We start from the raw sequence: 109,033 nt of genomic DNA, 5'->3' as shown, positions 1-109,033 counted from the left end.
TCAACGGCGGCGGCGAGCACCCGATGGCCAAGGTTCCGGCCGCCGGCTTCGATGCCACCACCACCCTGAAGCGCAGCGATTTCGGCGTCGGCGCGTATGCCCCGAACGTCAGCGATGAAGTGAAGATCCGCATCACCACCGAAGCCACCGGCGAAAAGCCGGCGGCTTGATGCACCCCGCTCACTCGTCGTGAGAAGGCAGAAGGCCCGCTGAAAAGCGGGCCTTCTTTTTGGGTGCCGGTAGAGCCGGCCGCTGGCCGGCTGCATGCGGGGTGCCCGATGCTGATGGGGTTGCCGGCCAGCGGCCGGCACTACCCGGTAGACGCCAACCTGCATCTGGTGGGTGCGGACCGTTGGTCCGCACGATCCCTCAGCGCAACGCGCCCAACCATGCCACGCACGCTTCGCTCGGGCTCTGCTTGGCTTTCGCCGCCAGCCCACTCACGCGCACGAAGGTCTGCGCGGCCTGCGCCACCACCTGGCGTGCGATCAGCGCCGCCTGCTTGGTCGCGGCCTGCTGCTTGCGCAGCTGCACGATGTGCACCGACGGCCGGCCCACCGGCGCGTATTTCTGGTCGCGGCGCAATACATCGGCCACCTGCGCCACTTCGAATTCGGCCTGCAGGTAGCGGTGCTGTGCCTCCACCAGCTCACGCAGCGGCGTGCGCAGTGCGGCGGTGTCGGCGAAGGCGGCCAGTGCCGCATCGCAGGCGGCGTCATCGGCAAAGCGGGTACGCAGCGCATCCACGCTGGCCAGGGTCAGTTTGGCCATGTGGGCCTCGTTGCTGCAGGAAAGGAGCGCGATTGTCGCATTGCTTGGCGTGTTCCGGAGCGGCGGTCTTCCGTTTGGTAGAGTCGACTGCTCTTGGCGCGATGCCGGAAACCCCCGCGCTGCGCGCGATAGTCGACTAACAGTCGACTCTACCTGGCTGGCGTTTCAGGCGCAGCCGCACCCACGGAAGGAAGACCCATGCAGGACGCGCAGTACTGGTTGAACGAATTCTGGTCGGGCCTGAGCGTGCTCGATCTGCTGGGCGGCAGCCTGCTCGGCACGCTACTTGGCTTGGTGCTGGGCATCCTCGGCTGGCGCTGGCTGCATCACCGTGGTTGGTTGCAGCGGCGCAAGCGCTGGCATCACTGGCTGCTGGCCAGCTATGTGGTGGTGCTGCCGCTGGCCACCGCCTTCTTCGGGCTGCAGCTGGGCTTCACCGCCGGTGCGCATCGCGCGCTGTTCAAGCAGCTCGATCATTTCCAGCCGCACCTGCAGACCCTGGTGGAAGGCTGGAGCGAAGGCTTCACCGACTCGCCGGACGACCCGCGCATGCGCGAGGCATTGCGCAGCCAGGGCACGGTGGGCGATGTGGCCGACACCATCGCCTCGGCCTACCTCAGCGAACACCCGTTGCCCGGCCTTGATCGTCTTGGCAACGGCCCGTTGGCGCGCGGCACCGGCTGGGTGATCGGTAAGGTGCGCGAAGGCCTGCTGCGCGGCATGGTGGAAGACACGCTGGTGGACAAGGCCGGCACCCTCGGCCTGGAACCCAAGGTGGTGCGCGAAGCGCTGACGATGCATGTGGATGAGCTGCTGCACACCCGTGGTGTGCTGCGGCTGGTGAAGGCGCAGATCAACGGCATGATGCCCGGCGTGTATTTCGGGCTGTTGCTGCCGCTGCTGGTCATCGCGCTGCTGGTGGCGCTGGAGATCTGGGCCGCGCAGCGGTTCGGGTGGGCGCAGCAGGTGGTAGTGCCGGCCGCTGGCCGGCAATTGCAAGTTCCTGCAGAAGGTTCATGAGGTTGCCGGCCAGCGGCCGGCACTACCTGTTGGAGGGCGTGCGGATGCTGGCGCTGGAGATCTGGGCCGCGCAGCGGTTCGGGTGGGCGCAGCAGGTGGTAGTGCCGGCCGCTGGCCGGCAATTGCGGGTTCCTGCAGAAGGTTCATGAGGTTGCCGGCCAGCGGCCGGCACTACCTGTTGCAGGGCGTGCGGACCAACGGTCCGCACCTACCAAGGAGGGGCCGCACCCACCGTCTTTGGATCAATCGCCGTCGGTTTCGTCCGGGTGGGCCTTCCAGTAGCCGGTCGAGCGGATCCAGTCGCGTGGCACGCCCAGGTGGCCTTCGATGAATTTGCGCATCATCCGTGCGCGGCGCGATTCGGTTGCGATCCAGTAGAAGGCATCGCCGTCCGGCGCCTCGAAGTCGGTCAGCATGTCTTCCAGCAGCGTGCTGCTGGCGGCCGGGAAGCCATTGCGCTCCAGCCAGTGGATGCGCACATTCTCGTATTGCGGCAGGTCCTGGCGTTCGGCCTCATCGCTCACTTCAATGAAGGCCTGCACCTCGGCACCATCCGGCAGCACGTCCAGCCAGCGGGCGATGGCCGGCAGCGCGGTTTCATCGCCGATCAGCACATAGGCATCGTAACTGTCGGCCACCACGAACGAGCCGCGCGGGCCGCCGATCACCAGCGTGTCGCCCGGCTGCGCGCGCTCGGCCCACGGCCCGGCAATGCCCTGGTCGTGCAGGACGAAGTCGATGGCCAGCTCGCCGGTTTCGTGGTCCCACCAGCGCGGCGTGTAGTCGCGGGCCGGGGAAGGCTCCTTGCCGGCCGGATAGCTGCGGCCTTCGGCGGTGACCACCGGCAGCACCATCTCGCCGCTGGCATTGGGGAAGAACAGCTTGATGTGGTCGTCAGCGCCGGGCGAATCGAAACCGGCCAGCGCGGCGCCACCCAGCACGATGCGGCGCATGTGCGGGGTGACCTCTTCGGTGCGCAGCACGGTAAGTTCACGGAAGCGCACATCCAGGCGCAGGCGCGTGTTGTTGTGTTCGGTCATGGGGTTACCTGCAAGGGTGTCGCGCGGGGGCGCGCGGCGTAGGGGAGACCTGGCTGGATTCAGTCTGGCTGGGTCGTTGAAATGGGTGGGCTCTCGTTACCGGCCGTACCGTTGAGCAACGCGGATGCCCGCGTCAGCAGCGCCGCTACTTCTTCCGCTTCGCCCTCGGCCCAGCGGCCGTGGTGATGCACCAGTGCCCGCTTGAACTCGCGCAGGGCACCGGCCAGCGGCGGCGGCAGCGAGGCCTTGGTGATCTCGCGGGCACGGTCGAAGGCACGTCGCTGCGCCAGGCGCACCTGGGTGCGCTGCACCTTCAGCTCGAACTCGCCGGCGGCGGTGATGCGGAAGATCCGCTTCCCGTCCACTTCCTCGGCCTCGATCCAGCCGGCCTGCTCGAAGCTGGCCAGCAGCGGGTACATGGTGCCGGCGCTGGGCGTGTAGGCCTGCATGAACTGGTTGCTGATCAGCTGCATCAGCTCGTAGCCATGGCGCGGCTGCTCGCCGATCAGGGCCAGCACCAGCAGGCGCAGGTCGCCACGGCTGAGCACCCGCGGCTGGCCGTTGCGGCGAGGCACGGCCGAGTCGGTGGAACGGGCTCTGGGAGAAGGGGTACGGCTCATTTCGATATATCGGTAAACGAGTGTGCAAACGATATATCGATATATCGAAGCCGGCAATCATCGATCCGGCCACAAGCAGGTCTGTTTTGGGCCACGGCCGGCCCCGCCCACAGCAAAAGGGGCGCCCCTTGCGAGGCGCCCCGGGCAATGCTGTGGAAGGGAGTGAGGCAGGGCCAGACGGCGGACCGAGGCGGGCGAGGCCAACACTCGAGGTCTACCCTGAGGGCACCGCAGGGGCCAATCCAGAGGCAGGTGCGACACGTTGTCGACGGTTCAGCGCCGGCACGCGCAGCCGATACAGGTGGGCATGGCGCTGCCCTACAACCGTCATCGGTAGCGGTAACACTGCGTCCTGCACATGGGCGCAGCGGCCCGCAAGCGACAGCCCGCGCAGCCACCAAGGCCCGCCGCAGGGCCTTCAGCGGCCCCGGCAAGCCCCTTGCGGACACTGGCCGGTTGCATCCATACGCCTGCGTAGCCAAGTGACGAAAGCCCTTGGTGCGCTACACTTTGCGGTCTAGAAATCTATACAACAGTCGCGCGCGTGCGTGCGGTTATGGGAGCGCTAATGAACTGGTTGAACGAGGTGCTGAACAACGACCCGAATCCTGTGGAAACCCAGGAGTGGATCGAGTCGTTGAAGGCCGTTATTGATGTCGAGGGCTCCGAGCGCGCGCATCAGCTGCTGGAAGGCATGGTGGAACTGACCCGTCGTTCGGGCGCCTACCTGCCGTTCTCTCCCACCACCGAATACGTCAACACCATCGAACCGCAGTTCGAGGCCAAGAGCCCGGGCAATGCCGAGCTGGAATGGCGCATCCGTTCGATCATCCGCTGGAACGCGATGGCCACCGTGGTCCGCGCCAACCGCAAGCCGGGTGACCTGGGCGGCCACATCGCCTCGTTCGCCTCCGGCGCCACCCTGTACGACGTGGGCTTCAACCACTTCTGGCGCGCCCCGAGCGAAAACCACCCGGGCGACCTGCTGTTCATCCAGGGCCACAGCGCCCCGGGCATCTACGCGCGTTCCTTCCTGGAAGGCCGCATCAGCGAAGAGCAGCTGGACAAGTTCCGCATGGAAGTGGACGGCGGTGGCCTGTCCTCGTACCCGCACCCGTGGCTGATGCCGGACTACTGGCAGACCCCGACCGTGTCGATGGGCCTGGGCCCGCTGGCCGCCATCTACCAGGCGCAGTTCATGCGTTACCTGGAAAACCGTGGCCTGATCGAGAAGTCCGACCGCAAGGTGTGGTGCTTCATCGGCGACGGCGAGAGCGACGAGCCGGAAACCCTAGGTGCCATCGCCCTGGCCGGCCGTGAAGGCCTGGACAACCTGATCTTCGTGGTGAACTGCAACCTGCAGCGCCTGGACGGCCCGGTGCGCGGCAACGGCAAGATCATCCAGGAACTGGAAGGCGTGTTCCGTGGCGGCGGCTGGAACGTGATCAAGCTGCTGTGGGGCGGTTACTGGGATGCCCTGCTGGCCAAGGACACCAATGGCGTCCTGAAGAAGCTGATGATGGAAACCGTCGACGGCGAATACCAGAACTGCAAGGCTTTCGGCGGCGCGTATACGCGCGAGCATTTCTTCGGCAAGTACCCGGAAACCGCTGCGATGGTCGCCGGCCTGAGCGACGACGACATCTGGCGCCTGAACCGTGGTGGCCACGACCCGCACAAGGTGTACGCCGCCTACCACCAGGCCGTGAACACCAAGGGCATGCCGACCGTCATCCTGGCCAAGACCGTGAAGGGCTACGGCATGGGCAGCGCCGGTGAAGCACTGAACCCTACCCACCAGACCAAGAAGCTGGACGACGAAGCGGTGCGCCACTTCCGCGACCGCTTCAACATTCCGGTGACCGACGCGCAGCTGGCCGACGGCCAGGTGCCGTTCTACCACCCGGGCCCGGATTCGCCGGAAGTGCAGTACCTGCAGGAACGCCGTGCCGCGCTGGGCGGTTACCTGCCGCAGCGCCGCCGCAAGGCCGACAAGACCTTCGTGGCACCGAAGCTGGAAAGCTACGACCGCCTGCTGAAGAGCAGCGGCGAGCGCAGCTACTCCACCACCATGGCCTTCGTGCAGAGCCTGAACATCACCCTGCGCGACAAGGAACTGGGCCCGCACATCGTGCCGATCGTGGCCGACGAAGCCCGTACCTTCGGCATGGAAGGCCTGTTCCGCCAGATCGGCATCTACGCGCCGTTCGGCCAGAAGTACAAGCCGGTCGACGCCGACCAGCTGATGTTCTACCGGGAAGACCAGAGCGGCCAGGTGCTGCAGCAGGGCATCAGCGAGCCGGGTGCGATCAGCTCGTGGATGGCCGCCGGTACCAGCTACTCGGTCAGCAACGTGCCGATGCTGCCGTTCTACATCTACTACTCGATGTTCGGCTTCCAGCGCGTGGGCGACATCGCCTGGCAGGCGGCGGATATGCGTACCCGCGGCTTCCTGCTGGGTGGCACCGCCGGCCGCACCACGCTGAACGGCGAAGGCCTGCAGCACGAAGATGGCTTCAGCCATCTGGTGGCCGGTGGCATTCCGAACGTGCGCAGCTACGACCCGACCTTCGGCTTCGAAGTGACCGTGGTGCTGCAGCACGGCACCAAGCGCATGATGGAAGACCAGGTGGACGAGTATTACTACGTCACCCTGATGAACGAGAACTACACCCACCCGGAAATGCCGGAAGGCGCGGCCGAAGGCATCGTCAAGGGCATGTACCTGCTGACCGACGCCGGCAAGCCGAAGAAGGGCGAGCTGCGCGTGCAGCTGCTGGGTTCGGGCACGATCCTGCGCGAAGCTATTGCTGCTGCCGAGCTGCTGGACAAGGACTTCGGCGTGACCGCCGACATCTGGAGCTGCCCGAGCTTCAACGAACTGCGTCGCGATGGTTTCGACGTGGAACGTGCCAACCGCCTGCATCCGGAAGGTGAGCAGCGCAAGGCCTACGTGACCGAGCTGCTGGAAGGCCGCCAGGGCCCGGCGATTGCCGCCACCGACTATGTGCGTGCGTATGCGGACCAGATCCGTGCGTTCGTGCCGATGTCTTACACGGTGCTGGGTACCGATGGGTTTGGCCGCTCGGATACGCGTGCGAACCTGCGCCGGTTCTTTGAGGTGGATCGCTACTACATCGCGCATGCCGCGATTGCGGCGCTGGCGAAGGAAGGGAAGATGACCGCGAAGGATGTGGCCAGGGCGATCAAGCAGTACAAGATTGATCCGGAGAAGGCTAATCCTGTTGGGGTTTGATGCGGTCAATTGGTTGATTAATTGATGACGATCTGCAGCAAGGGCGGCCACTGGTCGCCCTTGCTGTTTTTGGTGCGGGAACCTAGTGAAAAGATGTCTGCCAACCTTGTGACGTCTAAGCGTCTAGAAATGCGTTGGAGCGGGCGCCCAAGAGTCACTTCGCGCAGATCAACTGATCCGGCCAGGCCACCTGTTCTTGCTAGGGGTGTCTCCGCTGATCATGAAGAAGGTCTCCCTCTGCGAACAACTCCCCGCAGGGCAATCTAGGTGACGGCACTTTCTCTGAAGCCACCGGCGAGATCAATGGGCTGATTGCCTTGCGGCCTTAACGACAAAACGTGAGTGCGGTTGTAGTTCAGTCATCACGACCCCATCCGCACGGGCAACGGTCGACGTCTGGTGCCAAGCAGAGGCCTTTGACCGAACTGATGTTGATGACGAGCAGGACTCGTACAAGCTCACCAGCAGCACCTTCTCTAGACGGCGAGGTGTAATTTGGAATGACAGGCTCACGGGGCACTCGTGAACTTCATATCTGGCCAGAATTGGCCCAAGGGTATTCGCTGGCCAACGTACTGATGGCGTCAGCGCCATTCCAACGGGCTAGCCCGGCCTCAACTGTCCTGTCAAAATACGCCAGACTGTGACTGATGCGGCCTCCTTCCGGAAGGCGCCGGCGCAGGCGGCCCCAGGGTTATGGTCAGGGAGCGCTGCTACGTGAGTCATCCTTTCGATTGGGGTGTCGTATCGCCAGCTCGCTATGCATGGACCGAGACCGTGGGCGAGTGAATTATGTTGCGGCGAGCTCCATCTCGACGCGGCGATTGGGGAAGATCTTGCAGAAGAACTTTTTGAGTGTTGTTGACCTGTTCGCAGGCTGTGGCGGCTTCGGACTTGGTCTTGAAGAGGCGGGATTCACGCCAATCTTCGTCAACGAGCTTAATGACGATGCCCGCAGCACCTACCTCGTAAATAGGCGAGATCGCTACGCTCATTTTCGAGAAGGAATGGATGAATCGCGTTGGCTAAATCCATTTAGCTCTTCTGATGCGCGAAAAATGACGAGGAAATCCTACCTCGATGATCTGGAGTCCAGATTCGAGTCGACTTTCGGAATAAAACACGGGGAGATCGACCTTGTCGTCGGCGGGCCTCCTTGTCAGGGTTTCTCAGGAATCGGCCATCGTCGTTCCTACTCCGTAGACAAGCATGACATCCCATCCAATCATCTTTTCAAGGACATGGCGAGCATCATTCGCCACCTTCAGCCCAAGGCGTTCGTCTTTGAGAACGTGAGGGGCTTGCTTACTGCGCGTTGGACTCCCGAAGGGGAGCCTGGCGAAATTTGGTGGGCGGTCAAGCGTGCATTCGCACGCATTGGCAACTATAGAATTGCTTCCCAATTGCTACATGCAAAGGATTATGGGGTTGCGCAGAATCGGCCGCGAGTAATGCTCGTTGGAATCCGCGACGACATTGCGGGGGCGGCTACTCGCGTCGACTGTATCGATGAAATAGACGACACCGCCATCGGTCTTGGTTTTTTGCCTCGGCCGATCGGTGGAGCCCCAGATCTGATGGATCTTCTTGGCGATTTAATAGATCCAGAGTATACAAATGGCGGGCAGACCGCTGTCTATCCGAAAGGGCCTTCGGCTGATATCCAGTATCTACTCAGGAAAAAACTTTCTGGTGAGGTAGCTGAAATGGGCGCGCCTCTGACGGATCATGAATATAGCAAGCATAGTGACCACGTGAAGGCGAAGTTTCAGGCAATGATCAATGGTGACCACTACGTAGGGACGAAGAAATTTGCCCAACGTCTGCTGCCTCCAGTTTGGGGCGCTAAAGGGCCAATGATCACAGCGACCTCCCTACCCGATGACTACGTTCACTTCAAACAAGCGCGAACGCTGACTGTACGAGAATGGGCGCGACTTCAGGGTTTTCCCGACTGGTACCAGTTCCGTGGGAAGCGGACCACGGGCGGGATTCGACGCGCAGGAAATCCTCAAGAAGGAATTCACTTCAGAGAACTGCCGAAATACACCCAAATTGGCAATGCGGTACCGGTGCCGCTCGCTCGGGAAATCGGAAAAAACTTGGCGGGAATCCTTCTTGCGAAGCGGTAGCCCAAAGCGAACGTGAATTTCCATGGATTAAGGAGCAGGGGGGGGTTATGGATACATCATCAGATCGTAAGTTTGAATGCGCGCGCGCTACAGCCATCAGCGATGGATTGGAACGTCTGCAGGGGAGAGCATTTGGCGGCGAAGACGTCGCTGCCAAGCCCGAGAAGCCGGATGATAAATGGTGGCCTCGAGCGGCACTTCTTCCGGGAGTTCAAGCCGCAATTGATCGCTTTAGTACAAATCCATCGCCGGAAGTGGCGATGGAGGTGGTCTTCCTTATGGGAGGTGCTGGAAACGGAAAATCATTCGCAGCAAGAGAGCTGGGTGAGCGCCTTGGGCTTCGCAACGAAAATCCAGACGCGCTGGCGCAGCGAACCTACACTGCGACCGTTGATGGCGCCAAGTACTATCTGCTGAATGATGCGACCATCGCGCCCAGGGGCGATTACGAGAATCAAGAGATTGCTTTGGCAACCGACCTGCTCGACTGGTTCGAGCAATCCTCCAAAATGCTGGTGCGCAGCTTCTGTTGCGTCAATCGAGGCATCGTGGCCGATGAGATTCGTGGGCTGCAAGAGGTTCAGGGTGCTGAGCCTTCGCTTTCATTCTCGATCCTTCGATGGCTAGCGAATCCTGAAGATCTGAGGTTCGATCAGATCGGTGCGACTGAGCTGAGGGCCCTGCAGCACGACGTTCAGAGTGCTACACGAGAGTTGGAATTTGTACTTGCGGGTCGTCGCGTAAGGTTGCTTTCCCTTGCCGTGGACTCTTACTCGCTCTTCGAGCTGGATGGCAGTGCTGGACACTCCCGTGGCCAGGCATTGTTCGCAGAGCTACTCGCCAGATTTGATGGTGTGGAAGGAGAACGACCGGACTTGTGCCCGATTCGCTCCAATATCATCCAGTGGCAATCTCAAACGGGTCAGAGCTCTTGGCAGCAGCTGATGTCATCTGCAGAGATCGCGTCAGGTCGGTTGTATAGCTATCGAGACGTATGGGGTGCTGCAGCTATGTCGCTGTTAGGTCCAAGGGTAAATCTTGGATCAAAAAACCAAGAAATTCTAGAGTATTTGGATTCGCTAATAGGTGTTGCGACCAACTGCCCCGATGCTCGAGGCCGACTTGCCGCAGTTATTTCGCTCTCAAAGCATCGCGCACACTGCGCAGTCTTCCGTTCTCCAGTTCCACAGATAGAGCTTGACGGCACCGAGTTTCCACCTGCGACTCCGATCCACGCCGGGCTGGCATTGGTTGATCCTGCGGTATGGAGAAGCGCTGACTCGAAAAGCGTGGAAGCAGCTATGCAGTGCATAGCAATGGGCGAGCTTCCTAGCAGAGAGCTCTTGAAGATACCCGATGTTCCTAATGTCTGGTCTAAGTTTGACGAATATCTGGAAAGGACTCTGCTCGAATACGTAGATAGTCCGAAGTGTAATGACATCGAACGTCGCAGACTGATTTCTTGGTACGGCGCATACGTCGCGCGACTGGTAGGTGTGGCGCGAGGTGCCTATGGAAACGTCAATGTAATAGAAGAGTGGCGGAGATGCCATCGATCCTGCATCTCTGGATCCGCGAGGCTCCCAATCGAGCTCGAGCAGTCGATCAGCGCGCTTATATTTCCTCCGCATCCTGACGGTCCCGCCAGTAGCATGCTGTTGCCCGCCTTCTCCGTTAGGGCGGAGCCTGTCTCTTCTGTTAAGGAACAAGTGCAGCCAAAGCTCGTTGAGATCGTTTCCGTCGCGAGTGTAAGCCTTCAGGTCCGAAGGCAGGGAAGCAGGTTGGTTATCGAATGTTACATCGCAGGTAATCCAGCGCCGATTGGCCAGCTTGTGCTTGACTTCGCACTGATTCGAGAGGCGCAGGCGTTTAACCAGGGACTCTGTGGCCAGACCGAATCCACGACTTACATTGAGCCTCGCATCGAAAGATGCAGGTCTTCAAGCATGGCTGCAATTGATCGAACGCAGCGAAGACTTGCGGTTGTGGCCAATGGAACCTACAAGGAAGTTGAGAGATGAGTAATTATTTCCCTGAGCTAAAGCGACCGCAGTATCCATCGAGCCCGGAAATTCTTCTCTCGGCTTTGGCATGGTCGGTAGTACCTAGGCCAGCCAGTGCTCCCCGCAATACGGGGCTGATATACGTTAGAAAGGACAGCAACAACTTAACACGGCCATCAGCATCCAAGTTCAATACTCACCCTACCAGGCCTGTAGGTGAGGATCTGACAAAGTTTTCAGAAATCCTAAAGAAGAAGGGGTTCGTCATTCACGACGGGACACTTCCTGAATTCGTCGTTGAGGCCGTTACGGACTCATTGATGGGTGCGCGTGCTGAAAAGGGGGTCGGATACGCATCGTCTGCTATCGGCCTGTGTGGCGCATTGCTTCAGGATCCTGCGGGAGGTCTAGGTGCACCAAATCCCCCTAACTTTGCCAGTCTTCTAAATACGATGTACACGCTTGGAGGGGGTGAGGGATCTGCATCCGAGCTTTGGTTCAAAGTTGCAACTCACTATGCGGCCGATCCTACACTGAGTCGCATAGAGGCTGCGCTGGCAAAAACGACTCTGAGCGAATTCCTGCCTGCAGACTGGCCGCCGACTACAGTGCAGCTACACGAGGGAGCCCAATCGACGGCCCTGCCTTCCTGGTGGCATGAGGACGTGATTGCGAAGCAGATTGGAACGCCATTCTCCTGGTTCCGCGACAGCTGGGACAGACTGTGCTCTGAAAGTTGGTACACAGCATTGACGCCGAGGAAGTGGGCGGCGTGGGCGGTTTGTGTGCTGCGCAATGCGCTGGGGTTCTCCTTCCTGTGGGAGGCAAATTTCTTTGCGGAACTGGTTCGCGGCGTTAGAGATATTACGCGCGAACCCTCTGCTGTCGCGCGAAGTGCGCTTGTGCCAACGCGGCCGCTGATTGCGTACCAAAAAGGGAGCATTGCTCAAATGGATGTCATGCCTGGGATAAAACAGGCATTGATTCAAGGGTCGGCATATCGCAAAGCCCTTGGCGAGGTGCTAGAAGGAGAAGGCGACCCCTGCAGAAATCTTGTTGACGTAATTAACCTGCTGAGGCACGACCACTCTGCGGCGCTCAGGGAAAAACTGGAGGTCGGAGACGTATCTGGCACGACTAACCTCGTTGAGACAGTGCGCTATTCGCTAATCGAACGTAGTGCGTCCGATGTTCCAGATCATCATGCGCTATTGAGAAGGATCAGTAGGAACTACACTCATGTATCGCCAGGGCCGGAGTGGATTGTTGTCATGGCAGCAGTTTCCGCCTCCTCTCCCACGCAAGAGCTACGCCTTGGTGACGTACAGAGGCAACTTGATTCGCTGGGGCTGAAACCGCGAATTGACTTCCTTCTTGCCGAGCTGGAGCGCGCAGGGCTCTGCGTCAGTGCTTCAGATGGCGACGAGGGGATACAGATTAATTTGGGTATTGGGGGGAACTAACATGCCATTGATAGGCAAGGCAATTGCGCTCATCGCTGAAGGTATGGGTGGCCAGCTTATGCTGGAGCTGCCGGATGACCTGCCGCCAAGTTTCGTGCGGGAAATTGTTGACGGGGCAAACGAGCGGATTGTTCAAGAAATCAAATTCGCGATGTTCGTTCATGAGGCGCGGGATGACGTCAAGGAAATCATGCCTCGCGTGGATTTCCGCGAGCTTGCGATGTTCCGTCAAGGGCGGCATCTCGCAGTGACATATGCGAGCAAGAATCGCGGGATGTCCACCTATAGCAGCGTCTACCCCCTACTTCTTAGCAGTGGTTTCCCCTCCATCCAGTCTGGCGAGGCAGGAGCTGGGGTAGCAACACTTGAAGACTTCTCAGCTGCTCTGGCGGTTGTCCTCATCGAGGAGTGTAGTTCCCTCGAAATCTCACATGAGCAACTTGCTTCAGTCACCCGGGGGATTGTGAAATTTCTCGCGGATGCTTACGAGCTCTCCGTCGGTGGGAAGGCAAGCGTTTCCCGCGACTGGTGGCTGCACGTTAAGCAGTGGGCCGAGAATGTAGTGGCATTCGCAGGGGGGCGTGGCTCCAGGACGGGAGCGTTCTTGTACGGCGCCGCGGGCTTGCCGAATCCTGTCTCCTCCGATGGCCTTGCTATCGCGCCCAAAGACTACGTTCGGAAGCTCGAAAGCGATTGGATCGATGCGGATGGCATTCGTGTAGAGCTCGGTCGCCTCGGGATGCTGGGTGACGAGGCTTCTGGCGCGAAGACGCTGGAGAAAATCGATTGGGCAAACGTTGTTGAGAGCTCAGAGTACGACAGCGGCTCGGCGGTGGCGCGAGTCGCTGCGTCTGCAACTGCTGATCAGGAGCTCAAGACAGAGGGCTGGGCGGCGATCGACGAAGCGACGTTCAAGTCGTCTAGTAGAAATGACCGCATGCAGATGGAGATGCGGCGAAATGGAAAAACGCTACCTTCTCCGTTCCCGAATGCCGTACCAGTACTAATCGCGACAGCCGGAGACCAGTTTGAACCGGGTTCGCGCTCTTCTACGTACCTCAATATCGAGATCGTCGTTCCGCTCTCTGACGGCGCTGAAGTGCCTTCTGCCGTGCTCGATGGTTTTGAGCTTCCACAAGTAAGAGTGCAAGGCGTCGGAACTTATCGAGGCTCTTCATTCACGCTTAAGTCTGCTGTCAAGGTCGCAGGGAGCATGCACCTGCTGGGCGACCTCACCATCAAGACTGGAAAAGCGAAGCAGAGCGACCCTGCTATATTGCTGGAGGCTCCTGAGTACCTCCGAAAGGTGGAGCCTCTGAAGTTTGTGCAGATTCGCTCATCTGAGTGTGGGCTTTGGCTGAAGGAAGAGTCATCAAAACGTCAGGCGCCACGCTTCTGCGTTGTCGACGCTCATGGGGCAATGGAGGCGACCCTTCTTGTCAACAAACCATCTCGCTATGAATTTGCTCTTGCATGGGGGCATGAGCTCCCGTTCGATCAGTCCACTTGGCAACTGGGCGACGAGCATCTTGAGTGCTCGTCATGGTCAAGTGCGGATGGTGCATTCGCTATTGGCACTGAAGACCTCACGTCGACTGTTGAACTCAAGCCCAAGCCTGACCCTGGTTGCAACCTGAAAATTTTGCTCGACGTTGCATCTACGGCGGCAAGGCCTCTCTCTCCTTTCGTAGCCGCAGCTACTGGTGCACGCCCTGCGACAGATAGGCTGCTCGAGCCTTCGGTGCTTGGCAAGCTCGAGGCAGAGTTCAATTGCATCATCAGAGAACTAGCTGAAGGGCACGCACTGGGCGCAATTCAAGCAAGTAGTTCCAAAGTTGCTGAGCAATTCGAGACTATCTGTCCCGGCACAAAGGCTGCTACGAGCCTGGCTGGTCGCTTGGACATATATCCTGCTCAACCTACTGCTGCTCTGCTCGAGCTGCCTGAGTACAAAAGGCTGCGTGAATCGTACACAGAACTTGGATTGGTAGAGCTCTCGCTCGATACAGAGGGCAGGGAGAAGTCTGGCGAGCTGACAGTGTCTCGACTTCCGCTCGACTCGCTGGATCGAGAGCGGATCGGGGCCGTGTTGTCGGCTTATAGGGAAGTGCTCTCAGTCTCGGCCACTCTCCAGCCTTCAGATCGATTCTGGGCCAGGAATCCTTTCTCGGTCGCGGTGTACCCTGTTGGTAGTGGTGTACAGCAAGTTTGTGCAGTCCTGCTGAGTCCCTTGCATCCCATTCGTCTTGCATGGAGCTGGGAGGTTCAGGTCGGCCTTCGCGAGGCGTATGACGATTCAGCAAGCCCTTCTGCCTCACTGTCACTACTAGATGGCACCAACTTCCCTGCACTGGTCAGCAACCTCGATGCATTCCAGGAAGAGGAGGCCTTCTTGCCGGTGCCTGTGGATGCTCGGCCTTCCGATCTGTATATAGGATGGCATGTGAGCGTTCCGGTTTCTTCGGGATCGCCAGCTATTCCTGACTGGCTTCAGGGAGAGCGATTCCCAGCAGAGGGGCTTTCATCCCTGACTCCCTCGTCAATTTCTACTGCTGTAGATGACTTCTTGCGGGTTTCGCCAGAAGTTCAGACGCTTAGAATCGCAGTAACTAGCAATGTGCCCACTCGACGATCCAACGTGATGGATGAGGGGCTCCTTAGCAAGCTCAGGGAATTGGCAGAGTCAAGCGCAGAGCTCGAGGGGGTCTCCAGCGTAAACATCAAGGATTCAGTCAATCGACATGGGGATATCCCGCCGCTTGGACGGCTTGGGGAGGCTTTGCTGTCGGCACGTCCTGGATTCAATCTCACCTGGCACACCGCGCCAGATGGTGATGTCGCTGAGAACCATGTCACCTTTGTGGAGGGAGGCGCAGCAAGAGCCGGATTCTCCCTTATAGGGAAGTCGCTTGGATGGTTGCCTGATCTGCCGCTTCGAAGGACGCCGGTTCGAAAAAGTGCCATTAATCACTCAGTTCTCGACTACAGTTTGAACAGCGAGGCATCGCGAGAGAGTGGACTCGCCAAGGCTTTGCTTGCGTATGAACAGAGCGATAGCGGCAAAGCATGGGCCGTGAAGATAATGCCCAATTTTTCTGGCGCGACAGCGAACCCCAACTGGCTAGTCGCCGGAGACTTTGGTGTGGATCCGCAGTCCCTGGCTGGAGCTGTAGCCAGCCATGTCGGCGGTAGCTACGTACTTTGGGATTGGCGCCCGGCTACGACTGTTTCTGCCGGAAGAGGCGGGGCTATGCGGGTGCAGCCGTACTTTGTCCTCGCGAGCGTCCCCGGTGCTCTCAGTGGTGCTATTCGCGATCGGTTGAGCCGTCTCAACTCAGTTGCGTCTGAGGATGAGATACGGCAGCGTGCGAAGCTACTTGTTACGACACTGGCAAAGCGCGCCATTGGCCTAAACACTCTACTTTCTGTTGGTCACCATCAGGCAACTGGCGCGATTGGATTTTTCTTTGCGCTCAGTTCTCTACAGCGTTGGGTGGATGAAGCCCCAGCAGGAGAACTGCGCCTGGTACTTCCGGTCGATGCTGTGGATCCTTTCCTTAGGGATACCGTCGGTTATCCAAAGGGGGACAATCGACGTCGAGCTGACCTCATCGCGATATCGGCTCAGAGTACGAACAGCGGCCTGTACCGCGTGAACCTGATTCCAATCGAAATCAAGCATTACGGTCTAGTCAAGACTGAGCGCGAAGTAGGGTTCCCCAAGGCGGGCGAGGAGCGTCTTCGCGAGCATGCCGAACAGCTCAAGATGTATAAGATGCAACTTGCGGAACTTTGCGCCGGCGTGACGTCAGCAGTTGGAAGCAAGGCGTCCATGCTTAGGCAGCGACTACTTGCAGTGCTCGATGCCGGGTTGCAGCTGAACAACACCCAGAGCGCCGATGCTGTCGAAGTCCTTCGGTCTGTAGCGGAGGGAAGGGCTCAGTTCGCCACTGGTACCGGCATTCTCATTTGGTATCAAGCATTCGCCAGAACTGAGGATGGAGAGACTGCTACTTGGGACGAATTTGGTGGCGACTATGGCGATGAGTCAGATCGACGGATTGAAATCCGCATAAATCCTGCAGAATATGACTCTAGCTACTGGGGGGCTTCCGCTGTGGGGCGCTGTCACGATGTTGTTCTTCAAGCGCTTTCGGCGGCGAACGAAGATCAGGTTCGTGAGGCTGATGAGCTTGACGGCCAGCCAGTGGCCTCGCCCGAACCGGCTAAAGGGGGCGAGGTTGAACTCGATGTGAAAATCGCCGATGTCGATAGTCGGTCCCCTAATGGCGAGTCTCCCGATGGCGTAGCTGAGGTCGCTGCAACGGTGTCGACTGCTTTTACCAATTGTGCTGAAACGAGGCTAAGCAGTAAGGTGCTAGAGCATAAGTACGACCAGCTTATCTCGGCTCTTTCGGAATTTCATGTAAAGGTGAACCGACCTAAAGATGGAGTGCCCTACAAAGAGGGGCCCGCATTCGTAGAATATTCTGTCGTGCCGGCCTATGGCGTTTCCGTAAATCGCGTTGAGGCCCAGATCCAAAATCTGAAGCTGAGGATGGGGCTCGCCGCGGATATGCAATTGGGCTGCTCGACCCATATGGGAAACATTGTTATATCCGTCCCGAAGGATGACTCCGAGCGTTACTTTGTAGATGCGGAGGAGATGTGGCAGCGCTGGAAGCGCCCGCGCAAAGGTTTCGTAGTTCCGGTGGGGGAGGATTCCTCTGGTGAAATTGCCGAGATCGACTTTTCTAGCTCAAATTCACCTCACCTGTTGATTGCTGGCGTGACAGGTAGTGGTAAGTCAGAAGCACTTCTTACCATCCTTCATGGTGCTGCGAAATTCTATTCATCTGAAGAGCTCAAGCTGAAGCTCATTGATCCTAAGGGGACGGAACTCAACACCCTCGAGGGGTTGCCGCATACCGATGGCCCGATTGGCAGCATGGCTGAGGATGCCGTGGAGCTCCTTGCTAGCGCTGTTGATGAAATGGAAGATAGGTACCGGTTGTTCAAATCCATGCCTGGCCACGTGAGGAATATCTCTGAGTACCAAGCGTCTGGCGGAGAAATGGCGCGCTGGATCTTGGTGCTTGATGAGTATGCTGATCTGACAAGCGATGATGACGAGCGGAAGAAGATTGAGCAGAGCTTGCGAAGAATCTCCCAGAAGGCCCGTGCCGCAGGTATTCATGTCATCGTGTCGACACAGAAGCCTGTCGTGTCCGTTGTTAATACCGTGGTCAAGGGCAATCTGCCGGGAAAGATCGCACTTCGGGTAAATACTGCCACTGAAAGCCGAGTGGTTCTCGACGAGGGCGGGGCCGAGCAATTGGCCGGTAAGGGTGATGCAATTATTAAAACTGGTAATGGACGGATGAGGGTTCAGTTTGCCCGTTACGATGTTGCCGGGGAGTCGTAGAGCGTCGCGCCCATAGTTCACTGGCTTTGCCGGGTGGCACGAATTAGTCGTGCCACCCGAGTAATGGTTCTCTTGCGCATTTCCGCAGTTCGCAACTCGCACTCCCATACTTTTATAACTCGCCAATTTAAGCTTCGGAGTTCTCTCGTAACCCTTGCGTCTCGAATTTGATTGGATCGAAATTTTTCACGCCAAAAAGTTGAGTTCGAAGCTGGGATTCGCCCCTTTTGGCAGCGGTGCGCATGCCAGAAACACCCATGAACGAAGATTACGGTCCGGAATTTAGGTAGCACAATGTCAGGCCTTCCCGGCAGATGGCGCACATGCAACCGAAATCTGAATCCAAGCGCGTGTAATTCTCGGCGAACGATTAGCTCTGGCTTGGTGTTGGTCGAGCCAATTTGTGACATGCGCTCACTTCGAGCTTCCTTTGTAAGGATGTCTCCCATCTTCCGCTGCTCCAGAAATTTGCTTAAGCGTCCGTCGTGAGTGTAGAACGGATGTGGAGGTGGAAATGCTGGCGATTGGTGATCAGGACGTGTAGGTGGTTGTTCTCCTGATGCATAATTCAAGCGCTGGCCGATACTAGTTGTGGGACCAGCGCTTGGCGCTCCGTAACTGCTGATCGCCAGGGATCGTTTGATTAGGTAGATTCGCCCACCAAGACGGAATCGAGCCAACGATCGATTAAAGTAGCGACGACTTCATCCAAAAATTCCAGCTGGTAATCAATGAGGTCATCTGCAAACTGAACCTGCGGTTGAGCCACTTGCTCGACTTCGGCCTGATTGATCCAATCCCCCAGATGCAGAACTGTTCCTATAACTCGACTCGGTACCTGACGCCAGATAGAGGACCTGTCCAGCTGGTAGGTGGGGCCTGCCACTCGATCTGGCTGAGGTCGAAGCTTGTTCGGAGCTTCAGGCCGTAATGTAGCTTGATCCATTCTGGGCCGAAACCGCGTGGGATGTCGTGCTGATCATGCGCGATACAGACAGATTTGGGATCGTCAGCATCAGCATCAGCATCAAGGTGACGCGGGCCAGGGTACTCCTACCGAGTGGAGCCGACCTTGTGCCGTTGCATCGTTTCGCGAGTGGTCGCTTCCAATCGCCAGCAGTCGTCCAGAAGCACCCACGCGTAGCTCATCTCTACGGCTAGGCAATTCGCGGCATCCACCGTGGAATGCTGGCACATCGCTACGCGATCGCCACTTGACCGCACATGCTTCCCGCTCTCCATCAGCGAATCGTCTGGCATGTACTTCCAAGGGTCACAATTGATCAACGTACTCACGCGTCTATCCCCATCCCGCACCACCTACCAGTCCGGCGTCACCTCCCGCACATCGTCAGGCACCCACGAGCGATCCACTGCACAGGCATCAGCCCCCAGCGCGGCGTCAGCGTCGCAAGCCCCGCCAAACGCTGCGCCAGATAATCCGCAGCCGCACCATCCACCTACTGCAGGCTCTATCGAGACCTGCCGGTATCCATCTTCCACCGACTGCATAGGATGATCCCCCTGCGGCGGGGTATCGAAGTCCTTCCAGAACACTGCCAGCATCATCCCGCCACCGGCAAACGGGTCGATTTGGTTGTAGTAGAGGTTGCCCGGAAGCATGAAACGGTGCGGGCCCAGATTGGTCTCCACCGGCCGCGTCGTGCGGGTGCGGTCGCCCATCGTGCGGGGACTGGTGGCGCCCGTGAGCGTGGCGGCGGTGCTGTCATCCAAGCCCGTGGATGGCGGCCTTACGCGGCCGCTGACAGCCAGTACGGTCACTAGCGCGGCGCAGGCCAATCGGCGTGCCAGTGCGCTGGTCATGGCGAAACTCCTTGCGCGTGATCGAGGGGATGCCGGAGCAGGGGTCTACCGCTGCCCCTGCACTCGCTCGCTGGCCATCACCGTCAGCGAAAGTACCGCCATCAGTAGCCCCTCCATCTGCCGGTCGCCCAGACGCTGTTCTGGCGCGCCGTTCTGCCGCGTGAGCTCCTCAGCCAAGGCCATCGTGACCAGGGAGCGTAGGCCGCCTAGGGTGCAATTGGCGTCGGCCAACTGCATGCGGACGACCTGCATGTGCAGCACGAGATCAGATGCAGGCCGCAGTGGTGGCGGCTAGTCCTAGCAGAATTTGGGCCGTACAGAGGTGGTCCAGCGTGGCCTCCCATCTCGCTGTACTCACATTCGCTATGTGCGCGCTCGTTCCGCAACAATCCGCCCACTCCAATGCGGCATCAGCGGCACAACGCACGGAACATCAATCCATCTATCCGCAAATAGCACAATCACAAGCACCTCCAACGAGTTGTCCGCCAGCATCACGGGTGCACCGTGACAGCTGACCTCAAAGTACCTCTCTCCCGCGTAGCGCGCGTCCTGTACCAGGCCCTCGTGCACAAGTCGAACGGCTTCCTCGCGCATGACAGCAAACTCAGCGTCGGATACCTTCCGAAACGGCCGCAGATCCAAGCCAGCTTTGGGTACATGACAGCTGGCGATCGTCGCAGATAGCGCCGCCAGCAGGGCGGCACCATAGATCACAGGCCTCATTGGACGCTCTGCAGAGAGGGAATGAACTAGAAGGCGAATGGACCGCCGATAACACGTGGATGACCAGCAACCACGCGGCAGATGGCCAGACTCAACTGCACTACTCCCGCACGTGCAACCGCTCAGCCACCTGCGCAGTCAACGCCACACACGCCATCTTCAACCCCTCCATAACCCGATCCCCCAGGTATTCTTCTGGCGCGCCGTTCTGCCGAGTCCGCTCCGCAGCCAGCATCAGCTCCGCCACCACACGCAGCCCGGCTAACGCGCAATCCGCATCCGCCAACTGAAGACACCGCCCAGGCAATTGATGCCGCTCCGGCCAAGGCTGGCCGTCCGCGGCCGCACCGGTTCCGATGCGGTGCAGCGTGGCGACGAAGGAGTTTGGATCGGGGGAGGGTTCGCGCTCGGTCTCGGCGTTGTCCGGATCGTACTGCGCGTGCAGGGAACGGAAGTCCGATGTGTTCATGGCAATGCTCCGTACAGGACAGATAGCAGCGCCACCAGATAAAGGCGGCGGACGGTGCGTGTCTCGAAAACCGGTGAATATCCAAGCCGGCGGGCCCGAAGGCCCCCACGCACCGCCCGCCATGGAACGCGAACGGATTGCCAGTCGGCGCCATCCGAAGATGACGCCGACTGGCAAGCGTAAAGCACTGGGTATTCAGACGGGTTTTCGAGTCCCGCGCCACCCTTTTCCGGTGGCACGCCAAGAGATACCCGTACAGCTACCAAATGCCAAGAAACTGCAGAACCGACGATTGCCAGTCCTGACGCTTTCGGCATTGTCGCACACGGTGTTAAGCCAGCAAGCGATTGCGCTGCAACGGTCTTGGAGGGCTTGGCGTTATTGGCCCCAAGCGCAGGATTACCCGCAGTCAGCGCCTTGGCGCAGGGCCGATCGCGACAGATTGGACCAGCGGTTCAGCCGGGCGGCGCCTCGGCCGGAGGCACGAAGCTCAAACGCACCCGAACCCGCGCATGCCGCGCGACGCCCTCAACCACGACCGGTTCGAAGCGCCACTGGTCCACCGCGGTAAAGGCCGCGCGATCAATCTCCCGCAGTCCGCTGGACCGCACCACCATCACGTTGGAAACGTGGCCCAGCTCATCCAATTGGGCAACCAGCACCACCTGCATGGGAGCCTGCAGGAAGGTATCGGGCGGCGTGGCAGGGGCCGTTGAATACTCAATGGCAGGCGCCTGCTGTAGCTCGAAGGTGGGGTTGTCACCGCGCTCTACGAACACTTCAGTGGAGACCTGCGGGTCTGCCGCCATGGCCATGGTAGGTGTAGCGCCCAGCAGCATCAGAACGAGGTTCAGTGCCAGGGCGGTGTTCAAACGGGGCATACGTGGTTTCCATTCCAGTGCGCTGCCAGCATAGCGGTCATCCCCTGGCATCGCTTGCCTTGAATGCCGGCATGCCGGGCGGCCGCACGGTTCACACAGGCATGCCCGGCCTTGGTCACAGCGCATCGTCGCGCTCCAGGTCGTAGTCGCTGCCGAAGGCGAGCGCCGCCTCGCGCGGCGGAAGGTCTGCGTAGCAGCCCAGCAGGCACTCATCCATGCCGGCATCGCGGTGGTCGATGGCGAACAGGTGGAGGAGCTCCTGGTCGAAGGCTTCCAGCCATGTGGGGTCGATTCTGGTCATGGGCATCCTCCGGTGGGGGGGAGGGGAGGATGGTCTGGAGCTGCCTCACAGCGTGGGATCAGTTCCGCATGGATTCTGGCGGACAGCTCCCTCCGCTGGATATGCTCCACCCGCCGATACCAGGAGTCATCGTCATGGAAGACCTGCTCAATCGATCCGCGCTGCTTCGCCAGGCGATCCTCTCTACGGTGGATCATCCACTGGCGGAGGACTCGCCCAGATTGTTGGCGTCAATGGACGCAGCGTTGCTGAGCCTTGAACACGCAGACGCCCTTCGCACGCTGCTGCAGGCCCGCATGGCGTCCTCTGCGATGGCATTGATGCGCTGCCAGTACGAGGCGTTCACGCGGTCCGTCTGGATCCTGCATTGCGCATCCAAGGGGGAGGTGGCGTTGCTATCCCTGCCGCCCGAAGCTGGAACGAGCGAGCAAAGGTTGCCGATGCTTTCGAAGATGCTGGAAGCATTCGCAAAAGTAGCGGAACTGGACAATCTGCTCTCGCACCTCATCGAGCTGAAGGCCCACGCTTGGGCTCCGCTGAACTCATTCGTACACGCAGGGGTACACGCAATGGGCCGGAGTCGCGATGGCTTCCCCATGCCCTTGGCGATCAACGTCATCCGGATGAGCAACAACCTTTCAATGATGGCGGGGCAGCAACTCGCCATTCTTACCGACGTCCCGGATCTGCAGAAGGACGTGCTGCGGCTGGATGAAGCCTTTGCCGAGTGCCTTCTCTTCGATGAAGAAAAGCGCCGGACCATCGAGACGAGGGCGCCGGTGGAACAGTCGAGCTAGCTGAAGCCAGTAGCCTACATCGACGGCGCCGAAACCCGCTGCTGTTGCTCCTGCGTGCGCTGCATGTCTGCCTGCTCGCGCGCCTGGCGGTGGCCGATTGCTTCTACCTGGTTCAGGCTCTCCTGCACTGGCCGCTGGGCGGCCTCTGCAGTCGCCATGTGAGTGCGAAGGGAGGCAGGGTCGGACATCGCACCCTGCACCACAAAGATGTTGTGTGCGGCCGGGGAGGCAACTGTCTGTCTGCTCAGCACCACATGGTCCGCGCGGGTGATTCCGGCATCCTTGGCTGCAGCCAGCAGGCTGGTAGACATGCGTTCACTGGCGTCATCGAAGGTTCGGCCGTTGGCCTTGTCCAGTGCTTCCACCTTGCCCCGAATCTGGTCCAGCAGCGCCTGATCTGCAGGACTTAGCGAGCGGATGGGCGAGGACTGCATATCTTCAATACTCTGCGTCGGCGGCGAAATGGTGTGGGCGCTGCCGGTGTTCTTCAGCTCCACCCAGCCCAGTCCGTCCTTTCCGAAGTCGCCAACAGGCAGGATCTTTGTGCTGCCAAAGTCGAGGCCATTGCGCTCAAGCTGCTTCGGGTCGAGTCCAAGCTCATGCAGATCGATGCGGATTGCCGGGGGCTGGCGGCCTTCGGCCAGAAAGGCATGGCTCGTCCCGATCACTGATAACGGATAGGTGCCGTAGTAGTTGCGGTAGTCGGAATCGCCGTGCCGGCCCAGCGTGCCAGTGCCGTCGTAGAAGCACTGCTCGACGGCCTTGGTGAGCTGGACGCCGTCATTGTTGGGGCGCTTGGCAAGCGCATCATATGAAATGCCCTCCGCCAGGCTTCTGGTTGCACCCTCTGCCCGAACGCATCGAGAGAGCGAGCGGGACGCAAGCATTGCCTCCAGTCCGTTGTCATCCAACGTTGGATTCAACGCTCTGAATCGGCTATCCAATGCCCGCAGGCCCGAGACCTCCGCCAGTGCCTCGTCCTGTCGTCCCTTGTCCAGAAGCGTGCGCACCGGCTCGGTCAGGTTCACCGAACCTGACCGGGAATCGTGTGATGCGATCAGTTCCTCGCTGTAGGTCTGCTTGAAGTCCCTGAGTGCTGCGGCGCGTTCCTTGGTCAGGATGCCGTGCATGGCCTCGTGGCCCAGCACTTCGGTAAGTCGTTCTTCAAGCCGGGCGCCGGTTACATTCTGGAAATTGGAGGCGCTGATGAAGATCGTTGGCGGGTTTCCATCCGACCCATCCTGGAAGTGGCCACCATTGTGATGTCCGTAGGACACGGCAATCCGGCTGACCTGGCCGCTGGTGGCTGCGTTTGCCAGAAGGTGATTGAGGTAGGGGGAGCCTGCAATGCTGCGTCGGATCGCATCCTCGGCACCACTTGGAAGCTGTTTGTCTGCGCGCAGATCGGCCAACAGTGGCTCGACGCTGGATTCGATTCCCTTCATTTGTCTCCTCCTCCAAACTGGACCGCGTAGACGCAGGTTCTCGCGGTATCACCTTCATTGGAACGATAAGTCAACAGGCTGGTATCCATACCCTGGCTACCACCGGTGATGGGGCGCCGATACTGCCTGATGCCCCCTCTCTGAAATGGCACTTCTCCTCCGGTCCTGTATCCGAGGGCTTCGAGGGCTCGTCCGGCACTTTCGGCTTCCCAGTAGCACACGCCATTCGGAGCATCCGTCACTGGCTGCTTGCCCAACTGATAGAAGATCACCTCTTGGCTGGGGAACTCACGTGCCGACTCAACCGACAGATAAGACGCCCCATAGTTGTAGCCGTCCGTCGTTGCCAGGTCCTTTGCGATGTGCCTGATGCTGACCTTTTCGTCTGGCACGAGCGAGACACCGATTGCAGTGCCGAACTTGTCCGGACTGATATCCGCCCGTGACCTGAGCGAATCCGCATAGGCGAGAATCCGCTTCTGCAGCTCGGTCATGGATATGCGGGCAGGGTGCGTATCTGCGGCAGCGGCACGTTCATTGAGGGCAGACGTATCCGGCGATCGCGCACATGCAGACGTCAGGGCAAGCATGGCCGACAGTCCGGAAATTGCGCCAACGTGAGCTAAATGCGAGATCACATGACGCGGAAGCAGTAGAGGCCGCCAAGTCGAGATCGCGGGAAGCGAAGCTAGCGCCCCTTGGATTGCGGTGCCCATCGGCAAGTCCCTTGCAGTGGAGAGGTCACTATACGGGGCCGACCCCGAGTGACTCTACCCGCCGGGCATTGACCTCCTGCGTTTGCTGGCTGGTTCACACATTCAGCCATCCAGTGCTGAGAGTGCCTGAGCTCTCCACCTGCCCCCCATCCCACCTATGCCATCATCCAGCCAGGACCGCAGCACCCATCAAGGCTGAACAGGCATGGAGCAGGCAACACGCTACACGGCAACGCTGTACCTGGCCGCCCCCGGCACCCCACTGAAGAGCGGGGGCATCTCGCCGCGCGGCCACATGTACCTGCAGGTAGCCGCGGGCGGCGAGGCCCACAGCTATGGCTTCGCACCACCGCGCCAAGTGCCGGGCGAAACCCGCTCCGGCGTGCAGTACGCGCAGGTTCGCCACGATGATGCGGACGAGCATCTGGACCCGTACTACAGCCGCACCCTGGAAATCACCGAGGAGCATTACGGCTGCCTGCGTGATTTCGCCGAGGAACCGGCCGAGTTCGAATTTGATGTGGATCGCCCGGCCACCATCAATCGCTGCAGCGATTTCGTCTGGGCGGCGCTGCACTACGCCGGCCTGCATCCGCTGCCGGCGCCGCTGGATGGCGGCAGCAACCTGGGCGAGTTCGCGGTGTTGTTCAACCTGCCGGAAATCCAGTGCATTGCTGCGCCGTTCCCGGGCAGCGATCTGAATGCCGAAACCCATCACGCGATGCCCGAGCGCGAGGCTGAACATCATCGCCAGGGCGACCGCGCCAGCGATGAGCCGCCACCGACGCCGATTGAAGTGGCCGGCACGCTGCTGGACCCTTCGCATCCAGACCATCGCCTGTTCTCGCAGTTGATCCAGAAAGTGGCCGAGCTGGACGCTGCGCATGGCCGCCCGTTCGATGCGGCCAGCCAGCGCATCAGCGCCAGCCTGCTGGTGCTGGCCAAGCAGAACAATCTCTCGCGCGTGGACCACGTGCTGCTCAGCCAGCCAACGAAGAGCAGCCATGCGGCCGAGAGCATCTTCATCGTGCAGGGCGACCGCAACGACCCGGGGCACCGCCGCGCCAGCATCGCCACCGAGGTGGCGGCCAAGACCGATGTGGCCGATTCGCTGCGCTTGAAGGAGCAGTAACCCGCGCGTCTGCCATACGCGCGCCGGCGCACGCCACGCCCCCCACCTGCTACCATTCCCCCGCAACCCCAGCCAGCCCACCCCGCGCAGACAGATGCGGGGCGGGCCGTCGCAGTACGGCCCAGCGAGCCAGGACACCTTCCCGTGCCCATTCAAGGACGCTCGCATGTTCCGTAATCCTCTCTTCCGCTCGGCCGCCCTGGCCGTTGCCGTTTCGCTCAGCCTCGGCGCGCCCTCGGCGTTCGCCCACAACGCACCCGCCGCCAGTGCCACCGCCGCCGTGCAGCGCCAGGCCGTGGCCAAGGGCCTGTACGAGCTGGCCTACAGCCCGAAGCAGAACGCCGTGTTCGTGGCCTCGTCCGGCGGCTTCGGCGATGACGCCGGCCCGGCCCAGGTGCTGCGCCTGAACCCGGCCACGCTGGCCGTGGAAACCCGTATTCCGCTGGAGCGCAAGGCGTTCGGCGTGGTGCTGGATGACGCCCACAACCGCCTGTACGTGGGCAACACCGTGGACCTGTCGGTGACCGTGGTCGACACCGCGCAGAACAAGGCCGTCGGCACCATCCAATTGATGGAGAAGAAGACCGGCAAGGACGGCAAGGCTGCCTACACCCACGACCTGCGCGAGCTGGTGGTCGACAGCGCCGCCAACCGCCTGTACGTGACCGGCCACAGCAGCCAGCCGGACGTGAGCAGCGTGCTGTTCGTGATCGATACCACCACGCTGAAGGTGATCAACACCATCGACGGCCTGGGCAATGCAAAGGCGCCGGGCCTGGCGCTGGATGCGGCCAACAAGCGCGTCTACACCAGCAACCTGCTGGCCGACCTGGTGGTGGTGGGCACCGATTCGAACAAGGTGGTGGCGCAGCACAAGATCGCCGCCGAGCAGCCGATGAACATCGCGCTGGACCCGGCCGGCAAGCGCCTGTTCGTGACCGACCAGGGCTCGGAGTTCCTGCGTGGCTACCAGGCCAAGAGCAGCGGCCTGGTCAGCAAGCATCCGGGCCAGCGCGTGCTGGTGCTCGACCGCAGCACCGGCAAGGAACTGGCCAGCATCCCGACCGACGCCGGCCCGCTGGGCATCCTGCTGGATGCACCGCGCAAGCGCCTGTACGTGACCAACCGCGAAGCCGGTACCGTGACCGCATACAACAGCGACAGCTACCAGAAGGTGGCCACCTACGCCGTGCCGACCCACCCGAACAGCCTGGCGCTGGATGCGAAGAACAACGTGTTGTTCGTGAGCATCAAGAACGGCGAGAAGGATGACAAGGGCGCTGACGAGAGTGTGGCGCGCATCCAGCTGTAAGCATTCGCGCTGGATTGACGAGGCCCGTGTCCTCGGCCGTCGGCCGTGGAGCGGGCCTCATCCATTTATGCGGCTCGCATGACGCTGGACTAGGAAGTGTTGCAAAAGCAGGGGCAGCGCTTGTTGCAGTGGGGCGGTACATGTAGCGTCTTCAGCCTTCCAGGGGAGGCTATCCAATGAGTACGTATACCGCGTTCGTCGAGCTCGCATTTGAAAGGTTGAACAAAGAGCTGGCGATACCGAAGGGATTCGCCGTAGCGCTCTACAAAGAAGAAGACTCGTGGAGCTTCATCTCGAAGCTGGCGCAGCTCGTCGAGGCCGTTTTCACGCGGGCCGTCGTCGATGCCCTGCGCGAGCCGCTGATATTCGATGTGATCAGCAATCTCCCGCAGGAAGTGAGGATCAATTTTCTGCGCAAGATGAACATCATCGACAGTGAACAGAAATCGATGTTCAAGGCCGTTGCGGAGATCAGGAACCAGTACATCCATGATCTCTCGAACATCGACGTTCCGCTGGATGCCTACATCAAGAACCTGGAGGACGGTGCAAGGAAGGGGCTCTTCAAACGGTTCAAGCCGTACTTCGTCGACCCGAAGATGTCCATTGAGGAGTTCATCTCACAATGCAGGCCACAGGTCTTCCATGTGTGCGTGCTGGAGCTGCTGAAGGTCCATGGAAAGGTGTCATCCATCAACATCCAGAAGGACCACGAGGCATTCCGTCTTCAGCAGGCGGGAAGGTTGCTGCCGGCGAAGAAGCACGGCGAGATGCTTCCGTTGGATCGACTGACGGTGAGCAGCTATGTCACCCAGGCCAGAGACGTCCTGAAGCGGGAAGGCCTGCTCGTTTCAGAGTTCAAATAGCGGGAGAGAAACCGCTTCCGCGCCTGCTTACCCCAACCGAGGCGCAGGATGCTGCATTTCGTGCGCCTGCACCTCGACCTGCGGCTGCACACCCAGCCCCAGCTTCTGCATCGATTGCTCCACCGGCGTCTGCGCCGCCACAGCTGTCGGCATCATCGCGCGCAGGTGCGCCGGATTGGCCGGGTCGCCCTGCACCACGAAGACGTTGTGCCCGGCCGGATGCTGGGCCGTGGCGTTGCTGACCAGCACGTGGTCGACCTGTTGCAGGCCCTGCTCGCGGGCGAGCACGGTCAGGCTGGCGGTCAGACGCTCGCTGGTCTGGTCGAACGCACGGCCGTGCTGGGCATCCAGTGCGGCCACGCCCTGGCGGACCTGCTGGTTGAGGCCATAGTCGGGGTGGTTGGGGGTGATCTCGGCCATGGCCATCGAACGGTAGCGGTGGGTCGTGGGTGAACCCACCAAGTATAGATCCGGCCCGTCAAGTGCGCCCGACGGGTCAGTCTGCCGGCCGATGGTCATAGCTGATCACCCGTTCGGCCAGCCAACTCCCGTCCACGCGGCGCCAGACCTGGATGAAGCGGGCCTGGCCCACCCAGCGCTCCACGCCGTCCTTGCCGCGTTCATGGAAGCGGTGATCGCCGATCTCCAGCGCCCGCTCGTCGTGTAGCGGGAACACCTGCAGCGAAGGCTCCACCCGCTCGCGGCGCAGGCTCCAGCCGCCCTTGCGCGCATTGCTGCACATGTTGGCCACGCTGCGGCGGAAGTCTTCGCGGCTGCTGGCCGACTTGCCATCCTTGTCATGGAAGAACTCCATGTCCTGGGTGGTCATCGCGGCGGCCTTGTCGGCATCGCAGGCCTCGAAGGTGGCGGCGAACAGCTGGGTGTCGGCCTGGCGGATCTGCTCGCGCAGGTCATCGGAGGGCGCGGGTGCGGCGGCGAGGCCGGCGGCCAGCAGGGGCAGGGTGAGCAGCAGCATGGCGAAGCTCCAAGGAGGGTTCACGCAGGCTCGCATGGCGTTCGGGGCGCTGCAGCCGGCGTCCGACGAAACGGCCGTTCCATGGAGTGAATGCCCGCATTGGCGGCTCGGCTCCAGCGTCGGGGCCGTGGTCTGTGCAGGGGATGTCATGGCGACCGGCGATTCCATCACGGCCGCGATAGGGGCCGGCCCATAGGCTGAAATCCTCCCCTTCCACAGGAGGTTCCATGCCTGCTCCCCGCGTCCGCCTGCACGTTGAAGACACCGGTGGCGACGGCCGACCGGTCATTCTGATTCACGGTTGGCCACTTTCCGCCGATGCATGGAAGACGCAGGTGTCGATCCTCCGCGACGCCCAACACCGGGTGATCAGCTACGACCGCCGAGGCTTCGGCCGTTCCGACAAGCCCGCCGAGGGCTACGACTACGACACGCTGGCGGCGGATCTGGCCGGGGTGATCGAGGAACGTGACCTGCGCGACGTGACCCTGGTCGGTTTCTCGATGGGCGGCGGTGAGGTTGCGCGGTATGTGGCCAATCACGGGCAGGAGCGCCTGCACAGCGTGGTGTTTGCAGCAGCGGTGCCGCCGTATCTGCTGCGCGGCGAGGACAACCCGGAAGGTCCGCTCACACAGGACAAGGCCGACGAAATGCGCAGCGGTCTGGAGAAGGATCGCGAGGCGTTCTTCGATGGCTTCACCCGCGATTTCTTCAGTGCCAATGGCAAGCTGATGGTGACCGAGGATGAGCGCCAGGCCGCAATCGCGCTTTGCCATCAATCCGACCAGACGGCGGCGCTGGGTTGCATGCAGGCGTTTGCCACTACCGACTTCCGCGACGATCTGAAGAAGATCACGGTGCCAACCCTGATCCTGCACGGTGACAGCGATGCCATCGTGCCGTTTGAAGGCTCGGGCCAGCGCACGCACCGGGCCATTCCGGGCAGCGAAGTGGTGATCCTGGAAGGCGCACCACATGGGTGCAATACCAGCCATGCGGACCGCTTCAATCTGGCGCTGCTGAACTTCCTGAAGCGGTAAGCTGCGGCCATGCGCCAGACCAAGACACCCCCGTGGAAGAAGCCCAACCCCAAGGGCCAGACCTCGCAGCCGCTGTCGCCTGCGCAGAAAGAGGCGGCGCGGCAGCGGGCGGAAGAGAATGGGCGGCGTTATCCGAATCTGGTGGACAACATGTGGGCCGCGAAGCTGCCGCGCGGATCCTGATCTGTAGAGTCGAGCCGTGCTCGACCCCGCACGGTGCCCATCCACGCATGGCGTGGATCTACTGCAACAGCAGCCTGGCTTGGCCCGGCATCTACATGCCGTCCAGCGGCGTCCAGCCGGGTTCCAGCCACGGTGAGATCTCGCTCTGGCGGACGGTGATTGCCTCCGTCGGCAGCCCCGCCAAGCGCGCAAGCTCTGCACGTAGCAGCTCGGAATCCACCGGCGCGGCCGTAGCCACCTGCAGCCGATCACTCTGATGCCTCACCTGTACCGGTAGCGTGGCGTGCGCGTCATGCTGGCCGCCGGTGCGCCCGATCGGGTAGCGCATTGTTACCGGCCGTGACAGCTGCGCAAGTGCGGGCTGCCACGCCTGCAGCACGAGGGGCTGCCCGGCAGCGGAAACATGTACTTCAGCAATCGTGGCCGGGTAGCCTGTAAGGCTCTCGACCAGCACCTGGAAGCGCGCGCCATCCGGCATGACCAGCACGGCGGCAATCAACGCAGAGAACGAAACGAACACCGCCGCGAGGTTCCAGCTGCGCGGCGCGGTGGCCGGGCGCGTTGCGGTGCGCAGGCCCGGTCTGCGCCGCAGCTTGCGAGCGTAGATGCGCCGGTCCTTCCTGCGCGGGCTGCTGCTGTGCTCGGGCAGGTTCAAGGGCACCCGTGGAAGGCGCGCCACGCGGGCCTTGATCAGGCGCGACAGCAGCATCCACGCGATCACGAACGCCAGCAGCGGAAGCAGCGTTCGCACCCACAGATACAGCGTGACCATCCACAACACCTCTACATGCGACCATCCATGCTCATCCACATCCTACCGGGACCACGCGGCGGTTGTCGTATCCGCCAGCCGACAAGCACAGGGCGCTTGGTTAGGATGGTCCTTTGTTGTCACGGATGAACCGATGGTCTCTGCTGCTGCCCGTTTCTGTCGTATCTGTGGTCCCGGCCCGATTCTGCTGGCACTGCAGGTGGTGGCGCTGCTGGCGGTAGCCCTTGCAGCCGGCTTCTTCCACTACCGCGTGGGATTGCTGCTGGAGCCGGTGGATGACGCATGCGGTGGGCCTGATCCTGTCGCGCGCATGCAGGTCGCAGAACAGCTGCTGGCGCGGTCCGCTGCGCTTGCACCATGGCAACCGTTGCAGTGGATTCCGATGGCGGGCGTGGTACTGGCGTTGCTGGGCGCGATGTCGATCAGCGTCTACCGCCTGGGTCGCCTGTCCGAACGCCTGCGACGCGCCAACTGTGGGGTGATGGCCCTGCACGCCGCGATCCTGGCGCTGGCGCTCAGGGCATTGCATCTGTACGACATGGCATGGACCAGCGTGGCCAAGCTGTCTCCGGCGGCATGCTTGGTTGAACTGGGCGAGCAGGGCCGGCTGCCGCTGGCACAGGCGCAGCAGGTGGTGTTCGAGATCCTCACCCATGAGCATGCGCCGCTGCTGCGCAATCCCGATGACCTTGCCCTGGTGCTGGTCGCGTTGATGCTGGTGGCAATGGCTGCAGGATTCATGCTGTGGCGGGCGATCGTGCGCGAACGTCAGGTGCAGTCGCCCAGCCCCTGAGGCGGTGTGACCGACCACGCGCCCGCAATCGCGCTAAAGTCCGCACCTCGCCCCTGCAAGGAAGTGCTGATGCGTTGGTTGCTGCGTGCTGTGCCGTTGCTGCTGTGCTCGTTGGCGGTACACGCCGCCGAGGTGGACCGCCGGATTGCGGTGACCATCGACGACCTGCCCTGGGCGCGGGTGGACGAGATCGTTCCGCCGGATCTTCAGGCGCGGCATGAAGCGCTGATGGCGCAGCTGCACCAGGCGGGTGTGCCGGTAGTTGGCTTCGTCAACGAGAACAAGCTTGAGATCGAAGGGCAGGTGCAGCCGGCGCGGGTGCAGATGCTGCGCGACTGGCTGGAGGCCGGCTATGTGCTGGGCAACCATACCTACTCGCACATGGACCTGAACGCCAAGGGCGTGCCGGCGTTCCAGCAGGATTTCCTGCGTGGCGAGACGGTGCTGCGGCCGTTGCTGGCCGAGCGCGGGCTGAAGCCGCAGTGGATGCGTCACCCCTATCTGCGTGCCGGGCGCACGCCGGAAGAACGCGCGGAGATGGACGTGTTCTTCAAGCAGCATGGCTACCGCGTGGCACCGGTGACGGTCGACAACGGCGAGTGGGTGTGGGCGTTCGCCTATGCCAACGTGATGAACGAGCAGCCGGATTCCCCGGCGCGCGAGGCGACGCTGGCGCAGCTGCGCAAGGGCTATGTGCCGTACATGCTGAACAAGTTGGACTACTACGAGAAGCAGTCGCAGGCGCTGCTGGGCTACGCGCTGCCGCAGGTCTGGCTGATGCACGCGAATGAACTCAATGCAGCCACGTTCGCCGAACTGGTGGCGGCGACGAAGCGCCGCGGCTATCGCTTCATTTCGTTGGACGAGGCGATGCGTGACCCGGCCTATGCACGTGGTGCCGAAGGCTACAGTGGTCGCTACGGCCCGAGCTGGCTGCACCGCTGGGCGATGGCGGAGAAGAAACCGAAGGACTTCTACGCCGGTGAACCGGAAGTGCCGAAGTGGGTGATGAAGCTGGCGAAGGTGGACTCGGAATGAGGCTCAGCGCTTGACGGCCAGCACGCCGTCAAGCGCCAGTTCGGCCTTGAAGCCGGCCTTTTCCAGGCGCTTGGCCACTTCACGCGGCACATCGCGGCCGCTGGTCAGCTTGTTCGGCGCGCCGGTGTAGTGGAACAAGCGCCCGCCCTTGCGGATGACGCGGGCGAGGTGGTCGTAGAACACCTGCGAGTACAGTTCGCCGGCGATGCCGAAGCGCGGCGGGTCGTGCAGGATCGCGTCGACGCTGTTGCTGGCCACCTGTTCGATCTGCTGCGAGACATCGCCGTGGCTGAACTGCAGGCGGCCACCGGCCGCAGCCGATTCCGGATCCGGTGACCACGGGTTGAGCGTGCGCAGCCACATCACGTCGGCGTTCTTCTCGAACGAGCGGATCTGGCCGACGCCGGCCTCCAGCGCGCAGGCGGCGAAGTAGCCCAGGCCTCCGCAGGTATCGAGGATCACCTTGCCGGCCGGGGCGACCAGCTCGACCTTGCGGCGCGCGTCCTCGAACGGTGACAGCTTGGAGGTCGGCAGCATCTTGATGCCGTCGATCTCGAAGGTCGGTGCGCCCCATTCGGTCGGCACCAGCTTGATCAGCGAACCGCTGTAGCGCGAAATCGGTGCGAAGTCCTCGCCGTCCCAGTAGTACAGCGTGCGGTCCTTCAGCTTGCCCGGCCACGGGTAGGGCTGGCCACGGAAGTGGAAGCCGTCGGCATCCAGCGCCACGCTGTCCTCGCTGCGGCCGAGGTCGAGCGAACCCTGCCAGTCGGCAGCGCCCTTGTCATGGGCACGGCGCAGGGTGTCAGCGCTGTCGCGGGTCAGCAGGGGGCCGGTGTAGTGGGGCACGGCGGGTACCGGGGCGGTTCGGGGGAGGGCATGGTACCGCAGCTGTTGCCGGGGCCACGCGTGGCTGCTGCAGTAGATCCACGCCATGCGTGGATGTAGACGGGAGGAGCCGAGCGTGGGCTCGGCGCTACCGCTGGCTGGTGCAGCTGAAGCCGTGCGTGGTTCCTTGTCCTGAAATCATGTTGACGCCACGCGAGGGCTGCATGTCCTGCAGCGCGCACGACCGACGATGGACGTCCTGGGTTTCCGGTGGCTGCCGATCAAAGTCGTAGCGCAGGCTGCCGTCTTCCTGCAGCAGCCAATGCACGGTAACGCGCTCGTGGCGACCATCACCGAGATCCCAGTCCAGGGTGCGCATGATCAGGGTCTGGCCATCAGGCAGCTGCCGGACTTCGTCATAGGCCCCCTGGGTCTTCGGCGCGCTTACCGCAAGCAGCAGAAACAGCAGCATTGGCATCGCTCCTCAGAAGACAGGATGCGCCCATAGTGCCCTGAGCCGCCATCAGAATCATTGCGCCTTACGGGCACTTCACCGCATACACCGGCCCAGCACCGATCAGCATCAACGCCATGTAGTCACTATCGCTCGCCTTGCCCTTCAACGTCGCGTCCTTGTTGAAATGGAAGATGCCGAAGCCGCCCGCCATGCGGATCAACGCGCTGTCGATCTGCTCGGCGTCATCGCGGAAGTAGCGGCTGGTCTCGCTGCGGGTGGCCTCGTGCAGGGCATTCGGCTCGCGCTGCCACTGGTCGCCGCGGCTGAAGGAGACGAAGTACTGGCCGCCTTCCCTGTCGATGCGGAAGTCGGCCGGTTTGCGCGCGCCGGTGGCGAAGCAGCCCTGCAACGGGTCGGCGCTGAAAGGAAGCCCGGCATCACCACCGCAGGCGGTGAGCAGCAGGAGAGCACCGGACAGCAGCAGGCGGAGCATGCGCATGGGATGTCCCTACAGGGCAGGTGCGGCTAGTGTAGGCGGCACTCGGGCGTCGCCCGTACAGAAATTCGGCAAGAACAAAGGGGTTTTCGGATGGCGCAGGGGAAGGCACCGTGGTGCGGCATGGCCAGTTGGCTGGGGATCGCTGTGGGTTGGGGAGCCGGCACATTGGCGGCGCAGGCGGCGGTGGCCGCAGGCGGCAATGGCATGGCTGCGGGATTGGGCGTGGGCGTGCTGGGCGCGGCACTGGTGGGCTGCGGCCTGGCGGTGGCCTCGCGCGTGCGCGGCGAGCGCTGGCCGTGGATCGGCATCGGTGGTGCGGTGCTGAGCGCGCTGCCGCTGCTGATGTACCTGCTGCGGATGATGCTGAAGCTCTAGCGGTAGTGCCGGCCGCTGGCCGGCAACTGCAGTTTGGGTCCGAAGCTCATGAGGTTGCCGGCCAGCGGCCGGCACTACCCGGTATGGATCACACGATGCGGTGAATCTCCACCGTCACGTGCACCAGCTCCTCATGGATCGCCAGCGCCTTGCGCACGGTATCGGCATCCAGACGGGCGTCGCTGGTAACCACGCTGGCGCTGACCGCGTACTTGCCGCGACCGACCTGCCAGACGTGCAGGTCGGCCAGGCGCGCCGGCCAGGGGCCCTGTTCGATCACTTCGCGAACTTCGGCCACCACCGGTGCGTCCATCTGCGCGTCGAGCAGGATGCGGCCGCTGTCGCGTAGCAGGCCTACAGCCCACACCGTGACCAGCACGGCGCCGACCAGGCCCATCACCGGGTCCAGCCAGGTCAGGCCCAGCAGCTTGCCGCCGAGCAGGGCGACGATGGCCAGCACCGAGGTGGCGGCGTCGGCCAGCACGTGCACGTAGGCCGAGCGCAGATTGAGGTCGTGACCGTGCGCATGGCCGTGATCGTGGTGTTGGTGGTCATGCCCGTGATGATCGCCATGGTCATGCCCGTGGTGGTGATGCGCGTGGCCCGGGCTGTCGTGCAGCCACCATGCGCAGAGCAGGTTCACGCCCAGGCCGACCGCAGCGATGGCGATGGCTTCGTTGTAGTGGATCGGCGCCGGTACCCACAGCCGCTGCAGTGACTGCACGGCCATCAGCGCGGCGACGCCGAGCAGGGCGATGGCGCTGGTGTAGCCGGCCAGGATCTCGATCTTCCAGGTGCCGAAGGCGAAGCGCGGGTCGTGCGCGTAGCGGCGCGCGCAGCGGTAGGCGAACACCGCCAGGCCCAGCGCCAGCGCGTGCGAACTCATGTGCCAGCCGTCGGCGAGCACGGCCATGGAGTTGAACCACCAGCCTCCTACGATCTCCACCAGCATCATGCCGACGGTCAGCCACAGGGCGCGGCGGGTATTGCGTTCGGCCAGCGGGTTGCCGTCGTCGAAGCGGTGTTCGTGGCGACGGGCGGCGGCGAGGGCGTCCAAGTGCATGGGGGGACCAAGGGGGTGGAGTGGATACCCCCATAGGGTATATGATCCCGCCATGGCCCATGTACACAGGAATCGAAAGCAGCTGCTGACCCGGGTGCGCCGCATCGCGGGCCAGGTGGCGGCGTTGGAGCAGGCGCTGGACCAGCCCGAGGGTAAAGCCGGCGACTGTGCGGACGTGCTGGTGCAGGTCGCCGCCGTGCGCGGTGCCGCCCACAGCCTGCTGATGGAGCTGCTGCACGAGCACCTGCAGGAACACGTGGTGGGTGCCGACGACCCGCAGCAGCGGGCAGACGAGGCCGCGGTGCTGGTGGAGCTGCTGCGCCGCTACGGCAAATAGGCCGGGGGGCGGTAGAGTCGACTGTTAGTCGACTATCGCGCGAAGCGCGGGGTTCTATGCAGCCCGAGCGAAGAGCAGTCGACTAACAGTCGACTCTACCCCGCGTGCCGGTGTCGCGCATTCCAGATATGTGTCGCCGCCAGCAGCAGGCTGCCGGTGACGGTCATCGGCGTTTCCCAGTCATGTGAGGGCAGCGCCAGCGCGCCGGCCAGCAACAGGCCCAGACCGACGCCGGCGGTGGCCCAGGCCAGTACGGGCAGCGGGTGACGGCGCTCGGCGCGCCACAGCGCGTAGCCGGTCAGCGGCAGGGCGATGGCCACGAACAGCAAGTGCACCCATTCCGCTTCGGCCCAGGTGCCGAACAGGGGGAGCGCGGCGGCCAGCAGGGGCAGCGCCAAGCAGTGCAGCAGGCACAGGCTGGACAGGGCGACCGCGCCGGCATCAAGCAGGGCGGCAGAAGGCGACTTCATCGGGGGAGGTTCCTTGCGCAGTAAGTGTTATACAGTAACATTCCCGTTCCGCAGCCAACCCGCTCCGACATGAACACTGTTTCCCGCGCCGACCGTCGCCTTCCGGTCACCGTGCTGTCCGGCTTCCTGGGGGCCGGCAAGACCACCCTGCTCAACCAGATCCTGCGCAACCGCGAGGGCCTGCGCGTGGCGGTCATCGTCAACGACATGAGCGAGGTCAACATCGATGCGCAGCTGGTGCGCGAGGGTGGCGCCGAGCTGCGCCGCACTGAAGAGACGCTGGTGGAATTCAGCAACGGCTGCATCTGCTGCACGCTGCGCGATGACCTGCTGCAGGAAGTGCGGCGCCTGGCCGATGCGGGTCGCTATGACTATCTGCTGATCGAATCGACAGGCATCGGTGAACCGATGCCGGTGGCGGCCACCTTCGCGGTGCGCGACGAGCATGGTTTCAGCCTGAGTGATATCGCGCGGCTGGACACGATGGTGACGGTGGTCGACGGCAGCGCGTTCCTGGCCGACTTCGGCTCGACGTCGCGACTGGCCGAGCGCGGCCAACAGGCCGGCCCGGAGGATGATCGAGGTGTGGTTGACCTGCTATGCGAGCAGGTCGAGTTCGCCGACGTGATCGTGGTCAGCAAGGTGGACCAGGTGGATGACGAAGCGTTGCAGGACACGCTGGCCGTGCTGCGTGGCCTGAACCGCGACGCGAAGCTGCTGCTGTCCAGCTTCGGCGATGTGCCGCTGGCCGAGCTGCTGGATACCGGTCGCTTCGACATGGAGCGTGCGCAACGTGCGCCGGGCTGGGTGAAGGAACTGCGGGGCGAGCACACACCGGAAACCGAGGAGTACGGCATCGGCAGCTTCGTCTACCGCTCGCGACGTCCGTTCCACCCGGCGCGCTTCGCCCGCGCGCTGCAGTCCGGCGTGCCCGGCGTGATCCGCAGCAAAGGCTGGTTCTGGCTGGCCAACCGCATGGACTGGGTGGGTGAGCTGAACAGCGTGGGCGCGGCGACGCGCACGCAGGCGGCGGGCTTCTGGTACGCCGCACGTGACCGCGTGCGGGCCGGGCTGGAAGACACCGCGCCGTTGTTGCCGCCCACGCCGCTGCCTTACAGCGACCTCGGATGGGCGCGGCAGCAGGCCGATTGCTGGAGCGCGCCGCTCCCGGGGCCTGAAGAATTCCCGGATGAGGCAGCGCACACGGCGATGCAGCGGCTTTGGCACCCGTTGTGGGGGGATCGCCGCCAGGAACTGGTGGTGATTGGCGTGCACATGGATGAGCGCGCGGTGCGTGCGGAGCTGGATGCGTGTCTGCTCAACGACCAGGAGCTGCGTGCGGGGCCATTGCTGTGGCAGCAGTTGCCGCAGGCGTTCCCGGTGTGGAAGCGTTGACGGTGCATTGAGGATCCATGGGTTGCCGGCCAGCGGCCGGCACTACCCCCTGGTCGATACGTCATGCGTGGATGGATGCATGGCGGAGTCGAGCATGGCTTGACTCTACAGACTGTCGCGCCATTGCCAGTGGTTGGCGGTGACCTGCAACACCTGCGTCGGTCGCAATGCCTGCAGCAGATGCAGGTCGTGGCTGACCATCATCAGGGCACCCGGCCACGCCGCAAGCAGTTCCTCCAATGCCTGCAATGCGCTCAGGTCCAGCGCATTGCCGGGTTCGTCCAACAGCAACAGCTGGGGCGCGGGATCGGCGTACAGCACGCTGGCCAGCGCACCTTTCACGCGTTCGCCGTCGCTGAGGCTGTGGGCTGCCCGCTGGATGCGCTGTGCATCCAGCCCGAGCAGGGCCAGCCGCGTGCGCAGCTCGCCTGGGTCCGCGCCCGGGTTGGCGGCCTGCACGGTGTCGAGGATGCTGCGCTCGCCGGACAGCCCCAGCAGCTGCTGGTCGAGCAGGGCCAGTGGCGCATGCCGTTGCACGGCGCCACTGCGTGCCGGCAGCTGGCCGGCCAGCACACGCAGCAGGATCGATTTGCCGCTGCCGTTGTCACCGACCACGGCGATGCGCTGGCCGCGGCGGATCTCCAGCTGCAACGGTGCACTGCAGCCATGTGGCAGCACCAGCGCCTCGGCCTGTAGCAGGCGCATGCTGCCACGGTCACCCGCACCGGCGAACAGTGCCAGTTCCGGCGCCGCGTGCACCGCCGATGCCGCTGCGCGCAGATGCTCTGCGCTGGCCTGCAGGCGTTCGGCCTGCACCTGTTGTGCGCGGCCGTGGCTGGCCTCGGCGCGCTGCTTCTGCCGGCCGAGCAGGATCGGGGCCTGGTTGGCCTGCTTCGCATCGCGGTTGCCACGCGCCTGGCGTTGTTGTTGCCGTTCGTGCTGTTCGCGCGCGCTGCGTTGCTGCTGGCGGTGCTGGGCGCGCGCATGATCGAGCTGGGCGGCGGCAGATTCGCGATCGGCGGCGCGCGCATCGGCATAGTGCTGCCACGGTCCGCCGTAACGATGCAGCCCGCGCCCATCGAGTTCGACGATCTGCTGCATGTGCGCCAGCAGCTCGCGATCATGACTGATCACCAGCAGGCCACCGCGCCACTGCTGCAACTGCTCGTACAGCTGTTGGCGATGGCGTGCATCGAGGTGGTTGCTGGGTTCGTCCAGGATCAGCCAATCGGCACCGCTGGCCCAGGCACCGGACAGCGCGACCTGCATGGCCTGGCCACCACTGAGGCGCGCGGCCGGCAGGGCGGGATCGAGATCGTCGGGCAGCCGAAGCGCCCGCCATTGCTGCTGCAGGCGTTCGCGCAGATCCCAGCGGTCGCCGACGCAGGCGAAGTCGGCCTCGTCCACGCTGCCGGCTTCGATGCGTTGCAGTGCGGCCAGTTCCGCGCCGACGCCGGCCAGTTCACCGACCGTGCCGGCGGGTGGATAGCCGGGCGTCGGCAACAGGAACACGCGGCCGGTGCCGCGCACCTGGCCAGTGTCGGGCAGCAACCGTCCGGCCAGCAGGCGTGCGAGCACGCTCTTGCCGGCGCCATTGGCACCGACCAGGCCGGTGGCGACCGGTTCGAAGGAAAACGTCAGATCGGAAAACAGCGGGCGGCCGTCGGCCAATCGATACGACACGCGATCGAGCGTGAGGGAATGCGGGGTCATGCGACCTCCATGGATGCCGGGTTCTCCCCTGCGCGCAGGGGCGGGAAGAGTCAGGCCGTCTGGTGGGAAGACGGCGGCATCAATGGCGCATTGGTCGCGAGCCTCTGGGAGGAATGAGGGGCCAGTATAGCGGGGCTGGCTGAATGGTTTGATGGCGCGACTCTACAAAGGCATCCACGCATGGCGTGGATCTACTCTGGGCCGGGCATGGGGTGGATCGATCTCCTACGGCACGGTTTCCAGGCGCGCGCTGACGAAGTCGATGAACACCCGCAGCTTCGGAAGCACGTGGCGGCCCGAGGGCCACAGCAGGTGGAAGATGCCGCAGGAATGCACATGCTCGTCGAGCACGGTTACCAGCCGGCCGTCGGCCAGTGCATCGCGCACCGAGTGCACCGGCACGAAAGCCAGGCCGATATCGCGCAGTGCCAGCGCTACCCGCGCTTCGATGGTGTTGGCCACCATGTGCACAGGCAGCTCCTGCGGTGTTTCATGGTCGGGCCAGTGGATCGGCCACAGTTCCAGCTTGCCGGTGCTGGGGAAGCGATAGTGCAGCAACGTGTGCTGCAACAGGTCGGCCGGCGTGCGCGGCGTGCCGCGGCGCTGCAGGTAGGCGGGTGAGGCGACGATGCGGCGTGGGAACACACCCAGGCGTCGTGCGTTCATGCGTGAGTCGCTGGGCTCGCCGACGCGCAGCACGGCATCGAAACCTTCCTCGATGACATCGACCAGGCGGTCGCTGAAGTCTAGGTCGAGGCGGATATCGGGATAGGCCGCCATGAACTCGGCCATCAGCGGCAGGGTCAGGTCGCCCACCAACGGCAGGCCGATGCGCAGCGTGCCGCGGGGCGTGGCGTGCGGCTGCGCCAGCTCGGTGCGCGCGGCATCGCGCTCGTCGAGGATGCGCCTGCAGCGTGCCAGGAACAGCTGGCCCTCGGCAGTGAGGGTGATGCTGCGCGTGCTGCGGTGGAACAGGCGCACGCCCAATGCCTGTTCCAGCCGCGCAACGCATTTGCCGGCGGCCGAGGCCGAGATGCCCTGCAGGCGCCCGGTCTCGACGAAGCTGCGGGTATCGGCCGCGTGCACGAAGGTCTGCAGATTGGCGAGGTTGTCCAGGACTGACATGGGCGTGCGGGCAATGAAAGCGGCAGGGTAGATTGGCGCGGCCGTAGCGGGCGGTTCCGCCATCGCAACACTGTGGTGCGGGGTGGCGTGGAGACCGTTGCGGCCTTGCGGTTCCGGCCATCATGCCGATTGCGGACTGCACGGTCCATGATGCCCGGAGCGGCAACCGGCTTTTTGCGCTGCGCCGTGCTGCCTAACGTGGCGGGCCTCTCCCCACGGATTCCCGCGATGAATGCCGCTCCTTCCCTTGAACCCACGCCGACGCTGCCATCGGTGCAGCGGCTGCTGCAGCAGGTGCACCCGCAGCGCCTGGTCGGTGCGGTGGTGCTGGTGCGCGAGCACGGTGTGCTGCGCCACGCCAGCGCGACCGGGCTGGCCGATCGCGAGTCGGCAACGCCGATGCAGCGCGACCAGTTGTTCCGGCTGGCATCGGTCAGCAAGCCGCTGCTGACCACGGTGATCCTGCGCCTGGTAGCAGAGGGCGTGCTCGACCTCGATATGCCGGTGCAGCGCTGGCTGCCGGACTTCCGCCCGGCACTGGCCGACGGCAGCATGCCGCCGATCAGCCTGCGCCAACTGCTCAGCCACAGTAGCGGGTTGGGCTATCGCTTCCTCGAAGCCGATGCCGACGGCCCGTATGCGCGCGCTGGGGTCAGCGATGGCCTGGACGCGAACCCGCTCTCCCTGGCCGACAACGTGCGCCGCATCGCGCAGGCGCCACTGCTGTTCGCGCCGGGCAGCCAATGGCTCTACTCGCTGGGCGTGGACGTTGCCGGTGCCGTTGCCGAAGCAGCGACGGGTGAAACGCTACAGGCACTGTACGAGCGCTTGCTGGCCGCACCGCTGGGCCTGCGCGACACCGCCTTTGCTGCGCGCAACGCGGCACGCTTGGCCACGCCCTATGTAAGCGACGCGCCGCAGCCGCATCGCCTGCAGGAAGGCGAGGTGGTCGCTCCGTTCGAGGGTACGGTCGGCATCGAATACAGCCTCGCGCGCGCCACCGATGCCAGCCGTTTCCCCTCGGCCGGGGCCGGCCTGGTCGGTACCGCCGATGACGTGATGGCGGTGCTGGAAGCCTTGCGTGATGTGCAGCGTTCAGGCCTCCTGCCGTCCGCACTGGCAGCGGAGATGGCCAGCCCGCAGGTCGGCGAGCAGGGACCGCCGGAACCGGCCGGCTGGGGCTTCGGCCTGGGCTTTGCGGTGCTGCGCGATGCGGCCGCAACCGGTACGCCGCAGAACGCAGGTACATGGCGCTGGGGCGGTGCCTACGGGCACAGCTGGTTTGTCGATCCTGTGCGCGGGCTGAGCGTGGTGGCACTGACCAATACCCTGTACGAAGGCATGGATGGTGCCTTCGTCGACGAACTGCGTGATGCGGTCTATGCCGATCTGGAGACCGTGCGATGAGCGGCCACGCCATCGACGCGGCCAGCCCGGCCGGTGAGGCCACGCGCCTGCCGTGGGCAGGCCTGCTGGCGCTGGCCGGCGGCGGCTTCATCACCCTGCTGACCGAGACCCTGCCGGCCGGTGTACTGCGGCCGATGGGCGACAGCCTCGGCGTGAGTGATGCGGCGGTCGGCCAGCTGGTCAGCGTGTACGCACTGGGCTCGGTGATGGCCGCCTTGCCGATGACCGCACTGACCCAGCGCCTGCCGCGACGCCCCTTGTTGCTGGCCGCCATTGCCGGCTTCGTGGTGGTCAACACGCTGACCGCACTGAGCAGCAGTTATCCGCTGATCCTGGCCGCGCGTTTCCTGGCCGGCGTGAGTGGTGGCCTGCTGTGGTCGCTGGTGGCCGGTTACGCGGCGCGCATGGTGGTGCCGTCGCTGCAGGGCCGGGCAATCGCGGTGGCGATGGTCGGATCGCCGTTGGCGCTGTCGCTGGGCGTACCGGCGGGCACGCTGCTGGGCCAGCAGATCGGCTGGCGCTGGGCATTCGCGCTGATGAGCGTGCTGGCGGTCGTGCTGCTGGCCTACGCGCGCTGGGCATTGCCCGCGTTGCCGGCGGCGGCGGCCGGTCAGCGTACCTCGTTGGCTACGGTGTGGCGCATGCCCGGCGTGCGCAGTGCGTTGGCGGTGATGGTGCTGTACGTGCTGGCGCACAACGTGCTCTACACCTACATCGAACCGCTGGCGGTGGAGGCCGGCGCCGGCCCGTGGCTGGACCGCCTGCTGCTGGCCTTTGGCGTGGCCGCCATCGCCGGCATCGGCATTGCCGGCTGGGGCGTGGACCGTCATCTGCGCACGCTGGTGTGGGCGGCGGTGATCGGCTTCATCGTGCCGGTGCTGGCGCTGCTGCTGTGGCCGGGCGACGCGACCGCGCTGCTGCTGGCCACGATCCTGTGGGGCGTGGCCTTCGGTGCGGTGCCTACGTTGTTCCAGACCGCATTGGCACGGCGCGCGGGTGCCGCCGCGGATCTGGCGCAGTCGATGCTGGTGACCGGCTGGAACCTCGCCATCGCCGCCGGAGGCGTTGCAGGGGGTGTGCTGCTGCAGGCGGGCGGCCCGAACCAGTTGGGATGGCTGCCGTTGCTGCTGCTGGCGGTGAGCGTGGCGTGGCTGCTGGCACGGCCGAAGGCCTGGGTGTAGGCCCAGAGCAAACGTTACGGAGGTGCCGGCCAGCGGCCGGCACTACCGTGGTCCCCGCCATCCACGCATGGCGTGGATCCACCGAGCGCTGCGACCCGCGTTTGCCATTGCCTTTGCCTTCTTCCGTTGATTCCGTGGCGGGACGCCGCCGGAACCTGTCAGAGGCCGGGACGGTCGGGTTCGCGGGGGTGTCCGCGGCATGGATGCCGCGGCCAAGCCCCCACGGACGGGTTTACGGCGCCCCCCGCGAACCCGACCGTCCCGGCCAACCCTGGGATAGCAATACGCGACCCGCCACGAGGGGCTCCGCCGTTCGCCGTCCTACTCCACTCCCTCACGCTCGATCGGCACGCTGCGCGGATTCTGCATGTGCTCCCGCGCCGCGCCATAGCGCTGCTGCCGCTTGTGATGGAACGCCACGAACTCATCCCGTGGCAGCGGCCGCGAGAACAGCCAGCCCTGCGCGAACTCGACCTTCCGGGTATGCAGGTACGCCAGCTGTGCCTCGGTTTCCACGCCCTCGGCCACCACCCACAGGCCCAGCTCCTTGGCCATGTCGATGATGTGCGGCGTCACCGGGCTGGTCGCGCTCTCGGTGCCGATCGCATCGATGAACGACTTGTCGATCTTCAGCGCATCCAGTGGCAGCTGCTCCAGGTACTGCAGGCTGGAGAAGCCGACGCCGAAATCATCAATGGCCACGCTGTGCCCGGCCCGACGTGCCTGTGCCAGCATCGTGCGGGCGCGGTCCAGATCGAGGAAGCCGCGCTCGGTGGCTTCCATCCAGATCTGCTGCGGCAGGATACCGCTGCCGGCCATGTGCTTGGAGATCATCTTCAGCGCACGGCCGCTGCTGATGTCTTCGGCGGCCAGGTTGATCGCAATGTGCGCGCTGCGGTCGGCCACCAGCAGTTCGCGCATGTCGCGCACCACGTTCTCGATCACCAGATCGGTGACTGCGGCGATCATGCCGGCCTCTTCGGCCAGCGGAATGAACAGGTCCGGCCGCACCTGGGTGCCATCCGGGCGCTGCCAGCGTACCAGCGCCTCGGCGCCGACGCAGATGCCGGTATCCAGTTCGATGATGGGTTGATAGTGCAGGTACAGCTCGCGGCGGCGGATCGCCGTGGCCAGCTCGCCGCGCAGGGACAGGCGGCGACGCGACAGCCAGATCACCAGGCCGGCACCGATGGCGGCCAGCAGAACGCCGATCGGCACGAACAGCCAGGCCTGCTGGCGGAAGGTCGCGGCAAGCGCGGTACGTGGCGTGGTTGCGATCGCCAGCCACTCTTCGTTGCGCGCGGTGGCGTACAGGGTGTTGTGGTCCAGGCCCTCACCGGGCGCGCGCAGCAGGGTTTCCAGCAATGCCGGATCCATGCCGTCCTGCCTGGCCAGGAGGCGGCCGTCCGGGCTGGCCAGGGCAAGGCGCACGTTCGGGTCGGCGATGACATCGACGAAGCGGCGCGGATCGACCAGCACGTCGTAGTTGCCATACAGGATCGACAGGACCTGGCGCCGTCCGCTTGCCTCGGGGCGCACATCCACGGCGATGCCGGCGCCATCACTGGTGACGTGGTCGGACCTGGGCTGGTTGACGTCGGACAGGAACGGGCCCCACGACGTGCAGCGCAGCTTGCCACCCTCGAAGTAGCCCATCTGGTCGACCGACGGCGAGGTCATCACCAGCGTCTGCATGCGCCGGATGTGGTCCGGCCCGCACGGATCGTAGGCGCCGGCCTCGGCGGACTTCAACGCGGCCAACGCTTCCAGGTAGGACTGGTCGGCGCGGCGCAGGGTGCGGCCGGCGATGTCGCGCAGGCGCTGCTGCTCGACACTGACCGCACGGTCCCAGGTGGCATAGGCCATCACCGCGATCGGCACGGCTGCGGCCAGCAGCGCCAGTGCGGTGCCGCCGATGATCACGCGCAGCCGGCTCATGGCCGGGGCTCCAGCGGGGCGGGCGGGGCAGGGCGCATGGTCGGGGCCGATCCTTGGGCAGGTGCGGCTATCTGAGCATGGCGCCGGGCCGGGCGGAATGGGATGAATCCGGTATTCGGTCACATTGTGATGAAAGCGGCCAAGTTTGACGGGATTGGCCCATCCGACGCTGGCGCTCCGGCCTGTGGAGGACTACCGTCGAACGCTTCGCCCGCCCTCTTGCCCGCGCCCATGACCGAGCCCGCAACGCCCCCCGAGCACCTGCGCCGCAGCCTGTCCAACCGCCACCTGCAACTGATCGCCATCGGTGGTGCCATCGGCACCGGCCTGTTCATGGGCTCAGGCAAGACCATCAGCCTGGCCGGCCCGTCCATCGTCTTCGTCTACCTGATCATCGGCGCGATGCTGTTCTTCGTGATGCGCGCGATGGGCGAGCTGCTGCTGTCCAACCTGCAGTACAAATCCTTCATCGATTTCTCCACCGATCTGCTCGGCCCCTGGGCCGGCTTCTTCTGTGGATGGACGTACTGGTTCTGCTGGATCGTCACCGCCATTGCCGATGTGATCGCCATTGCCGCCTACGCGCAGTTCTGGTTCCCCGGGCTTGACGCCTGGAAGCCGGCGCTGGCGTGCGTGATGCTGCTGCTGTCGCTGAACCTGGTGACGGTGAAGCTGTTCGGCGAAATGGAATTCTGGTTCGCGCTGATCAAGATCGTGGCGATCTGCGCGCTGATCATCACCGGCGCCGGCCTGGTGGCGTGGGGCTTCACCTCGCCCAGCGGCCACACCGCGTCGCTGTCGAACCTGTGGAACGACGGCGGCATGTTCCCGATGGGCCTGGTCGGTTTCTTCGCCGGCTTCCAGATTGCGGTGTTCGCCTTTGTCGGCATCGAGCTGGTCGGCACCACCGCCGCCGAAACCGCCGACCCCGAGCGCAACCTGCCCAAGGCGATCAACTCGATCCCGGTACGCATCATCATCTTCTACGTGCTGGCGCTGATCGCGATCATGGCCGTCACCCCGTGGCGCCAGATGGTGCCGGACAAGAGCCCGTTCGTGCAGCTGTTCGTGCTCGCCGGAATCCCTGCCGCCGCCAGCCTGATCAATTTCGTGGTGCTGACCTCGGCCACGTCCTCGGCCAACAGCGGCATCTTCTCCACCAGCCGCATGCTGTACGGCCTGGCCGAAGAGGGTCACGCCCCACGCGGGTTGTCGAAGTTGTCACGTGCCGCCGTGCCCGCCCGCGGCCTGCTGTTCTCGTGCCTGTGCCTGCTCGGTGGCACGCTGCTGATCTACCTGATTCCGAACCTGGTGACCGCCTTCACCCTGGTGACGACGCTGGCGACGGTGCTGTTCATCTTCGTCTGGTCGCTGATCCTGGTGGCCTACATGGCCTATCGCCGTCGCTACCCGGAGCGCCATGCCGCATCGATCTTCAAGATGCCCGGCGGTGTTGCCATGTGCTGGGCCTGCCTGGTGTTCTTCGCCGCCGTGCTGGTGCTGCTGAGCCTGCAGGCCGACACCCGCCAGGCGTTGATCGCCAGCCCGGTGTGGTTCGTGCTGCTGGGCGTGGGGTATTGGGTGCGTCGGAGGACCGCGAAATGACCGGGGATGCGGGGGCGGCAATGCCGGAAATCGGAAACGTCGGTAGAGTCGACTGTTAGTCGACTGCTCTCCCGTGGGCCACCGGAAAACCCCGCGCTGCGCGCGATAGTCGACTGACAGTCGACTCTCCCCCCGCCGGCGCCGGCGCCGGCGCCGGTGCCCGCGCGGGTGCAGGGCGCAGCCCTGCCGGCCCCCATTCACCCAACATTAGCGGGCGCGGCCGGATGATCCGGCCGCCATGCCCCGTCACCCTCTCCTGCTTGCGCTGTTGCTGCTGCCCAGCCTGTGGCCCGGGCTGGCCGCCGCGCGCACCGTCTACCGCTGCGTGCAGGGCAACACCGTCAGCCTGGCCACCGCGCCGGAACCCGGTTCACGCTGCACCGCGAAGGAAATCGACGACAACGCCATCCAGACCCCGAACCTGTGGGGCAACATGGGCGTGTTCAGCGGCGTGCTGTACGAGCGCGAGCAGGATGGCGCGCTGGTCTACTCCACCCGCAACCTGCCCGGCTCGCGGGTGTTCCTGAAGTTCACAGTGGCCACGCCGCCGGGCGAACCTGCCCACGAAGGCCTGGGCAAGGTCGGCAAGCCGCAGTTGGCGCAGCACGCCAAGCAGTTCAAGGCCGCGGCCAAGGCCACCGGTGTCGATGACGCATGGCTGCGCGCGATTGCCCATGCCGAAAGCAACTTCGATGCGCTGGCGGTCTCGACCAAGGGCGCACAGGGCGTGATGCAGTTGATGCCGGAGACCGCACAGGAATATGGCGTGCGCGATCCGTTCTCGCCGCAGCAGTCGATCGAGGGCGGCGCGCGCTACATGCGCGCGCTGCTGCGCCGCTACAACGGCGATCGCCCGTTGGCGGCGGCCGCCTACAACGCGGGCATCGGTGCAGTCACCCGCTACAAGGGCGTGCCGCCCTACGCCGAAACCCTGGCCTATGTGGACAAGGTGATGGCCCTGTATGCACGCTACCGCGAAGCGATGGGCATCCGTACCGAGGTGCCAGCCCGCTAGGCGGAAGGTGTAGTGCCGAGCCCACGCTCGGCGCCACAGAAAATCGGCTCAGCGCGAAGTGGAAGCGCTGACCAGGTCGTAGCGCTCAATGCGGCCGACGCGTGCCACCTCGGCCTGCACGTCGGCGCGCTGCTTCAGCGCACGCCAGGCCGCATCGATCTTCACGTCACCGGGCAGCGAGGGGTAGGTGCGCATGTCCTGCAGGGAGGCCAGCGTCTCGCCACGGTCGGTGGGGGAGCGCAGCTGTTCGATCAGCACTGCGGCTGCGCCGTCCAGGTTGCCTTCGTCCAGCAGCATCTCGCGATGGAACAGGCGTGCGTCGTCGCGCTGGGCAAGGATCACCGAGCGGGCGGCTTCCACTGCCTGGGCATCGCCGCGTTCGCGGGCGGCAGCGAACTGCAGCAGTGCCTGGGCCGCCTTGCCGTAACCGGCCAGGCCTGGCATGTCATTCACTGCGGCAGCAGCGTCCTGCATGCGGCCCAGCGAACTGAGCACGAAACCGACGTTGAACTGGTGCTCGGCACCATCCGGGCCCAGCGCACCGATGCGTGCGGCCAGCCTGGCTGTGGCCAGCGCATCGTCGGTACGGCCCAACCGGCGCAGCGCCGTAAGCCGGCTGTTGAGCAGCCATGCCACCCATTCGGCTTCCGCCGCCGAGGGCGACTCACCTTCGGCCGCCGCACCGGCCATGCCATCGGTCAGTGCCAGCACTTCCTCGTTGCGGTCCAGCATCAGCAGCGTACTGCTGAACTCGGCCATGCGTGCGTCCAGCGCCCGGTCGAGCAGGCCGGAGACCCGCAGTTCGTCGAGGTGTTTCTGTGCAGCCTGCACCGGATCGAAGCGGGCATCGGCGCGGTCGACATAGCGATCAAACCGCTTGTCACTGCGCAGGCGGATGATCTCGGCGGGGCCGGTGATGCGCGCCAGCGTGGCGGGAATCCTGTCGCCACGGCCGTTGTCGGCCTGCAGCGTGGCCAGCGCCAGCCACAGCCCGGTGGGTTCCAGGCCGCCGCTCTTCCAGCCGTTGTCGAACAGCGCCTGCAGCAGTTCCATGCGCTGCTGGGGCTGGTCCCGCAGGCGGAACTGCAGGTAGTTGATCGCGTGGTGGTCCACCGGCAACGGCGCGTCGGCATGCTTCAGCGCCTGCACCAGGTGCTTCGTGGCAGGTGCCGGTTGGTTCTCGGACAGTTCCACCGAGACCAGGGTCAGCAGGATCTGCGCGTCGTCCGGCAGTGCTTCCTGTGCGCGCTGCAGGTAGCGGCGGGCCTGATCCGGCTTCTTCTGCACCATTGCGGTCCAGCCGGCCACCTGCGCGGCGCGGCCGCGGTGTTCGGCATCGAAATCATCCAGCATCGGATCTTCCATCAGCCGTTCCATTGCGATCAGTGCGCCCAGCGTGTTGCCACTGCGCGACTGCTGGATGGCTTCATCCCATCGCGTGGCATAGGCCTGGTGCATCGCATCGGCGGTGACGGCCGGCTTCTGCGGCACCACCGTGATCGAAGCAGTGGCGGATGTGCTGGCCAATGCGGCAAACAGCAGGGCGGCGACGGGGAGGATGCGGGGCATGGAGGATTTCCATCCGTGGGAACCGCATTGAACCCGCTGCAGCCAGCGAGAACAAGCGCGATGGATGGAACTCTGGCGTTTGACCGCACGATTGGCCATGGCGGATCGTGCGTTCAGCGACTATTGTCGGTGCCTCTTCAGACAGCAGGCAGGCAGCGCAGCACGATGGCACGGTGGCAATGGATGGCGGCAGGCGTAGCATTGGCGACGGTAGTGGCATTGGCCGCAACCTGGTGGGAGACACCGCTGCATACGCTGGCTGAACCGGCGGGTCCGGTTCCCACGCCGCTGGCGTGGACCGCGCAGATCGAACCGCTGGCCGGCGATGGCCACCCGGGTGACCGCGATGGCGCGTCCGCGCAGGCACGTTTCGCCGATCCGTACGCGTTGCTGCGCAGTGCCGATGGCAGCGTTTATTTCACCGATGCCGGCGACAACAACCGGATCCGCCGCCGCTTGCCCGATGGTCGCGTTGAAACGGTGGCCGGGCAGGGCGAGGGGCGCGTTGATGGCCCGGCACTGCAGGCCAGTTTCAATACGCCGTCGGGCATTGCCGCCGACGCGCAGGGCAACCTGTATGTGGCCGACACCGGCAACCATGCCATCCGCCGCATCGGCACCGATGGCCAGGTGACCACGCTGGCCGGTGGCGAACAGGGCCACGCCGATGGCCCTGCCGCGCAGGCACGCTTCGATGCGCCGATGGGCATCGCAGTGGATGCGCAGGGCCAGGTCTACGTGGCCGATACCTTCAATGACCGCATCCGGGTGATCGGTACCGATGGCAACGTGCGCACCCTGGCCGGCGGCGATCGGCCGGGCCTGGCCGATGGCACCGGCGCCGCTGCGCGCTTCGACACGCCGGTGGCGTTGGCCTTCGATGCGCAGGGCGCGCTGCTGGTGGCCGACCTGTTCAACAACGCGGTGCGCCGCGTAGGCGCCGACGGCACGGTGAGCACCGTGGTCGCCGCCGGTGGCGTGATCAATGGGCCGCTGTCGCTGGCCACCACGCACGACGGTGTGCTGTACGTGGGCGATCTTGATGGCCGCATCGTGCAGGTGACGCCGCAGGGTCACCAGATCGCGCTGGTTGGCAATGGTCGCCTGCCGCGCCTGGCCCGCCCCAGCGGGCTGGCGATGGATGCCGATGGCAGCGTGCTGGTGGCCGACGCCGCCAGCTACCGTCTGCATCGCCTGCGCCCGCTGCCGGTGGGCGAACTACCGGCACCGGCACTGGTCGGCCCGGCTGCCGATGCGGCGTTGCCTGAGACGGGCGGTCGCTGGCCGCTGGCACCGCAGGACGGTTGGCATGAAGTGGTCGGTACGTTGGGTGAGGTGCGCGGCAACTTCACCGGCGAGAGCCGCCACCACCTGCATGGCGGTTTCGACGTGCGCGGTGACGTGGGCCAGACCGTACTGGCGATTGCCGAGGGCAAGATCAGCAGCCCGGTGGCCGCCTGGAACCTGGGCGAGCAGGCCGAGGGCCTGGCGGTGGACCGCCTCAAGTACATCCACATGCGGGTCGGCCGCACCCCGCGCGATGAGCCCTACGATGCGCGCTGGCAGGCGTTGTATGACGAGCAGGGCAAGCTGGAGCGGATGCGCGTGCGCCGCGGCATGCGCATCCACGTCGGCGACCGCCTGGGCAGCATCAACAACCAGGCGCACGTGCACCTGGCCGTGGGTACCGGTGGTTTCGAGACCAATGCCGTGGCGCTGGGCTTCCACAACTACGCCGACCACTTCGCACCGCGCATCACCGATGTGGCGCTGCTGGACGACAACGACCAGCCGATGGCCGCCGGCAGCGATGGCGTGGTGATGGTGGCGCGCCAGGGCCGCGGCGTGCAGATCGTGATCGAGGCCTGGGACCAGGTCGACAACAACCTGCCGCGTCGTCGCCTGGGCATGTACCAGGTGGGCTACCAGATCCTCGATGCCGGCGGACAGCCGCTGCAGGGTTACGAGCAGCCGCGCTGGAACATCGTGTTCAACCGCATGCCGCCGCAGAAGGAAGCGGTGCGCGTGGCCTACGCACCGGACAGCGGTATCACGGTGCATGGCAGTGCGGTGACCCGGTTCCGTTACCTGGCTACCAACACCGTGCGTGATGGCCTGATGGAGACCGGGCGCTGGCAGCCGGCGGCGCTGCCGCCGGGCGAGTACATCGTGCGCGCCAGCGTGCGCGACTACAGCGGTAACGAAGGCGTGGGCCCGCGCGAGATCAGGGTACGGCTGCTGCCATAGCCGCAGCCGGTGCGCCGCAGCGTTCGCGCTCGGCGTCCATGTCTTCCAGCGGCCGCACCTCGATGCTGCCGAAGCGCGCCCATGGGAAGTCGCGGGCAATGCGCATGGCTTCGTCGCGGTCGCGGGCGACGATCAGGTTGAAGCCGGCCAGCAGTTCGCGGGTTTCGGCGAACGGGCCATCCAGTACACGGCTGTGGCCATCACGCACGCGCAGGGTCTGCGCGGTGTCGACCGGCTGCAGCTTCTGCGCGGCCAGCAGCGTGCCCTCGGCCTGCAGCTTGTCGGCGTGGGCCAGGCAGTCGCGCATCAGCGCATTGAATTCTTCGATGGGCAGGGCCTGCAGCAGGGCAGGCTCGATGTAGATCAGAAGCAGGTACTGCTGCATGGCACGGTCCTGGCGGGGGCGGAGTGTCCATGATCGCGCAGGATTGCGCGTGGGCATGTTGCAGCGCGGGAGGCGGCGCCTTCGGCGGGGATCGGCGAACGGCGGAGCCCCTCCGTGGTGGGGTTGGGTTGGTCGCTGAAAGCTGGGTTTCTGGCGGTTGGCCGGGTGGGTAGGCGGGTCGGGGGACGCCGTAAACCCGTCCATGGGGGCTTGGCCGCGGCATCCATGCCGCGGACACCCCCGCCCCGCCTACCCACCCGGCCTTGGACAGATCTCTGCAGCTGATCCACCACGGAAAATCACAAACAAGAGCAAAAGCGGGTCGCTTCGCTCGCAAAGCCGAGGCCGCCAGCCAACCGCCGTTGTTTTTGCTTTTGCTTCTGCCTTTTTTCTTGATCTTCCCGTGGTGTGCGCCGGTGGCAGGAAACTGTCCAAGGCCGGGTGGGTAGGCAGGGCAGGGGCGTGAGCCGCATGGATGCGGCGACCGAGCTTACATGGACGTACTTGCAGCGTCCCCTGCCCTGCCTCCCCACCCGGCCAAACCCATGAATCCGAGCTTTCAGCGACCAACCCAACCCCACCACGGAGGGGCTCCGCCGTTCGCCGACCCTCGCCGAAGGCGCGCTTTCCGCGGAAGAAAAAATTTCCAACAGACGTGTCGATTCCCAGCCCCTTGGTTCGTTGTACCCAGTGAAGGGCACGCACCGCGCGTCCCCACGGGAGACCGCAATGAAAGTGATGGTGATCGTGAAGGCCAACGCCGACTCCGAAGCCGGCCGCATGCCCAGCGAACAGGAACTGTCCGAAATGGGCGCCTTCAACGAACAACTGGTGGCCGCCGGCATCATGCTGGCCGGTGAAGGCCTGCACGCCACCCAGCGCGGCCGTCGCATTCATTTCGGCGGCGGGGCACCCAAGGTCGAGGCCGGTCCGTTCGGTCCTGCCAGCGAACAGATCGCCGGCTTCTGGCTGTGGGAGGTGCGGTCGCTGGACGAAGCGGTTGAATGGGCCAGCCGCGCGCCGTTTGGCAGTGGCGGCACGCTCGAACTGCGTCCCTTGATCTCCGCCGAAGACTTCGGTGAAGCCTTCACCCCCGACTTACAGCAGCAGGAACAGCGTCTGCGTGCACAGCTGGAAGGTTGACCCGATTCATCTCCCTGCCGGGCACGACCCGGCACTACTGCCCTGAACCGCACAACGGAGTATTGCCATGAAACTGATTCCCTTCCTCGGCTTCAGTGGCCAGGCCCATGAGGCGATGGCGTTCTACGCCAAGGCACTCGGTGGCCAGGTCACTTCGGAAATGAAATACCGCGACATGCCGCCCTCCGATGGCTCACCGGGCTGCAACGAGATGCCGCCGGAAACCCTGGACCACGTCGCGCACAGCCAGCTGGAGATCGGCAGCGCCATCGTGATGGCGGCGGACGGTCCCGGCGGTGGCGAGGGTGGTTCGACCACCATCAATGTCGACGTCGACAGCATCGAGGAAGCCGAGCGCGTGTTCGCGGCGCTGGCCGAAGGTGGCCAGGTGCAAATGCCGATCGCTGAAACGTTCTGGGCGCACCGCTGGGGCATGCTGATCGACCGCTACGGCAAGCCGTGGATGGTCAACTGCATGAAGCAACCCTGATTCCTCTCTTTCTTTCATCCATAAGGAGCTTCACCGATGAGTGCACCGCAACCGCAGATGATCTTCGTCAACCTGCCTGTGCAGGATCTCAACGCATCCAAGGCCTTCTTCGCCGCGCTGGGCTACGGCTTCAACCCGACCTTCACCAACGACGATGCGGCCTGCATGGTCATCAGCGAGAGCATCTTCGTGATGCTGCTGACCCAGCCGTTCTTCAAGCAGTTCACCAACAAGGCGATTGCCGATGCGCACAGCCACACCGAGGTGATCACCTGCCTGTCGGCCGACAGCCGCAAGGCGGTGGACGTGATGGTGGACAAGGCGCTTGCGGCGGGTGCCAGCGAACCGCAGCCGGCGCGCGACTACGGCTTCATGTACCAGCGCGGCTTCCAGGACCTGGATGGCCATCTCTGGGAAATCGCACACATGGACGGCGAGCCGGGCTGACGGCCGCCGCAAGGGAGAACCCTCATGGCTTACGTGGATGCTTACGTGCTGCCGTGCCCACAGGACAAGGTGGCGGCCTACCGCCGCCTTGCCCGCAAGGCCGGTGCGGTGTGGAAGGACCATGGCGCGCTGCAGTACATGGAATGCGTGGCTGACGATGTGGAACCGGGCAAGAGCACCTCGTTCCCGCGTGCGGTCAAGGCAAAGCCCGGCGAAACGGTGATCGTCGCCTTCGTGGTGTTCCGTTCGCGCGCGGCGCGCGACCGCATCAACGCCAGGGTAATGGCCGACCCGCGGCTGGCGTCGCTGGGCCCGAAGGACATGCCGTTCGATACCAGGCGCATGTTCTGGGGTGGCTTCAAGCCGATTGTTGAAGCGTGAGCTGCGGCGCTTGTGCGGGCCGGGCGTGCGTGCTGTGATCGGCGCATGCCCGATCCCGCACTGACGCAGCGTCTGGAAACCCTCTGGCGGATGGAGTCGCCGGTGTTGATCGCGCGCCTGGCGCGGCTGCTCGGGGGCGATGTCGGCCGTGCCGAGGAGCTGGCGCAGGACACCTGGCTGGCCGCGCTGGAGCGCTGGCCGGAACAGGGCATCCCGGACAACCCCGGAGCCTGGCTGATGACCACTGCGCGCAACCGTGCCATTGATGTGCTGCGCCAACATCAGCGGGTGGCGCAGCAGCATGCGCAGTGGGGCGAGGAACTGCACCCAGCGGCGCTGCCGGCACCGGATGACAGCCAGGCGCTGGAGGATGACCTGGGTGACGATCTGCTGCGGTTGATGTTCGTGGCCTGCCATCCGGTGCTGCCGGCCGATGCGCGGGTGGCACTGACCCTGCGCCTGCTCGGTGGCCTGACCACCGTCGAGATCGCACGTGCGTTCCTGCAGCCCGAGCCGACCATCGCCCAGCGCATCGTGCGCGCCAAGCGCACCTTGGCGCAGAAGCAGGTGCCCTATGAGGTGCCGCGCGCGGACGCGATGCCCGAGCGGCTGGCTTCGGTGCTGGAGGCGATCTACCTGGTCTTCAATGAAGGTTACGCGGCCAGCGCCGGCGATGACTGGATGCGTCCGGCGCTGTGCGAGGAGGCACTGCGGCTCGCACGCATCCTGGCGCACCGGCTGCCGGTACCGCCGGTGCTGGGTCTGCTGGCACTGATGGAACTGCAGGCATCGCGTGCTGCGGCACGGACCGACGCGCAGGGCGCGCCGGTGCTGCTGGACCAGCAGAACCGCGCGCGCTGGGACTGGCTGCAGATCGAACGCGGGCAGCAGGTGCTGGCCCGCGCGCTGGCCGCCGGTGGTGCTGATGATCCCTATGTACTGCAGGCGCGCATCGCCGCCTGCCATGCGGCGGCGCGTCGGGCTGAAGCCACCGACTGGCCACGTATCGCTTCGCTCTATACCCGGTTGCTGCAGGTGATGCCTTCGCCGGTTGTCGCTTTGAATCGGGTCGTGGCGGTGCTGCGCAGCGAGGGCGCGTTCGCTGCGTGGGCGCAGCTGCAGCCGCTGCTGGTGGATGCGCGACTACGCGAGTACGCGCCCCTGCAGGTGGTGCGCGCGGAGATACTACAGGCGCTGGGGCGCGACCTCGACGCACGTCATGCTTTTGCCGAAGCCGCCAGACTCAGCCAGAACCAGGCGGAGCGGGGCCTGCTGCGCCAACGGGCCGGACTGCCGCCCCAGGAGTGACTGCGACGAACGCAGCACTTGTCGGCAGGCGCCTGAGCGGCTATGTTTCGCGCCCAGCGGACGCATCAGCGTCCGCATTCCGTGCGTATTGACCGAGGAGCGGTTGGATGTATTCAAGGACGAAGAGCGCATCGCGCGCTTTTGCGCGCCTGCTTGCCTGTGCCCTGTGCCTGGCCGTGTGGCCGATGGCCGCGCAGGCGGCTGACAAATCGCAGCAGGCCTACTGGGCCGGTTTTGCCTATACCGCGGATGCCGCTGCCGTGCAGGCGACCACGCCGCATGCGCATGCCGTGCTGGAAAAGCGCGGCCTGATCCCGCTGAACCAGACCCTGGCGCAGGCGCTCAAGCGCCGGCCGCCGGCGAACCTGGAGCTGATCGACCAGCCGGTGGCGATGCTCGACGGCACCACCAGCGCGACTGTGCTGGCCGCCGCACTGGACCGCGAACTGGTCTCGGTCGAGCCGATCGGCAACCAGTACAAAGTGCTGGTGGAAGTGGCCCTGCAGGCACTGTTCTTCGATTTCCGCGAGCGCCAGGTGATCGCGTCCTATCCGCTGACCCTGCAGCGCATCGACGTGCAGGACTATCGGCCGGACAACGACGATATCGACGCGATCGTCGCCGATCTGCTGTACGGCAGCGCCGATACCAGCCTGTCGCAGGTGCTGGCCGCCAGTCTCGCCCAGGCCAAGCTGCCCGATGCCGCCGTGCGTCGCCTGCAGGTCGGTGGCGTAACCCTGTCCGACGCGGTCCGCGCCAAGCTGCCCGACCCGAAGTGGGAAACCCCGCTGCGCGCCACGCTGGCCCATGAACTGTCCAAGACGCTGTCGTCCAATACCGGCGTCGGCCTGCTGCCGCCGGCCTCGGGCCAGGCGATCGGTGGTGCGATGGCCGCCCGCTTTGCCGACGGCAAGGTCTACCAGCTGAAGATCCCCGAGCCGGACTACGTCATCACTGTGCAGGTCGATGCGCTGAAGAACGGCGTCATCAATGAAACCCCGGCGATGAAGACGATGCTGTTCGGCGCGTTCTTCACCGCCAAAGTGACCGAGCCCTTCTCCGGCAAGGTCTATTTCGAACAGCCGCTGCGCAAGGGCGCCACCAAGGTGGTGCCGGTCACGCAGTGGCAGGTCGACCAGTGGTCGGCCAGCTACGAAACCCTGCTGGCCGGCTTCGATGCCTTCGCCGGCGCCGCCGCCAAGCGTGCCGATTCGCGCGCATGGCTGGACGAACAGAAGCCGGGCGGCCGCCCGTTGCAGCAGCAGACCCAAGCCCTCCAGGAGTTGATCAAGTCATGTCGTTGATGCGTACCATCCTGCTCATCCTCATCGCGCTGGTGGTGGCCTCGCCGGTCGCCGCGCAGACCGCGAGTTCGCGCGGTACTGGTTCGGCCAGCTACGGCCTGCGCCTGAGCGCCGACACCCGCGCCCAGGCCCTGAACAAGGCCAAGGTCAATGCACTGGAGGCGTACATCGCTGAAACCGGTGCGGCCAAGCTGCGCCTGTTCGAAGCCCGCCGCGCCGAGTTCATCGGCGAGATCGACCGTTATGTGCTCAGTGCCGTGCCGCTGTCGGACACCGAAGACAAGAAGGCCAAGACCTACACCGTCACTGTCCGCGCCGAGATCAACACCACGCTGCTGCAGACCAAGCTGGACGCAGGTTCGGCCGTGGCCGGTGCCACCGCCGCGCAGCGTTCGCTGCTGACCTTCCTGTTCATGGCACGCTCGCAGGACACCGTGCAGTCGTTCCAGGACAAGGAATACCGCCGCGTCGACGCCAGCAGCAGCTACAGCGAGAACACCCGTGAAGGCGACAGCTTCCGCGGCAACTCGGTCAGCACCAACGGCAGCATCAACCAGAACGGTTCGGTGTCGGTCACCAGCGGTGGCAGCACCACCCAGCGCAGCGACAACATCAGCTGGAAGGTGGCCAACGCCGCTGAAGTGAACACCGCGATGACCGGTGCCTTCAGCGCCGCCGGCTACGAAGTGGTTGAAGCCGAGTACGTGGAAGGCGAATCGCGCGGCCTGCTGAGCATCGAGCGCATCCGCAAGGACTTCAGCACCGGCAACGACCTGTCTGCCGCCACCCTGCGCGATACCGCCAACGGCATCCGTGCGGCCAACATCCCTTACATCGCCGTCGGTACCCTCGACGTCGGCATGCGCGACCGCGATCCGGCCAGCGGCAACACCCGCGTGTTCGTCACGGTCACCGGCAAGGTGCTGGATGTGACCGGCCGTTTCCCGCGCACCGTGTCGTCGGTGGGCCCGGTGCAATTCTCCGGCACCGGCCCGAATGAAACCGTGGCCCGTACCAATGCCCTGCAGCTGGCTGCCGAGAAGGCCGCCCAGCAGATGATCAACGAACTGAACGTCAAGGCAGTCCGCTGATCCGCCACCCGGTGGGTGCCGAGCTCGCTCGGCATCGCGCTGGGGTTACCGATTCCCACGTGCCGCTTCGCGGCCGTCTCTCCCAAAGGACACTCATATGATCCGCAATACCGCTCTTGTCGTGGCCATCGCTGCCGCCACCCTGTCGATGCCGGCCCACGCGGGCCTGGGCAAGCTGAAGGACCTGGCCGGTGCCGCCACCGGCACCTCCAGCAGCAGCGCCTCCAGCGCCGCCGCTCCGGATGAAGCCTCGCAGGAAGCGCTGGTGCGTCGTTTCGTCAGCTCGCAGTCGCACTCGCTGCAGGCCCAGACTTCGTTCGCCCGCGCCTTCGGCCTGGCCGAGCAGGTGCAGCTGCTGGAAGCCGAGCGCCAGGCGCTGTCGTCGGGTTCGGTCAGCGTCGATGCGATGAAGAAGTCGGTGTCGGTCAGCGAAGCTGCGCAGGCCGCGATCAACGAGCGCCAGGCCGCTCAGCCGGAACTGAACGCTGAATCCAAGCAGCACTACGCCGAAGGCCTGGTCTCGCTGCTGGCGTCGGCAGCCGAAGCACAGAAGCTGGGCGGCGAAGCCAGCAGCTTCACCGCCGGCATGAAGAACCTGGGCGCGACCCAGCTGGCCACCGTTGGCCGCAAGCTGGCAGCGGGCGCATGGGTGGCCAAGGAATCGCCGGGCTTCATCCAGGGCCTGTACGGTTCGACCAAGTCGGCCGTGACCTTCGCCAGGAAGAGCAAGGTGAAGGTGCCGTCCAACGCCGACTCGATGCTCGACTCGATCTGATCCGAGGCGAATCTCCATGCGTATGACAACCCGTTTGATCGGCCTGGGCCTGGCCGCCGCGCTGCTTGCAGCCTGCGGCAAGCAGGACACCCCGGCCGCCGCGCCCGCCAAGGACAAGGCAACCAGTGCACTGGCCAGCAATGCGCCAGTGGAAGCAGCGCCCCTGCGTGGCACGCCGGATTTCGGCGGCACCACCCAGGTCGCGCGCGAAGCCGACGGCATCGGCAGCACCCCGGAACTGGCGGTGCTGGCGGCGCTGCAGTCGGCCGTGGCGCAGGTCAACGGCGTACGCGTGGCCAGCCAGATGCAGGGCCTGCGCGCAGGCCTGCATGTGGATGTGGATGGCGAACACGTCGGCGATATCCGCGCCGACGCGTTCACCCAGCAGATGATCGCCGGCTCGCAGGGCGCGGTGCTGGGCTATGAAATCCTGTCGCAGGATGAAGTGCGGCAGCTGGACGAGGAAACCATCGCCCGCGTGCGCGCCAGCGATGAAGGCTGGAGCTTCAAGGGCTCGGCGTCGGCCAATGCGTCCGGCGAAGCCTCGGCCAAGAGCGGTTCGGCCTCGGCCAGCGTCAGGGAAAGCTACGACGAGAAGGTCAGCGTCGATGCCAAGCGTGGTGCAAGCTCGTTCGATTCCGACGTGACCCACCGCAGCATGCGCAGCTACTGGAAGGTGCGCGTGCGCGCGCAGATCGCCCAGTACCGCGCGCCGGACGAGCAGGGCAAGCCGAAGATCGTGGTTGCACTGCCGCGCACCAAGGCTAGCAGCTACGCCGTAGGCGATGGCCGCGTGGATGCCGATGAAGTGGCCGACGCGACCCGTGCGCGCCTGTCCGACACGCTGACCCAGACCCAGCGCTTCATCGTGCTGGACCGCGAATTCGGCGACGAACTGCAGGCCGAGATCGACCACATCAACAGCGGCAACGTGCGCCTGCAGGACACCGCGCGCGTGGGCCAGCAACTGGCGACCGATCTGATCCTGATACCGACCATCGAACGCTTCGAGTACCCGCGCAGCGTGCGCAACCTGCGCATGTCCGACCGCCAGGTGACCTCGTACTCCGGTGGCGGCCGCATCACCCTGCGCCTGATCAACGCCACCACCGGCCAGGTGGTGATGTCCGACAGCTTCGACCACCAGCTGGCCTCGACCGGCCCCAGCACCCTGCCGCGCGTGGTCAACGGCCGCAACATGGCCGCGGCGATGATGGAATCGCTGTCGGGCCAGATCGGCACCAGCATCGTCACCACGCTGTTTCCGGTGTCGGTGGTCTCGGTGGACGGTGACCAGGTGGTGCTGAGCCAGGGCGGTGACACCGTACAGGCCGGCCAGCGCTGGCAGGCCGTGCGCCTGGGCGAAGAACTGAAGGACCCGCAGACCGGCCGCTCGCTGGGCCGCAGCGAACACCCGTGCTGCACCATCCGCATCGACCGCGTCGCTGCACAGACCTCGTACGGCACCATCGAAGACGGCGTCGACGCGATGCGCGGCGGTTTCCGCCCGAGCCAGATCGAACTGCGCCAGAAGCTGGGCAGCAAGCCGGCCGCCGCCGCCGCAGGCGCGACTGCCTCGGCCGCTCCCGCAGCTGCCGCACGCCCGGCCGCCAAGCCGAAGCCCAAGCCCGCTGCCGCGCCGGCCGAAGACCCGAACTGGTAACAGGCTCAAGCAACACACCGATGGGGTCAGAGCCCTTTCCCGCCGGGAAAGGGATCTGACCCCTTCGTGTTTCCGTCCGCGTCGACCAAGGTCGACACCTACCAACAGCGATGTGTCGACCAAGGTCGACACCCACCAACAGCAGCGGGAACCTGTCGAAGGCGGGGTGGGTCCGGTTGCGGGGGCGTGAGCCGCATGGATGCGGCGACCGAGCTTACATGGATGTACTTGCAGCGTCCCCCGCAACCGGACCCACCCCGCCTACCCTCAGGAAACCAGCTTTTGCTGTTGCTTCGGCTGTTGCCGTTGTTTCGGCAGGTGCAGGGCGCAGCCCTGCCGAATCCCATTACACTCCAGAAGGATTTCCTGCTGGAGAGAGCAATGAAACGAGTAGTACTGGGCCTGCTGGCCCTGTCGGTGTCGAGCGCACTGATGGCGGCGACTCCGAAATTCGATGGCGCGCGGATCTCCGCCGACGTCAAGGAACTGGCCTCCGACGCCTACGAAGGCCGCTCCCCGGCCACCGCCGGCGAAGAAAAGACCATCGCCTTCCTCAGCAAGCAGTTCGCCGACGCCGGCCTGCAGCCGGGCGGTGACCTCAAGGACGGCAAGCGCCTGTGGACCCAGGCCGTGCCGCTGCGCAAGGGCGACATCGTCGGCGCGCCGCAGTTGGCATTGCACCAGGGCGGCAAGACCCTGCCGCTGGAACAGGGCAAGCAGATTGCCGTGCGCGCCGCCATGAACGGCGCCAGCAACGTCGACATCAGCAAGGCCCCGCTGGTGTTCCTCGGTTACGGCGTGAAGGCCCCGGAGCGCAACTGGGACGACTTCAAGGGCGTGGACCTGAAGGGCAAGATCGCTGTCGTGCTGATCAACGACCCGGACTTCGAGACCGGCCAGGGTGACTTCGACGGCAAGGGCATGACCTACTACGGCCGTTGGACCTACAAGTACGAAGAAGGCGCCCGCCAGGGTGCGCTGGGCGTGCTGATCGTGCACGAGACCGCACCGGCGTCGTATGGCTGGGCCACCGTGGCCGGCTCCAACACCAACACCATGTTCGACGTGGTGCGCGACAACCCGGCCGACAGCCACCCGCTGCTGGAAGGCTGGATCCAGCGCGACCTGGCCGTGGAGCTGTTCCGCTCGGCCGGGCAGGACTTCGAGGCGCTGAAGAAGAAGGCGCAGCAGCGCGACTTCACCCCGGTGCCGCTGACCGGCGCCAGCCTGGACGCGAAGTATGCGGTGAAGACCGAAGTGATCACCTCGCACAACGTGGCCGCACGCCTGGAAGGCAGCCGCCACCCGGACGAGACCATCGTCTACAGCGCGCACTGGGACCACATCGGCGTGGGCGAGCCCGACGCACGTGGCGACCGCATCTTCAATGGCGCACTGGACAACGCCAGTGGCACCGCCTCGCTGATCGAACTGGCCCGTGGCTTCGCCAAGGCCAAGCGTCCAGAGAGGTCAGTGCTGTTCCTGGCGGTCACCGCCGAGGAAAAGGGCCTGCTGGGTTCGGAGTACTACGCCACCCATCCGCTGTATCCGCTGGAAAAGACCGTGGCGGTGATCAACATGGACGGCATGGCGCCGTTCGGGCCGTCGCGTGACTTCGGCATCTACGGTGCCGCGCGTTTCGAGCTGCTGGACCAGCTGAAGGACGTGGCCAAGGGCTGGGATATCCGCTACACCCCGGACCCGAAGCCGGAAGCCGGCCTGTTCTTCCGCTCCGATCACTTCCCATTCGCCAAGCGTGGCGTTCCGGCACTGTCGTGGTCGGCCGGCCAGGACTGGGTGGACGGCGGGGTGGCCGCAGGCAAGAAGGCCTCCGAGGACTACACCGCCAAGCGCTACCACCAGCAGGGCGACGAATGGCAGCCGGACTGGGTGTTCGCCGGTGCCGCCCGCGACCTGGAAGTGCTGTACACGCTCGGCAACCAGCTGGCCAACACGCGCAGCTGGCCGAACTGGAGCAAGGACGAATCGTTCCGCGCCGTTCGTGATGCCAGCGCCGACCAGCGCAAGTAAGGGCATGCGCCGGGTTCGCCCGGCGCCTCCCGGGTAGTGCCGGCCGCTGGCCGGCATCCCTGTGATGCATGCGGAGATAGTGGGGAGCCGGCCAGCGGCCGGCACTACCAGATGGCTTTCCATCCCCACTTTTCCGGCCTTCGTCGCAGCCCGCTTGTTTGCCCGGCGGGCCGCCCTATGCTCGGCTCACCCCCTTCCTCCAAGGCGCCGCCGTGTTCGCCAGCCTCTCTCTCCTGATCCGCCACCTGCTGGCCTGGGCCGCCGCGCTGGTTGTCGCCGGCATGGTCTGGAGCGGCATCTTCAGCGGCATGAACGATGGCCCGGGCTGGGTGTTCGGCCTGCTGGCGATGTTCCTGATGATCTCCGCGCTGGGCAGCGCGATCACCCACGTGCGCCGGGTCTGGCTGGTGGCCGGCCGACTGGATTCGACCACGTTGTCCGGGCGCCAGCGCCGCCAGGTGGAACTGCCGATGGATGCCGGCCAGGCCTATGCGGTGGTGGAAGCGGCGATTGCCGAACTTCCGCGCGTGGAAGATGTGGAAAGCTCGGCCGGCAGCCTGCAGGTGCGCGCCTACGTGCGCCGGGTCGACCTCTGGAATGGCCGCCAGCCCTCGCGCTGGAACCTGCCGGCGCGGCTGGCGATCAAGCGCAACAGCGTGCTGGCGACGGTCACGCCGGGGCAGGGCACCAGTACCGTCACTCTGCTGTTCGAACCGGATGCTGGCTGGTGGGCCGATCTGCTGGCGCTGGATGAGGGCAGCAACTTCGAGAACGCCGAAGCGGTCACCCGCGCGATCAGCCGCCGCGTGGCCGACCAGCGCCGCGATGAGCAGGCCGCGGCCGAACAGACCCAGGTGGAAAAGGAACTGTCGGTCGCGCGCTTGAACCTGCTGCATGCGCAGGTGGAGCCGCACTTCCTGTACAACACGCTGGCCAACGCGCAGGTGCTGACCCGCACCGACCCGGCACGTGCCGAGCAGATGCTGGGCCACCTGATCCAGTACCTGCGCAGCTCGTTGCCGCAGGTGGACGAGTCGGTGTCGACGCTGGGCGTGGAGCTGGAACGCACGCGCGCCTACCTGGAGATCCTGCGTATCCGCATGGGCGCACGGTTGGCGGTGGAAGTGCAGGTACCGAATGAGCTGCATGGCGTGCACCTGCCGGCGATGGCACTGCAGACGCTGGTGGAGAACGCGATCAAGCACGGCCTGGAACCCAAGCCCGGCGGTGGCACGATCTGGATCCTGGCGCGTGGCTTCGATGACCATGTGACCGTGACCGTCGCCGACGACGGGCTCGGCTTCGGCCAGGGCACCAGCGGCACCGGCATCGGCCTGAAGAACCTGCGCGAACGCCTGCGCCTGACCTGTGGCGAGCAGGCCGGCGTGGCGATCGTTGCCAACTTCCCCAGCGGTGTTGCCGCGACCATGACCTTGCCGCAGACACACAAGGAGCGCAGCCATGCCGCTTGAAGCCCTCATTGCCGAAGACGAGGAACTGCTGCGGCAGTCACTGGTGGAACAGCTGCGCCGGTTGTGGCCGGAGCTGAAACTGGTGGCCGAGTGCGAGGACGGTGCCAGTGCGCTGGAGCAACTGGCCGAGACGCAGCCGGACATCGCGTTCCTCGACATCCGCATGCCCGGCATCAGTGGCATCGAAGTTGCGCGCTCGCTGTCCGAGCTGAGCCCGCGCACCCAGGTGGTGTTCGTCACCGCCTATGACCAGTACGCCATCGACGCGTTCGAGCAGGGCGCGATGGATTACCTTCTGAAGCCGGTCAGTGACGAACGCCTGCTGGCGACGCGTGAGCGCATCCTGTCGCGGCTGCCATCGACACGCCAGGATGACGCCGTGCTTGAACGCCTGCTGCAGCGGCTGGGGCCATCGCAGGGTGCTGCCGAGCGCCCGCCGCTGGCCTGGATCACCGCCAGCAACGGCCGCGAGACGCAGCTGATCATGCTGGAAGATGTCGCCTACTTCCGTGCCGACAACAAGTACACCACCGTGGTCACCGCTGCCGGCGAGAGCCTGTTGCGCACACCATTGCGCGAACTGCTGGAAGTACTCGACCCGCAGCACTTCCGCCAGATCCACCGCTCGACCATTGTCAACATGAAGGCGGTGGCGGCGGTCAGCCGCGACGATACCGGGCGCGGTGTGCTGCGGCTGCGGGGCCGGACGGAAACACTGGTGGTCAGCCAACCATTCATGAGCCTGTTCCGCGGCATGTAGCCGCACCGCACCTTTCCGCTACCAGGAGCATTGCATGCGTCTTTTCCTGCTTGCAGGCCTCGCTGCACTGGCGCTTGCCGGTTGCCAGAAGTCCACCGAAACCGCGATCACCCGCACCACTGCCAATGGCGTGGACACGCTGTACAGCAAGCGCACGGTAGTGGACGGCGTGGCGCGTTTTGAGTGCATGGCCAGCCGCAGCGGTCAGTGCCATTACCTGTTGCTGGACCCGGCCTGTCGTCCTGACGCCGCGTGTGCGAGAGCGCCGATACGGTCGTTCGCGTTGGCGGTCGGCACCACCCAGGAGTTCAGGGACCTGCCGAAGGGCTTCGCCCAGTGCGTCAGCGAGGATCGGAAAGAACAATGCCACCGTGAGTGATCACGGTGGCATTGTGGGTCCCCCCGCTTCCCTGAAGGGTCAGTAGGCAGGCTGCAGTGTCAGGTCGTGGTGGTGCTCGTTCTCGCCCACGTGGTTGAGGCGGCCGACCAGTTCGGAGTGCTGCTTCATGCGCCCGATCTCGGTCATGATGCGGATGTCCTCGTGGCGCAGCTCGCGCTTGGCGGTGACCGCCTGCTTGTAATCGAGCACTTCCGGGTAATGCTCGGCCAGTTCCAGGGCCTCGGCCACGTGCTCGACGCTGTCGGCCTTGGAGCTGATGCGTGCGCGACTGTTGAACGCCTTCATCCAGCGCTCGAAACCGGCCTGCTGATCGAACATGTTGGCCATGAACCAGATCACGAACAGGATCGAGACCCACGAGCCGAACACGACTACCACGCGGGTGAACGTGATATGGAAGTCGTCACGCCACAGGTAGTTGGCGATCAGGCCAAGAATCAGCAGCGAGGCCGCCTGCCAGCCGACGATCGAGGCGATCAGCCATTGGCACTTGGCCTGCGCCAGCACGGCTACTTCATCGCGGATCTGCTGCTCGCTGAGATTGCGCCAATGCGCAACCTGTTTATCGAACGGGCTGCTGTAGAGCTCGTTGTCGCGAAGCAGAATTCCCAAACCCTTGAACAAAGCAATCATGGCTGGCTCCTTGTGGAACGTGCGTCGATCAGCATTGGACGGTGTGGCGGGTCCAGTTCTAGCACTTCCAGCGAGCCGTGCAATGGGCGCAATGCCAAGCAGCGTAAGGGCCTTCTCTGAATCGGTGAATGTTGCTGCATCGCAGCATCGAGGCCGGAGCCTGCGACAGGATGTCGCAGGGTGAAATGTGCTGCGGCCGCACATGAAACCGTGGCTGAGTGCGAAGACTCGCCGCCGGCGTCGTGATCGCCCAGAATCGGGGCTGACCGCGCAACTCGCGGCCACTCTTTCGCTTTTCCTGGACCTGTGATGCCGGCTCTGCTGCAGCGACTCTCCCGCCCCGTCACCGCGCCGATCCGGCGCTGGGTACTGGAGGCCTTCCCGCGTGGCCAGAGCGGCATCGATTACGACCAGCCGCTGGGTGACCCGGGCTGGTTTGGACCTGACAGCGTGACCTGGCGCCTGCACGCCGAGTTCCCCTCGATGCTGGCCGGGGGCCTGTGTGCGCTGATGCTGCAGACCCTGCATCCGCGCGCGCTGGCCGGGGTCTACGACCACTCCAATTTCCGCCAGGACCTGGTGGGTCGCCTGCGTCGCACCACCGCGTTTGTCGCCGGTACCAGCTATGCACCCAGCGGGGAGGTAGAGGCGCTGGTGGCCAAGGTGCGCCGCATCCATGCACGGATCCGCGGCCAGACCGCGCAGGGCGAGCCCTACGCGGCGGACGATCCACAACTGCTGACATGGGTGCACGTGACTGAGGCGTTTGGTTTCCTGCAGGGCTTTCGTCGCTACGGGCGCGAGGTGCCGGCGCACATCGCCGACCGCTACTACGACGAGTACCGCCGCGTGGCCGAAGCACTGGGTGCGGTGGATGTGCCGCGCAGTGAAGCCGAGGTGGCAGCGTACTTCTGCGCGCGGCAACCGGAGCTGCGTGTGGACGAGCGCTCGCGTGAAGTGCTGGAGGTGTTGTCCGGCGTGCGCCTGCCGGTACCGGTGCCGGGGCTGTCGCGCGAGGTGTTCCTTGGCGCCGGTGCGGCACTGCTGCCGGACTGGGCCGAAGGCATGCTTGAACGCAGCGGCCGCCAGCGTGCGCAGGCGGCCGCTTCAGCGAAGCTGATGCAGGGCATGGCGCCGCTGTTCCGCCGTGCGCTGCCCGATGGCCTCGCCAGCCGCGCCTGTGCGCGCATGGGCGTGCCGGTGGAAGCCCTGCGCGAGTGGCCCGCGATTACCTGATAGGTGCCAACCTTGGTCGGCAAGCGCTGCGCGATAGAGCTTCATCCACGCATGGCGTGGATCTGCTGATGCCATGGTTTTGGTTGGCACGCGTTGCGCGCGATGCCGCAGAAGGGCCAACCAAGGTTGGCCTCTACCAGAGCGGATGCCGCAGCATATCCACGCCATGCGTGGATGGGCCTCACCCGGCCGACTTCAAGCCACGCAACAGCATTTCCAGCGCCGTCGTCGCCTGCCGCAGGCGCGCGTCGCCATCCTCGCCCTCGGCGATCCAGAACGCGGCCTCGGCCAGGCTGCCGTAGATCAGCGATGCCAGCGCCTGCGCATCCGCCGGCATCGCTACGCCCTGCGCGATCAACTGTTCGATCAGGCGCTGCATCGAGTGGACGCAGTGGCGCTGCGATTCCGGTGAGGCGCCACCCAGCACCGCGCGCGCGTCACGCAGCACGATGCGCTGGATCTCCGGCTCCAGCGCCATCTCCAGATAGGCACGGCAGCGCTGTACGAAACCGTCCCAGGCATCATCCGCGCCATCGCTGATCGCCTGCAGGCGCAGGTCGGTCTCGGCATCGAGCTGGGCGACCACCGCGGCCAGCAGGCCCTTCTTGTCGCCGAAGTGGTGGTAGAGCGCACCCCGGGTCAGGCCGGCCTGGGCGGTCAGGTCATCCATCGAGGTGGCGGCATAGCCATGCTCGCTGAACACGCGGCGGGCGGTGGCCAGCAGGCTGGCACGGGTTTCTTCCATCTCGGCGCGGGTGCGACGGACCATCCGGAACTCCTTACATACGCAGTGCATGATTATTTACATACGACGCGTATGAATGTAGGCTCTTATTCATACGCTCTGTATGTATTGTCGTGGCGCCGGGAGCGCCAGGCAAGCCGCTGCCCTGGAGATCCCGATGGCCACCCCCTACCGCGACCTGTTCGCCGCCCCCGGCACCGCCGGCCTCGCCCTGGCCGGCCTGCTGGCCCGCCTGCCGCTGCCGATGACCGGCATCGGCATCATCACATTGCTGTCGCAGCTGCGCGGCAGCTATGCCTTGGCCGGTGCGGTGTCTGCCACCTTCGTGCTGACCTATGCGCTGCTGTCACCGCAGGTATCGCGCTGGGTCGACCGGCGCGGGCAGGGCAGGGTGCTGCCATGGGCTACTGCGGCCAGTGCGGCAGGGTTGTTGCTGCTGCTCGCGTGCACGCTGCTGGCTGCGCCAGACTGGGCGCTTTTCGTCGCCGCCATGCTGGCTGGATGCATGCCCAGCGTGTCCGCAATGGTGCGCGCACGCTGGACTGCGATCCATCGCGGTCGCCCGCAGCTGCAGACCGCGTATTCGCTGGAGACCGTGTTCGATGAGGTGACCTTCATCGTCGGTCCACCGTTGTCAGTGGGGCTGTCGGTGGCGGTATGGCCACAGGCCGGCGTACTGGCGGCCGCCCTGTTGCTGGTGGTCGGCGTCGCCGCATTGGTGCTGCAGCGGGGCACCGAGCCGCCGCTGCAGCAGCACGAAGGTGCAACTCCCTCGGGCTCGCTGCTGCGGCACACGGAGATCCGCCTGCTGGCATTGCTGATGCTGGCGATGGGCGTGATTGTCGGTACGGTCGACATCACCAGCGTGGCCTTCGCCGAACAGCGGGGGCAGCCGCTTGCCGCCAGCGTGGTGCTGTCGGCCTATGCGCTGGGCAGCTGCGCGGCGGGCCTGCTGTTCGGGGCACTGAAGCTGCAGGCGCCGTTGCGGCGCCTGTTGCTGCTCGGTGCAGCAGCTACCTCGATGACCACCCTGCCGCTGCCGTGGGTCGGCAGCCTGCCCGGGCTGGCCGTGGCGGTGCTGCTGGCCGGGGTGTTCTTCGCGCCGACGATGATCGTGGCGATGTCGCTGGTCGAACAACGCGTGCCCGAATCGCGCCTGACCGAGGGCATGACCTGGCTGCTGGCCGGATTGAACATCGGCGTGGCGCTGGGCGCGGCGCTGTCCGGGCAGAGCGTCGATGCGGGGGGCGTGCGTAGCGGCTTTGTCGTTGCACTGGTGGCAGGCGGGGGCGTGCTGCTGTTGGCCGTACTCGCGCGACGTGCCTTGCGCCCGTCTGCTGCATCCACCTCCCCTGAAGGCATCATCCCGTGAGCGCTTCATCGCCTGCGCATGCCGCGCCTGTGCATCGCCATCCGTGGTGGGCGGTTTCTGCGGTTGGCCTCGCCACCTTCTCGGTGGTCACCACCGAAATGCTGCCGGTGGGCCTGCTGACCCCTGTCGCCGAAGATCTCGGCGCGTCCACCGGCACCGCCGGCCTGATGATCTCGCTGCCGGCCCTGCTGGCGGCAGTGTTCGCACCGCTGGTGGTGATCGCAGCCGGTGGCATCGATCGTCGTCGCATCCTGTGCGTGCTGCTGGGGCTGCTGCTGGTCGCCAACGTTGCTTCGGCGCTGGCACCCGGCATCGGCTGGCTGCTGGCCGCGCGCGTACTGGTGGGGTTCTGCATGGGCGGGATCTGGGCCATCGCTGGTGGGCTGGCAGCACGCCTGGTGCCGGCGCATCGCATCGGCCTGGCCACCTCGATCATCTTCGGGGGCGTGGCCGCAGCATCGGTTCTGGGGGTGCCGCTGGGTGCACTGATCGGCGACGCCCTGGGCTGGCGCTTCGCGTTCGCAGCGATGGCGCTGTTCAGTGCGGCGGTGATGCTGCTGCAACTGTGGGTGGTTCCCGCGTTGCCGGTGGTGGCGTCGGTGCGCCCGGCGCAGTTCGTGCAGCTGCTCGGCCACCGTGGCCTGCAGCGCGGCCTATGCCTGACGCTGCTGCTGGTAGCGGGTCACTTCATTGCGTTCACTTATGTGCGCCCGTTGCTTACCCTGCGATCGGGCGTGGATGCCGCTTGGATCGGCGCGCTGCTGTTCGCCTATGGCATGGCGGGCATCGCGGGCAACTTCATCGCCGGACCACTGGCCGCTCGTCACCCGCGCAGCATGCTGCTGGCGATCTCTTGCGGCCTGCTGCTGACGCCGTTGTTGTTCCTGTGGCTGGGCGGCACACCCTCCGGCGGCATTGTGGTGCTGTTGCTGTGGGGCCTGGCCTATGGCGGCGTGTCGGTCGGCCTGATGAGCTGGATGATGAAGGCAGTGCCGCACGCGGTGGAGATCGCCACCGCGCTGTATGTCGGTGTGTTCAATATCGGCATCGCAATGGGCGCGTGGGGCGGTGGACGGCTGCTGGATGGCGTGGGCCTGCATGCGAATCTGTGGGTCGTGGCCGGGCTTGCCATGGTCGCCACGCTGGTGATTGCCACAACGCGCCGGTAGATCCACGCCATGCGTGGATGGCTTGTAGTCCTGTAGACCTGTAGATATGCCGACCAACGTCGGCATCCACCCGAGCGGGGCATTTGCCAACCAAGGTTGGCAGCTACCAGAGCGAGGCATGTGCCGACCAACGTCGGCACCCACCCGAGCGGGGCGTTCGCCAACCGAGGTTGGCAGCTACCGGGAAATGAAACGGGCGCCTCGCGGCGCCCGTTCCGGTTACATCACCACACCTTGACCCGCTTGTCCGGGGCCAGGTACAGCTTCTGGCCTTCCTTCACCTCGAACGCCGGATACCAGGCGTCGATGTTGCGCACGGTGAGTGCGCGGAACTGGCCTGGTGCATGCACATCGGTCAGCAGCGAGTTGCGCAGCGCCTGCTCGCGGCTCTTGCTGCGCCACGCCTGGGCGAAGCCGAGGAAGAAGCGCTGGTCCGGCGTGAAGCCTTCCAGGGTCTGGCCCGGCTTGCCCTGCAGCGACAGCTGGTAGGCATCGTAGGCAGTGCCCAGGCCGGCCACGTCGGCGATGTTCTCGCCCAGGGTCAGCTTGCCGTTCACATGCACGCCCGGGAACGGCTCGTAGCTGCTGAACTGCGCGGCCAGCGCATCACCGGCGGCGTTGAACTGCTTCAGGTCCTCGGCGGTCCACCAGTTGTGCAGCTTGCCGGTCTCGTCGAACAGCGCGCCGGCATTGTCGAAGCCATGGCTGATCTCATGGCCGATCACCGCGCCGATCGCACCATAGTTCACTGCGTCGTCGGCGGCACCGTCGAAGAACGGCGGCTGCAGGATCGCGGCCGGGAACACCAGGCGATTTTCCAGCGGCACGTTCATCGCATTGATGGTCTGCGGCAGCATCGCCCACTCACTGTGGTCGACCGGCTTGCCCAGCTTGGCGATGTTGCGCTGGTATTCGAACAGCTCGGCGCGCTGTGCGTTGCCGAGCGCGTCATCGCGGCGGATCTCCAGGCCGGTGTAATCACGCCACTTCTCCGGGTAGCCCATCCCCACGGTCAGGCCGGCGACCTTGGCCTTGGCATGCGCCTTGGTCTGCGGCGACATCCACGACAGTGCGTCAATGCGCTTGGCGAAGGCGGCGATGATGTTCTTCGCCATTTCGTCCGCACGCTCCTTGGTCCTGGCGTCGAAGTGCTTCTCGACATAGCGCTTGCCGATGGCCTCGCCGACAGCATGGTTGGCATCATCCACGGCGCGCTTCCAGCGATCGCTCTGCTGCGGCGTGCCGCTCAGCGCGGTGCCATGGAAGGCGAAGCGGGCGTCGGCGAACTTCTTCGGCAGGTAGGCGGCGGCACGGTCCAGTGCGTGGAAGGCCAGGTAGTCCTTCCACACCTCCAGCGGTTCGGTGGCGACCAGCCTGGACAGGCCGGCCACGGCCTTGGGCTGCCACACGATGAAGTCCTGCTGCTCGCCCAGCGCGGCCGCATCAAGGAAGGCGTTCCAGTCCATGCCCGGTGCCTTGGCGTTGAAATCGGCCTGGGTCCACGGATTGGCACCCTTGGTCACGTCGTTGGTTTCTTCCTGGGTGGCATGCGCCTGCGCGATCTTCGTCTCCAGCGCAAGGATGCGCTGTGCCTTGCCGGCCGGGTCGGCCACGCCGGCCAGCTGCAGCATCTGCGCGATGTAGCCCTGGTACTGCTTGCGCAGTTCGGCCATGCGGCCGCCGCCCAGGTAGAAGTCGCGGTCGGGCATGCCCAGGCCGCCCTGCACGAGGTACGGCGCGGTGCGGTCCGGCTGCAGCATGTCGACCGAGACCCACAGGCCGAACAGGCGGTCGGTGTAGAAGTTGGTGGCATTGAGCAGGTCGACGTCGGCGCGCATCTCGCCGCCGAGGGCACGTGCCAGGCCGGCCTTGTCGGCGATGGTCTCGATGGCCTTCAGCTGCGGCTGCACCGGGGCGATGCCGTGCTGCTCGATGCCGGCTTCGTCCATGTAGGCGGCGTAGTAGTCGCCGATCAGCTTGTCGTCACCGCTGGCCTGCGCATTGCCGGCCGCACCCTCGAGGATGGCGCGGGTGTCGGCCAGGGTCTTTTCAGCGATGACGTTGAAGCTGCCGAAGCGCGAACGGTCGGCCGGAATCTCGGTGTTCTTCACCCAGGTGCCGTTGGCGAAGCCGAAGAAGTCATCGCCGGCCGCGATGCTGCGGTCCATGCCGCTGGCATCGAAGCCGAAGCTGCCCAGCATCGGCTTGGCGGCAGCGGGTGCAGCCTCGGCGGGCTTGGCGGTGCCAGCGGCCGGATCGGCCGGACGGTCGCAGGCAGCCAGGGACAGGCTGGCAACGATGGCCAGTGCCAGGGTGGGACGGCGCAGCTTGGACATGGACTTCTCTTGCAGCGGAAAACCCCAAGTCTAATCCGCCGCAGCCCGGCTGGCCGTCCCTGTGGCTGGCCGGTCCTGTGCAGGATCTGGCTGAACGCGCCGAAGCGATCTTCACGCCGTCACCGGGGTGGTGCATGCTGGGCCCTGGAGCCCTGCGCGGACACGGGGAGGTGGCCATGCAGGACGGGGTCAGGCGTCAAGAATGGCGTCCGCCGGCCGTTGAGGTCGGGGATGTGGAGGATTCGTTCGCGCATGAAGCCAGCCGACTGCACAAGGAAGATCGACCGATGCCCGCGTTGAAGCGGGCGTTGGCCCGTCCGTTGCGCGCCATCACCTGGGGCGGCGTGCTGCTGGGCCTGTTGCTGGTGGCCGGATTGGCCACCATGCTGGCCAACGACCATCACCGCCGCCTGGAGGCGGCGCAGCGGCAGAGCCGGGCGCTGGCGGTGGGGAGCGAGCGCCTGCTGGCGCTGGAACTGCGCAATCTGGAGCGGGCGATGACCGGCATCGCCGGCGATGCCGGTGAGTTGTTCCGCAGCGTGCCGTCACAGGCTCCGGCACTGCTGGAGGCGGCCATCGGTGGCGTGCTGCGCCGCCACGCTGAACTGCACAGCATCGTGGTGCTGGACCGCCACGGGCGCGCGCTGACCGCCGGGCGCGGCGACCTGCAGCTGCCGCTGTGGACCGACCCGCTGCGCCGGGGGCAGGGCAGTGCCCTGTACATCGGCCCGCCGCAGCGGGCCAGCGATGGCGACTGGGTGGTGCCGCTGGCACTGCCGATGGCCGGTGAACGCTGGCTGTTGGCGCGGCTGCGCTGTGGTGAACTGCAGCGCATCGCCGGCGGCCTGGATGTTGGTCCCAACGGGCTGGTCTCGATCACCGACGCCGAGGGTTACATGCTGGCGCGCGTGCCCGATCCACATGGCACGGTCGGTCGCCGCTACGACCTGCCGCGGCGTGACCTGCTCGGCAAGCAGGCGGTGGTCGAGCTCGGCAGCCTGCCCGGCGTGGTCGATGGTGTGCCGCGCATCACGACCATCAGTACGCTCGACCGCAGCCCGCTGGCGGTGCAGATCGGCCTGGCCGATGAAGACGTGCTGGCACCCTGGTGGCCGTACCTGCAGGCATCGGTGGCGATCGTGCTGGCCTACATCGTAGTGCTGCTGGTGCTGCTGTATGCGGTGCGCCGCAGTACCCGCAGCCAGCAGGCGATGGCCGAGGAACTGAAGGCGGGCCATGCCGAGCTGCGTCTGGCCCATCAGGTCGGGCGTGTCTGCACGTGGTACGTGGATGAGGACGCCGCGCTGCTGCGCTGGTCCCCCCTGGCGCGCGAGATCTTCGGCGTGCAGACCGATGCGCTGCCGGTAGCCGACTTCTTCGCTCGCGTGCATCGCGATGATGCCGCGCGCCTGCAGCAGGCTTTCGACCAGGCCTTTGCCGGCGGCGCAGTGCTCGACCAGGTGTTCCGCCTGGTGCTGCCCGGTGGTGAAGTGCGCTGGGTGGGCGCGCGCGGACAGCGGGTGGAGGTGGCCGACAGCGAACGACGCATGATCGGCGCGTTGACCGACCTGAGCGAACGCTACCAGGCGCGCGAGCAGATGAGCGAAGTGGAACGCCGCTTCCGCCTGCTGTTCGACCGCAACCCGGCGCCATTCTGGGTGTTCGACCCGGACACGCTGCGCTTCATCGAGGTCAATGACGCGGCGGTGCGGCAGTACGGCTACAGCCGCGAAGAGTTCCTGGCGATGAGCATCCTCGACATCCGCCCGCGCGAAGGCTGGGACGAGGTGCGTGGTGCCATCCAGCGCGCGCAGGTGGGCGATCCCCCCGACGCAACCGTGCGCCTGCACCGGCGCAAGGACGGCAGTGTGTTCGAGGTGCGCGCACACCTGTCCAAGCTCGATTTCGACGGACAGCCCGCGTGCCTGGTGCTGGCCGAGGATGTGAGCGAACGGCTGGCCTACGAGCGCGACCTGGCCTACCAGGCACGGCACAACCCGGCCACCGGCCTGCTCAACGTGCGTGCATTGACCGACCAGCTGGATGAGCAGGGCGAGGGCTATACCATCGCCTTCGTGCAACTGCGCGGACTGCAGCTGGTGGCCGATACGCTGGGCCGTGAGATCGGTGATGCCGTGCTGCAGTCGATGGCGACCCGCTTGGGCGGGTTGGGCGCACGCTGCGGCACGCTGGCGTTCCAGCCGGCGGAGGACTTCGTGTTCGCCATCGGTTCGGAGCACGATACCCAGCGCGTGCTGGACGACCTGCTGCAGATCGTGTCGGCGCCGATGCGCGGCAAGGATTCACTGCACCAGTTCGAGCCGCGCATCGGCGTGGCGGTGCATGTGGCCGGTGACGGCCACAGCGCCGAACAGGTGATCGGCATGGCCGCGCAGGCGGCGCACGCGGCGCGTGCGGAGGGCAACGTGGTGGTCTGGTTCGACGCAGCGGTGACCACGCGGCTGGCCGACCGGTTGCGCCTGGCCGGGCGCATCCATGCGGCCATCGACAACGAGTTCCAGCTGTACTTCCAGCCGATCCGGCATGCCAGCGATGGCAGCCCGGCGGCATTGGAGGCATTGCTGCGCTGGCCGCAGGCTGATGGCAGCTTCATTCCGCCCAATGAGTTCATCCAGCTGTGCGAGGACACCGGGCTGATCCTGGCACTTGGCCGCTGGGTGATCCGAGCGGCAGCGAAGGCGCAGCGGCGGTTGGTCGAGGCCGGGTGGGGCGAGCTGCCGATTGCGGTCAACGTCTCGGCCGTGCAGTTCTTCAACAGCGACCTGGTGGCCGAGTTCACCCGCGCCCAGCAGGAGTTCGGGTTGGCGCGGGGTGCGCTGCATGTGGAACTGACCGAGAGCAGCCTGATGCGCAAGCCGGGGCAGGCGATGCAGACCATGCAGCGCCTGCACGAGCAGGGCATCAGCGTGTCGCTGGATGACTTCGGCACCGGCTATTCCAGCATGTCCTACCTGCAGCACCTGCCGCTGGACATCCTGAAGATCGACCGCAGCTTCGTGGCGGACGTGGAAACCAATCCACGCAACGCCTCGATCTGCCGCGCACTGCTGTCGCTGGGCCACAGCATGGGCCTGACCATCATCGCCGAAGGCGTGGAGACGCCGGGACAGCTGGACTGGCTGGCTGCGCACGGCTGTGACCAGGTGCAGGGCTACCTGCTGGGACGGCCGGCACCGCTGGAACGGATCATCGACGCGCTGGATGAGGTCGCCGCCTAAGTGGTAGTGCCGGCCGCTGGCCGGCATTCGCCCAGGACCGGGAGGTGTCTGATTGCCGGCCAGCGGCCGGCACTACCGCAAACGCCAGGCTCGGCTACACCCCGGCCTCCACCAGGTGGTCGATGAAGCTGCGCACCTTCGGTGCCAGGTGGCTGCGGCTGGTGTAGACCGCGAAGATGCCGATCGGCGCGGCCTCCCACTCGGGCAGGACGCGCACCAGACGGCCATCGGCCAGTGCGTCTTCCAGCAGGAAGTCCGGTTGCAGGATCACGCCCATGCCGGCGATCGCCGCTTCGCGCAGCACGTCGCCGTTGTTGGCGTGCAGCAGGCTGCTTACCGCCACCTTCACTTCACCGCCGGGCCCCTGCAGCGGCCAGTTGTTGCCTGCGGCCCAGTAGCTGTAGCTCAGGCATGCGTGTGCCTGCAGCTCCTGCGGGGTCTGCGGGGTGCCGTGTGCGGCCAGGTAGGCCGGCGCGGCGCACAGGCTCACCCGCGATTCGCCCAGGCGGCGCGCGATCAGCGTGGGACCGGGCTCGCGGGTGATGCGGATGGCCACGTCGTAGCCTTCCTCGACCATGTCCACCAGCCGGTCGGACAGCGCCAGGTCCAGCTCCACCTGCGGGAAGCGCTGGCGATAACTGGCCAGCAGCGGGCCGAGGCGGGCAATGCCCCAGCTCACCGGTGCGTTGATGCGCAGCGTGCCCGAAGGCTCCAGCGCCTGCGCGCCGATACTGGCTTCCAGCGCGTCGAATTCGGCCAGCAGGCGCACGCACTGGGCGTAGTAGGCGGCGCCGGCACTGGTCGGGCTGACCCGGCGCGTGGTGCGGTGGAGCAGGCGGGTGGACAGGCGCTTTTCCAGCGCCGCGACCTGGCGCGTGACGCCGGCGGTGGACATGTCCAGGGCCTGGGCGGCGGCACTGAAGCCGTTGCGCTCGACCACCGCCACGAACACGCGCATCGCCTCGAGGGTGTCCATTGTTGCGCCTTGTGAAATAAATACGGTCAAACGATCGTATTTATCGGCCAGTGAAGGCGCAATAACCTGTGCCCACTCCCTTCAAGGTGCTTTGCCATGCACACCACGACCGCTCCTGTTTCGCCGCTGGCGCCGTATGGCGCCACCCTGCTGCGCCTGGCTCTGGGCGTGCTGTTCCTGGTCCACGCACTGACCAAGCTGCTGGTGTTCACCCCGGCCGGTACGGCGGCGTTCTTCGAGTCTCTGGGCCTGCCCGGTGTGCTCGGCTACCTCACCATCGGCGTCGAACTGGTGATCACCGTCGCGCTGCTGCTGGGCATCTACGCACGCTGGGTGGGCCTGGTCGGCGTGCCGCTGCTGCTGGGCACCATCGTCACCGTGCACGGCGCCAACGGCTTCGGTTTCGCCAATGCTGGCGGCGGCTGGGAATACCCGGCGTTCTGGGCGCTGGCGCTGGTGGTGCTGTTCCTGCTCGGCGATGGCAAGTGGACCCTGCGTTCGCGCTGATCGCCGCCTGATCCTGCAACTGGAGAATTCCATGTCCCGCCTGCCTTCGCTGTACATCTCCCATGGTTCGCCGATGACTGCCCTGCAGCCGGGCCAGGTTGGCGTGCGCCTGGCCGAGCTGGCGCGCGATCTGCCGACGCCACGCGCCATCGTGATGGCCTCGGCGCACTGGCTGGGCCGGCAGCCCCTGGTCGGTGCGCATCCGCAGCCGCCGACCATCCACGATTTTGGTGGCTTCCCGCGCGCGCTGTTCGAACTGCAGTACCCGGCACCGGGTGATCCGGCACTGGCCGAAGAAGTGGCCGGCCGCATCGCCGCCGCAGGCCTGCCAGTGGCCATCGACCCGCAGCGTGGCCTCGACCACGGCGCGTGGGTACCGCTGCGGCTGTTGCGCCCTCAGGCGGACATCCCGGTGGTGCCGGTGTCGATCCAGCCGCTGCTCGGCCCCGAGCATCAGTTCGCGCTGGGCCGTGCGCTGGCGCCGCTGCGCGAACAGGGCGTGCTGCTGGTCGGCTCCGGCAGCATCACCCACAACCTGCACGACTGGGGCGACTACCAGGACGGCAAGGAAGCGCCGTACGTGCGGCCCTTCATCGAATGGGTGGAGCAGCGCCTGGCCGCTGATGACCGCCAGGCCCTGCTGGATTACCGCCGGCAGGCGCCGTTCGCCGAACGCGCGCACCCGACCGACGAGCACCTGCTGCCGCTGTTCTTTGCAATGGGCGCGGCCGGCGAGGGTGGTTTCGGCGCACGCCGCATCGATGCCGGCATCGATGCCGGCTTTCTTGCCATGGATCTGTACCGCTTCGACGGGGCATGAGCCGGGGCTGACGCGCGGCGGCCCCGGCCGTCGCGGCCATGGCCGCATGTGGTAGTTTTTTCCGGGTTTCCGGCGCTGGCCTCCAAGCCTCCCCACGCGCCGCTTCCTGGAAGAAGCATGCATACCATTGAAGTCGTCCTGGCGATGCTGGTGGCCGTTGTCGCCAGCGGCTACCTGGTTCGCGTCCTGCCGTTCTCGTTGCCGCTGCCGCTGGTGCAGATCGGCCTGGGTGCGGTCATTGCCGGGGTGTTCAACCGTGGCCACGCGCTGGAGCCGGAAGTGTTCTTCCTGCTGTTCCTGCCACCGCTGCTGTTCCTCGATGGCTGGCGCATTCCCAAGCAGGGCCTGTTCCGCGACAAGGGCGCGATCCTCGAACTGGCCTTCGGCCTGGTGGTGTTCACCGTCATCGGCGCCGGCTTCCTGATCCACTGGTTGATTCCGGTGATGCCGCTGGCGGTGTGCTTCGCGCTGGCGGCCATCGTCTCGCCGACCGACCCGGTGGCGGTGGGCGCGATTGCTTCGAAGGCGCCGATTCCCAAGCGCCTGATGCACATCCTGGAAGGCGAGTCGCTGCTGAACGATGCCTCGGGCCTGGTCTGCTTCCGCTTCGCGGTGGCGGCGGTGATGACCGGCACCTTCTCGCTGGCCACGGCCTCGCTGACCTTCGTGTGGGTGGCGGTAGCGGGATTGGCGGTGGGCGTGGCGGTGACGCTGGGTGTGTCCACCTTCCAGCGCTGGCTGTGGCGCCGCTTCGGCGAAGAGCCCGGCGCGGCGATGCTGGTCAACCTGCTCATTCCGTTCGCGGCCTACCTGCTGGCCGAAGAGATCCATGCCTCGGGCATCCTCGCCGCGGTCGCCGCCGGTATCGCGATGAGCTATGTCGAGCTGACCGGTCGCGTCTCCGGCAGCATGCGCGTGCAGCGCGCCGGGGTCTGGAACATGCTGCAGTTCAGCTTCAACGGCATCATGTTCGTGCTGCTGGGCGAGCAGCTGCCGGGCATCGTCGAACGCGCCACCACCACCATGAACGAGACCGGCCACCAGAGTGCGTGGTGGCTGCTGGTGTATGTGGTGGTGATCAATCTGGCACTGGTCGTGCTGCGCCTGTTGTGGGTGTGGTTGTCGCTGCGCTGGAACCTGCTGCGCGCGCGCCGTCGCGGCCTGGAGCGGGGCGAGGCACCGAACTGGCGCATCGTGGTGGCGACCTCGGTGGCCGGCGTGCGCGGTGCGATCACCCTGGCCGGTGTGTTGACCCTGCCGTTGTTCCTGCCCGACGGCAGTGCGTTCCCGGCGCGTGACCTGGTGATCTTCCTGGCCGCATCGGTGATCCTGTTCTCGCTGCTGGGCGCCAGCATCGCGCTGCCACAGCTGCTGAAGGGCCTGCAGCTGCCGGCTGACTCGGGCGAGCGCAAGGAAGAGGACCTGGCACGCCGGCTGTCGTCGAAGGCCGCGCTGGCCGGGGTCGAGCGCATGCGCCAGCAGCTGGTGATGAACCAGAACACCGAGAACGTGCAGCTGTACAACGACGCCGCCTCGCGGGTGAGCCTGCTCTACCAGCGGCACCTGGAGCGCGACAGTGATGGGCCCGACGTTGACCCGGAGAAGGTACGGCGCATGGAAATGGGCTACCGCCAGCTGCGCAGCGCCGGCCTCAATGCCGAGCGCGAGGAGCTGTTCCGGTTGACCCGGCGCGGGGTGATCTCCGATGAGATCTCGCGGCGCCTGATCCGCAACCTGGACCTGCTGGAATCGCGCAAGCGCGAATGACCGTGTACCCCGGGTGGGTGCGGACCTCGGTCCGCGTTGATCGGGGTCAGATCCCTTTCCGCAGGAAAGGGATCTGACCCCAGGATCCGGGAGCCGTGCTTATTCCGGCTTCTGGTCCAGGAAATACACCTCGACCTTGCCCTTGACCTTGATGGTCATCGGGTTGCCGCGGCGGTCGCGGGCCTTGCCGGCCTGCACGCGGATCCAGCCTTCGCTGACCGAGTATTCCTCGACGTTGTCACGCTCGACGTCGTTGAAACGCACGCCGACGCCGCGCTCCAGCGCCTGCGCATCATGGAAGGGGCTGGCCGGGTTGATCGCCAGGTGGTCGGGAGGGGTATCGCTCATCGCTTCATTCACAGTGACGGCCACCAAGGCCGGCTTCAGCGGCACAGGATAAACCGTAGAATGCCGGCCTGCCCCAGAGGAAGTTCCGCCATGCCCGACAACAGCGACTATTTCGACTTCGAGGAAGACATCCACGACTTCGACGAAGATGGCTTCGAGGCACGGGTCTGGAACCTGCTGGTGCTGATCAACCCGGGCGACGAGGAACTGGCCCTGCAGCAGTTCAACCGCTGGCGCGAGCACCTGGCCGAGGACGGGCAGCCGCTGGAAGCGGACAGCGACTGGCTGCCGGCACTGTTCACGGCCATCGCCTGGCAGTCCGGTTTCGAGGTGGAACGCGACGACCTGGAATCGCTGCAGTCGGCGGTGAACGAGCTGTCGGCGCGCTTCAACCTGCAGCTGGACTGGGGCGGCGACCTGGATGACGAGGACTTCGCCGAAGACCTGGACGGCGTGCAGCTGATGTCCACCGCCTTCGACCGCCTGCGCGAGCACAACTACACGCTGTGGAGCGTGGATGCCGGCAGCGACGGCTTCACCGGCGTGATGGCGCTGACCCGCGACGACGACGCAATGCTGGCGCTGTGCTCGCTGCTGAACGTGGAAATCCGGCTGGGCAGCGACCCGTTCTGAGCGATGGGCCGATCCGCCCGGCACGACCCGGCGGGGACGTTCTGCTGGGCGCGGCCTGATGGGTTGATCCGCTGGAGACGACCCGGCGGGGTAGAATCGACTGTTGGTCGACTGCTCTCCCATCCGGCCGCGAGAACCCCGCGCTGCGCGCGATAGTCGACTGACAGTCGACTCTACCCGGTCGGTGCCGGTTGGTGTGCGGCGAACCCGCGACGTGGCCTACGGCCGGTACTGCGCCCTGGCGTTGGCAATCACCGCTTTGACAAGGTCACGGTCGGTGTGCCGTGAGATCGCCCGCGCACCGAGCGCGATCGCCTGTGCGCGCAGCTCGGAAGTGACATCGTAGTGGGCACCGCTGGCCTTGTTCTGGAAGGCCCGCGGGGGAATGCCGAGCTGCGCTGCCATCGCGTGCAGCTCGGCCAGGGTGTCGGCCATCAGGTGCGCCCAGCGCTGTCCGCGCCAGGGATGCACCGCGTCATCGACGTAGACCGTCACCGCCGCGGCCGGTTCAGGCCTGCGGCTTGCCGTCGCTGTCAGCGGCCGGAGCGGCCTCGGCAGCGGCTTCTTCGGCCACGTCGCCCTCGGCGGCTTCGCCTTCCTCGCCTTCAGCAGCGTCGACGCCTTCGAACTCGGCAACCAGCTTGTCCAGGTACTCGTCGGCGGTCTGCTCGGATTCGGCCGCCAGGGTGTCCAGCAGCTTCTGCAGCAGTTCCGAGTACTCCAGGTTGACCTTGCGGCCTTCCTTTTCCTGCACGTTGGACAGGTGCTTGAGCATGGCCAGCATCGGCACCGGGTTTTCGGCGTTGCCCATGGTCTGGCCGCCGATGGCCAGCAGCCACTCACGGCCCTGCAGGCCGATGGCCGCTACCACCTGGCCGTCTTCGTTGGTCAGCACGGCATGGTTCTGCACCTGCTGCTGGGCATTCAGGCGGAGGAACGGGCGCTTGGCCTGCTGCTTCTTGCGCTTGTCGCGCTTGGCCTTGGAGTTCTGGGACATGGGGGTGAAATCACCTGGAAACGGAAAGACCGCCATTGTAGCGGGTGCGCCGGGTGATGCCCCTGGTGGGTGCGGACCTTGGTCCGCACGCTTTCCCGGATGTGCGGACCAAGGTCCGCACCCACCGTCTACTTTGCCTCACCCTGCGCGGCCTGCACGTCCGGGTCGGCGGTGGGCGCCGACAGCCCCACCTGCGGGCCGGCACCGGCCAGGGCGGCCTCCTCGGCGGCCTTGGTCATCACCACGATGCTGATGCGGCGGTTGATCGGGTTCTGCGGGTCGGTCTTGTCGAACAGCACCGACGAGGACAGGCCGACCACACGGGTGATCTTGCTGTCCTCCAGGCCGCCGTCCACCAGTGCGCGCCGTGCGGCGTTGGCACGATCGGCGCTCAGTTCCCAGTTGCCATAGCCGCGTGCGGCCGAATAGGCGGTGATGTCGGTGTGGCCGGTCAGGCTGATCCGGTTCGGCACATGGTTCAGATACTCGGCCAGTTCGTGCAGGATCTGCTGCGTGTACGGCTTCAGCGTGGCGCTGCCAAGGTCGAACATGGGCCGGTTCTGCTTGTCCACGATCTGGATGCGCAGGCCTTCCGGGGTCAGGTCCAGCAGCAGCTGGTCCTTGAACGGCTCCAGCGCCTGGCTCCTGCTGATCGCCTCCTGCAGCTCCTTCATCAGCGCTTCCAGCTGCTGCTTGTCGCGCTGCTGCTGGTCCACCGGCTGCGGCACGGCCTCCTTCTGGTTCTGGAAGGGATCGTTGCTGTTGCCGCGCGAGATGTCGGTGGCACCGCCCAGCTTGATCATCGAAGTACTGGCGCCGCCCGGGCCGGCCATGCCGGGTGCAGGCGTGGCGTTCTGCCCACTCAGCGGGCTGGGGTTGCGGAAGTACTCGGAAATGGCCGCACGGTCGTTCTTGTTGGTGGTGGCCATCAGCCACAGCACCAGGAAGAACGCCATCATCGCGGTCACGAAGTCGGCGTAGGCCACCTTCCACGAGCCGCCGTGGTGGGCGGCGTGGCCGGCCTTCTTGACCCGGCGGACGATGACGGTGGGCTTGTTCTCGGCCATGGCTTACTTGACCGTCTTCAGGTGCTGCTCGAAATCGGAGAAGGCCGGGCGCACGTTCGACGGCAGCGTCTTGCGGGCAAACTCCAGCGCGATCTTCGGGTTGTAGCCGCGCAGGCAGGCCAGCAGGGCGGTCTTGACCGATTCGTAGATGCGGCTGTCCTGCTCGGCGCGGGCCTCCATTGCGGCCGCCATCGGGCCGACGAAGCCGTAGCCCAGCAGGATGCCGAGGAAGGTACCGACCAGCGCGCCGGCCACGTGGCCGCCGACCTCGACGATGTCGCCGCCGATCGAGCCCATGGTGATGACGATGCCCAGCACCGCCGCCACGATGCCGAAACCGGGCAGTCCGTCGGCGACCTTGGTCAGCACCTGCGACGGCGCCATGGCTTCGGCATGGTGCTTTTCCAGCTCCAGTTCCAGCAGCGGTTCCAGCTCGTGCGGCTCGATGTTGCTGCCGATCATCAGGCGCAGGCAGTCGGTGATGAAGTCGATCAGGTGATGGTCGGCCTGCACCTTGGGGTAGTTGCCGAACAAGGCGCTCTCGGCTGGGCGCTCGACATGGTCTTCCAGTGCCATGAAGCCTTCGCGGCGCGCCTTGTTGAGCAGTTCATAGAGCAGGCTGAGCACATCGATGTAGTCCTGCTGCTTGTAGCGCGGGCCCTTGAACACGCCCACCATGGCCTGCAGGGTCTGCTTGACGGTCTTGGCCGGGGTACCGACCAGGAAGGCGCCGAGCGCGGCGCCGCCGATGATGACCAGCTCGTAGGGCTGCCAGAGGGCACCCAGGCGGCCGTGGGCACCGAGGTAGCCCCCGATCACGCTGATGATGACGACCAGGAATCCAACGATGATGAGCATGGGGCGACGCAAGGAGAGGGGATATCTCCTTGTCGGCCCGTCGCCCGGTTTTCTGAAGAGGGAATTCTGTGAAATCGGTCAGCGGGTATTTCAGCCCGCCATGCCGGCCTCGGCACCGCCACGCTGCAGTGGATCGGGCCACGGCTCACCATTGCCAGTGAATGAAAGTGAGACGGAATTCAGGCAGTGACGCTCGTAGGTGGGCGGCGGACCGTCCGGGAATACGTGGCCGAGGTGGCTGCCGCAGCGCGCACAGGTGATCTCGGTGCGGACCATGCCGTGGCTGGTATCGCGGATCTCGCGCACGTGCGCTGGGTCGAACGGAGCGAAGAAGCTGGGCCAGCCGGTGCCGGAATCGAACTTGGTGCTGGAGCGGAACAACGGCAGCGCGCACAGCCGGCAGCAGTAGACGCCCTCGCGTTTGTTGTCGAGGAATACCCCGCAGAACGGCGCTTCGGTGCCGTGCTGCAGCAGCACGCGGCGCTCCTCGCTGCTGAGGCCGGCGACCAGCGCCTCGGTCTGGGTGGCAGTGGGGGGCGTCAGATCGAAGGCGGTCATGGCGGCGCTCCGTGGGGTCGATGGCCTGGGGATGCCGGAAAACGTGGGGGTGCTGGCGCCCGCTTGCAAGTGTGATGGCCGTTCATGGGCGGCACACAGGCGCTGGCGCATGGTGAATGCGAACCACGCCGGAGCGTGCCATGAAATCGACCCTTTCCCTGCTGTTGATGGCCCTGCTGCCCTTGGTCGCGCAGGCCCAGGTACCGACATCGTCGAGCCCGACCGCCACCCGTAGTGCGACCACCGTGGCACCGCAGCCGGTGGTGCCGCCACCACAGGCCGCGCGCCCGCAGCCGCAGGTACTGCCCTCGCCACAGCCGACGCAGCCGATCAAGTCCACCGGTCCGGCCCAGGTCGCGCCGGCGCCGGTCCCGAAGCCGGCCGACAAGGTCTATGACCGCAATGGCCGCATCGTTCCCGGGGTGCGCCCGGCCGGCCCGAACCGCGTGTTCGACTCGCGCACCGGCCGCTATTACGACAGCGTGCCGGCCGGCGATGGCCAGCAGATCAAGCGCTGACCTCCAATGCCAATCCAGGTGGGCAGCGGCTGCGGGCTGTGCGGGCTGAACGCGCGAAAACAACCTGCTGCAGATCACTGCTTTTTCGCCTGCGATTAACCGTTCCGGGACCAACGTGACCGTGCGCCGGCATTTCGCCGCCGCATGTCCTTTGTCCACTGGATCGCGATCATGAAAAACCAGCAGAACCGTCATCCCGGCAAGGAACCGCAGGGCCGCAACCCGCAGCAGCAACAGCAACAGCAGATGGACCCGCAGCAGCCGCACAAGGGCGGCAAGCAGCAGGAACAGCGCTCGCAGAAACATCCACAGCAGCGTTGACTGTTGCCATGACCGGGGTCAGAGCCCGCTGCGCGGGATCCGACCCCTTGCCGAATCCCGACCGGGGTCGGATCCCGCAACGCGGGCTCTGACCCCGATCGCAACCGCCTCAATCCGGAATCGGCAAGCTCAGCGTTTCCTTCACTTCTTCCATCACGATGTAGCTTTTCGACTCGCGCACGTGCGGCAGTGTCAGCAACGTGCTGCCGAGCAGCTTGCGGTAGGAGGCCATTTCGCTGATCCGCGCTTTCAGCAGGTAATCGAAGTCGCCCGACACCAGATGGCACTCCAGCACGTTGGGCAGCTTCAGCGCCGCGCGCCGGAACTCCTCGAAAATGTCGCCGGACTTGTAGGCCAGGCTGATTTCCACGAACACCAGCAGGCTGGCCTTCACTGCGGCCGGGTCGAGGTGGGCGTGGTAGCCGGTGATCACCCCTTCGCGCTCCAACCGGCGCACGCGCTCCGTGCACGGCGTGGTCGACAGGCCGACCCGCTCGCCCAGTTCGGTGAAGGAAATACGGCCCTCGGCCTGCAGGATGCGCAGGATCTTGCGGTCGATCTTGTCCAGTTCGCGGGTACGGGTGGCCATGGTCGTCAACCTTGGGGAATGAATTGCAGGAGAACATCCTGCCGGTTGATTTCAAAACAGGCAAATCAACTGGGAATGGCTGTCTATACTTCCCCAATTATGGTCCCTGTGCGCTCCAGTGCAGGGAATGATCGGGTTGGAGAAGTCCCATGCGAGTCCTAGTTCTCGGCAGCGGCGTGATTGGTACCACCAGTGCCTGGTACCTGCGACAGGCCGGGTTTGAAGTCACGGTCATCGACCGCCAACCCGGCCCGGCGCTGGAAACCAGCTTCGCCAATGCCGGCCAGCTGTCATTCGGCTACACCTCGCCGTGGGCGGCCCCGGGCGTGCCGAAGAAGGCCATCGGCTGGCTGTTCGAGAAGCACGCGCCGCTGGCGATCAAGCCGGGCATGGATCTGGCCCAGTACCGTTGGCTGTGGCAGATGCTGCGCAACTGCACCCATGAGCGCTACGCGATCAACAAGGCGCGCATGGTGCGTATGTCCGAATACAGCCGCGACTGCCTGAACGAACTGCGCGCGCAGATCGGCATCGAATTCGAAGGCCGCGACCTGGGCACCACTCAGTTGTTCCGCACCCAGCAGCAGCTGGATGCCTCGGCGCAGGACATCGAGATCCTGGCCCAGTACGGCGTGCCGTACGAGGTGCTGGACCGCGCCGGCATCATCCAGGCCGAACCGGCCCTGGCCCATGTCGATGGCCTGGTCGGCGCGCTGCGCCTGCCGCGTGACCAGACCGGCGACTGCCAGCTGTTCACCCGCCGCCTGGCGCAGATGTGCGTGGATGCCGGTGTCGAGTTCCGCTTCGACCAGGACATCACCGGCCTGGAGGTCGATGGCGACCGCATCACCGGCGTGCGCATCGACGGCAAGCTGGAAACCGCCGACCGCTTCGTGGTCGCGCTCGGCAGCTATTCGCCGGCGCTGGTCGCATCGCTGGGCATGCGCCTGCCGGTGTACCCGCTGAAGGGCTACTCGCTGACCCTGCCGATCACCGACCCGGCGATGGCGCCGACCTCGACCATCCTCGATGAGAGCTACAAGGTGGCGGTCACCCGTTTCGACGACCGCATCCGCGTCGGTGGCATGGCCGAAGTGGCCGGCTTCGACCTGTCGCTGTCGCAGCGCCGCCGCGAGACCCTGGAGCTGGTGGTCAGCGACCTCTACCCGAAGGGCGGTGACCTGTCGCGCGCGCAGTTCTGGACCGGCCTGCGCCCGGCCACGCCGGACGGTACGCCGGTGATCGGCGCCACGCCGTTCCGCAATCTGTACCTCAACACCGGCCACGGCACGCTGGGCTGGACCATGGCCTGCGGCTCGGGCCGCTACCTGGCCGACCTGATGAGCGCGCGCCAGCCGCAGATCAGCACTGAAGGCCTGGATATTTTCCGCTACGGCCAGTACGGTCACGCGCCGCAACAAGAGAACCGCACATGCGTCCTGCCCGCGCGCTGATCGATCTGGGCGCCCTGCGCAGCAACTACCGGCTGGCCCGTGAACTGGGCGGTGGCAAGGCCCTGGCGATCATCAAGGCCGATGCCTACGGCCATGGCGCGGTGCGCTGTGCGCAGGCGCTGGAAGGCGAGGCCGATGGTTTCGGCGTGGCCACCATCGAAGAGGCACTGGAACTGCGCCAGGCCGGCATCCGTGCGCCGATCCTGCTGCTGGAAGGCATCTTTGAGCCCAGCGACATGGCGCTGGTGGCCGAGCATGACTTCTGGTTCGCCGTGGGTTCGCCGTGGCAACTTGAGGCCGTCGCCGCCTTCGACAGCCCGCGCCCGTTGACGGTGTGGCTGAAGCTGGACAGCGGCATGCATCGCCTCGGCCTGGACGTGGACAGCTTCCGCGCCGCGCATGCACGCCTGTCGGCGCTGCCGCAGGTCGAACGGATCGTGCTGATGACCCACCTGGCACGCGCCGACGAGCTGGACAGCGAACGCACCCACGAGCAGGCCGCGACCTTCGCCCGCGCCACTGATGGGCTGGAAGGCGAGACCAGTGTATGCAACTCGCCGGCACTGCTGGGCTGGCCGGATGTGCGCAGCGACTGGGTGCGCCCGGGCCTGATGCTGTACGGCGCCAACCCGCTGCTGGACAACACCGCGCTGACCGAGCGCCTGCGCCCGGTGATGACGATGCAGTCGAAGGTGATCGCCGAGCGCTGGATCGAGGCCGGTGAACCGGTGGGCTATGGCGCGCGCTTCGTGGCCAAGGCACGCACCCGCGTGGGCGTGGTCGCGCTGGGTTACGCCGATGGCTATCCGCAGTTCGCACCGAATGGCACGCCGGTGCTGATCGATGGTCAGCCCGGAGCCCTGATCGGCCGCGTGTCGATGGACATGCTGACCGTGGACCTGACCTCGCATCCGCAGGCCGGCGTTGGCAGCGTGGTGGAACTGTGGGGTTCAGCGCCGACGCTGTCCGAACTGGCGCCGCGCTGCGGCGTGAGCGCGTACCAGCTGCCGTGCGCGGTCAAGCGCGTGGCGAAGGTGTACGTGTAACGCCGAGCCTACGCGCGGCTTCGGTGGCGGCCGACCTTGGTCGGCGCCTTGTAATGCGTGTCGACCAAGGTCGACACCTACCGGGGGGCCTGGCGCGCAGCGGTCGCCATGCGCAGCTCTGGTCGCGGCCGACCTTGGTCGGCGTGGTGAATGCGTGTCGACCAGGGTCGACACCTGCCGAGGGGCCTAGCGCGCAGCGGTGGCCTGGCTGGCCAGCTGGCGCTTCACCCAGTCATCAATCAGGCGCTTCTCGTAGCGCAGCGGATCGCTGTTGGTCAGCAACCCACTGCCCTGCAGGTAGCCGGAGTCGCTCAGGCGGGCGTCGCCTTCGCTCACAATACGGCCGTCGGCGTCCTTCAACGTGTACTGCAGGGTGATGCGGGGCGGGTAGATATCACGCATCACGCGGATGTCGCGCGCACGCGGGCCGTGCCACGGCTCGTAGTCACCGGCACGCTTGATGTCCACCAGAGTGACATCGAGGGTCTGCCCAGGCTGCAGCGGCTTGGCAGCGGTGGTCTGCAGGTAGCGGGCCAGCTGCTGTACCCAGTCACCGCGTTCGGCCTCGAAGCGGTTGGTGCTCTGGCGGATCTCGGTGAACGAGGCCGGATCCTCCCATTTCACGCTGACCGGGCCATTGGCCTGCAACGCACGCGGCGCGTCCGTACCGGTTACGTTGCGCGCTGCAGCGTTGGCGCCGCTCACCACCAGGGCGCCTGCCAGCAGGGCAATCACGAGTGCGCGTTTCATGACGGTCTCCTGCGTCCCCGCGCTGGGGACGATGTTGATCACGGATCGAGTGTGATCCTGTGGCCGGGTCACTGCAATGGCCGGCTGCGTCGTATGCAAGGGGGGTTACCGCCAATTCATCGTCGTCAACCCTGACTGACGGCGCTTGACGCTGTGAATACGCTCTCTGGAACATGCTGTGTCTCCAATCCGGCCCGTCCAGACGCCCTTGTCCACACTGCCGCCCCTAGTGGAGCGCCCACCGATGATGGTGCCGGCGCCCGAACCCGACCTGCATCATGGCGTGCTTGAGCGCATCAACGCCGGTTTCTGCGTGATCCAGGTGCTGTTCGAAGGCGACCGCGCGGTGGACTATCGTTTCATCGAGGTCAACGACGCCTTCGAGCGCCATACCGGCCTGAAGGACGCACGCGGTCAGCGCATGAGTGCGTTGGAACCGAACCACGAGGAAGACTGGTTCCGCATCTACGGTGAAGTGGCCCGCAGTGGTCGCCCCGCCCAGTTCGAGATGGAAGCGCGCGCCCTGGGCCGCTCGTTCGCGGTTGATGCGGTGCGCGTTGGTCGTCCGGGCGAAGACAAGGTCGGCATCCTGTTCTTCGACATCACCGCGCGCAAGCAGATGGAAGTGGAGCTGGGCGAAAGCGAAGCCCGCTTCAGCGCACTGGCCGATGGCCTGCCGATGCCGGTATGGGTGCTCGACGAGCGCGGCCATGCCCGCTTCGTCAACAGCGCCTTCAGCGAGTTTTTCGGTGGCGACGAAACGCGCGTTCCGGAAGATGTCTGGCGCGGCCTGGTACATCCAGACGATGCGTCCGTATTCGAGTACGAGCTGCAGGAAGCATTGAAGGCGCAGCGTTCGATGCATGCGCTGGTACGTGCGCGGCGCGCCGACGGCCAGTGGCGCTGGCTGGAGATGAACGCGCGGCCGCGCTTCTCGCGCATGGGCCGCTTCATCGGCCTGGCTGGCAGCAGTCCGGACGTGACCGAGCGCCGCGAGATCGAACTGGCACGCGAGGAACTGCTGCAGTCCGAGCGCGCCGCGCGCAGCGCCGCCGAGAACATGGCGCGGCTGAAGGACGAGTTCCTGGCCACGCTGTCGCACGAGCTGCGCACGCCGCTGACCACCATCCTCGGTTGGAGCGAGCTGCTGCTGCAGCGCGTGGACAACACCAGCCCGCTGTACAAGGGCCTGAACGTGATCGCCAACAGCGCCGGTGCGCAGAAGCGGCTGATCTCGGACATGCTCGACCTCAGCAGCATGCTGCTGGGCAAGGTACAGCTGGAGGTGGAAGTGCTGGACCTGCGCACGCTGCTTGGCGAAGCCATCGGCGCGCAGGAACTGGTGGCCGAAGGCAAGGCGCTGGACGTGAACCTGCAGCTGCCCGAGCAGCCCAGCCTGGTATTGGGCGATGCCACGCGCCTGCAGCAGGTGTTCTGGAACCTGCTCTCGAATGCGATCAAGTTCACCCCGGCCGAGGGCCGCATCGACGTTCAGCTGCAGGCCGACGGCACCCACTGGGTGATTACGGTGCGCGATACCGGCGATGGCATCGCACCGGAGTTCCTCAACCACCTGTTCAGCCGCTTCCGCCAGGCCGATGGCACCACCACGCGCCGCCATGGCGGCCTCGGCCTGGGCCTGGCGATCGTGCAGCAGCTGGTCGAACTGCACGGCGGCACCGTCGCCGCCGCCAGCGAAGGCCATGGCCACGGCGCCACGTTCACCGTGCGCCTGCCCCAGCACCTGCCGGATGCCGAGCGCCGGCCGCTGCGCGAAGTCATCAGCGGGCCGATCCTGGAGCCGGTGATCGTCGAACCGTATCCGCTGCGGGGCATGCATGTGCTGGCGGTGGAAGACCAGCCGGAGGTGCTGGAGTACCTGCGGCGCATGCTGGAAGAGCAGGGCGCGAGCGTGTCGGCGGCCAGCTCGGCCGGCGAGGCACTGGCACTGCTGGCCGACACCGGCCATCTGCAGTACCACGTGATGCTGACCGACATCGGCATGCCGGGCATGGATGGCTATGGGCTGGTGCGCACGCTGCGCGAGGACATGGGCGTGGACGCGGCAACCTTGCCTGCGGTGGCGGTGACTGCACTGGCGCGTGCCGATGACCGCCGCCGCGCGCTGGCGTCGGGCTTCCAGGAGCATGTCGCCAAGCCGTACTCGGTGGCGCAGCTGGTGGCTGCCGTACGCAAGGTGCAGGTGCCGCGCGCGGACAGCGCGCTGCACTGAACATTCACGGCCGATCGGCGACCCTGCAATCAGGAGGTCGCCGATGTCCCGTATAGCTCCACGTATCCACACCGATCCGGCGCAGATCGCGCGCCTGGAAGCCCTGCTGCCGCAGCTGGATGGCGAAACGCAGGTGGAACTGATTCTGCACGATGGCCGCCGCCTGCTCGGCACGGTGGCCGTGAGGCCAACCGTGCAGCAATACCGCAACGTCGCTGGTGATGAAGGCAGCAACGGCCAGCTGCGCCTGGATGACTACGACACGCCGGTGCAGCAGCACCATGTGTGGCTGGATGAAATCGCCAGCATCCGCAGGTTGCCGCCGAGGGTTTGACGGCAACCTGCCGGCCCCATCCCCGCTTGGCGTGGATCTACCAGAGGTTGCAGTAGAGCCACGCCATGCGTGGCTGCTGCGCTCAGTGCTCGAACAGGGTCGGCGTCGCCTCGAACCGGCGTGCATACGCCCGCTCCTCCGCAACCCTCGCCACCTCGTCATCGGCCAGGTCCGGCGCGCCATACACCGCATAGGCCACGCTGCCGTCGGCACCATGACCGACCTGGTGCAGCCGGTAGCGCGAGTGGCCGCCGCCGGTGTCCTCGGGGTAATGCACGGGCGGATGGCTGCCTTCCAGGTCCATTTCACTGTTGTCGACCACGCCACCGACGAACAAGGCTCGCATGCAGGTTCTCCTGGGTTTCCGGGGGAGCCTCTACCCTGAACGTTCCAATGTTGCTGGCAGATCAAGGCCCCGTTCGGGTTTCGCAAAGCGGCTGCCGGGGCCGGCCCGGTCAAGCCGGTACAATGGACGGCCCTCACGCTTGAAGTACCCGCGCCGATGGCCTCCAGCGACGACGCCCCCCTGCAGACCCTGTTCCTGCCGTTCTCCCAAGGCGCCCTGCGCTGGCCGGAAGGCCCCGTGGCTTTCCTGCGGGCCCGCGACGGCTGGCCGCTGCGCGAAGTGGCCGGCAACCGCGAGGTGCATTGCGAGCAGAGCTTCGCCCCGTTCGCGCAGCCGCTGCAGCAGGCCGCCGGCTGGACCGTCAGCGGCCAGCTGGATGATGTGGCCGGCAAGGGCCGCTACCCGCTGGTGCTGGTGCTGCCGCCGCGCCAGCGTGAAGAAGCCCGCGCGCTGTTCGCCCGCGCGCTGGCGCTGGTCGCCGACGGCGGCCGCATCGTTGCCTGCCAGTCCAACAACGAAGGCGCACGCTCGGGCGAGGGTGACCTCAAGCAGCTGACCGGCCTCGGCGGCAGCCTGACCAAGAATCACTGCCGCGTGTACTGGACCGCGCCGATGCAGGGCCAGCACGACGCCGACCTGGCCAAGCGCTGGTCGGCACTGGATGCGGTGCGGTCTATCGTCGGCGGCCGTTTCCTCAGCCGCCCGGGCGTGTTCGCCTGGGATCGCATCGACCCGGCGTCGGCGCTGTTGGCCGAACACTTGCCGGCCGACCTGGCCGGGCGTGCCGCCGACCTCGGCGCGGGTTACGGCTACCTGTCGCGCGAGCTGCTGGAACGCTGCCCGAAGATCACCGCGCTGGACCTGTACGAAGCCGAGCAGCGCGCGCTGGCACTGGCCGAACTCAATCTGGCGCCGCCGCCGCGCCCGCTGCCGCTGCGCTTCCTGTGGCAGGACGTCACCGCGGGTATCGAACCGGGCTACGACGTCATCATCAGCAACCCGCCGTTCCACACGCCGTCGCGCGCCGATCGCCCGGACATCGGCCAGCGCTTCATCGCCGTGGCCGCGCAGGCGCTGCGCCCGGGCGGACGCCTGTACGTGGTGGCCAACCGCCACCTGCCGTACGAGTACACGCTCAACGAGAGCTTTGGCGCGGTGCGCGTGATCGCCGAGCGTGATGGCTTCAAGCTGGTGGAAGCGGTGAAGGGGAAGGGCAAGTGAAGCTGGTCAAGCTCATCGCCAACCTGGGCTATGGCAGCCGCAAGCAGGTGCAGTGGATGTTCCGCGAAGGCCGCGTCACCGACGCCGACGGCGAGGTGCTGTATGCCGACGACCAGGTGCCGCACGAGGCGATCCGTGTCGACGGCGAGCCGCTGGACCCGCCGGTGGGCCTGTCGATCGCGCTGCACAAGCCGGCCGGCTACACCTGCTCGACCAAGGACACCGGCCGCCTGATCTACGATCTGCTGCCGCCGCGCTTCCGCGATCGCGATCCGGTGCTGTCCACGGTGGGCCGCCTCGACCGCGAGACCAGTGGCCTGCTGCTGCTGACCGACGATGGCGGCCTGCTGCACCGGATCATCTCGCCGAAGTCGAAGCTGCCGAAAGTCTATGAGGTCGAGTTGAGCGACGACCTGCGCGGCGACGAGGTAGCGTTGTTCGCCAGCGGTACGCTGATGCTGGAGTCCGAGAAGACGCCCCTGCTGCCGGCTGAACTGGAAGTGCTGGATGCGCGTCGCGCGCGCCTGGTGCTGCACGAAGGCCGCTACCATCAGGTACGCCGCATGTTCGCCGCCACCGGCAACCACGTGCAGGCCCTGCACCGCAGCCGCGTCGGCGGGCTGGACCTGCAGGGACTGGACGAGGGGCAATGGCGGCAGCTCACCTCCACCGACCTGGATACGCTGTTCGCTCCATGACCACCATCGCTGCGCTGCCGTTCCTCCCCGACGCCGTCATCTTCGACATGGACGGCCTGATGATCGACAGCGAGCGGGTTTCGCTGGCCTGCTGGAGCCAGGCCGCCGACGAGTTCGGACTGGGCCTGGACGAGGCGGTGTTCCTGCGCATGGTCGGCCTCGGTGACCGTGACACGCACGCGCTGCTGCGTGCGCAGGGCATCGAGGACAGCGTGATCGAGGCGGTGGCCGCGCGCTGCCACGACCTGTATGAAGCACGCACGCAGACCGGCCTGCCGTTGCGGCCGGGAATCCTGGAGTTGCTGCAACTGCTGAAGGCGCATGCGGTACCGCGTGCGGTGGCAACCACCACGCGGCAGCCGCGTGCCAACCGCAAGCTGGCTGCGGCCGGCCTGCTGCCGTACTTCGATGCGGTGATCACCAGTGGCGACGTCGCGCGGCCGAAGCCGGCGCCGGATATCTACCTGCTGGCCGCGCAGCGGCTGGGCCAGGCGCCGGAACGCTGCCTGGCGCTGGAAGACTCACCGGCCGGTACGCGTGCGGCGCTGGCGGCCGGCATGACCGTGATCCAGGTGCCTGACCTGGTGCATCCGGATGAAGAGTTGCGTGCCCTGGGCCACCGCATCGTTGGATCGCTGGTGGACGCGCACGCGCTGCTGCTGCCGTTGTTGCCGAGGTAACCGGTAGGTGCCGACCGTTGGTCGGCAGACCCCAATGCCCCGGTGGGTGCCAACCTTGGTTGGCACTCTTTACTGCCCTGGTGGGTGCCGACCGTTGGTCGGCACACCTGCCCCATCACACTCGCCCGAACACCAGCGCGGCGTTGGTGCCACCGAAGCCGAAGCTGTTGGACATCACCGTATCCAGCTTCTGCTCGCGGCTTTCGCGCAGGATCGGGAAGCTCTCCACCTTCGGGTCCAGCTCGCCGATGTTGGCCGAACCGGCAACGAAGCCATCGCGCATCATCAGCAGGCAGTAGATCGCCTCGTGCACGCTGGCCGCACCGAGCGAATGGCCGGACAGCGCCTTGGTCGAGGACAGCGGCGGCACCGCATCGCCGAACACTTCGCGGATCGCATTGAGCTCGGTGACGTCGCCCAGCGGCGTGGAGGTGCCGTGGGTATTGAGGTAGTCCAGCGGGCGATCGACGCCCTGCAGCGCCATCTTCATGCAGCGCACCGCGCCTTCGCCGGACGGAGCGACCATGTCGGCGCCGTCGGAGGTCACGCCATAGCCGATCAGTTCGGCGTGGATGTGCGCGCCGCGCGCAACGGCGTGGTCGTAGTCCTCCAGCACCAGCATGCCGCCACCACCGGCGATGACGAAGCCGTCGCGGTCCTTGTCGTACGGACGCGAGGCGCTGGCCGGGGTTTCGTTGAAGCTGGTCGACAGCGCGCCCATCGCATCGAACATCACGCTCATCGACCAGTGCAGGTCTTCACCGCCACCGGCGAACATGATGTCCTGCGCGCCATGGCGGATCATGTCCGCGGCCGCGCCGATGCAGTGCGCCGAGGTCGCGCAGGCGGCCGACAGCGAATAGCTGACGCCCTTGATCTGGTAGGCCGTAGCCAGGCAGGCCGAGACCGTCGAGCACATCGTGCGCGGCACCATGTACGGGCCGACCTTGCGCACGCCACGTTCGCGCAGCAGGTCGACCGCGCCGATCTGCCATTCGCTGGAGCCGCCACCGGAACCGGCGATCAGGCCGGTGCGCAGGCTGCTGACCTGCTCGGCGCTGAGCCCGGCATCGGCGATGGCATCGCGCATGGCCAGATAGGCGAAGGCTGCCGCATCGCTCATGAAGCGCTTCTGCTTGCGGTCGATCAGCGCCTCCAGATCGAGGTCGACACGACCGCCGACCTGGCTGCGCAGGCCCGCTTCGGCGTGGTCGGCCAGGGCGGTGATGCCCGAGCGCCCTTCGCGCAGCGCGGCCGAAACGGTATCCAGATCATTGCCGAGGCAGGACGTGATGCCCATGCCGGTGATGACGACGCGACGCATCAGAAGCTCCCGGTTTCGGTGAACAGGCCGACGCGCAGGTCGCGCGCGCTGTAGATTTCGCGGTCATCCACGTACATGCGGGCGTCCGACTGGGCCATCACCAGCTTGCGGTTGATGACGCGGCTGATGTCGATCTCGTAACGCACCAGCTTGGCTTCCGGCAGCACCTGGCCGGTGAACTTCACTTCGCCACAGCCCAGCGCGCGGCCCTTGCCGGGGGCGCCCAGCCAGGTCAGGAAGAAGCCGGTCAGCTGCCACATGGCGTCCAGGCCCAGGCAGCCGGGCATCACCGGGTCGCCGATGAAATGGCAGCCGAAGAACCACAGGTCCGGGCGGATATCCAGTTCGGCGCGTACCATGCCTTTGCCATGCGGTCCGCCGTCCTCGCGGATGTCGGTGATGCGGTCGAACATCAGCATCGGGTCGTTGGGCAGACGGCCGGCAGCGGTGCCGAACAGTTCACCGCGTGCGCTGGCCAGCAGCTGTTCGCGGTTGAACGCGTGGAGACGGGTCATGAAGCACAATCCTGGAAGCGAAGAACAGGGAAACAAGCGCCCGAGAATGCCCGTGGAAACTGCGCCGATCAAACATTTCAACCGTACGCAACCGTAGTGTTTTCAAGGGAATACGCGCATCCTGTTGATGTGCAACGACCATACTTCGGCGTGTGGCCCACCCGGCCCGGCCCCGCCTTTCCCACCTGACATGACCCGACTGCGCAAGATCATCCACGTTGACATGGACGCGTTCTACGCGTCGGTGGAGCAGCGCGACGATCCGTCACTGCGCGGCAAGCCGGTGGTCGTGGCATGGCGTGGCGCCCGCTCGGTGGTGTGTGCGGCGTCCTACGAGGCGCGCGTGTTCGGCGTGCGTTCGGCGATGCCCGCCGTGCGTGCCGAGCGCCTGTGCCCGGACGCGATCTTCGTGCCGCCGGACTTCGCGCGTTACAAGGCGGTGTCACAGCAGGTACGCGCGATCTTCCTGCGCCATACCGACCTGGTCGAGCCGCTGTCGCTGGACGAGGCCTATCTGGACGTGAGCGAGCCGAAGAGTGGCATTGAACTGGCCACCGACATCGCCCGCACCATCCGCGCGCAGATCCGCGAGGAAACGAACCTGACTGCTTCAGCCGGGATCGCGCCGAACAAGTTCCTGGCCAAGATCGCCTCGGACTGGCGCAAGCCCGACGGCCAGTTCGTGATTCCACCGCAGCGCGTGGATGCGTTCCTGGCGCCGCTGCCGGTGAACCGCGTGCCCGGCGTCGGCAAGGTCATGGAAGGCAAGCTGGCCGCGCGCGGCATCGTCACCTGCGGCGACCTGCGGCAGTGGGCCTTGATCGATCTGGAAGAGGCATTCGGCAGCTTCGGCCGCAGCCTGTACAACCGCGCACGTGGCATCGACGAGCGGCCGGTGGAACCGGACCAGCAGGTGCAGTCGATCTCCTCGGAGGACACCTTCGCCGAAGACCTGCTGCTGGAAGACCTGACAGAGGCGATCGTGCAGCTGGCAGGGAAGACCTGGAACGCCACGCGCAAGACCGAGCGCATCGGCCACACCGTGGTGCTGAAACTGAAGACCGCGCAGTTCCGCATCCTCACCCGCAGCTTCACCCCGGAGCGCCCGCCGGAATCGATGGAAGAGCTGCGCGACATCGCGCTGGCCCTGCGCGCCCGCGTCGATCTGCCGGCGGAGACCCGTTACCGCCTGGTCGGCGTCGGGCTGGGTGGCTTCCGCGAAAAGGAGCCGGTGGTGCAGGGGGAACTGTTCGAGCACTGATCATTGCCGTGCCGACCAACGGTCGGCACCCACCAACAGCAGCAGGTTCCATCAGCAGCAGGAAACTGTCGAAGGCGGGGTGGGTCCGGTTGCGGGGGCGTGAGCCGCATGGGCCCGAGGCATGCCTCGGGCGGGTTGGGCAGGACGCCCAACCCCGGTCTTGCCGTGTGCGCAGGACAGCGCACACGAGCAAGCCGCGACCGAGCTTACATGGACGTACTTGCAGCGTCCCCCGCAACCGGACCCACCCCGCCATCCCACGGATAGCCAGCTGTTGCTGTTGCTGTTGCCTCTGCGGGTGCAGGGCGCAGCCCTGCAAAAAGAAAACTCCCTACCTCACGGCCACTGCATCTCGCCCTTGGCCACCTTCGCACTCAGTTCCAGCGACGCCACGCCCGCCAGCTTCGGATAACGCGCCTGCATCGCCTTCACCAGTGCCGCACTGTCCTTGGCCTTGGCCGCCTCGGCATCGAACGCGCGGATGTAGTCTGCGGTGAAGCGCAGCGCACTGGCATCCAGTGCGGCACCCGGCGCGTAATGCCCCGGCACCACCACCTTCGGCTTCAGCGCCTGCAACCGCTGCAGGGTCTGCAGCCAGTCGGCATGCGACTTCGGCGTCTGCGTGTCGGCCATCCACACGTGTTCACCGGCCACCACCGGAATGCCGCCGACGATCGCGCGCAGCGACGGCACCCACAGCACCGTGCGGTCCGGGGTCGGGCCATCCAGGCCGATCAGCGGCAGGCGCTGGCCTTCCAGCTGCAGGGCATCGCCATCCAGCACCTGCGGCACCACGATGCGCGACGGCACGTCGGCACCCATCTTCGGCCCCCAGTAGGCCAGCTTGCCGGCCTGGGTCTGCTGGATGTGGGCAACGGTCTGCGCAGTGGCGACGATGCGTGCCTGCGGGAACGCGTCCTGCAGGGTAGCCAGGCCGAAGTAGTAGTCCGGATCACCGTGGCTGATGTAGATCGTTGTCAGCTGCTTGCCGCTGGCGCGGATCAGCTCGACCAGCTTGCGCGCATCGCTGGCGCCGAACTGCGCGTTGACCAGGATCGCATCGCGGCGGCCTTCGATCAGCACCGAGGACACCGAGAACATCGCCTGCGGACCGGGATGGAAGGTCTGCAGGTGCAGCTGGGATTTTGTCGCTGCCGCGGGCGCCGCGGTGGCCGGTGCGGCCAGCAGCGGCGCACTGGTGAAGCTGGCGGCCAGGGCGAGGGGAAGCAGCAGGGCAGCGGTGCGCATTGGAAATTCCTTGTGTCGAATGGGGAGCCGAACGTGGGCTATGCCGGGCGTCCTTGCCCGGGCCCCTGCGGGCCGTCGCAAGCGACGCTGGCAACGGCTCCTGCCGTTGCCTTCGGCTCTACAGCTGGGTAGCGCCGGGCCATGCCCGGCGGACGCCATGATCAGTACGCGGCCGTGATGATCTGCTTCGGGTACTGCTGCGCTTCCAGCTCGGCGACGAACGCGGCGCCGTAGTCGGCGTAGCTGATGCGGCTGTGGCCGCTGGCATCAGCGAGGAAGGCCTTGGGCTGCACGCGGTACTGGCCGCGCTCTTCGCCCGGGCCGATTTCGGCGGCCGGCGAGAAGAAGGTCCAGTCCAGGTCGTCCACCGCCTGCAGGCGATTGAAGGCTTCACGATGGGCCAGCGCGTACGGCTTGTAGGCCTCCGGGAAGTTGGGGGTATCGACCAGCTGCACGCCCGGCGCGACTTCCAGGCTGCCGGCGCCACCGACCACCACCAGGCGCGGTACACCGGCCTTGCGCGCGGCGGCGGCCAGCTGCGCGGCCACTTCGCCGACGCGGCCGATGTCATCGCGCGGACGCGGGCCATAGGCGCTGGCCAGCACGTCGTGGCCGGCGATGGCGGCGACCAGGGCATCCTGGTCATCCAGCGAGGCGATCACCGGATGGGCACCGGCCAGTTCGGCCGGAAGATCCTGCGCGCTGCGCACGATGACGGTGAGTTCGTGGCCGTTGGCCAGCGCGTGGCGGGCGATCTGGCGGCCGATGTTGCCGGTGGAACCAACGAGGGCGATCTTCATGGCAGGACTCCGTGGGGCGGTGTGGGGTGGGAATGGGGCCACTCTAGGCCGCTGCAGTCGCTCGAAAAACAGCGTATAACGCGCTTGTTTGTTGCATGGATCGAGCATATGGACCGACTGACCGCCATGACCGTATTCGTCGAGGTGGCCGAGCGCGGCAGCCTCACCGCCGCCGCCGAGGTGCTGGACATGTCGCGGGCGATGGTCAGCCGCTACCTGGCCGAGGTCGAGGCTTGGCTGGGCGCGCGCCTGCTGCACCGGACCACGCGCCGGGTCAGCCTGACCGGCCCGGGCGAGGCGGCGCTGGCGCGCTTCCGGCAGATGCTGGCCATCGGCGAGGAACTGCAGGGCGAGCTGGCCAGCGACGATCCCGAACCGCATGGCACGCTGCGGGTGACCGCCAGCGTGTCGTTCGGGCAGAGCCACCTGGCGCGTGCGGTGGCCGCTTTTGTCGCACGCCATCCGGCGGCGCGCATCGAGCTGCTGCTGGTCGACCGCATGGTGAACCTGGTGGAAGAGCGGGTGGACCTTGCGGTGCGCATCGCCCGCCAGATCGATCCCAGCCTGATCGCACGACGGCTGGCCACCTGCCGCTCGGTGCTGTGCGCGACGCCGTCGTACCTGCAGGCGCGCGGTACGCCTACCGCCCCGGAACACCTGGCCGCGCACAACTGCCTGACCCATCACTACGTGGGCAAGAGCCTGTGGCAGCTGCACCGCGATGGCCGTTCGCTGTCGGTGGCGGTGGGCGGCAACATCAGCGCCAACGAAGCCTCGCTGTTGCTGGAAGCGGTGCGTGCGGGCGCCGGCATCGCGATGCTGCCGACCTACCAGGTGGCGCCACTGCTGCGCAGTGGCGAGCTGATCGAGTTGTTGCCCGAGTTCAGTCTGGACGAACTCGGCATTCATGCCGTGTACGCATCACGGCGCCAGCAGCCCGCTATCATGCGGCGATTCCTGGACTTCCTGGCCGAGTGTTTCGCCAGCCCGGCCTTCCAGGATCTGGATTGGCGCCCACCGGGCAAGGAGAACACATGAACCACGGACAGGCCTTGATCGACCACAACCGTGCTGCCTGGGACCGCCAGGCCAGTGAAGTGCGCGAATGGTCGCGCCCGGTGGAAAGTTCAACCGTTGCCGCCGCGCGCGAAGGACGTTGGCAGGTGCACCTGACGCCTCGCGCCCTGCCGCTGGACTGGCTGGGGGATGTGCGCGGCCGCCGCATCCTCTGCCTGGCCTCGGGCGGTGGCCAGCAGGCCCCGGTGCTGGCGGCGGCCGGGGCGGAGGTGACCGTGTTCGATCTGTCCGATGGCCAGCTCGAGCAGGATCGTCAGGTGGCGGCGCGTGATGGCCTGCAACTGCGCACGGTGCAGGGCGACATGCGCGATCTGCACGCCTTCGCCAACGACAGCTTCGATGTGGTGTTCCACCCGATCTCCAACCTGTACGTGCCCGACGTCCGGCCGGTGTGGACCGAATGCCGCCGCGTGCTGGCGCGTGATGGCATGCTGATGGCCAGCTTCTACAACCCGGTGCTGTTCGTCGGTGCACGCGATCCGCAGCTGGATGCACAGGGCCTGATCCGACCGCAGTACGCCATTCCCTATTCGGATCTGGAAGACCTGCCACCGGCCGAGCGCGAGGCGAAACTGGCGCGGGGCGATGCGCTGACCTTCGGCCACAGCCTGACCGAACTGATCGGTGGCCAGCTCGATGCCGGCTTCGTCATCGATCGCTTCATGGAAGACTGGCAGCCGCAGCCGCGCTTCCTGATCGACCGCTATCTGCCCACCTTCCTGGCTACCCGCGCGCGCCGGATCGGCTGAGGCGGATCGGTGCAAAAACCAGCGGCGTACAATGGACGGCCCCACGTCGCACAGGTGCCGTTCCCTTGTCGTATCCCTATCCGCTGGTCGTGTTCGACCTCGATGGCACGCTGGTCGACAGCGCTGCCGATATTGCCGAAGCACTGAACCGCACGCTGGAAGACATCGGCCTGGCGCGCGTGCCGGAAGCCACGGTTCTGGGCTGGATCGGCGACGGTGTGCGTCGTCTGGTCGAACAGGCGGTGCAGGCCGCCGGCCGCGAGGTGGACCTGGCCGAGGTGATGCCGGTGTTCATGGTGCACTACCGTGAGTGCCTGCTGCGCAGCCCGCGACTGTTCGACGGCGTGGGCGAAGCGCTGGCGCAACTGCGTGCGCGCAACGTGCCGCTGGCGATCTGCACCAACAAGCCCGAAGCACTGGTGCCGCCGCTGCTGCAGCACCTGGGTATCGGTGATGCATTCGCGCTGGTACTGGGGGGGGATTCGCTGCCGCAGCGCAAGCCCAGTGGCGAGCCACTGCGGCACATCGCCGCGCACTTCGGGCTGCCGGTGGAGTCCTGCCTGATGGTGGGTGATTCGTTGACCGACTACCGCGCCGCCGAAGAGGCCAGCATGCCGATCGCGCTGGTGCGCTACGGCTATCCGCGCGGCCTGGACCTGGCCACCGCGCATGCGGTGGCGGTGATCGACGACCTGCGTGAACTTCCGGGGTTGCGGGGCTGAAGCAGAGGGGTAGTGCCGGCCGCTGGCCGGCAACCCGGAATGCGTTGCCGAAGGTCATGATGTTGCCGGCCAGTGGCCGGCACCACCATGACCGTTGCGCTCACTTCGGCTGGTAACGCACGCCCAACTGGTACTCGCGGCCGGGCTGGTTGAACCATGCCACCGTTTCGTAGCGACGGTCGAAGACGTTGGCGGCACGTGCCAGCAGCGACCACGATGGCGTCAGTGCGTACTCAGCGCGCAGGTCCAGCGTGCCGTAGCCTCCCACCTTCACCGTGTTGGCGGCATCGTCGTAGCGCTTGCCGGCACCCTGCACGGTCAGGCCTGCGCGGAAATCGCCGAAGCGACGGTCGATGTCCAGGCGCGCGGTCTGCTGCGCGCGGCGTGGCAGCCAGTTGTCGAACTGGGTGCTGCCGCCGGTGCGGTTGCGCGGGTCGGTGTAGCTCAGCTGCGCGTTGATGTCGAAGCCGGCCAGCAGCACGCCACCGGTCAGCTCGGCACCGCGGATGCGGGCCTTCTCCACCTGCTGCATCTTGAAGGTTGCCGCATCGTAGGTGATCAGGTCATCGATGCGGGTTTCATACACGTCCAGGCCCCAGTGCCAGCCCTGGCCCTGCTGCGAAACGCCGAGGTTGGCGCTCTTGGACTTCTCCGGCTTCAACGTCGGCACGCCGCTCCACGGGTCGTACAGATCGCTGAAGGTCGGTGCCTTGAACGCCGTGCCATAGCTGGCGTTGAGGCGCAGGCCGTGGCCCAGCTCCATCGCCCAGCCAACGCTGCCGGTGGCGTGGTTGCCGAACTGCTGGTTGTCGTCGTTGCGTGCGCTGGCCTGCAGCTGGTGGCGGCCGAAGCGGCCCTGGTACTGCACGAACACGCCGGTGTTGCGGCGGCTGTCGACCAGGTAACCCGCGCTGTTGCCATCCAGGTTGTCTTCGCTCCAGTCCACGCCTGCGCTCAGCAGCTGGCCCTCGGCCACGCCGAAATCGCCCTGCAGTGAGGCGCTGTCGCGGTGGGTCTGTGCGCTGCCACGTGCACCGAAGTCGCCGAAGTTGTCCGACTCGTTGTCACTGCGGCCGACGTTTGCGGTGAATGCCAGGCGCTCGGACGGGGTGTAGCGCACCTTGCCGGCCAGCACCTGCTGGCGGGTTTCCGAATAGTTGTAGTAACCGTCGTAATGGTTCCTGCCGTCGGCGCGCAGGGCGCTGCCTTCCACGTTCCACTGCTCGTTGAAGGTGTAGCCACCGCGCAGGCTCTTGGACAGGTTGCGGTAGCCGTCGCGGTCGGGCTCGTCGGCGAAGCAGCCGGCGAACAGCGTGGCCGAGCCGCGGCAGGCATCGATGCCGTCGGAATGCTGGTAGGCGATGTCGGCACCGAACCAGCCGCGTTCGGTACCGCCGCCAATGCCACCGCTGGCTTCACGCAGGCCGTTGCTGCCACCGCCAAGCTGGAAGTGCGGGGCGAAATCGCCCTGGTTGCGGCGGGTGAAGATCTGGATCACGCCACCGATGGCGTCGGCGCCGTACAGGCTCGACTGCGGGCCGCGCACGATCTCCACGCGCTCGATCTGCGCCAGCGGCAGATCCTGGTACATGGCCAGGCCGAGGTCGGCGCTGTTGATGCGCACGCCGTCCACCAGCACTACGGTGTGGCCGGAATTGGTACCGCGCAGGAACAGCGAGCTCTGCTTGCCGAGGCCGCCGGCATTGGCCAGGTTGATGCCGGCGCGACCGCGCAGCAGTTCCTGCAGCGAAGTGGCTTGGCTGGATTCGATCTGGGCGCGGTCGATCACCTGCGCCGGCGCGATGCTGTCCTGCAGGGCGATCGGGGTGCGGGTGGCAGTGACCAGGATCTGGTCGAGCGCGGTGGTGTCATTGGCGGCCTGGGCCAGCGCGGGCAGGGCGGCCAGCACGGCCAGGGACAGCATTCGGGACTGCAGCTTCATGGGGGACTCCGGGTGCCACGCACGCCCGCGTGGCGAAGGGGAGGAGCCGCGAAGGCAGGCGTGCGCCGATGCCGCAGCGCACGCCACGGTCATCCAGCGCCATGCCCACCGCATCGCGACCTGAGGCTTCCGGGCCGGTCTCCGGGCTTGCCGCCGGGTGGCGCGAGGCCACCGTCCAGGCGCCTTCCCATGCCTGCGGCACAGTGGCGGTGTTGCCTGGAACTGACGTGCTTACCGTTGCGGGGGCAGCGCCGGCCTGGCGTGGAATCACGCGTCACCGGCTTCCCGTTTCAACCTGCCGGCCATGGCCGCAGGTCACCTGGAAGTGCGCGCAGTCTACGGCATCGCAGGCCGTCCCGTTGCGTCGCGCCTGCGCGACTGCCTTTGCTGTGCCTTTAGAATGGTTGCTCGATCCCGTGGTGCCGTTGCCGATGTCCGCCCGTTTTCCGCTGTACCTGCGTCGCCCGTCCGGGACGCGCGCATGATCCTCGACCTGGTCCGCCATGCCGGCAACGGTCGCGATGAGTTCCTCGATGGCCGCAGCGATCCACCGCAGCTGGCCGGCCTGCCACAGGAGCTGGTCGAGGCCTACGCCGGGCAACGCTGGGAGCGGGTGATCAGTTCACCGCGGTTGCGCGCGCTGCATACGGCGATGGCCCTGGCCACGCCGCGTGGGCTGGACGTGGAAGCGGATGAGGAATGGGAAGAACTGGACTTCGGCGATTGGGACGGGCGGTCGCTGTTCGACTTGCCGGAGGATGCACTGGCGGCCTTCCATGCCGACCCGCACGCGTTCCCGCCGCCCAATGGCGAGAGCTGGGGCCACTTCGAGCGGCGCATCGCGCGCGCGCTGGATCGCCTGCTCGATGATGACGATCCGGTGCCGACGCTGGTGGTCAGCCATGGCGGCCCGTTGCGCATGGTGCTGTCGCAGGTCTGCGGCCTGCCCATGTCGCTGTGCTGGGCGCTGCGCATCGACCACGGCACGCGCCTGCGGGTGTGGCTGGAGCGCGGCGAGATCGGGCTGGTGGGTGAGCTGCTGGAGCTGCAGCAGCCCTGAGCGCACTCGCCGGGCATGGCCCGGCGCTACCGATCCCGCATCACACATCCCCCAGGAACGCGGAGGCCTCAATCCTCGTCCGCGCCCTCGGCCACGCTGTCCTCAGCGTCATCGTCGGCATCGAAGCGCTGCTCATGCACCGGGCCCGACGCCGGGCCGGCTGCCTTCAGCGGATGCGCAGCGATGCGTGCTTCGTAATCCTGCACCAGTGCTTCACGCTGTGGCTCGCTCAGCTCCTGCCAATGGCAGTCCAGCAAAGCGCCTTCCAGCGAGTACAGCAGGTTCAGGCTGGGCTTGAAGCCGGCGCGCTTGACCTTGACGAAGGCGCCGACGGCTCCGATCGCGACCAGGTCGTCGCGGCTGCGCAGGCCGACCTGGCGCAGCCACGCCGCACTTTTCGGGCCGATGTTGCGCAGCTTCGGTGCGCTCATCCCAGCGCCTCGACGAACACGCGGGCGATGGCTTCCAGGCCAGCCTGGTCGTCGGCATCGAAGCGGCCGACCTTCGGGCTGTCGATGTCGAACACGCCGATCAGTTCATCGCCGCGCAGCAGCGGCACCACCAGTTCCGAGCGCGAGGCCGAATCGCAGGCGATGTGGCCGGGGAAGGCGTCGACGTCCTCTACGCGCTGGGTCACGCGCTGGCTGGCGGCGGCACCGCACACGCCCTTGTCCAGCGGGATGCGCACGCAGGCCGGCAGGCCCTGGAACGGGCCGACCACCAGTTCCTTGCCGTCGTACAGGTAGAAGCCCACCCAGTTCAGGTCGGGCAGGGCGTGGTAGACCAGGGCCGAGAGGTTGGCCGCGTTGGCGATGCGGTCGGACTCGGCGTAGACCAGGCCACGGGCCTGTTCCAGCAGCTGGGCGTATTGTTCCGGCTTGCTGCCGGTGAGCGAGGCATTGGCGAACATGCCAGCAGTCTAGCAAGCGTGCCGGGCCAGCGATAATGCACACACTGTTGCCCTGTTGGAGCCCGTCGATGCCGTTGCCCGCCACGCTGCCGCCCGCCCTGTTCGTCACCGGCACCGATACCGAGATCGGCAAGACCGCGGCCAGCACCGCGCTGCTGCACGCACTGCGCCGGCGCGGCCTGCGCGCGGTGGGGATGAAGCCGGTGGCCAGCGGCAGCGAAGACCTGGGCCAGGGCCTGCGCAACGAAGACGCATTGGCGCTGCAGGCGGCCAGCTGGCCGGTACCGGACTATGCCGATCTGAACCCATATGCGTTGCGCCAGCCGCTGGCACCGGAGCTGGCCGCTGCCGAGGACGGCGTGCAGGTGGAGCTGGCGCCGATCATGGCAGCGTTCGAGCGGCTGCGCGCGCAGGCCGATGTCGTGGTGGTGGAGGGGGTTGGCGGTTGGCTGGCACCGGTCTCGGCCACGCTCGACCAGCTCGACCTGGTGCGCGCATTGCGGTTGCCGGTGTTGCTGGTGGTGGGCATGCGGCTGGGCTGCGTCAACCACGCGCGTCTGACCGCGCAGTCGTTGCAGGCCAGCGGCGTGGAGTGCCTGGGCTGGATCGGCAACCACATCGACCCGGCGATGCAGCGCCAGGATGAGAACATCGCAACGCTGCAGCAGCGCCTGCCGATGCCGTGCTGGGGGCGGCTGCCACATCTGCCGGGAGCGGATGGCGAAGCGTTGAGCGCGCATCTGCTCGATTGACCTGGGGTAGTGCCGGCCGCTGGCCGGCAACCTCGATGTATCCACCTGCGTGCAGTTGCCGGCCAGCGGCCGGCACTACCGTGCTGCGGCCGCCAGCTCCCGCGCGATCGCACCCAACCGCTCCACCGCGCCGATGAAGCGTGCATCCAGCGTCTGGCAGCACGACAGCCGCAGGCAATGGCGATACCGCGCGCCGCGTGAATACACCTGGCCGGGCATGAACACGATGTCCTCCTGCAGTGCACGCTCGAACAGCTCGCGCGTGTCCACGCCGGGCAGTTCCAGCCACAGCAGGAAGCCACCCTGCGGTTCGGTGGCGCGGGTGCCGGCCGGGAAGTGTTCGGCCACCAGCTGGCGCAGCCGTCCGACCTGTTCGCGGTACAGGCGGCGCATGCGATGCAGGTGGTGCTCGTAGCTGCCCGCCTCCAGATAGGCCGCCACCGCGTCGCCCAGCAGCTGCGGCTCGCCGCCGGTGGACTGGAATTTCAGCAGCGCGATGCGCTCGGCGAAGCGGCCGCCATCGAGCCAGCCGATGCGGTAATCCGGCGCCAGCGTCTTGGAAAAGCCGCCGACCACCATCACCCAGCCATCGCGATCGAAGGCCTTCAGGAGCGGTGCCGGCGGTTCGCAGAACTGCAGTTCGGCATACACCGCATCTTCGATCAGCGGCAGCTGGCGTGCGTTGACCAGTTCGGCCAGGCGTTGCTTGGCGGCGGTCGGCATGGTGCAGCCGAGCGGGTTATGCACGGTCGGCATCACCACCAGTGCGGCCAGCGGCGTGTGCTCCAGCAGCGCGTCCAGCGCATCCACATCCAGGCCGAGCTGCGGATGGGTGGGCAGTTCGATGGCCTGCAGGCCGAGGTTGGCCAGCAACGGGTAGAGGTTGAAGTAGGACGGCGCCTCGATGCCGACCGCATTACCGGGCTGGGTGACCGCGCGTAGCGCCAGCTGCAGCCCTTCCATCGCACCGTGGGTCAGCAGCAGGCGTTCGCTGTGGGTATGCAGGCCCATGCGCGGGCCGCGGCGCACGATCTGCGCCAGCAGCCGTGGCGAGCCGTTGGGGCGAGCGTAGGTCTCCACGGTCTGCTGGCCATGGCGCAGTACCTGCGCCGTGTGCTTGGCCAGCTGCGCTCCGGGGTAGAACTGGCGACCGCGCGGGCCGGCAAAGGCCAGGTCGATCACGCCGGGGCGGCGCTGTGCTTCCAGCACGCGGGCCATCAGTACCTGCTGCAGCGGCGCGGTGGGCGCAGAAGGTGTGTCGCGCAGCGAACGTTCCGGCACCGACAGCCGCGGCGCGACCTCGAAGCCGGCCTTGGGCCGCGGAATGACCAGACCAGCGTCTTCCAGCTG

At 65.7% G+C, this 109,033-nt stretch carries 105 protein-coding genes and 1 riboswitch (2 of these 106 cut by a window edge); of the genes, 60 read left to right on the top strand and 45 right to left on the bottom strand.

Annotated features, from left to right (window positions below; all coding sequences use genetic code 11):
• Nucleotides 1-170 carry the end of a YceI family protein gene (locus tag AC5P5R_RS06105; RefSeq protein WP_005407837.1) on the top strand. 538 nt of this gene lie to the left of the window's left edge, so 170 of the gene's 708 nt are visible here — the last part of the coding sequence; its start codon lies beyond the left edge, outside the window; it ends in the stop codon at nucleotides 168-170.
• Nucleotides 171-369: 199 nt separating this feature from the next.
• Here AC5P5R_RS06105 and AC5P5R_RS06100 read toward each other — a convergent pair whose 3' ends face one another.
• Nucleotides 370-771, bottom strand: a complete 402-nt coding sequence (locus AC5P5R_RS06100) for a hypothetical protein (RefSeq protein ID WP_100438298.1) — start codon at nucleotides 769-771, stop codon at nucleotides 370-372.
• A 198-nt stretch (nucleotides 772-969) separates the two neighbouring features.
• On the opposite strand from AC5P5R_RS06100, the gene AC5P5R_RS06095 reads away from it, so the two are divergent.
• Together AC5P5R_RS06095 and AC5P5R_RS06090 are read left to right on the top strand one after the other, a co-directional pair.
• Nucleotides 970-1,791, top strand: coding sequence for a hypothetical protein (locus AC5P5R_RS06095; protein ID WP_164281682.1), 822 nt, complete (start codon nucleotides 970-972; stop codon nucleotides 1,789-1,791).
• On the top strand, nucleotides 1,788-1,940 hold the full coding sequence (locus tag AC5P5R_RS06090; protein WP_158230113.1) for a hypothetical protein: 153 nt from the start codon (nucleotides 1,788-1,790) through the stop codon (nucleotides 1,938-1,940). Before AC5P5R_RS06095 ends, AC5P5R_RS06090 begins: the two co-directional genes overlap by 4 nt.
• Nucleotides 1,941-2,033: 93 nt before the next feature.
• Here AC5P5R_RS06090 and AC5P5R_RS06085 read toward each other — a convergent pair whose 3' ends face one another.
• Nucleotides 2,034-2,831 carry a siderophore-interacting protein gene (locus AC5P5R_RS06085; RefSeq protein WP_164281681.1) on the bottom strand — a complete coding sequence of 266 codons (798 nt, stop codon included), beginning with the start codon at nucleotides 2,829-2,831 and terminating at the stop codon, nucleotides 2,034-2,036.
• A gap of 59 nt (nucleotides 2,832-2,890) precedes the next feature.
• Nucleotides 2,891-3,451: a PadR family transcriptional regulator gene (locus tag AC5P5R_RS06080; protein ID WP_172986187.1), complete on the bottom strand. Its 561-nt coding sequence runs from the start codon at nucleotides 3,449-3,451 to the stop codon at nucleotides 2,891-2,893.
• Between the two features lie 568 nt (nucleotides 3,452-4,019).
• Between AC5P5R_RS06080 and aceE the strand changes: the two genes are divergently transcribed.
• The 5 genes from aceE to AC5P5R_RS06055 all read left to right on the top strand — a co-directional run bounded on the left by aceE (nucleotide 4,020) and on the right by AC5P5R_RS06055 (nucleotide 17,730).
• Nucleotides 4,020-6,707, top strand: a complete 2,688-nt coding sequence (gene aceE, locus AC5P5R_RS06075; RefSeq protein WP_164281679.1) for a pyruvate dehydrogenase (acetyl-transferring), homodimeric type — start codon at nucleotides 4,020-4,022, stop codon at nucleotides 6,705-6,707.
• A gap of 764 nt (nucleotides 6,708-7,471) precedes the next feature.
• Nucleotides 7,472-8,839, top strand: a complete 1,368-nt coding sequence (locus AC5P5R_RS06070) for a DNA (cytosine-5-)-methyltransferase (RefSeq protein WP_164281678.1) — start codon at nucleotides 7,472-7,474, stop codon at nucleotides 8,837-8,839.
• 47 nt (nucleotides 8,840-8,886) lie between these two features.
• Entirely contained in the window at nucleotides 8,887-10,860 is a 1,974-nt protein-coding gene (locus AC5P5R_RS06065; protein WP_164281677.1) for a hypothetical protein, read from the top strand.
• The gene (locus AC5P5R_RS06060; protein WP_164281676.1) at nucleotides 10,857-12,305 is read left to right on the top strand and encodes a hypothetical protein; all 1,449 of its coding nucleotides are present in this window, start codon (nucleotides 10,857-10,859) and stop codon (nucleotides 12,303-12,305) included. The genes AC5P5R_RS06065 and AC5P5R_RS06060 overlap by 4 nt, the downstream gene beginning before the upstream one ends.
• A 1-nt stretch (nucleotide 12,306) precedes the next feature.
• Nucleotides 12,307-17,730, top strand: a complete 5,424-nt coding sequence (locus tag AC5P5R_RS06055) for an FtsK/SpoIIIE domain-containing protein (RefSeq protein ID WP_164281675.1) — start codon at nucleotides 12,307-12,309, stop codon at nucleotides 17,728-17,730.
• Nucleotides 17,731-17,747: 17 nt separating this feature from the next.
• Here AC5P5R_RS06055 and AC5P5R_RS06050 read toward each other — a convergent pair whose 3' ends face one another.
• The 6 genes from AC5P5R_RS06050 to AC5P5R_RS06025 form a co-directional block, all read right to left on the bottom strand.
• A complete protein-coding gene (locus AC5P5R_RS06050) occupies nucleotides 17,748-18,179 on the bottom strand; it encodes a DNA mismatch endonuclease Vsr (protein WP_019336254.1) in 432 nt (143 codons plus the stop codon).
• An 871-nt stretch (nucleotides 18,180-19,050) separates the two neighbouring features.
• Nucleotides 19,051-19,554, bottom strand: coding sequence for a hypothetical protein (locus AC5P5R_RS06045; protein WP_164281674.1), 504 nt, complete (start codon nucleotides 19,552-19,554; stop codon nucleotides 19,051-19,053).
• Between the two features lie 45 nt (nucleotides 19,555-19,599).
• A complete protein-coding gene (locus tag AC5P5R_RS06040) occupies nucleotides 19,600-19,806 on the bottom strand; it encodes a hypothetical protein (protein WP_138984338.1) in 207 nt (68 codons plus the stop codon).
• A gap of 574 nt (nucleotides 19,807-20,380) precedes the next feature.
• Nucleotides 20,381-20,749: a hypothetical protein gene (locus AC5P5R_RS06035; protein ID WP_164281673.1), complete on the bottom strand. Its 369-nt coding sequence runs from the start codon at nucleotides 20,747-20,749 to the stop codon at nucleotides 20,381-20,383.
• A gap of 455 nt (nucleotides 20,750-21,204) precedes the next feature.
• A complete protein-coding gene (locus AC5P5R_RS06030; RefSeq protein ID WP_164281672.1) occupies nucleotides 21,205-21,630 on the bottom strand; it encodes an energy transducer TonB in 426 nt (141 codons plus the stop codon).
• 115 nt (nucleotides 21,631-21,745) lie between these two features.
• On the bottom strand, nucleotides 21,746-21,931 hold the full coding sequence (locus AC5P5R_RS06025) for a hypothetical protein (RefSeq protein WP_172986189.1): 186 nt from the start codon (nucleotides 21,929-21,931) through the stop codon (nucleotides 21,746-21,748).
• A gap of 134 nt (nucleotides 21,932-22,065) precedes the next feature.
• On the opposite strand from AC5P5R_RS06025, the gene AC5P5R_RS06020 reads away from it, so the two are divergent.
• Complete coding sequence (locus AC5P5R_RS06020) at nucleotides 22,066-22,728, top strand: DUF6988 family protein (protein WP_164281670.1); 663 nt, start codon at nucleotides 22,066-22,068, stop codon at nucleotides 22,726-22,728.
• 14 nt (nucleotides 22,729-22,742) lie between these two features.
• Here the strand turns inward: AC5P5R_RS06020 and AC5P5R_RS06015 are convergent, their stop codons facing one another.
• Together AC5P5R_RS06015 and AC5P5R_RS06010 are read right to left on the bottom strand one after the other, a co-directional pair.
• Nucleotides 22,743-24,173 (bottom strand): XVIPCD domain-containing protein, encoded by a 1,431-nt coding sequence (locus AC5P5R_RS06015; RefSeq protein WP_172986190.1) that lies wholly within the window; start codon nucleotides 24,171-24,173, stop codon nucleotides 22,743-22,745.
• Entirely contained in the window at nucleotides 24,170-24,667 is a 498-nt protein-coding gene (locus AC5P5R_RS06010) for a hypothetical protein (RefSeq protein WP_032965543.1), read from the bottom strand. Before AC5P5R_RS06010 ends, AC5P5R_RS06015 begins: the two co-directional genes overlap by 4 nt.
• 427 nt (nucleotides 24,668-25,094) lie before the next feature.
• Here AC5P5R_RS06010 and AC5P5R_RS06005 point away from each other — a divergent pair, with 427 nt between their 5' ends.
• The 3 genes from AC5P5R_RS06005 (at nucleotide 25,095) to AC5P5R_RS05995 (ending at nucleotide 28,199) form a co-directional block, all read left to right on the top strand.
• The gene (locus tag AC5P5R_RS06005; RefSeq protein ID WP_049459195.1) at nucleotides 25,095-26,021 is read left to right on the top strand and encodes an XVIPCD domain-containing protein; all 927 of its coding nucleotides are present in this window, start codon (nucleotides 25,095-25,097) and stop codon (nucleotides 26,019-26,021) included.
• A 166-nt stretch (nucleotides 26,022-26,187) separates the two neighbouring features.
• Nucleotides 26,188-27,333, top strand: a complete 1,146-nt coding sequence (locus AC5P5R_RS06000; protein ID WP_164281669.1) for a YncE family protein — start codon at nucleotides 26,188-26,190, stop codon at nucleotides 27,331-27,333.
• A gap of 176 nt (nucleotides 27,334-27,509) precedes the next feature.
• Nucleotides 27,510-28,199 (top strand): hypothetical protein, encoded by a 690-nt coding sequence (locus AC5P5R_RS05995; RefSeq protein ID WP_012478981.1) that lies wholly within the window; start codon nucleotides 27,510-27,512, stop codon nucleotides 28,197-28,199.
• Between the two features lie 27 nt (nucleotides 28,200-28,226).
• On the opposite strand, the gene AC5P5R_RS05990 is transcribed toward AC5P5R_RS05995, so the two are convergent.
• Complete coding sequence (locus tag AC5P5R_RS05990) at nucleotides 28,227-28,619, bottom strand: XVIPCD domain-containing protein (protein ID WP_044571163.1); 393 nt, start codon at nucleotides 28,617-28,619, stop codon at nucleotides 28,227-28,229.
• A 76-nt stretch (nucleotides 28,620-28,695) separates the two neighbouring features.
• A complete protein-coding gene (locus AC5P5R_RS05985) occupies nucleotides 28,696-29,175 on the bottom strand; it encodes a DUF4440 domain-containing protein (protein ID WP_044569440.1) in 480 nt (159 codons plus the stop codon).
• A 227-nt stretch (nucleotides 29,176-29,402) separates the two neighbouring features.
• Between AC5P5R_RS05985 and AC5P5R_RS05980 the strand changes: the two genes are divergently transcribed.
• A complete protein-coding gene (locus AC5P5R_RS05980; RefSeq protein WP_012478984.1) occupies nucleotides 29,403-30,215 on the top strand; it encodes an alpha/beta fold hydrolase in 813 nt (270 codons plus the stop codon).
• A 9-nt stretch (nucleotides 30,216-30,224) separates the two neighbouring features.
• Nucleotides 30,225-30,398 carry a hypothetical protein gene (locus AC5P5R_RS05975; protein WP_005412082.1) on the top strand — a complete coding sequence of 58 codons (174 nt, stop codon included), beginning with the start codon at nucleotides 30,225-30,227 and terminating at the stop codon, nucleotides 30,396-30,398.
• A gap of 91 nt (nucleotides 30,399-30,489) precedes the next feature.
• Here AC5P5R_RS05975 and AC5P5R_RS05970 read toward each other — a convergent pair whose 3' ends face one another.
• On the bottom strand, nucleotides 30,490-31,170 hold the full coding sequence (locus AC5P5R_RS05970) for a hypothetical protein (protein WP_100438319.1): 681 nt from the start codon (nucleotides 31,168-31,170) through the stop codon (nucleotides 30,490-30,492).
• Nucleotides 31,171-31,303: 133 nt separating this feature from the next.
• Here AC5P5R_RS05970 and AC5P5R_RS05965 point away from each other — a divergent pair, with 133 nt between their 5' ends.
• The gene (locus AC5P5R_RS05965; RefSeq protein WP_100438320.1) at nucleotides 31,304-31,963 is read left to right on the top strand and encodes a hypothetical protein; all 660 of its coding nucleotides are present in this window, start codon (nucleotides 31,304-31,306) and stop codon (nucleotides 31,961-31,963) included.
• Nucleotides 31,964-32,032: 69 nt separating this feature from the next.
• Nucleotides 32,033-33,001, top strand: coding sequence for a polysaccharide deacetylase family protein (locus AC5P5R_RS05960; RefSeq protein WP_100438321.1), 969 nt, complete (start codon nucleotides 32,033-32,035; stop codon nucleotides 32,999-33,001).
• A 3-nt stretch (nucleotides 33,002-33,004) separates the two neighbouring features.
• Here the strand turns inward: AC5P5R_RS05960 and AC5P5R_RS05955 are convergent, their stop codons facing one another.
• The 3 genes from AC5P5R_RS05955 to AC5P5R_RS05945 form a co-directional block, all read right to left on the bottom strand.
• A complete protein-coding gene (locus AC5P5R_RS05955; RefSeq protein WP_100438322.1) occupies nucleotides 33,005-33,847 on the bottom strand; it encodes a class I SAM-dependent methyltransferase in 843 nt (280 codons plus the stop codon).
• 127 nt (nucleotides 33,848-33,974) lie between these two features.
• Nucleotides 33,975-34,298 carry a hypothetical protein gene (locus AC5P5R_RS05950; protein ID WP_100438323.1) on the bottom strand — a complete coding sequence of 108 codons (324 nt, stop codon included), beginning with the start codon at nucleotides 34,296-34,298 and terminating at the stop codon, nucleotides 33,975-33,977.
• Between the two features lie 67 nt (nucleotides 34,299-34,365).
• Nucleotides 34,366-34,782, bottom strand: a complete 417-nt coding sequence (locus tag AC5P5R_RS05945; RefSeq protein WP_100438324.1) for a hypothetical protein — start codon at nucleotides 34,780-34,782, stop codon at nucleotides 34,366-34,368.
• Between the two features lie 90 nt (nucleotides 34,783-34,872).
• On the opposite strand from AC5P5R_RS05945, the gene AC5P5R_RS05940 reads away from it, so the two are divergent.
• A complete protein-coding gene (locus AC5P5R_RS05940; RefSeq protein WP_012478993.1) occupies nucleotides 34,873-35,157 on the top strand; it encodes a hypothetical protein in 285 nt (94 codons plus the stop codon).
• 88 nt (nucleotides 35,158-35,245) lie between these two features.
• Here AC5P5R_RS05940 and dmeF read toward each other — a convergent pair whose 3' ends face one another.
• The gene (dmeF, locus tag AC5P5R_RS05935; protein WP_100438325.1) at nucleotides 35,246-36,220 is read right to left on the bottom strand and encodes a CDF family Co(II)/Ni(II) efflux transporter DmeF; all 975 of its coding nucleotides are present in this window, start codon (nucleotides 36,218-36,220) and stop codon (nucleotides 35,246-35,248) included.
• Nucleotides 36,221-36,272: 52 nt separating this feature from the next.
• Between dmeF and AC5P5R_RS05930 the strand changes: the two genes are divergently transcribed.
• Nucleotides 36,273-36,557 (top strand): metal-sensing transcriptional repressor, encoded by a 285-nt coding sequence (locus tag AC5P5R_RS05930; RefSeq protein WP_019337974.1) that lies wholly within the window; start codon nucleotides 36,273-36,275, stop codon nucleotides 36,555-36,557.
• Between the two features lie 95 nt (nucleotides 36,558-36,652).
• On the opposite strand, the gene AC5P5R_RS05925 is transcribed toward AC5P5R_RS05930, so the two are convergent.
• Nucleotides 36,653-37,027 carry a MerC domain-containing protein gene (locus tag AC5P5R_RS05925; protein WP_088023816.1) on the bottom strand — a complete coding sequence of 125 codons (375 nt, stop codon included), beginning with the start codon at nucleotides 37,025-37,027 and terminating at the stop codon, nucleotides 36,653-36,655.
• Nucleotides 37,028-37,096: 69 nt separating this feature from the next.
• Between AC5P5R_RS05925 and AC5P5R_RS05920 the strand changes: the two genes are divergently transcribed.
• A complete protein-coding gene (locus AC5P5R_RS05920; RefSeq protein WP_100438326.1) occupies nucleotides 37,097-38,422 on the top strand; it encodes a GTP-binding protein in 1,326 nt (441 codons plus the stop codon).
• 105 nt (nucleotides 38,423-38,527) lie between these two features.
• Here the strand turns inward: AC5P5R_RS05920 and AC5P5R_RS05915 are convergent, their stop codons facing one another.
• Entirely contained in the window at nucleotides 38,528-40,135 is a 1,608-nt protein-coding gene (locus AC5P5R_RS05915) for an ATP-binding cassette domain-containing protein (RefSeq protein WP_100438327.1), read from the bottom strand.
• A 225-nt stretch (nucleotides 40,136-40,360) separates the two neighbouring features.
• On the bottom strand, nucleotides 40,361-41,260 hold the full coding sequence (locus AC5P5R_RS05910) for a LysR family transcriptional regulator (RefSeq protein WP_012478999.1): 900 nt from the start codon (nucleotides 41,258-41,260) through the stop codon (nucleotides 40,361-40,363).
• Nucleotides 41,261-41,488: 228 nt separating this feature from the next.
• Between AC5P5R_RS05910 and AC5P5R_RS05905 the strand changes: the two genes are divergently transcribed.
• Together AC5P5R_RS05905 and AC5P5R_RS05900 are read left to right on the top strand one after the other, a co-directional pair.
• Entirely contained in the window at nucleotides 41,489-42,667 is a 1,179-nt protein-coding gene (locus tag AC5P5R_RS05905) for a serine hydrolase domain-containing protein (RefSeq protein WP_044569458.1), read from the top strand.
• A complete protein-coding gene (locus AC5P5R_RS05900; protein ID WP_012479001.1) occupies nucleotides 42,664-43,848 on the top strand; it encodes an MFS transporter in 1,185 nt (394 codons plus the stop codon). The genes AC5P5R_RS05905 and AC5P5R_RS05900 overlap by 4 nt, the downstream gene beginning before the upstream one ends.
• Before the next feature lie 321 nt (nucleotides 43,849-44,169).
• Here AC5P5R_RS05900 and AC5P5R_RS05895 read toward each other — a convergent pair whose 3' ends face one another.
• On the bottom strand, nucleotides 44,170-45,786 hold the full coding sequence (locus AC5P5R_RS05895) for an EAL domain-containing protein (protein ID WP_005412097.1): 1,617 nt from the start codon (nucleotides 45,784-45,786) through the stop codon (nucleotides 44,170-44,172).
• 231 nt (nucleotides 45,787-46,017) lie between these two features.
• Here AC5P5R_RS05895 and cycA point away from each other — a divergent pair, with 231 nt between their 5' ends.
• Together cycA and AC5P5R_RS05885 are read left to right on the top strand one after the other, a co-directional pair.
• Nucleotides 46,018-47,391 carry a D-serine/D-alanine/glycine transporter gene (cycA, locus tag AC5P5R_RS05890; protein ID WP_164281668.1) on the top strand — a complete coding sequence of 458 codons (1,374 nt, stop codon included), beginning with the start codon at nucleotides 46,018-46,020 and terminating at the stop codon, nucleotides 47,389-47,391.
• A 238-nt stretch (nucleotides 47,392-47,629) separates the two neighbouring features.
• The gene (locus AC5P5R_RS05885; RefSeq protein ID WP_012479002.1) at nucleotides 47,630-48,406 is read left to right on the top strand and encodes a lytic transglycosylase domain-containing protein; all 777 of its coding nucleotides are present in this window, start codon (nucleotides 47,630-47,632) and stop codon (nucleotides 48,404-48,406) included.
• A gap of 48 nt (nucleotides 48,407-48,454) precedes the next feature.
• Here the strand turns inward: AC5P5R_RS05885 and AC5P5R_RS05880 are convergent, their stop codons facing one another.
• The gene (locus tag AC5P5R_RS05880) at nucleotides 48,455-49,975 is read right to left on the bottom strand and encodes a tetratricopeptide repeat protein (RefSeq protein ID WP_164281667.1); all 1,521 of its coding nucleotides are present in this window, start codon (nucleotides 49,973-49,975) and stop codon (nucleotides 48,455-48,457) included.
• 165 nt (nucleotides 49,976-50,140) lie between these two features.
• Here AC5P5R_RS05880 and AC5P5R_RS05875 point away from each other — a divergent pair, with 165 nt between their 5' ends.
• Nucleotides 50,141-52,222 (top strand): NHL repeat-containing protein, encoded by a 2,082-nt coding sequence (locus AC5P5R_RS05875; RefSeq protein WP_111189823.1) that lies wholly within the window; start codon nucleotides 50,141-50,143, stop codon nucleotides 52,220-52,222.
• On the opposite strand, the gene AC5P5R_RS05870 is transcribed toward AC5P5R_RS05875, so the two are convergent.
• Nucleotides 52,200-52,607 (bottom strand): YciI family protein, encoded by a 408-nt coding sequence (locus AC5P5R_RS05870; protein WP_010484148.1) that lies wholly within the window; start codon nucleotides 52,605-52,607, stop codon nucleotides 52,200-52,202. The two genes, AC5P5R_RS05875 and AC5P5R_RS05870, sit on opposite strands and share 23 nt — an antisense overlap.
• Before the next feature lie 729 nt (nucleotides 52,608-53,336).
• Between AC5P5R_RS05870 and AC5P5R_RS05865 the strand changes: the two genes are divergently transcribed.
• The 13 genes from AC5P5R_RS05865 (at nucleotide 53,337) to AC5P5R_RS05805 (ending at nucleotide 65,851) form a co-directional block, all read left to right on the top strand.
• Complete coding sequence (locus AC5P5R_RS05865; protein WP_033833692.1) at nucleotides 53,337-53,750, top strand: YciI family protein; 414 nt, start codon at nucleotides 53,337-53,339, stop codon at nucleotides 53,748-53,750.
• Between the two features lie 67 nt (nucleotides 53,751-53,817).
• Nucleotides 53,818-54,240, top strand: a complete 423-nt coding sequence (locus AC5P5R_RS05860) for a VOC family protein (protein WP_005407887.1) — start codon at nucleotides 53,818-53,820, stop codon at nucleotides 54,238-54,240.
• 36 nt (nucleotides 54,241-54,276) lie between these two features.
• Nucleotides 54,277-54,687 (top strand): VOC family protein, encoded by a 411-nt coding sequence (locus tag AC5P5R_RS05855; RefSeq protein WP_024958760.1) that lies wholly within the window; start codon nucleotides 54,277-54,279, stop codon nucleotides 54,685-54,687.
• 24 nt (nucleotides 54,688-54,711) lie between these two features.
• Complete coding sequence (locus AC5P5R_RS05850; protein ID WP_005407889.1) at nucleotides 54,712-55,068, top strand: DUF1428 domain-containing protein; 357 nt, start codon at nucleotides 54,712-54,714, stop codon at nucleotides 55,066-55,068.
• Between the two features lie 45 nt (nucleotides 55,069-55,113).
• Nucleotides 55,114-56,376 carry an RNA polymerase sigma factor gene (locus AC5P5R_RS05845; RefSeq protein WP_164281666.1) on the top strand — a complete coding sequence of 421 codons (1,263 nt, stop codon included), beginning with the start codon at nucleotides 55,114-55,116 and terminating at the stop codon, nucleotides 56,374-56,376.
• 107 nt (nucleotides 56,377-56,483) lie between these two features.
• Nucleotides 56,484-57,680 (top strand): hypothetical protein, encoded by a 1,197-nt coding sequence (locus AC5P5R_RS05840; protein ID WP_033833696.1) that lies wholly within the window; start codon nucleotides 56,484-56,486, stop codon nucleotides 57,678-57,680.
• Nucleotides 57,671-58,771 carry a hypothetical protein gene (locus AC5P5R_RS05835; RefSeq protein WP_005407892.1) on the top strand — a complete coding sequence of 367 codons (1,101 nt, stop codon included), beginning with the start codon at nucleotides 57,671-57,673 and terminating at the stop codon, nucleotides 58,769-58,771. The genes AC5P5R_RS05840 and AC5P5R_RS05835 overlap by 10 nt, the downstream gene beginning before the upstream one ends.
• A gap of 97 nt (nucleotides 58,772-58,868) precedes the next feature.
• A complete protein-coding gene (locus AC5P5R_RS05830) occupies nucleotides 58,869-59,546 on the top strand; it encodes a hypothetical protein (RefSeq protein WP_049395636.1) in 678 nt (225 codons plus the stop codon).
• 16 nt (nucleotides 59,547-59,562) lie between these two features.
• Entirely contained in the window at nucleotides 59,563-61,209 is a 1,647-nt protein-coding gene (locus AC5P5R_RS05825; RefSeq protein WP_164281665.1) for a CsgG/HfaB family protein, read from the top strand.
• 381 nt (nucleotides 61,210-61,590) lie between these two features.
• Nucleotides 61,591-63,240: a M28 family metallopeptidase gene (locus AC5P5R_RS05820; protein ID WP_024957113.1), complete on the top strand. Its 1,650-nt coding sequence runs from the start codon at nucleotides 61,591-61,593 to the stop codon at nucleotides 63,238-63,240.
• Between the two features lie 212 nt (nucleotides 63,241-63,452).
• The gene (locus tag AC5P5R_RS05815) at nucleotides 63,453-64,712 is read left to right on the top strand and encodes a sensor histidine kinase (RefSeq protein ID WP_005407896.1); all 1,260 of its coding nucleotides are present in this window, start codon (nucleotides 63,453-63,455) and stop codon (nucleotides 64,710-64,712) included.
• Nucleotides 64,702-65,472 (top strand): LytR/AlgR family response regulator transcription factor, encoded by a 771-nt coding sequence (locus AC5P5R_RS05810; RefSeq protein ID WP_005407897.1) that lies wholly within the window; start codon nucleotides 64,702-64,704, stop codon nucleotides 65,470-65,472. The genes AC5P5R_RS05815 and AC5P5R_RS05810 overlap by 11 nt, the downstream gene beginning before the upstream one ends.
• Before the next feature lie 34 nt (nucleotides 65,473-65,506).
• On the top strand, nucleotides 65,507-65,851 hold the full coding sequence (locus AC5P5R_RS05805) for a hypothetical protein (RefSeq protein ID WP_049395680.1): 345 nt from the start codon (nucleotides 65,507-65,509) through the stop codon (nucleotides 65,849-65,851).
• Between the two features lie 39 nt (nucleotides 65,852-65,890).
• Here AC5P5R_RS05805 and AC5P5R_RS05800 read toward each other — a convergent pair whose 3' ends face one another.
• Nucleotides 65,891-66,505 (bottom strand): hypothetical protein, encoded by a 615-nt coding sequence (locus AC5P5R_RS05800; RefSeq protein WP_005407899.1) that lies wholly within the window; start codon nucleotides 66,503-66,505, stop codon nucleotides 65,891-65,893.
• A gap of 309 nt (nucleotides 66,506-66,814) precedes the next feature.
• On the opposite strand from AC5P5R_RS05800, the gene AC5P5R_RS05795 reads away from it, so the two are divergent.
• Complete coding sequence (locus tag AC5P5R_RS05795; RefSeq protein WP_099484184.1) at nucleotides 66,815-67,741, top strand: oxygenase MpaB family protein; 927 nt, start codon at nucleotides 66,815-66,817, stop codon at nucleotides 67,739-67,741.
• 181 nt (nucleotides 67,742-67,922) lie between these two features.
• Here AC5P5R_RS05795 and AC5P5R_RS05790 read toward each other — a convergent pair whose 3' ends face one another.
• Nucleotides 67,923-68,510 (bottom strand): TetR/AcrR family transcriptional regulator, encoded by a 588-nt coding sequence (locus AC5P5R_RS05790; protein WP_062608072.1) that lies wholly within the window; start codon nucleotides 68,508-68,510, stop codon nucleotides 67,923-67,925.
• Between the two features lie 133 nt (nucleotides 68,511-68,643).
• On the opposite strand from AC5P5R_RS05790, the gene AC5P5R_RS05785 reads away from it, so the two are divergent.
• Together AC5P5R_RS05785 and AC5P5R_RS05780 are read left to right on the top strand one after the other, a co-directional pair.
• Nucleotides 68,644-69,858 (top strand): MFS transporter, encoded by a 1,215-nt coding sequence (locus tag AC5P5R_RS05785; RefSeq protein ID WP_099484185.1) that lies wholly within the window; start codon nucleotides 68,644-68,646, stop codon nucleotides 69,856-69,858.
• Nucleotides 69,855-71,027, top strand: a complete 1,173-nt coding sequence (locus AC5P5R_RS05780; protein ID WP_164281707.1) for an MFS transporter — start codon at nucleotides 69,855-69,857, stop codon at nucleotides 71,025-71,027. Before AC5P5R_RS05785 ends, AC5P5R_RS05780 begins: the two co-directional genes overlap by 4 nt.
• Nucleotides 71,028-71,251: 224 nt before the next feature.
• Here AC5P5R_RS05780 and AC5P5R_RS05775 read toward each other — a convergent pair whose 3' ends face one another.
• Nucleotides 71,252-73,363 (bottom strand): M13 family metallopeptidase, encoded by a 2,112-nt coding sequence (locus tag AC5P5R_RS05775; protein ID WP_005407904.1) that lies wholly within the window; start codon nucleotides 73,361-73,363, stop codon nucleotides 71,252-71,254.
• Nucleotides 73,364-73,539: 176 nt separating this feature from the next.
• On the opposite strand from AC5P5R_RS05775, the gene AC5P5R_RS05770 reads away from it, so the two are divergent.
• Nucleotides 73,540-76,602 carry a bifunctional diguanylate cyclase/phosphodiesterase gene (locus tag AC5P5R_RS05770; protein WP_005407905.1) on the top strand — a complete coding sequence of 1,021 codons (3,063 nt, stop codon included), beginning with the start codon at nucleotides 73,540-73,542 and terminating at the stop codon, nucleotides 76,600-76,602.
• A gap of 94 nt (nucleotides 76,603-76,696) precedes the next feature.
• On the opposite strand, the gene AC5P5R_RS05765 is transcribed toward AC5P5R_RS05770, so the two are convergent.
• Entirely contained in the window at nucleotides 76,697-77,578 is an 882-nt protein-coding gene (locus AC5P5R_RS05765) for a LysR family transcriptional regulator (RefSeq protein ID WP_058980710.1), read from the bottom strand.
• Nucleotides 77,579-77,674: 96 nt separating this feature from the next.
• Here AC5P5R_RS05765 and AC5P5R_RS05760 point away from each other — a divergent pair, with 96 nt between their 5' ends.
• From AC5P5R_RS05760 to AC5P5R_RS05750, 3 genes are all read left to right on the top strand, one after another.
• Entirely contained in the window at nucleotides 77,675-78,085 is a 411-nt protein-coding gene (locus AC5P5R_RS05760; RefSeq protein ID WP_005407907.1) for a DoxX family protein, read from the top strand.
• 31 nt (nucleotides 78,086-78,116) lie between these two features.
• The gene (locus AC5P5R_RS05755; RefSeq protein ID WP_005407908.1) at nucleotides 78,117-78,905 is read left to right on the top strand and encodes a dioxygenase family protein; all 789 of its coding nucleotides are present in this window, start codon (nucleotides 78,117-78,119) and stop codon (nucleotides 78,903-78,905) included.
• Nucleotides 78,906-79,022: 117 nt separating this feature from the next.
• Entirely contained in the window at nucleotides 79,023-80,672 is a 1,650-nt protein-coding gene (locus AC5P5R_RS05750; protein ID WP_005407909.1) for a Na+/H+ antiporter, read from the top strand.
• A gap of 99 nt (nucleotides 80,673-80,771) precedes the next feature.
• On the opposite strand, the gene AC5P5R_RS05745 is transcribed toward AC5P5R_RS05750, so the two are convergent.
• Nucleotides 80,772-81,020, bottom strand: a complete 249-nt coding sequence (locus AC5P5R_RS05745; protein WP_005415112.1) for a DUF3297 family protein — start codon at nucleotides 81,018-81,020, stop codon at nucleotides 80,772-80,774.
• Nucleotides 81,021-81,110: 90 nt separating this feature from the next.
• On the opposite strand from AC5P5R_RS05745, the gene AC5P5R_RS05740 reads away from it, so the two are divergent.
• Nucleotides 81,111-81,653 (top strand): DUF6630 family protein, encoded by a 543-nt coding sequence (locus tag AC5P5R_RS05740; RefSeq protein ID WP_005407911.1) that lies wholly within the window; start codon nucleotides 81,111-81,113, stop codon nucleotides 81,651-81,653.
• Between the two features lie 219 nt (nucleotides 81,654-81,872).
• Here the strand turns inward: AC5P5R_RS05740 and AC5P5R_RS05735 are convergent, their stop codons facing one another.
• From AC5P5R_RS05735 to msrB, 5 genes are all read right to left on the bottom strand, one after another.
• Nucleotides 81,873-82,148, bottom strand: coding sequence for a DUF4031 domain-containing protein (locus AC5P5R_RS05735; protein WP_033833707.1), 276 nt, complete (start codon nucleotides 82,146-82,148; stop codon nucleotides 81,873-81,875).
• Nucleotides 82,149-82,161: 13 nt separating this feature from the next.
• Nucleotides 82,162-82,650, bottom strand: a complete 489-nt coding sequence (locus AC5P5R_RS05730) for a hypothetical protein (protein ID WP_099484187.1) — start codon at nucleotides 82,648-82,650, stop codon at nucleotides 82,162-82,164.
• A 128-nt stretch (nucleotides 82,651-82,778) separates the two neighbouring features.
• Nucleotides 82,779-83,717 carry a flagellar motor protein MotB gene (gene motB, locus AC5P5R_RS05725; protein WP_012479024.1) on the bottom strand — a complete coding sequence of 313 codons (939 nt, stop codon included), beginning with the start codon at nucleotides 83,715-83,717 and terminating at the stop codon, nucleotides 82,779-82,781.
• A gap of 3 nt (nucleotides 83,718-83,720) precedes the next feature.
• On the bottom strand, nucleotides 83,721-84,575 hold the full coding sequence (gene motA / locus AC5P5R_RS05720) for a flagellar motor stator protein MotA (RefSeq protein WP_005407915.1): 855 nt from the start codon (nucleotides 84,573-84,575) through the stop codon (nucleotides 83,721-83,723).
• 90 nt (nucleotides 84,576-84,665) lie between these two features.
• Nucleotides 84,666-85,133, bottom strand: coding sequence for a peptide-methionine (R)-S-oxide reductase MsrB (gene msrB, locus AC5P5R_RS05715; protein WP_005407916.1), 468 nt, complete (start codon nucleotides 85,131-85,133; stop codon nucleotides 84,666-84,668).
• 140 nt (nucleotides 85,134-85,273) lie between these two features.
• Here msrB and AC5P5R_RS05710 point away from each other — a divergent pair, with 140 nt between their 5' ends.
• Nucleotides 85,274-85,651 carry a hypothetical protein gene (locus tag AC5P5R_RS05710; RefSeq protein WP_044569474.1) on the top strand — a complete coding sequence of 126 codons (378 nt, stop codon included), beginning with the start codon at nucleotides 85,274-85,276 and terminating at the stop codon, nucleotides 85,649-85,651.
• Nucleotides 85,652-85,795: 144 nt separating this feature from the next.
• The gene (locus tag AC5P5R_RS05705; protein ID WP_033833709.1) at nucleotides 85,796-85,972 is read left to right on the top strand and encodes a hypothetical protein; all 177 of its coding nucleotides are present in this window, start codon (nucleotides 85,796-85,798) and stop codon (nucleotides 85,970-85,972) included.
• Between the two features lie 109 nt (nucleotides 85,973-86,081).
• On the opposite strand, the gene AC5P5R_RS05700 is transcribed toward AC5P5R_RS05705, so the two are convergent.
• Nucleotides 86,082-86,561 (bottom strand): Lrp/AsnC ligand binding domain-containing protein, encoded by a 480-nt coding sequence (locus AC5P5R_RS05700; protein ID WP_005407919.1) that lies wholly within the window; start codon nucleotides 86,559-86,561, stop codon nucleotides 86,082-86,084.
• Between the two features lie 149 nt (nucleotides 86,562-86,710).
• Here AC5P5R_RS05700 and AC5P5R_RS05695 point away from each other — a divergent pair, with 149 nt between their 5' ends.
• On the top strand, nucleotides 86,711-88,015 hold the full coding sequence (locus AC5P5R_RS05695; RefSeq protein WP_010484119.1) for a D-amino acid dehydrogenase: 1,305 nt from the start codon (nucleotides 86,711-86,713) through the stop codon (nucleotides 88,013-88,015).
• On the top strand, nucleotides 87,994-89,061 hold the full coding sequence (gene alr / locus AC5P5R_RS05690) for an alanine racemase (RefSeq protein WP_100438822.1): 1,068 nt from the start codon (nucleotides 87,994-87,996) through the stop codon (nucleotides 89,059-89,061). The genes AC5P5R_RS05695 and alr overlap by 22 nt, the downstream gene beginning before the upstream one ends.
• 186 nt (nucleotides 89,062-89,247) lie before the next feature.
• Here alr and AC5P5R_RS05685 read toward each other — a convergent pair whose 3' ends face one another.
• Complete coding sequence (locus AC5P5R_RS05685) at nucleotides 89,248-89,811, bottom strand: DUF3016 domain-containing protein (RefSeq protein ID WP_100438823.1); 564 nt, start codon at nucleotides 89,809-89,811, stop codon at nucleotides 89,248-89,250.
• Between the two features lie 244 nt (nucleotides 89,812-90,055).
• On the opposite strand from AC5P5R_RS05685, the gene AC5P5R_RS05680 reads away from it, so the two are divergent.
• Nucleotides 90,056-92,044, top strand: coding sequence for a hybrid sensor histidine kinase/response regulator (locus AC5P5R_RS05680; RefSeq protein WP_049442177.1), 1,989 nt, complete (start codon nucleotides 90,056-90,058; stop codon nucleotides 92,042-92,044).
• Nucleotides 92,045-92,087: 43 nt separating this feature from the next.
• Nucleotides 92,088-92,378 (top strand): DUF3247 family protein, encoded by a 291-nt coding sequence (locus AC5P5R_RS05675; protein ID WP_024957100.1) that lies wholly within the window; start codon nucleotides 92,088-92,090, stop codon nucleotides 92,376-92,378.
• A gap of 82 nt (nucleotides 92,379-92,460) precedes the next feature.
• On the opposite strand, the gene AC5P5R_RS05670 is transcribed toward AC5P5R_RS05675, so the two are convergent.
• Nucleotides 92,461-92,724, bottom strand: a complete 264-nt coding sequence (locus AC5P5R_RS05670; protein ID WP_005407925.1) for a hypothetical protein — start codon at nucleotides 92,722-92,724, stop codon at nucleotides 92,461-92,463.
• Nucleotides 92,725-92,880: 156 nt separating this feature from the next.
• Between AC5P5R_RS05670 and AC5P5R_RS05665 the strand changes: the two genes are divergently transcribed.
• Genes AC5P5R_RS05665 through AC5P5R_RS05655 form a run of 3 tightly spaced genes read left to right on the top strand, consistent with a single transcriptional unit; the run spans nucleotide 92,881 to nucleotide 95,323 of the window.
• Nucleotides 92,881-93,945, top strand: coding sequence for a class I SAM-dependent methyltransferase (locus tag AC5P5R_RS05665; RefSeq protein ID WP_100438824.1), 1,065 nt, complete (start codon nucleotides 92,881-92,883; stop codon nucleotides 93,943-93,945).
• Complete coding sequence (locus tag AC5P5R_RS05660) at nucleotides 93,942-94,643, top strand: pseudouridine synthase (RefSeq protein ID WP_005407927.1); 702 nt, start codon at nucleotides 93,942-93,944, stop codon at nucleotides 94,641-94,643. The genes AC5P5R_RS05665 and AC5P5R_RS05660 overlap by 4 nt, the downstream gene beginning before the upstream one ends.
• Complete coding sequence (locus AC5P5R_RS05655) at nucleotides 94,640-95,323, top strand: HAD family hydrolase (protein ID WP_043033919.1); 684 nt, start codon at nucleotides 94,640-94,642, stop codon at nucleotides 95,321-95,323. The genes AC5P5R_RS05660 and AC5P5R_RS05655 overlap by 4 nt, the downstream gene beginning before the upstream one ends.
• A 115-nt stretch (nucleotides 95,324-95,438) precedes the next feature.
• Here AC5P5R_RS05655 and fabB read toward each other — a convergent pair whose 3' ends face one another.
• Together fabB and fabA are read right to left on the bottom strand one after the other, a co-directional pair.
• Nucleotides 95,439-96,647, bottom strand: coding sequence for a beta-ketoacyl-ACP synthase I (gene fabB / locus AC5P5R_RS05650; protein ID WP_012479031.1), 1,209 nt, complete (start codon nucleotides 96,645-96,647; stop codon nucleotides 95,439-95,441).
• Complete coding sequence (gene fabA, locus AC5P5R_RS05645; RefSeq protein WP_005407930.1) at nucleotides 96,647-97,162, bottom strand: 3-hydroxyacyl-[acyl-carrier-protein] dehydratase FabA; 516 nt, start codon at nucleotides 97,160-97,162, stop codon at nucleotides 96,647-96,649. The genes fabB and fabA overlap by 1 nt, the downstream gene beginning before the upstream one ends.
• A 190-nt stretch (nucleotides 97,163-97,352) precedes the next feature.
• Between fabA and dinB the strand changes: the two genes are divergently transcribed.
• Entirely contained in the window at nucleotides 97,353-98,423 is a 1,071-nt protein-coding gene (gene dinB, locus AC5P5R_RS05640; protein WP_100438825.1) for a DNA polymerase IV, read from the top strand.
• Between the two features lie 336 nt (nucleotides 98,424-98,759).
• Here the strand turns inward: dinB and AC5P5R_RS05635 are convergent, their stop codons facing one another.
• Both AC5P5R_RS05635 and AC5P5R_RS05630 read right to left on the bottom strand, forming a co-directional pair.
• Complete coding sequence (locus tag AC5P5R_RS05635; RefSeq protein ID WP_012479033.1) at nucleotides 98,760-99,671, bottom strand: MBL fold metallo-hydrolase; 912 nt, start codon at nucleotides 99,669-99,671, stop codon at nucleotides 98,760-98,762.
• Between the two features lie 161 nt (nucleotides 99,672-99,832).
• Nucleotides 99,833-100,471: an NAD(P)-dependent oxidoreductase gene (locus AC5P5R_RS05630; protein ID WP_164281705.1), complete on the bottom strand. Its 639-nt coding sequence runs from the start codon at nucleotides 100,469-100,471 to the stop codon at nucleotides 99,833-99,835.
• Nucleotides 100,472-100,579: 108 nt separating this feature from the next.
• On the opposite strand from AC5P5R_RS05630, the gene AC5P5R_RS05625 reads away from it, so the two are divergent.
• The 3 genes from AC5P5R_RS05625 (at nucleotide 100,580) to gph (ending at nucleotide 103,019) form a co-directional block, all read left to right on the top strand.
• The gene (locus tag AC5P5R_RS05625) at nucleotides 100,580-101,509 is read left to right on the top strand and encodes a LysR family transcriptional regulator (RefSeq protein ID WP_012479035.1); all 930 of its coding nucleotides are present in this window, start codon (nucleotides 100,580-100,582) and stop codon (nucleotides 101,507-101,509) included.
• Nucleotides 101,506-102,297 (top strand): class I SAM-dependent methyltransferase, encoded by a 792-nt coding sequence (locus AC5P5R_RS05620; protein ID WP_012479036.1) that lies wholly within the window; start codon nucleotides 101,506-101,508, stop codon nucleotides 102,295-102,297. The genes AC5P5R_RS05625 and AC5P5R_RS05620 overlap by 4 nt, the downstream gene beginning before the upstream one ends.
• 65 nt (nucleotides 102,298-102,362) lie before the next feature.
• The gene (gene gph / locus AC5P5R_RS05615) at nucleotides 102,363-103,019 is read left to right on the top strand and encodes a phosphoglycolate phosphatase (protein ID WP_100438827.1); all 657 of its coding nucleotides are present in this window, start codon (nucleotides 102,363-102,365) and stop codon (nucleotides 103,017-103,019) included.
• Nucleotides 103,020-103,119: 100 nt separating this feature from the next.
• Here gph and btuB read toward each other — a convergent pair whose 3' ends face one another.
• Nucleotides 103,120-104,961, bottom strand: coding sequence for a TonB-dependent vitamin B12 receptor (gene btuB, locus AC5P5R_RS05610; RefSeq protein WP_111722863.1), 1,842 nt, complete (start codon nucleotides 104,959-104,961; stop codon nucleotides 103,120-103,122).
• Between the two features lie 115 nt (nucleotides 104,962-105,076).
• A riboswitch (cobalamin riboswitch) is annotated at nucleotides 105,077-105,299 on the bottom strand.
• Between the two features lie 143 nt (nucleotides 105,300-105,442).
• Between btuB and AC5P5R_RS05605 the strand changes: the two genes are divergently transcribed.
• Nucleotides 105,443-106,021: a histidine phosphatase family protein gene (locus AC5P5R_RS05605; protein ID WP_005407938.1), complete on the top strand. Its 579-nt coding sequence runs from the start codon at nucleotides 105,443-105,445 to the stop codon at nucleotides 106,019-106,021.
• A 68-nt stretch (nucleotides 106,022-106,089) separates the two neighbouring features.
• On the opposite strand, the gene AC5P5R_RS05600 is transcribed toward AC5P5R_RS05605, so the two are convergent.
• The gene (locus tag AC5P5R_RS05600; protein WP_005407939.1) at nucleotides 106,090-106,452 is read right to left on the bottom strand and encodes a TfoX/Sxy family protein; all 363 of its coding nucleotides are present in this window, start codon (nucleotides 106,450-106,452) and stop codon (nucleotides 106,090-106,092) included.
• Nucleotides 106,449-106,931: a GAF domain-containing protein gene (locus tag AC5P5R_RS05595; RefSeq protein ID WP_005407940.1), complete on the bottom strand. Its 483-nt coding sequence runs from the start codon at nucleotides 106,929-106,931 to the stop codon at nucleotides 106,449-106,451. Before AC5P5R_RS05595 ends, AC5P5R_RS05600 begins: the two co-directional genes overlap by 4 nt.
• Nucleotides 106,932-106,999: 68 nt before the next feature.
• Here AC5P5R_RS05595 and bioD point away from each other — a divergent pair, with 68 nt between their 5' ends.
• Entirely contained in the window at nucleotides 107,000-107,683 is a 684-nt protein-coding gene (gene bioD / locus AC5P5R_RS05590) for a dethiobiotin synthase (RefSeq protein WP_100438829.1), read from the top strand.
• 75 nt (nucleotides 107,684-107,758) lie between these two features.
• Here the strand turns inward: bioD and AC5P5R_RS05585 are convergent, their stop codons facing one another.
• Nucleotides 107,759-109,033 carry the 3' portion of an aminotransferase-like domain-containing protein gene (locus AC5P5R_RS05585; protein ID WP_032966406.1) on the bottom strand. The gene runs 174 nt beyond the window's last position, so 1,275 of the gene's 1,449 nt are visible here — the last part of the coding sequence; its start codon lies off the right edge, out of view; it ends in the stop codon at nucleotides 107,759-107,761.

It is taken from the genome of Stenotrophomonas sp. YJH_SMC_19 (genome assembly GCF_059367915.1).
Note: the sequence above shows the minus strand (reverse complement) of the source record. Positions and strands in the feature narration are given on the sequence as shown.

Excerpts from the sequence above, each read along its gene's own strand:
- AC5P5R_RS06100 (WP_100438298.1), bottom strand. The coding sequence starts at position 771 with ATGGCCAAACTGACCCTGGCCAGCGTGGATGCGCTGCGTACCCGCTTT.
- AC5P5R_RS06095 (WP_164281682.1), top strand. The coding sequence starts at position 970 with ATGCAGGACGCGCAGTACTGGTTGAACGAATTCTGGTCGGGCCTGAGC.
- AC5P5R_RS06090 (WP_158230113.1), top strand. The coding sequence starts at position 1,788 with ATGAGGTTGCCGGCCAGCGGCCGGCACTACCTGTTGGAGGGCGTGCGG.
- AC5P5R_RS06085 (WP_164281681.1), bottom strand. The coding sequence starts at position 2,831 with ATGACCGAACACAACAACACGCGCCTGCGCCTGGATGTGCGCTTCCGT.
- AC5P5R_RS06080 (WP_172986187.1), bottom strand. The coding sequence starts at position 3,451 with ATGAGCCGTACCCCTTCTCCCAGAGCCCGTTCCACCGACTCGGCCGTG.
- aceE (WP_164281679.1), top strand. The coding sequence starts at position 4,020 with ATGAACTGGTTGAACGAGGTGCTGAACAACGACCCGAATCCTGTGGAA.
- AC5P5R_RS06070 (WP_164281678.1), top strand. The coding sequence starts at position 7,472 with ATGGACCGAGACCGTGGGCGAGTGAATTATGTTGCGGCGAGCTCCATC.
- AC5P5R_RS06065 (WP_164281677.1), top strand. The coding sequence starts at position 8,887 with ATGGATACATCATCAGATCGTAAGTTTGAATGCGCGCGCGCTACAGCC.
- AC5P5R_RS06060 (WP_164281676.1), top strand. The coding sequence starts at position 10,857 with ATGAGTAATTATTTCCCTGAGCTAAAGCGACCGCAGTATCCATCGAGC.
- AC5P5R_RS06055 (WP_164281675.1), top strand. The coding sequence starts at position 12,307 with ATGCCATTGATAGGCAAGGCAATTGCGCTCATCGCTGAAGGTATGGGT.
- AC5P5R_RS06050 (WP_019336254.1), bottom strand. The coding sequence starts at position 18,179 with ATGGGAGACATCCTTACAAAGGAAGCTCGAAGTGAGCGCATGTCACAA.
- AC5P5R_RS06045 (WP_164281674.1), bottom strand. The coding sequence starts at position 19,554 with ATGACCAGCGCACTGGCACGCCGATTGGCCTGCGCCGCGCTAGTGACC.
- AC5P5R_RS06040 (WP_138984338.1), bottom strand. The coding sequence starts at position 19,806 with ATGCAGGTCGTCCGCATGCAGTTGGCCGACGCCAATTGCACCCTAGGC.
- AC5P5R_RS06035 (WP_164281673.1), bottom strand. The coding sequence starts at position 20,749 with ATGAACACATCGGACTTCCGTTCCCTGCACGCGCAGTACGATCCGGAC.
- AC5P5R_RS06030 (WP_164281672.1), bottom strand. The coding sequence starts at position 21,630 with ATGCCCCGTTTGAACACCGCCCTGGCACTGAACCTCGTTCTGATGCTG.
- AC5P5R_RS06025 (WP_172986189.1), bottom strand. The coding sequence starts at position 21,931 with ATGACCAGAATCGACCCCACATGGCTGGAAGCCTTCGACCAGGAGCTC.
- AC5P5R_RS06020 (WP_164281670.1), top strand. The coding sequence starts at position 22,066 with ATGGAAGACCTGCTCAATCGATCCGCGCTGCTTCGCCAGGCGATCCTC.
- AC5P5R_RS06015 (WP_172986190.1), bottom strand. The coding sequence starts at position 24,173 with ATGAAGGGAATCGAATCCAGCGTCGAGCCACTGTTGGCCGATCTGCGC.
- AC5P5R_RS06010 (WP_032965543.1), bottom strand. The coding sequence starts at position 24,667 with ATGACCGAGCTGCAGAAGCGGATTCTCGCCTATGCGGATTCGCTCAGG.
- AC5P5R_RS06005 (WP_049459195.1), top strand. The coding sequence starts at position 25,095 with ATGGAGCAGGCAACACGCTACACGGCAACGCTGTACCTGGCCGCCCCC.
- AC5P5R_RS06000 (WP_164281669.1), top strand. The coding sequence starts at position 26,188 with ATGTTCCGTAATCCTCTCTTCCGCTCGGCCGCCCTGGCCGTTGCCGTT.
- AC5P5R_RS05995 (WP_012478981.1), top strand. The coding sequence starts at position 27,510 with ATGAGTACGTATACCGCGTTCGTCGAGCTCGCATTTGAAAGGTTGAAC.
- AC5P5R_RS05990 (WP_044571163.1), bottom strand. The coding sequence starts at position 28,619 with ATGGCCGAGATCACCCCCAACCACCCCGACTATGGCCTCAACCAGCAG.
- AC5P5R_RS05985 (WP_044569440.1), bottom strand. The coding sequence starts at position 29,175 with ATGCTGCTGCTCACCCTGCCCCTGCTGGCCGCCGGCCTCGCCGCCGCA.
- AC5P5R_RS05980 (WP_012478984.1), top strand. The coding sequence starts at position 29,403 with ATGCCTGCTCCCCGCGTCCGCCTGCACGTTGAAGACACCGGTGGCGAC.
- AC5P5R_RS05975 (WP_005412082.1), top strand. The coding sequence starts at position 30,225 with ATGCGCCAGACCAAGACACCCCCGTGGAAGAAGCCCAACCCCAAGGGC.
- AC5P5R_RS05970 (WP_100438319.1), bottom strand. The coding sequence starts at position 31,170 with ATGGTCACGCTGTATCTGTGGGTGCGAACGCTGCTTCCGCTGCTGGCG.
- AC5P5R_RS05965 (WP_100438320.1), top strand. The coding sequence starts at position 31,304 with ATGGTCTCTGCTGCTGCCCGTTTCTGTCGTATCTGTGGTCCCGGCCCG.
- AC5P5R_RS05960 (WP_100438321.1), top strand. The coding sequence starts at position 32,033 with ATGCGTTGGTTGCTGCGTGCTGTGCCGTTGCTGCTGTGCTCGTTGGCG.
- AC5P5R_RS05950 (WP_100438323.1), bottom strand. The coding sequence starts at position 34,298 with ATGCTGCTGTTTCTGCTGCTTGCGGTAAGCGCGCCGAAGACCCAGGGG.
- AC5P5R_RS05945 (WP_100438324.1), bottom strand. The coding sequence starts at position 34,782 with ATGCGCATGCTCCGCCTGCTGCTGTCCGGTGCTCTCCTGCTGCTCACC.
- AC5P5R_RS05940 (WP_012478993.1), top strand. The coding sequence starts at position 34,873 with ATGGCGCAGGGGAAGGCACCGTGGTGCGGCATGGCCAGTTGGCTGGGG.
- dmeF (WP_100438325.1), bottom strand. The coding sequence starts at position 36,220 with ATGCACTTGGACGCCCTCGCCGCCGCCCGTCGCCACGAACACCGCTTC.
- AC5P5R_RS05930 (WP_019337974.1), top strand. The coding sequence starts at position 36,273 with ATGGCCCATGTACACAGGAATCGAAAGCAGCTGCTGACCCGGGTGCGC.
- AC5P5R_RS05925 (WP_088023816.1), bottom strand. The coding sequence starts at position 37,027 with ATGAAGTCGCCTTCTGCCGCCCTGCTTGATGCCGGCGCGGTCGCCCTG.
- AC5P5R_RS05920 (WP_100438326.1), top strand. The coding sequence starts at position 37,097 with ATGAACACTGTTTCCCGCGCCGACCGTCGCCTTCCGGTCACCGTGCTG.
- AC5P5R_RS05915 (WP_100438327.1), bottom strand. The coding sequence starts at position 40,135 with ATGACCCCGCATTCCCTCACGCTCGATCGCGTGTCGTATCGATTGGCC.
- AC5P5R_RS05910 (WP_012478999.1), bottom strand. The coding sequence starts at position 41,260 with ATGTCAGTCCTGGACAACCTCGCCAATCTGCAGACCTTCGTGCACGCG.
- AC5P5R_RS05905 (WP_044569458.1), top strand. The coding sequence starts at position 41,489 with ATGAATGCCGCTCCTTCCCTTGAACCCACGCCGACGCTGCCATCGGTG.
- AC5P5R_RS05900 (WP_012479001.1), top strand. The coding sequence starts at position 42,664 with ATGAGCGGCCACGCCATCGACGCGGCCAGCCCGGCCGGTGAGGCCACG.
- AC5P5R_RS05895 (WP_005412097.1), bottom strand. The coding sequence starts at position 45,786 with ATGAGCCGGCTGCGCGTGATCATCGGCGGCACCGCACTGGCGCTGCTG.
- cycA (WP_164281668.1), top strand. The coding sequence starts at position 46,018 with ATGACCGAGCCCGCAACGCCCCCCGAGCACCTGCGCCGCAGCCTGTCC.
- AC5P5R_RS05885 (WP_012479002.1), top strand. The coding sequence starts at position 47,630 with ATGCCCCGTCACCCTCTCCTGCTTGCGCTGTTGCTGCTGCCCAGCCTG.
- AC5P5R_RS05880 (WP_164281667.1), bottom strand. The coding sequence starts at position 49,975 with ATGCCCCGCATCCTCCCCGTCGCCGCCCTGCTGTTTGCCGCATTGGCC.
- AC5P5R_RS05875 (WP_111189823.1), top strand. The coding sequence starts at position 50,141 with ATGGCACGGTGGCAATGGATGGCGGCAGGCGTAGCATTGGCGACGGTA.
- AC5P5R_RS05870 (WP_010484148.1), bottom strand. The coding sequence starts at position 52,607 with ATGCAGCAGTACCTGCTTCTGATCTACATCGAGCCTGCCCTGCTGCAG.
- AC5P5R_RS05865 (WP_033833692.1), top strand. The coding sequence starts at position 53,337 with ATGAAAGTGATGGTGATCGTGAAGGCCAACGCCGACTCCGAAGCCGGC.
- AC5P5R_RS05860 (WP_005407887.1), top strand. The coding sequence starts at position 53,818 with ATGAAACTGATTCCCTTCCTCGGCTTCAGTGGCCAGGCCCATGAGGCG.
- AC5P5R_RS05855 (WP_024958760.1), top strand. The coding sequence starts at position 54,277 with ATGAGTGCACCGCAACCGCAGATGATCTTCGTCAACCTGCCTGTGCAG.
- AC5P5R_RS05850 (WP_005407889.1), top strand. The coding sequence starts at position 54,712 with ATGGCTTACGTGGATGCTTACGTGCTGCCGTGCCCACAGGACAAGGTG.
- AC5P5R_RS05845 (WP_164281666.1), top strand. The coding sequence starts at position 55,114 with ATGCCCGATCCCGCACTGACGCAGCGTCTGGAAACCCTCTGGCGGATG.
- AC5P5R_RS05840 (WP_033833696.1), top strand. The coding sequence starts at position 56,484 with ATGTATTCAAGGACGAAGAGCGCATCGCGCGCTTTTGCGCGCCTGCTT.
- AC5P5R_RS05835 (WP_005407892.1), top strand. The coding sequence starts at position 57,671 with ATGTCGTTGATGCGTACCATCCTGCTCATCCTCATCGCGCTGGTGGTG.
- AC5P5R_RS05830 (WP_049395636.1), top strand. The coding sequence starts at position 58,869 with ATGATCCGCAATACCGCTCTTGTCGTGGCCATCGCTGCCGCCACCCTG.
- AC5P5R_RS05825 (WP_164281665.1), top strand. The coding sequence starts at position 59,563 with ATGCGTATGACAACCCGTTTGATCGGCCTGGGCCTGGCCGCCGCGCTG.
- AC5P5R_RS05820 (WP_024957113.1), top strand. The coding sequence starts at position 61,591 with ATGAAACGAGTAGTACTGGGCCTGCTGGCCCTGTCGGTGTCGAGCGCA.
- AC5P5R_RS05810 (WP_005407897.1), top strand. The coding sequence starts at position 64,702 with ATGCCGCTTGAAGCCCTCATTGCCGAAGACGAGGAACTGCTGCGGCAG.
- AC5P5R_RS05805 (WP_049395680.1), top strand. The coding sequence starts at position 65,507 with ATGCGTCTTTTCCTGCTTGCAGGCCTCGCTGCACTGGCGCTTGCCGGT.
- AC5P5R_RS05800 (WP_005407899.1), bottom strand. The coding sequence starts at position 66,505 with ATGATTGCTTTGTTCAAGGGTTTGGGAATTCTGCTTCGCGACAACGAG.
- AC5P5R_RS05795 (WP_099484184.1), top strand. The coding sequence starts at position 66,815 with ATGCCGGCTCTGCTGCAGCGACTCTCCCGCCCCGTCACCGCGCCGATC.
- AC5P5R_RS05790 (WP_062608072.1), bottom strand. The coding sequence starts at position 68,510 with ATGGTCCGTCGCACCCGCGCCGAGATGGAAGAAACCCGTGCCAGCCTG.
- AC5P5R_RS05785 (WP_099484185.1), top strand. The coding sequence starts at position 68,644 with ATGGCCACCCCCTACCGCGACCTGTTCGCCGCCCCCGGCACCGCCGGC.
- AC5P5R_RS05775 (WP_005407904.1), bottom strand. The coding sequence starts at position 73,363 with ATGTCCAAGCTGCGCCGTCCCACCCTGGCACTGGCCATCGTTGCCAGC.
- AC5P5R_RS05770 (WP_005407905.1), top strand. The coding sequence starts at position 73,540 with ATGCAGGACGGGGTCAGGCGTCAAGAATGGCGTCCGCCGGCCGTTGAG.
- AC5P5R_RS05765 (WP_058980710.1), bottom strand. The coding sequence starts at position 77,578 with ATGGACACCCTCGAGGCGATGCGCGTGTTCGTGGCGGTGGTCGAGCGC.
- AC5P5R_RS05760 (WP_005407907.1), top strand. The coding sequence starts at position 77,675 with ATGCACACCACGACCGCTCCTGTTTCGCCGCTGGCGCCGTATGGCGCC.
- AC5P5R_RS05755 (WP_005407908.1), top strand. The coding sequence starts at position 78,117 with ATGTCCCGCCTGCCTTCGCTGTACATCTCCCATGGTTCGCCGATGACT.
- AC5P5R_RS05750 (WP_005407909.1), top strand. The coding sequence starts at position 79,023 with ATGCATACCATTGAAGTCGTCCTGGCGATGCTGGTGGCCGTTGTCGCC.
- AC5P5R_RS05745 (WP_005415112.1), bottom strand. The coding sequence starts at position 81,020 with ATGAGCGATACCCCTCCCGACCACCTGGCGATCAACCCGGCCAGCCCC.
- AC5P5R_RS05740 (WP_005407911.1), top strand. The coding sequence starts at position 81,111 with ATGCCCGACAACAGCGACTATTTCGACTTCGAGGAAGACATCCACGAC.
- AC5P5R_RS05730 (WP_099484187.1), bottom strand. The coding sequence starts at position 82,650 with ATGTCCCAGAACTCCAAGGCCAAGCGCGACAAGCGCAAGAAGCAGCAG.
- motB (WP_012479024.1), bottom strand. The coding sequence starts at position 83,717 with ATGGCCGAGAACAAGCCCACCGTCATCGTCCGCCGGGTCAAGAAGGCC.
- motA (WP_005407915.1), bottom strand. The coding sequence starts at position 84,575 with ATGCTCATCATCGTTGGATTCCTGGTCGTCATCATCAGCGTGATCGGG.
- msrB (WP_005407916.1), bottom strand. The coding sequence starts at position 85,133 with ATGACCGCCTTCGATCTGACGCCCCCCACTGCCACCCAGACCGAGGCG.
- AC5P5R_RS05710 (WP_044569474.1), top strand. The coding sequence starts at position 85,274 with ATGAAATCGACCCTTTCCCTGCTGTTGATGGCCCTGCTGCCCTTGGTC.
- AC5P5R_RS05705 (WP_033833709.1), top strand. The coding sequence starts at position 85,796 with ATGTCCTTTGTCCACTGGATCGCGATCATGAAAAACCAGCAGAACCGT.
- AC5P5R_RS05700 (WP_005407919.1), bottom strand. The coding sequence starts at position 86,561 with ATGGCCACCCGTACCCGCGAACTGGACAAGATCGACCGCAAGATCCTG.
- AC5P5R_RS05695 (WP_010484119.1), top strand. The coding sequence starts at position 86,711 with ATGCGAGTCCTAGTTCTCGGCAGCGGCGTGATTGGTACCACCAGTGCC.
- alr (WP_100438822.1), top strand. The coding sequence starts at position 87,994 with ATGCGTCCTGCCCGCGCGCTGATCGATCTGGGCGCCCTGCGCAGCAAC.
- AC5P5R_RS05685 (WP_100438823.1), bottom strand. The coding sequence starts at position 89,811 with ATGAAACGCGCACTCGTGATTGCCCTGCTGGCAGGCGCCCTGGTGGTG.
- AC5P5R_RS05680 (WP_049442177.1), top strand. The coding sequence starts at position 90,056 with ATGATGGTGCCGGCGCCCGAACCCGACCTGCATCATGGCGTGCTTGAG.
- AC5P5R_RS05675 (WP_024957100.1), top strand. The coding sequence starts at position 92,088 with ATGTCCCGTATAGCTCCACGTATCCACACCGATCCGGCGCAGATCGCG.
- AC5P5R_RS05670 (WP_005407925.1), bottom strand. The coding sequence starts at position 92,724 with ATGCGAGCCTTGTTCGTCGGTGGCGTGGTCGACAACAGTGAAATGGAC.
- AC5P5R_RS05665 (WP_100438824.1), top strand. The coding sequence starts at position 92,881 with ATGGCCTCCAGCGACGACGCCCCCCTGCAGACCCTGTTCCTGCCGTTC.
- AC5P5R_RS05655 (WP_043033919.1), top strand. The coding sequence starts at position 94,640 with ATGACCACCATCGCTGCGCTGCCGTTCCTCCCCGACGCCGTCATCTTC.
- fabB (WP_012479031.1), bottom strand. The coding sequence starts at position 96,647 with ATGCGTCGCGTCGTCATCACCGGCATGGGCATCACGTCCTGCCTCGGC.
- fabA (WP_005407930.1), bottom strand. The coding sequence starts at position 97,162 with ATGACCCGTCTCCACGCGTTCAACCGCGAACAGCTGCTGGCCAGCGCA.
- dinB (WP_100438825.1), top strand. The coding sequence starts at position 97,353 with ATGACCCGACTGCGCAAGATCATCCACGTTGACATGGACGCGTTCTAC.
- AC5P5R_RS05635 (WP_012479033.1), bottom strand. The coding sequence starts at position 99,671 with ATGCGCACCGCTGCCCTGCTGCTTCCCCTCGCCCTGGCCGCCAGCTTC.
- AC5P5R_RS05630 (WP_164281705.1), bottom strand. The coding sequence starts at position 100,471 with ATGAAGATCGCCCTCGTTGGTTCCACCGGCAACATCGGCCGCCAGATC.
- AC5P5R_RS05625 (WP_012479035.1), top strand. The coding sequence starts at position 100,580 with ATGGACCGACTGACCGCCATGACCGTATTCGTCGAGGTGGCCGAGCGC.
- AC5P5R_RS05620 (WP_012479036.1), top strand. The coding sequence starts at position 101,506 with ATGAACCACGGACAGGCCTTGATCGACCACAACCGTGCTGCCTGGGAC.
- btuB (WP_111722863.1), bottom strand. The coding sequence starts at position 104,961 with ATGAAGCTGCAGTCCCGAATGCTGTCCCTGGCCGTGCTGGCCGCCCTG.
- AC5P5R_RS05605 (WP_005407938.1), top strand. The coding sequence starts at position 105,443 with ATGATCCTCGACCTGGTCCGCCATGCCGGCAACGGTCGCGATGAGTTC.
- AC5P5R_RS05600 (WP_005407939.1), bottom strand. The coding sequence starts at position 106,452 with ATGAGCGCACCGAAGCTGCGCAACATCGGCCCGAAAAGTGCGGCGTGG.
- AC5P5R_RS05595 (WP_005407940.1), bottom strand. The coding sequence starts at position 106,931 with ATGTTCGCCAATGCCTCGCTCACCGGCAGCAAGCCGGAACAATACGCC.
- bioD (WP_100438829.1), top strand. The coding sequence starts at position 107,000 with ATGCCGTTGCCCGCCACGCTGCCGCCCGCCCTGTTCGTCACCGGCACC.